We start from the raw sequence: 115,343 nt of genomic DNA on the forward strand, positions 1-115,343 counted from the left end.
TTTGAAATCCTACTACTACCGCTTCGCCGCTTTGTGGATGCCTCCCGCGATAAGCCGGAAAGGAGACCACTTTCAGTCTTATCGCTCCGGCTACCACGAAGACGCGCCTTCGCTAGATGGTCTATCTTAGAAAGCGCATTTCATTGTCGGGGATAAGACCTGTAGCTCGTATTGCGTCTTTCTTTAATGAAATTAATATCAAATAGTAATCACATTATAATATCAGTCTATACATCTCAAAATAAAACTCTCGATAATGTACACTCTAGCGCAGGCGCGGCAAAGGGGTAGCCGAAGCCGTGAGACTGGATGCGAAGCGCCAATCCAGGCTCAGGGCGAGAGGCATCCCAAAGCGGCAAGCGTTCACAATCCACACCCCGAATTACAACTGTCTCTCAATAATGTACACTCCAGCGCAGGCGCGGCAAAGGGGTAGCCGAAGCCATGAGACTGGATGCGAAGCGCTAATCCAGGCTCATGGCGAGAGGCATCCCCAAAGCGGCAAGCGTTCACAATCCACACCCCGAATTACAACTCTCTCTCAATAATGTACACTCCAGCGCAGGCGCGGCAAAGGGGTAGCCGGAGCCGTGAGACTGGATGCGAAGAGTCAATCCAGGCTCCAAGCGAAAGACATCCCCAAAGCGCCAAGCGATCCACAATCTACATTCCGAATTAATACTCTCTCATCATCGAGCGACACAACAGATTCAACTGGATTCTTTAATTCAACATATCTAAATCTACAAATCTCCCTTCACTATCGACACAAGAAAAATTTGTAGTATACTGAAAGTTGAACAAAATACATACCAAACATAAAGGTGCCCCGCATTAAAAACGGGGTTAAAAGGGAAGTCGGTTCAATGCCGACGCGGTCCCGCCACTGTAAGTGTGAGTTAGTCGCAAATTGTCACTGGAAAAATTTCCGGGAAGACGCGATTAGTATTGAACACAAGCCAGGAGACCTGCCTTTATGGATCACACGTACCCTACGAGGATAGGATTAGTGGAAATCGGCGTCCCCGCACGTCCGGATTTTTACTCAACTTATTCCTCCGTAGCAATTACGGGGGATTTTTATTTGGATAAAACAGGAGGAAAACAACATGAAAAAGATTTGGCATTTAGGATTAACGGCATTTCTTGCAGTATTCTTGCTCGCAGCATGTGGAACTGCAACAACAGAAAAGCCAGAAGTAGCTGGAACACCGAAAGTAGAAGAGGTCAAAGCTGATTTTCCAATTACGCTAACAGATGCGGTTGGCAATGAAATTACCCTGAAAACTGCACCGGCAACAATCGTTTCGATGATGCCGAGTAATACGGAAATATTGTTTGAACTTGGTCTTGCTGCTGAAGTTGTCGGCGTCAATGACTACGATGATTATCCCGCAGAAGCACTTGGAAAAGAGAAAATCGGCGGTATGGAATTCAACGTTGAGAAAATCGTTTCCATGAATCCTGAAATCGTTTTTGCACATGAATCCGGACTTGGATCAGGTGAGGCAGGACTGCAGCAAATCCGTGACGCAGGAATTACTGTTTTTGTTGTGAAAAACGCAGCAAACTTTGAAGAAACGTACACTACGATTGAAACAATCGGTCAAGCGACTGGTAAAACAGTAGAAGCTGAGAAAATCATTACGGACATGAAAGCAAAAGTCGAAGAAGTTCTAGCTAAAACGGCAACAGTTGAAAAGAAAAAAACAGTTTTCGTTGAAACATCACCTGCGCCAGAAATCTACACACCAGGTAAAAATACATTTATGGATCAAATGCTTGAAATGATTGGTGCGGAGAATATTGCTGCCGATCAGGAAGGTTGGTTCATGATGGATCCGGAAGAAATCGTCAACCGCAATCCTGATGTAATTATTGTGTTGTACGACTACATCGAAACGGCCGTTGCAGATGTGTATGCACGTCCAGGTTTTGATTCCATTACAGCTATCAAAGAAAAAGCAGTTATCCAAGTTGATGAAAATACAACTAGCCGTACAGGCCCCCGTCTTGCTGAAGGGCTTGAAGAAATAGCGAAAGCCATTTATCCAGAGGCTTTTGGTGAGTAAATCTAGCGTTGCCTACATCGTTTCTGCCGCCGCACTTCTAGTGGCGGTATGGCTCGGTGTGTCAATCGGGTCTGTGAAAATACCGATTAGTACGTTATGGAATGCAGGAGCGGATGCAACGGCTACCAATATTTTGTGGAAAATTCGTATGCCGCGTGTCGTGCTTGCAGGACTTGTCGGCGCCTCGCTCGCGATTTCAGGAGCTGCTTTCCAGGGGCTGCTGAAAAATCCGCTTGCTGATCCATATACCCTCGGAGTGTCATCCGGCGCCTCGGTAGGTGCTGTCTTGACGCTCTTTTTTGGTATTTCCATTCCGTTTTTAGGCATATATACGCTTCCTGTATTCAGTATGGTTGGTGCAGCACTGACAATGTTCCTTGTTCTCGGATTCGCACGCCTCGTTGATAGGGCAATGAGAATGGAAACAATTATTTTGACCGGAATAATTTTCGGTTCGTTCCTCGGTTCTGTATTATCACTAATGATAGCGCTCACAGGGGAAGAACTACGCCAAATTATTGGTTGGCTGCTCGGCAGTGTTTCGATGAGGGGCTGGAGCTATATTACAATGATCTTGCCATTCGTCGTCGTCGGCTCGTTCATGCTGTGGTTGAATCGCCGCGAATTAAATGCGATGCTGTTCGGGGAAGAACGGGCGCATCATTTAGGTGTCAACGTCAAACGCCGTAAGTTTACCATTTTGATTGGTGGATCCATCCTGACAGGTTCTGCAGTCGCGGTGTCCGGCACAATTGGCTTTGTCGGCCTAGTCGTTCCGCATATGACGCGACTCCTATGGGGATCTGATCATCGCCATCTCCTGACATTATCGTTCATGAACGGCGCAACGTTGCTTATCATTTGCGATTTAATTGCACGGACAATCATTTCCCCAACTGAACTTCCAGTAGGTGTCATCACAGCGTTTATCGGTGCACCCGTATTTGCATTTATCTTCTATAAACAACGAAGGAAAGGGGGAATGTGACATGTTAACAGTCGATAATGTTTCCGGCGGTTATGGTAAAGAATCAATTGTGAAATCAGTAACATTCACTGTCAATAAAGGCGAAGTACTCGGCATACTTGGACCCAACGGCAGTGGTAAATCCACTTTATTGAAAATCATATCAGGCATTCTCCCAAAGGAAACGGGTTCCGTCACAATCGACGGGCAAGACGCGTCTACCTATTCACAAAAAGAATTCGCCAAAAAAGTAGCCGTCCTGCCACAACTCCATGCACATGCATTTTCTCACACTGTTCGTGAAACGGTAGAACTCGGCCGCTATCCACACCAATCGGGGTTATTTTCCTCATGGTCAGATGAAGACGAGCGCGCTGTCACCAATGCCATAAATAGTATGTCAATCGCACGCTATGCTGACAACTCGATAGAACTGCTATCCGGTGGTGAACAGCAACGCGTTTTTGTTGCACAGGCACTCGCACAGGAAGCTCCGATTTTATTGCTCGATGAACCAACGAACCACTTGGACATCGCCCATCAGCAACAATTACTTGATACGATTCGCCAGCAGGCAATCGACAAAGGGCTGACGGTCATTTCGGTGTTCCACGATATCAATTTGGCTTCTTTATACTGCGACCGGCTTCTCTTGATGGATAAAGGGCAGATTGCCAGAATAGGTGTCCCACAAGAAGTAGTGAAGGAAGAGGCAATTCAATCTGTGTACGGTGCGCGTATAAAATCACAGCCTCATCCCGAATTGCCAAAACCTCAAATTACACTTCTGCCGGATACCAAAGAGGAAATTAAACCTTTCACCGTTGTAAAAGAAGACTTTTCGATAGCTGCGGACTTTGTTGCACTACGAACAAAATACCCGTTGAAAACAATTTCCTCCGCCGTTCATAATGCCGGAACAGGCTGGTATCGGTCGTTTGTCAATCGGCATGTTGATGTTGATTACAATGCAGACGATGTCAAAGCTGAAAACACTTCCTACCTTGAACAGCAAGGTTTTCATCTGACGGATACGGTCGGTATGATGACCGCGGTCACGACGGAGCATGCTGAAGTCGAGGAATACACAGGGGATTTCGGAACAATTCTTATTGCGGTAACAGCTGGCGTCGGCAATGCCGTCGATGTATCACAAGCACTCACGCGTGATCAGAAACCTCGCGTCGGGACCATCAATACATGGGTTATCGTCAACGGGCAGCTACCTGATGAAGCATTTATCCAAGCAATGATAACTGCAACCGAAGCGAAAACCAAAGCACTTCAAATGGAATCCATAACAGATCCGCTCACCGGCACAATTGCAACGGGTACATCGACGGACAGCCTACTAATCGCGGCAACACAACAAGGAGAATTCCTGCCATATGCAGGTCCAATCACCCCGCTCGGAAAATTGATTGGCCACGGAGTGTATGACTGTACTGTACGGGCAATCCGTGCCTATAAAAAGGCGAAAGGGTGGACAACTTGATACCTGCACATTTTATCGCCATCGCAATTGGTTTTCTACTGGACAGAATGATTGGAGATCCGCCGAAATGGCCGCATCCGGTCCGCTGGATTGGAACGTTCATTTCCAAATTGACTAGCGTTATGAATAAAGGGCGGTTCCGCATGTTAAAAGGGGCGTCTACACTTTTCATCACAGTCGGGATTGTGTTGGGCATCGTTTTTGCAGTGGTTGGTTTTGCCTATAAATTCAATATCTATATAGGTATTGGCGTGGAATCAATTCTGATTGCTATAGGGCTGGCACAAAAAAGTTTACGCGACGCTGCACTTGACGTTTATCGCCCGCTCGCCGCAAATGATCTACCCGCAGCACGAACGAAGTTGTCATGGATTGTCGGTCGCGATACCGATAAACTACAAGAAAGTGGCATCGTACGCGGGACTGTTGAAACCGTGTCAGAAAATATTGCGGACGGCATTACATCGCCATTATTTTGGGCATTTCTACTGGGAGCACCCGGTCTGTGGATGTACAAAGCAGTGAATACACTGGATTCGATGATTGGTTATAAAGACGAACGATTTGAGAAGTTTGGTAAATTTTCTGCCCGTGCGGATGATATCTTGAATTTCATACCAGCACGTGTGACGGGTTTCCTAATCATTTTATATGCGCCAAATAAAAGTGGAATTTCCTTTTGGAAACGCTTTACAGGCTGGAGTAAAGACGCAAGGAAACATCCAAGTCCGAACAGCGGATTTTTAGAGGCAGCGACCGCTTGGCAACTCGGCGTTACGCTTGGCGGAACAAGTACATACCGTGGAATCGTATCGAAAAGACCTGAGTTTGGTCCAGGCAACACCACGTTAACCGCAATACATATTAAACAAAGCATTACACAGATGCATGTGACAGCGTTTATTTTTTGGCTAGTAATGACTGTGATTGGAGTGGCTTTTTATGAAACTACCTGAACATGGCGCAAATCCGCACAACGTTTACGCGACACTGGGCATTGAACCGCCTACACAGCTAGTGGATTTCAGTGAAAATGTCAATCCGGCGGGGCCTCCTGATTCAGTTACCGAGATGTGGCCAAGTTTACTAGCTAAGCTTAAGGCATATCCAAATCCTCAAGGCGAGCCGTTTCTATCAGCGGCGGCCGATTATCATGGCATTTCGACTGCTTATTTATTCGCGGGAAACGGGGCGGCGGAACTGCTGGCACTTCTTGCAGAGCGTTATCGTGCAAAGCGAGCGATTGTCGTGCACCCGACATTTTCCGAATACGAAGCGACGCTGTTGGCGAAGGATGTGGAGATTGTTCGGGTTTTTGCATCGGAAAGTGAAGGCTTTCAATTGCCGCTGGAAGCAATTCTTAAAGCCATGACTTCAGCATCCGTTCTGTACCTTTGCACACCAAACAATCCGACTGGCGTCATGCCTGAACGGACGGACTTGAACGTAATTATACAGCGCGGCGCTGAAGTAGGTTGTGACGTCGTTTTAGACGAGGCTTTTATCGATTTCGTTGATGAATCCCTATCCTTCATTGCAGAAATAAAAAGTAATGCCCACGTCATTGTCGTTCGCTCTATGACGAAAATGTATGCCATTCCGGGAATACGCCTTGGTTATATTGTGGCAAATCCATCGATTATTATGGAGATAAAAGCACTTGCGCCGCATTGGAATGTTAACGGATTAGCCGCAGAAATTGGAGCGGTGTGTTTACAGGAAGAGCAATACCGCGAACAGGCGATTCAGTATAGTAACAGTGAACGGGAAAGGATGACGCAGTTTTTAACGGACAATGGTTGCGCTGTTACTAATTCCGTTACGAATTTCATTTCATTTACACTGGGTTCTGACCATGATTCGAATAAGTTGTATGAAGATATGCTCGCACGCGGAATTGTCCTCCGTCATTCACAAAACTTCCGTGGCATGGATGGCAGATGGTTGCGCATTGGCATGAAAAACGATGTGTCCATGAACATTTTAAAGGAGGAGCTGTCGCAATGGTTCGCGGAAAACTGACGTTCATAAGTGGCGGCGTTAGAAGCGGGAAAAGTTCCTATGCAGAAAAGCTGCTTGTTAATGAAGTGCAGAAAAACGTGGCTCGGCTTGTTTACATTGCTTCCGGCGTCGCAACAGATTCAGAAATGCAGGCACGTATTGAACGTCATAAATCGGATCGTTCCACTGATAGTTGGACGACCTTTGAACAACCCGTCGAGCTGGAAAAGCTAGTGCCCTCCATTCAACCAGGTGATTATGTGTTATGGGATTGCCTGACGACGTGGTTGGCGAATGAGTTATACACAGGTTGGGATTTAGGGGAACCTTGTATTGGACAAGCGGGCTGTATGGAGCAAAAGGAAATGCAGTTGTACTTAACAATCGAATCACTTTTAAAACAAGCCGCTCACCTCGTTATTGTTTCGAATGAAGTCCTAGACGAACTGCCGTCAAAGTACGCTGAAACGGAAATCTACCGAAAATGGATCGGCCGTATTCACCAATCGCTTGTCAAAAAAGCAGATACAGCAATTGAAATGGATTATGGAATCCCAATCGTATGGAAAAACGAGCAGCAGGAGATGACGCAATGAATGGGCTGATTGTTTTAGGGACAGCATCGGACTCTGGAAAAACGATGATTTGTACAGCGCTATGCCGCATTTTATCGGACGAAGGCGTGCGGGTAACCCCCTTCAAATCGCAAAATATGTCCGGGTTTTCAGCGACAACGGAAAAGGGCGAAGAAATGAGTCGTGCGCAATTCATTCAAGCACAGGCTGCTAGAACAAAGCCATCGATTTATATGAATCCAATATTGCTGAAACCAGTTGCGGACATGAAATCGGAAGTGCTTTTTTTCGGAAAGAAGTTTGGTCCAATAGCTGGAATGGCGTATCGCGAACAGTTCTTCACACGCGGAGTTGAAGCGATTAAAACGTCACTTACCAAACTGGCGGAAACGTATGAAACGGTCATTATTGAAGGTGCAGGAAGTCCGGCAGAAGTGAATCTCAACGATAGAGAAATTGTGAATATGCGCGTGGCAGAAATTGCGGATGTACCTGCTGTTTTGGTTGCGGATATTGATCGCGGTGGTGCTATCGCATCAATCGTTGGGACGCTGCAACTTTTACCACCCGAGCATCGAAGACGTGTCAAAGCCATTATTATCAATAAATTCCATGGCGACGTTTCTTTATTCCAAGAAGGTATTGAATTCATCGAAACCTACACGGGTATTCCAGTGGCAGGCGTTATCCCTTATAAAGTAAATCATGGCATTGAAGAAGAAGATATGGACCGGCCGGTTATGAAAGCTCCTGCAGGAATCGACGTCTACGATGCGTGGGCAAAACATGTCTTGGCGCATCTCAACTGGCCACTGATGAAAGAAATTTTGTCACCATCCGGAGAGATGAAATGAACGGATTGTTGTTAGCCATGCAATTTTTCACTGCAATCCCGGTGCGGAAAGAATTTCCACTCGGCCGAAAAGAAGTGACGGCAATGTATATGGCCCTTCCTTTCGTTGGGGCGGCAATTGGGCTCGCGATGTACGGTGTGTCAGAACTTCTAGTGAATTATTTGCATATCGGTACACTTCTTGCGTCGGTACTTATCGTTTTGACGGCGATTATACTGACTGGTGGTTTGCACCTGGATGGCTGGGCGGATACGGGAGATGCATTCTTTTCATACAAAGACCGCGAAAAACGACTTGAAATCCTAGAGGATCCGCGACTTGGTGCATTCGGCACGATGGCTCTGGTGTTACTAATCGTCGTGAAAATCGCTGTGTTTAATGAAATTCTGATGCGCGGCACAGGGAATCTTGCTCTATTTATAGCGATACCTTTCCTAGCAAGAGCAACTATGAACCTGTACTTCTCAACTGTTCGTCTTGCAAAGGATAAAGGAATCGCACACTTTTTCAAAGAAAAGATGTCAACAACTGTGCTAATCAGCTGGACTCTAGTAAGCAGTGCAGTGATTTTATGCGCGGTAGGATTTATGTTGAAAAGTGTACTGATTCCAGTTGTGATAGCGATTGTAATTGCAGTAGCATTCTTCACGTTCCGTAACTGGTCGTTGAAACACTTTGGAGGTGTCACGGGCGACCTATGCGGTGCATTCATTGAAGGGATGGAGGTAGTGTTATGGCTAGCGGTTTTGTGCTTCATCTGATTCGGCATCTTCCCACATTAGGTAACAAAGAACGGAAATACATTGGCTGGACGGATGAACCGATTTTGGAATCGGCCAGCTGGAACTGGCGTTTACCCGAAACCCCGAAACACGTTTATAGCAGTGATCTTCGTCGTGCAAAACAAAGTGCCGCATGCTATTTCCCGCAAGCGTCTATTGAAACAGCTGCCAGTTGGCGTGAATGTAATTTTGGCGAGTTTGAAGGGAAAACATATGCGGAACTTGAAAAGGATATGGACTATCGAAAATGGATTGATGATCCGTATGCATTTGCACCACGTGGCGGTGAGAGTTTAACAGATTTAGAACTGCGTGTAGTGGCCGCAGTCAAACAATTGCCGAATCAGGCGGTTGTCGTGACACACGGAGGACCCATCCGCGTAGTTCTGACGAAGTTTTCACCGGAAGAAAAAGGTTTTTGGTCGTGGAATATCCCGCATGGAACAGGCTACCGACTTGAATGGGAAAGCGACAAAGCATTCGAGGAGGGGAAGTTATGCACGTTTATATCGGCGGTGCCCATAACGGCAAACGAGATTATGTGAAAAAGTGGTTGGCCCAGCAAGGGAAAGAAAACGTACAGTGGATAGAAGGGAATTGTTTAGAGGACAGTTTCATAGTAGATATGGAAGCCATTCAGACAACTGTCATAGCTGGAGTCGAAAAGTGGCTTGCGGAAACGAATTTATCGGAACAAGCAGCCATTGATTACGTGATGAATGGCATCGCCAAGGACCGTCAGACAGTTTTTATTTTAACGGATATTGGACGCGGAATCGTTCCTATGGATGCCGATCAGCGAAAATTACGCGATGCTTGCGGTCGGCTTTATCAACGCTTAATGGCGGAAGCGGATGAAGTGACGAGAATTTGGTATGGCTTGGCAAAAACACTAAAGAAAAGGGGAGAACAACAATGAAAATTTACACACGTACAGGGGATAAAGGGAAAACAAGTTTAATAGGGGGCCGCGTCGACAAAGACAGCCTTCGCGTTGAAGCCTATGGCACGATGGATGAATTGAATTCATTTGTCGGCAAAGCAATGACGGAACTGGATCCTGCAATTTTCGCGGATATGCTGACAGACTTGGAAGCCATTCAAAACGAATTATTCGACGGCGGTGGCGATCTTGCAAACGTTATGAAAGAACGTCATTATAAATTGTCTGAAGAGCCTGTTGAAGTGCTTGAACAACGTATTGACGTGCTGATGGAAGAAGCGCCACCTTTGGAGAAATTCATCTTACCAGGTGGATCACCTGCAGCTGCAACACTTCATATCGCACGAACTGTTGCGAGACGCGCAGAAAGGCAAACGGTGACACTTTTAAAAGCGGAAGAAGACGTACCAGCAGTTGTTCAACGCTATTTGAACAGGCTATCAGACTACCTTTTCGTTGCAGCGCGCATTGCGAATTCTCGGGTCAACGTACCGGATAATGAATACGTAAGAAGTGCAAAAGTGTTCCGAACGGATAAGAAAAAGGAGGACTGACCGATGCAATTGAAACGGCTCACATTGACGGCGTTTTTTGCAGCCCTCTGTGTCATCGGTGGATTAATCAAAATCCCGTCCGGCATCGGTTCATTGGCACTGGATACGGTGCCGGCACTTATCTCAGCTGCCTTTCTACCACCCGTATTTTCAGGAATCGCGGCGATGCTTGGGCACACGGCCTCCGCGATGAATGGCGGTTTTCCTTTAGGACCCTTTCATATACTCATTGCACTCGAAATGTTCGTCATCGTAATCATCTTTGCACGTCTGCATAAAGCGGGACGCAATGTGACGAAGTGGATCTTTTTCATAGTGGCAAACGGTTTAATCGCACCACTACCGTTTTATTTTCTGATATCACCGGCATTTTTCTTGGGAGCAGTTCCATTTCTATTGCTCGCGACAATCGTTAACGCGGTTGTTGCAGCAGTTGTCATGCCGTCACTTCGGCATGTGGTGGATGGTCGCATGGGAGCACTTCGATGAGGAATGCCATTAATATCGGCAATGGTTTCATCGTGACAACCGATAATTCAGGTGGCATCGGTGAAAAGTTGCAGGATATAGTTAATGTACCGGACCGCATCACAGCGTATTTCGCGGCCCGCGTCACATTGCTTGAACAATGGGCGTCGCATGCGGAACCGGTTTCAATCCTCATTCACAATTTTAGCGGCAGCGCGAGTTGGGGGAATTACGTGGCAGGTGTGACGGATTTATTCCACGAGGCGGGGCTTGAGGTTCCGCCGATCAACGGCAGTTCAGAAACCAATATGGAACTTGTCCAGTCAGCGATGGCCGTAACAATTATAGGCGAAAAAATGGCAGCGCGGACTCAGGAAAATAGTGCGTGGTTTACTTACGGCACACCACTCGTTGGAGATGAAGTACGAAATCGCGCAGATGAAATTGCGTCAGTTGCGTTTATTCACAAGGCGATGACAAGTGGAATCGTCCAGCAAATCTGGCCAGTTGGCTCAAGTGGAATATTACAAGAGGTCCGTTTGGTAACTGGAATGAAGGAAGCGCGCGTTGAAACTGTGCTGGATCCAATGAAATCAGCGGGTCCGTCGACAGTTGTTCTCCTAGCCATTCCAAAGATGCAAATCAAGAATGCTGAAGCACTTTTTGGTGTCCATTTGAATAAACTAACGATTAATACTTGAAACCTGCATTGTTCTTGCAGGTTTTTTCTACCTTTAGAATGTGAAACCAAGCATATTCGTCGCCAACCCGAGCATATAACCCACGCACCGAGCATATCCGTGGCCAACCCGAGCATATAACCCGCGCGACCGAGCATATCCGTCGCCAACCCGAGCATATAACCTGCACACCAAGCATATCCGTCACCAACCCGAGCATATAACCTGCATACCGAGCATATCCGTGGCCAAACCGAACATATAACCCACTCGCCCAATCATATCCACGCAAACCCTCCCACGAATTTCACCAATATCTCAAAACTATCAAAACTTTTAGTTGACTGAATGCTCATTCATAATTAAACTAGAAAATAGACATCGACACGTTACTTATTTTCGACTACACTATCTTTACTATTCAAACAACAAGGGAAGGGGAGATAATAAATGCATCCATTGATCATTGCCAACTGGATTCTGTTTCTCGCAGTCGTGGCTTACGCGCTTGCGTTGTTCACATATCTAATAAAAACACGGATTCAATTTATCAAACTGGGGAGAAAAGAAGAGTTTGATAATAACATTTCAGAACGTCTCCGCAAAATATGGATATACGTCTTCGGACAAAAGAAATTATTAAAAGATAAAAAGAGTGGAATTATCCACGTACTGTTTTTCTACGGGTTTTTACTCGTGCAATTTGGAGCGATGGATCTTATCTGGAAAGGATTAAAACCGGGGTCACACTTACCATTCGGTCCATTATATCCCGCCTTCACATTCTTCCAGGAAATCGTCGCTGTTACAATACTTGTCGCAGTCGTGTGGGCATTCCACCGTCGATATATCGAAAAGCTAGTTCGTTTGAAACGTGGCTGGAAATCTGGACTAGTCCTTATTTTCATCGGGGGGCTCATGCTTTCGACATTACTTGCGAACGGTATGAACATGATTTGGCAAGGACATGAAACATCGTGGTCTGAACCAATCGCTTCAACGATTGCAACGATTTTTAGTTTCATGCCGGAAACTGGGGCAGCCGTCATATTCTTCATTGCTTGGTGGATCCATCTGCTAATCTTACTGACGTTCCTGGTCTATGTGCCGCAATCTAAACATGCGCACTTAATCGCAGGACCTGCGAACGTTTATTTCCACCGTCTTGATCATGCAGGCCGTTTAAAGCCAATCGACTTCGAAGCATTGGAAGATGTGGAAGAAGGCGAAGAGATGCCGCCACTTGGGGTTGGTAAAATAACTGACTTTACGCAGCTACAAATGATTGACTTATACGCTTGTGTTGAATGTGGACGTTGTACGAATATGTGTCCAGCATCTGGAACTGGTAAAATGCTGTCCCCGATGGATCTCATTACGAAACTACGTGATAATCTGACAAATACAGGTGCACTTGTTACAAAGCAGAAACCATGGGTACCAACACTCGCGTTCAATAAAACAAAAGGCAACCAGATTGCATTTGCAGCTGGACTTGAAGGCGCTACAATGGACGATATTTACAACCCGTCCCTCATCGGCGATATCATCACCGAAGAAGAAATTTGGGCTTGTACAACATGTCGTAACTGCGAAGACCAATGTCCGGTTATGAATGAACACGTTGACAAAATCATCGACCTTCGCCGTTATCTTGTTATGACAGAAGGAAAAATGGATCCCGATGCACAGCGCGCGATGACAAACATCGAACGTCAAGGGAATCCATGGGGTCTTAACCGTAAAGAGAAAGAAAACTGGAGAGATGCACGTCCGGACCTTCATATTCCAACGGTTAAAGAATTGAAAAAAGCGGGCGAAGAATTTGACTACCTGTTCTGGGTAGGCTCAATGGGGTCATTCGACAACCGTTCACAAAAAATCGCCTTATCATTTGTCCATCTTATGAATGAAGCGGGCATCAAGTTCGCTATTCTTGGTAATAAAGAGAAGAACTCTGGAGACACGCCACGTCGCTTAGGGAATGAGTTTTTATTCCAAGAGTTGGCTACAGCAAATATTGAAGAATTCGAAAAAGCGGGCGTCACAAAACTTGTTACAATTGACCCGCATGCCTACAATATCTTCAAAAATGAATACCCTGATTTCGGATTTAAAGCAGAAGTCGTTCATCATACGGAAATGCTTTACGAACTAGTTGTCCAAGGGAAGTTGAAACCGGAGTATGCAATCGACGAAACAATTACGTTCCATGATTCATGTTATCTAGGCAGATACAATGACGTTTATGATCCGCCACGTGAAATCCTTAAAGCAATTCCTGGCGTTAATCTTGTTGAGATGAAACGTAATCGTGAAGACGGCATGTGCTGTGGAGCGGGTGGAGGGCTTATGTGGATGGAAGAAGACACAGGTCACCGTATCAACGTTGCCCGAACAGAGCAGGCGCTTGAAGTTAGTCCGGGAATCATTTCATCTGGCTGTCCATACTGTTTGACAATGTTGTCAGATGGAACGAAAGCGAAAGAAGTGGAAGAGTCTGTCGGCACATATGACATCGCCGAATTACTAGAACGTTCGATTTTCGGTGAAGACTGGAAGCCGGCTGTTGAGGTTGAAGTAGAATCGATTGTGCAATAAACCGTTGTAACTCGGCTTTTCTTGGTGCCAGTTACTGACTCAATTCGTGCCCTTCAACTTGTGGCAGCTACTGGTACCGAATATAAACCATTGCGAAACAATCAGTGTTATCGTACAATTGAAGAAATTAGACTTATAGAATGCATGAGAAAAAAAGGAGTGGAAACACTCCTTTTTTCTTGAATTACTTATCGAGCGAGCGTTCAGTCACCGGTGCCAGTTACTGACACAATTCACAATTCTCGAATTGTGGCAGCAGCTGGCACAATGAATGAAAGCGTTACCAACGATCATCAAAGGGGCGATAGAAATGGGAAGAACAGTCATAGTAGGCGGTGCACGTACACCATTCACAAAATTAGGCGGAGCGTTAAAATCACTGACAGCAAGTGATCTTGGGGGGATTGCTATCAAAGATGCATTAAATCGTGCAGGCGTGACAGCAGACGAAGTCGGTGAACTCATTATCGGAACGGTCCTACAAGCAGGGCAAGGACAAATTCCTTCTAGGCAAGCAGCGACGAAAGGTGGACTTCCGTGGTCCGTAAAAACGGAAACCATCAACAAAGTATGTGCATCAGGCATGCGCAGCGTCACACTAGGAGATCAGTTAATACGTCTAGGCGATGAAGAAGTCATTGTTGCGGGTGGAATGGAGTCTATGTCAAATGCACCTTACTACGTGCCAAAAGCAAGATTCGGATTAAAAATGGGCGATGCAGAACTGATTGACGGTTTGATCTACGACGGACTTTCTTGTTCATTCTCGCCAGACCGTGTTCACATGGGCATTTACGGCAACTTGACGGCTGAAGAATTTTCATTAACGCGAGCAGCACAGGATGCATGGTCGCTCCGCAGCCACGAACGTGCATTGCATGCGATTGACACGGGATTGTTCGCACAAGAAATCGTTCCAGTTGAAGTTCCTCAGCGTAAAGGTGATCCCATTGTTGTCGATACAGATGAAGCACCACGCCGCAACACTTCACTCGAATCACTGGCGAAATTGCGACCGGTATTCGGCAAGGATGGCACAATAACGGCCGGAAACGCACCAGGCGTAAACGACGGAGCGTGTGCACTTGTGTTGATGAATGAAGAGCGTGCGCTAAAAGAAGGAAGAACACCACTAGCAGTCATTATTGGTCATGCAGAAGTGGCTATTGAACCTGAAAACTTCCCACAAACACCTGGGCTTGTTATTAATGCATTACTTAAAAAGACGGGTAAGAAACTAGAAGATATAAAGCTTTTTGAAATAAACGAAGCATTTGCAGCTGTTGCTCTCGCAAGCTCACAAATTGCCGAACTAGATCCTAAAAAAGTGAACGTCAATGGCGGTGCAGTTGCACTCGGTCACCCGATCGGCGCTAGTGGGGCGCGTATTATCTTAACGCTTGCACATGAATTGAAACGCCAAGGCGGCGGTATTGGTATTGCAGCAATCTGTTCAGGCGGAGGCCAAGGCGACGCAATTATGATTGAAGTAGCAAAATCAGAATGATCGGGAGGCGTTAATCAATGGACATTAAAAAAATAATGGTTATCGGTGCAGGGCAAATGGGTGGAGGAATTGCTCAAGTCTGTGCACAAGCCGGCTTCGACGTAAAACTGAATGATATAAAAGAAGAATCCTATGCGAAAGGCCTTGCGGTTATTACAAAGAATCTGTCCCGCAATGTCGAAAAAGGCCGTATGACGGAAGAGGAAAAACTAGCAGTCCTTGGTCGTATTACGAAATCACTTGATCTGCAAGATGCATCGGATGTAGATATTATCATCGAAGCTGCAGTTGAAAATATGGACATCAAAAAGTCCATTTTCGCGAAGTTGGATGAAATCGCTCCGCAACATGCCATTCTTGCATCCAATACATCGTCACTTCCAATCACGGAAATCGCAGCGGCAACAAAGCGTCCTGAACAAGTGATTGGCATGCATTTCATGAACCCGGTCCCAGTGATGAAACTGGTTGAAATCATCCGCGGTCTTGCAACTGCTGACGAAGTGTACAAAGCGGTTGAAGACATGACAGTGAAATTGTCTAAAACGCCGGTAGAAGTAAATGACTTCCCAGGCTTCGTCGCAAACCGTATTCTTATGCCGATGATTAACGAAGCAATCTACACGCTCTATGAAGGCGTCGCAACAGAACAAGCGATTGATGAAGTCATGAAGCTCGGCATGAATCACCCAATGGGGCCGCTTCAACTCGCAGATTTTATCGGACTCGATACATGTCTATATATTATGGAAACGCTACACGAAGGATTTGGCGATTCGAAATACCGCCCATGTCCACTGCTTAGGAAATATGTAAAAGCAGGATGGTTAGGTAAGAAGTCAGGCCGAGGATTCTACGTTTACGACTAACTAACGCTTACATTTAAAGGGGAAATCATAATGGATTTAACATTCACCGAAGAACAGCAGATGATGCGCGACATGGTACAAAATTTTGCGAAGACTGAAATTGAACCGTTCATTCCACGAATGGAAGCTGGGGAATTCCCACGTGAAATTTTAAAGAAAATGGGCGGGCTCGGTTTGATGGGCATTACTGTCCCAGAACAATACGGTGGGGCGGGCATGGATTTCATCTCGTATATTAGCGCCATCCATGAACTGTCGAAAGTAAGTGCCGTTGTCGGTGTCATTCTTTCCGTTCATACATCGGTTGGTACAAACCCGATTATGTATTTCGGTAACGACGAACAGAAAAACCGTTACCTCCCGAAATTGGCAAGCGGCGAATACCTTGGTGCTTTCTGCCTGACAGAAGCATCATCCGGTTCTGACGCAGGATCACTTAAAACACGTGCAGTTAAAAAAGACGATCATTATGTACTTAACGGCTCTAAAATGTTTATTACCAACGGTGGCGAAGCGGATGTTTACATCGTCTTTGCATCGACAGATCCGTCTAAAGGGACTTATGGTATTTCAGCATTTATCGTCGATAAAGACACACCGGGCCTCGTCATCGGAAAAGATGAACGAAAAATGGGGCTTCACGGTTCAAGAACAGTAGAGCTGTCGTTCGATCAAATGAAAGTTCCGCTAGAAAACTTGCTCGGTGAAGAAGGCGGCGGCTTCAAAATTGCAATGGCGAACCTAGATGTTGGTCGCATCGGTATCGCGGCGCAAGCACTCGGTATCGCAGAAGCAGCACTTGAAGCAGCAACAGATTACGCCAAACAACGCGTCCAATTTGGTAAACCAATCGCCGCTCAACAAGGCGTTGGATTCAAACTAGCAGATATGGCAACGGCGGTCGAGGCGGCAAAATTGCTCGTCTACCGTGCCGCACAACTTCGTGCAGAAGGACTGCCATGCGGAAAAGAAGCATCAATGGCTAAGCTTTTCGCCTCAAAAGCGGCAGTAGAAGGATCGATTGAAGCAGTTCAAGTATTCGGCGGTTACGGCTACACAGAAGATTACCCAGTCGAGCGCTATTTCCGCGACGCAAAAGTAACAGAAATTTACGAAGGCACAAGCGAAATCCAGCGTATTGTTATTAGCAAACATTTGATGAAGTGATGTACGCATAGGAAATCCGGTGTCCAGTTACTGACACCATTCAATGTCCAAAAAACACTCGAAAAAACAGGGGGAATTAAAATGAACTTTAAACTATCCGAAGAACACGAAATGATCCGCAAAATGGTCCGCGACTTTGCAGAAAATGAAGTCGCGCCAACAGCAGCAGAACGTGATGAAGAAGAACGTTTCGACATGGAAATCTTTAAGAAAATGGCCGATCTTGGACTGACAGGTATCCCTTGGCCTGAAGAGTATGGCGGCATTGGCAGTGACTTCCTTGCGTATTGTATCGCTGTAGAAGAATTGTCACGTGTTTGTGCGTCAACAGGCGTCACTCTTTCCGCTCATACCTCGCTTGCAGGCTGGCCTGTATTTAAATACGGTACGGAAGAACAGAAACAACAATACCTTCGTCCAATGGCAGAAGGTACAAAAATGGGGGCATATGGTCTAACAGAGCCGAGTTCTGGTTCTGATGCAGGCGGCATGCGCACATCAGCGAAGCTGGACGGGGACGACTACGTCTTAAATGGTTCTAAGATATTCATTACAAACGGCGGTATTGCTGACATCTACATCGTCTTCGCGGTTACTGATCCAGATTCAAAACATAAAGGAACTAGCGCATTTATCGTCGAAAAAGATTTCCCAGGATTCTCTGTTGGGAAAAAAGAGCGAAAACTCGGCATTCGTTCATCGCCTACAACTGAAATTATGTTCGACAACTGTCGTGTACCGAAAGAAAACCTACTTGGGGAAGAAGGGGAAGGCTTCATCATCGCTATGAAAACACTTGACGGCGGCCGTAATGGAATTGCTGCACAAGCAGTCGGAATTGCACAAGGGGCACTTGACGCAGCTGTTGACTATGCGAAAGAGCGTGTTCAGTTCGGTAAACCAATCGCTGCAAACCAAGGCATTGGCTTCAAATTGGCAGATATGGCGACAGCAACGGAAGCTTCAAGACTGTTGACGTACCAGGCTGCTTGGCTTGAGTCAAACAACTTACCATATGGTCAGGCATCTGCAATGGCAAAACTAATGGCTGGAGATACAGCTATGAAAGTGACAACAGACGCTGTTCAAGTTTTCGGAGGATACGGATATACAAAAGACTATCCTGTTGAGCGATACATGCGTGATGCGAAAATTACGCAGATCTACGAAGGAACGCAAGAAATTCAGCGCCTCGTTATCTCCCGTATGCTGACAAAATAAGCGGGGAGGTGTAGAGAAGTGAATAAACGAGAAGTGAAATCGTCTGTCAAAGATGAAAATCTGATTGAAAAACGCCGTGAACAGATGATTCGTGGTGCGGTGAAGCTTTTTAAAGAGAAAGGGTTCCACCGTGCGACAACCCGCGAAATCGCAAAAGAATCGGGATTTAGTATTGGAACACTTTATGAATATATTCGCACCAAGGAAGATGTACTCTACCTCGTTTGTGACAGTATTTATAACGAAGTGCATGACCGTCTTTCTGCCCTGCCTACACAAGAAGGGACAGTGGATGGACTGCGGGTAGCCATTAACCAGTATTATCATTTGATTGATGATATGTCTGATGAATTTCTGGTGATGTACCAAGAGTCGAAATCGCTACCAAAAGATGCATTGCAATACGTTCTGAAAAAAGAAATGGAAATGGTCGCTTTGTTCGAAAATCTGCTGGATGCATGTGCAAAATCGGGGGAATTGCGCATTTCAACAGAACAAGTTGGTATCGCGGCACATCACATCGTCGTTCAAGGACAGATGTGGGCATTTCGCAGATGGGCATTGCATAAAAGCTATACGATAGAAGATTATATTCACGTTCAAACAGATCAGCTATTTAAAGGTTTAATTGGGGGAAACGTTCAATAACGCAAAAGGGGTGTTCCATATATGGCAACAGTTGAAATTTATAAACCGAAACACCATATTCGGTTCGTTACAGCGTCGAGTCTTTTTGATGGTCATGACGCATCCATCAATATCATGCGTCGTATTATGCAAGCGAGTGGTGCAGAAGTAATTCACTTGGGGCATAATCGTTCTGTCGAGGAAGTTGTCAACGCGGCAATTCAGGAAGATGTTCAAGCAATTGCAATGTCTTCGTACCAAGGCGGGCACGTTGAATATTTCAAATACATGTATGATCTACTACAGGAAAAAGGTGCGCCGCATATTCGCATTTACGCAGGTGGCGGCGGAGTTATCATCCCGAAGGAAATCAAAGAACTGCATGACTACGGCATCACATGGATATTTTCACCTGAAGATGGGCGCAAAATGGGCCTTCAAGGGATGATTAACCGAATGATGGAGCAATGCGATTACCTCACAGCGACAGACAATGAAATGGAAAACCTTGAAAAAATAACAGTTGATCAGCCGGAAGTACTCGCAAATGTAATTACGTTCGTGGAGGAAATGTACGGCCAGGACGACGCGCAAGCAGCTGCAGTTGTTGAAAGAGCACGTACACTTTCTAAAAATACGCCGGTTCTTGGGATTACTGGAACAGGTGGAGCGGGGAAAAGCTCGCTTACTGACGAATTAATTCGTAGATTTCTCCATGAACTACCTGAAAAAAGAGTCGCAATCCTATCGATTGACCCAACGAAACAAAAAACAGGCGGGGCGTTACTGGGTGACCGCATTCGCATGAATGCCATCTTCAACAAGCGCGTATTCATGCGAAGTCTTGCAACACGCGGTTCTCGGACAGAACTTTCCGGAGCGATTCGGGATGTGTTAGACGTCGTGAAAACAGCTGGTTTCGACTTAATCGTTGTTGAAACAAGCGGAATCGGGCAAGGGGACGCGGAAATTACGGAAGTTTCTGATGCTTCGATGTATGTCATGACAAGTGAATTCGGTGCGCCGACACAACTTGAAAAGATTGACATGATTGATTTCGCAGACCTGATTGTTATCAATAAATTCGAGCGTAAAGGCTCTGAAGATGCATTGCGTCAAGTACAGAAACAGTATCAGCGCAGCCATCTACTATGGGATAAAGACCTCGATACAATGCCGGTGTATGGCACAATCGCAAGCCAGTTCAACGACAAAGGGACGAATTCACTGTTTGCAGCACTCGTTTCCGTATTGAACGACAAATGCGGCCTCGACTGGGAAACGTCTTATGGGCAATTCGTTAAAACACAAAAGCAAAACGTCATCATCCCGAACGACCGTCAGCAATATTTACGAGAAATCTCAGACACGGTTCGTGGGTACCATAAAAAATCCGAAGTGCAGGAAACACTTGCACGCAAATTATTCCAGCTTGAAGGAGCTATTCAAACGGTCAACGAACAAGCGCCAGACGATGCGCTCGTGACTTCACTGCAATCACTTGCGGAGGGCATCAAAGAAGAATTGACGCCAGAATCAAAACGAATCCTTGCCAACTGGGCGAAGTTGAAAGAAGCCTACGCGGGCGATGAATTCATCACAAAAGTTCGCGACAAAGAACTGCGTACTGCTTTGACAACAACAAGCCTTTCTGGATTAAAAATTCCGAAAGTCGCGTTGCCGAAATACAAAGACTACGGAGAAATTCTTCGCTGGGTTTATAAAGAAAACGTCCCGGGTTCATACCCGTATACAGCTGGTGTATTCCCGTTCAAACGCGAAGGCGAAGATCCGAAACGACAATTCGCAGGAGAAGGAACACCGGAACGGACGAACCGCCGTTTCCACTATTTGTCGAAAGATGACGATGCGAAACGTCTATCAACGGCATTCGACTCAGTGACATTATACGGAGAAGATCCGGATGAACGCCCAGATATTTACGGGAAAGTCGGGGAATCTGGCGTCAGCATCTGTACGCTAGAAGATATGAAAAAACTGTACGAAGGTTTCGATCTGTGTGCACCGGCAACGTCTGTTTCCATGACCATTAACGGTCCAGCACCGATTATTCTTGCGATGTTCATGAATACAGCAATCGATCAGCAAGTGCGCATCAACGAGGAAAAACTGGGACGCGCACTGACGGTTGAAGAATTCATTGCAGTCAAAGAAGGAACGCTTCAAGCAGTTCGTGGAACAGTGCAAGCGGATATACTTAAAGAAGACCAAGGGCAGAATACATGTATCTTTTCGACGGAATTCGCGCTTCGCATGATGGGGGATATTCAGCAGTACTTCATCGATGAAAAAGTACGTAATTACTATTCGGTATCGATTTCTGGCTACCATATCGCTGAAGCAGGTGCGAACCCGATTTCACAATTGGCATTCACACTGTCAAATGGCTTCACATATGTTGAATATTACTTGAGCCGCGGCATGAATATCGATGATTTCGCTCCAAACTTGTCGTTCTTCTTCTCGAACGGACTTGATCCGGAATATACGGTTATCGGACGCGTTGCTCGCCGTATTTGGGCAGTCGCTATGCGCGAGAAATATGGCGCCAACGAGCGTAGTCAAAAATTGAAATACCATGTCCAAACATCAGGACGCAGCTTGCACGCACAGGAAATTGATTTTAACGATATCCGCACAACATTGCAGGCGCTTATGGCATTGCAGGATAACTGTAACTCGCTTCACACCAATGCTTATGACGAAGCCATTACAACGCCAACGGAAGAATCAGTCCGTCGTGCGATGGCAATCCAAATGATCATCACAAATGAGCACGGCCTGTCGAAAAATGAAAATCCGCTTCAAGGCGCATTTATTGTCGATGAATTAACGGATCTCGTTGAAGAAATGGTCTTGCGCGAGTTTGAAAGCTTAAACGACCGCGGCGGCGTGCTAGGATCGATGGAAACACAATACCAACGCGGTAAAATCCAAGAAGAATCGATGCATTATGAAATGAAAAAGCATTCGGGCGAGTTGCCAATCATCGGCGTTAACACATACTTGAATCCGAATCCACCATCGTCTGATGACGTCGATAACATGGAAATCGCACGTGCCACGCAACAAGAGAAAGAAACACAAATTCTCAACTTACGCGCATTCAAAAGCTTGCATGCCGATCAAACCGAAGAAGCCTTGAAGAAGCTAAAAGCAGTAGCAGTTTCAGGCGGCAACATTTTTGGGGAACTAATGGAGACGGTAAGAGTTGCGAGTTTGGGACAGATTACGAATGCGTTGTATGAAGTAGGCGGGCAATATAGACGGAATATGTAACAAGAAAAGCGGAAGCGGCCGTTAAGCCTCGACAGGCGCTGGAGGGTCATCTGAAAAAGGCGCCATTTGCCTTTATCAGATGACCCGAAGCGACCCGAGAGGCTGGCCGCTGGAGCTAGACATCTAAGGAAGGCAGCCGAAGTTCGCCGCGTCGTGCGGCAATGGCTGCATGACCTGCATCCTGCAGGCCCAAGCTTCAGCAACTCGAGAGGCTGGCGCCTGAAGCTGGACACAAAATTCGTGCAAACTTCGGTTTAGCACGGATTTTCCGTATAAAAAGTTACTATATGTATTGAACAAATGAATAGTATATAAACAGAGCGAAGGCGCCTTATCAGGGGTAGCCGAAGCCCTAAGACTGGCGGCGAAGCTGCTTGGCTTAGGGCGGGAGGCATCCCCGAGCGCCGTAGCGGTATTGAAGGGATTCTCTATCTCCTACACGCCATTTTAAATTGTTTAGTGTGTACTTTTCATTTAATTGGATATTGCTTGTAATTTCCACGTATAATAGAGAGAATGACTGGAAGGGGTGCTGGCGTGAAACTATATATGCATATATTGATCATAGCCATCCTTGCCACCCTCATTTTTCTACTATATGATAAGGGACTAGGTGCAATCCCTTTTTTGCTTTCTGGAGCATATTTGGTGTTTATATGTGTGACAGAACTTCGACACTCCAAAAAGAATAAAAGAATGTAGCATATTTTGGACTGCATTGTTTATAATGATAAGTATGTTTGTGTTTATCCCGCATTAACGGGCAGTAAGATCCCCATTTCAACCCTTCAAAGAAATAGGAAGAGTAAATGGGGATCAACTGCCCATAAATGCCCGAATGGCTTAACTAACAATCAGAGGGGGATGAGGAACTCCCCCACTGATTGAAGTTACGCTTTATAGAAAGGACGTGCATTAATTGAACATCCGTGAAATGACGAAAGAACAACTGTTTGAAGAATCGATGATTGACATCGCTTATGCAGTTCTGGCGGAAAGAAAAGAGCCGCTAACATTGCTTCAGCTAATGGACGCAATCCGTAAACTTAACGGTGTAACGGAACGAGTTATGCGAACAAAACTGCAACAATTCTATACGGACATGAACATTGATGGGAGATTCCTTGCTATCAACGACAACCGTTGGGGACTGCGCGAATGGTATCCGGTCGATCAAATCGAAGTAGAAACAGCTCCAGTCGTAAAAGTACGCAAGAAGAAAAAGAAAAAAGCGTTGCTTGAAGACGATGACATCATTGATGACGAGGATGACGAGGATGAGTTGTTCGACGAAGAATTCGATGAACTGATCGATGAAGACGACGAGGATGACGATGAAGACGACGATGATGAGGAAGAAGAAGAGGAAGTTGTCGAGATCGAAGTAGATCTTATTGACCCAGATGACGAGCTTGAAATCATTCCCGATGATGCAGATCTTGAACTTGATGAAGAAGACGAAGAAGAGGAAGACGAGGATGAAATCAAGGAATAATTACTTGACTTCAGGCGTCTGACGCTATAAAATTTTGACTGGGCTCCTTAAAAGGACATGAACCAGTGTATATGCGCTCCTCCTGTAGATACTGTCTACAGACGGGGCGCTTTTTATTGTTTTAACATTATTCAGCAGAACTCCAAACCCCTGCTGAATAATGGAAGGCAACCTAAGTACGCCGCGTCCTGCGGCAAAGGTTGCATGACCTACAATCCTGTAGGTCCGCGGATGTCACAGATTTTGATAGGAATGAATTGAGTTGGCTCACGGCCTGCGTGATGCAGGTTGGTTAGCTGTTGTCGCAAGGAAGCGACGCATTTAGGCTAACTCCCTTACTTGATTTGGACTCAAATACGCCAAGGCGAATTTGATTTAAGCTAGAACGAAATAGGCGAATGGAGGAATAAAACATGACGAAGTATATTTTCGTAACCGGTGGTGTTGTCTCATCACTAGGTAAAGGAATCAACGCGGCATCACTTGGACGACTATTAAAATCTCGAGGACTTCAGGTGACAATCCAAAAGTTCGATCCATACATTAACGTTGACCCAAGGATGATGAGTCCTTTACAACATGGCGAGGTCTTCGTTACAGAAGATGGGGCAGAAACGGATCTAGACCTTGGCCATTATGAGCGTTTTATCGACATCAAATTGAACAAGTTCTCGAACGTTACTATGGGGAAAGTGTATTCATCTGTACTGAAAAAAGAACGTCGTGGTGAATACAATGGAGCGACAGTTCAAGTCATCCCTCATATTACAAATGAAATCAAAGGCCTGATTAAACGCGCTGGAAAAGAGACGAACGCAGACGTCGTTATTACAGAAATTGGTGGCAGTGTCGGCGATATTGAATCTCTTCCTTATCTTGAAGCACTTCGTCAGATGAAAACGGATCTTGGGAAAAGCGATGTTATGTACATCCATAACACACTTATTCCTTACTTACATGCAGCAGGCGAGATGAAGACAAAACCAACACAGCACAGTGTTAAAGAACTTCGAAGCCTTGGTATTCAGCCAAATATGATCGTTTTACGCAGCGAATATCCAGTGCCTCAAGAGATGAAAGATAAGATTGCATTGTTCTGTAATATTAAATCGGAAGAAGTGATTGAAGCGCTTGACGCGGAGACACTATACGAAGTGCCACTTAGATTGCATGAACAGAATATGGACAAAATCGTCGTAGATTTCCTGGAACTGGACACAATAGAACCAGATATGACGGAGATAAAAGCACTAGTAAACCAAGTGAAATCCCTATCGAAAAAAGTGCGCATCGGACTTGTAGGGAAGTATGTAGAAATGCAAGATGCTTATATCTCTGCAGTTGAAGCACTTCGTCACGCAGGTTACGGTTTCGACGCGGAAATAGAAATAAAGTGGATTTCTTCGGAAGATGTGACAGCACAGAATGCAGCTGAATTATTATCGGATGTTGACGGAATCCTTGTTCCAGCTGGTTTTGGAAGCCGCGGGATTGACGGTAAAATTGCAGCAATCACATATGCACGTACAAATCGCGTACCATTTTTCGGAATCAGCCTAGGCATGCAATTGGCTGCAGTTGAATACGCACGCAATGTTATGGGAATCAAAGATGCTCACTCGGTTGAATTTGATAAAGAGACGACGAATCAAATCATCGAGAGCCCAGCTGAAATCAATGGCAATGTGGAAGATTACTTCAGACTTGGTGTCTATCCATGTAAATTAAAAGAAGGAACAAAAGCGCGCGCAGCTTACGGCGAAGAGTTGATCTACGAACGCCATCGTAACCGCTTTGAATTTAATAATGAATACCGTGAGCAATTCGAGGCGGCTGGCATGACTTTGTCTGGGATAAGCCCGAATGACCAACTGGTGGAAATCATCGAGCTGGAAGATCACCCATTCTTTGTAGGTGTCTCGTTCCATCCAGAATTCGCATCACGCCCAACACGTCCACAACCGCTATTCCGTGAATTCATCGGAGCAGTAATGGCGGGGAAAGAATAAAGTTTCAGTTGCAAACTGTTGGACCGATCATAAATGTCGGTTGACCAAGCAAAACCGACACTCACAACCCTAAAAAAGCTGCACATAGACGGGGAATCCCGCTCATGTGCAGCTTTTACTTATCCTCAATCCTCGTCCGAAATCATTTCATCATACGCAATCTTCACAGCTTCATAAACAAACAAGGCACTGAGCGCATGCGGCTGAACAATCCGTACGCCGTCGTCGCCAGGCAATAAGCCACGCGTAAGCCCAGTCGATAGATATGTATAGGCTAAATCTTCAAGTTCATTGCCGCTACCTGATTTTTCAGCGGCAAGTGCGGCAAAAGGAATGAAGTCCCTAGCAAGTTGCCGTGCAAGTTCTAATGCAGGCTCATCCATCGCAGAACGCGTTAACAACCAAATCCTGTCGGCTGTTGTAATGTCCATTCCAAGCTCATAACGGACGGCGCCGTTAAGGGGTTCCGCACCGTGAAGGGCGGTTGCAGTTACTGCCTCCATTTCACCGAAGCCCGCAATAATGATACGACCTTCACCAATTGTTGCCTGCGCGAGTAGACGGGCTGTCTCTTCAATAGGCCCTTCACCGTTTCCAGCGATACGTAGAAGAAGTCCGCTGATTTGTGTCGTCAACATTTTCAAAATTACCACCTCAAGCTTATTATAGGAAGAAGGGTCCTGGAAAGCAAAAGACAAAGTTTTGTCAAAAAAGAAGGGTATATGGGAAGTTTGTCAAATAAGGTAGGTATAACATCACGGTATTTCAGAAAGAGGGGATGGAGATTGAGGAGTCTGTTAATTGTCGATGATCAAAAGGGAATTCGATTATTGTTGGATGAAGTGTTCCGCCGGGAAGGGTTTAAAACAACGCTAGCTGCAAATGGATTAGATGCACTCCGAGCGGTGGAACAAGAAGTGCCAGGCTGTGTCCTGCTTGATATGAAAATGCCAGGCATAGATGGATTAGAGGTTTTAAAAAGATTGAAAATGGGCTGGCCAGAGATACCAGTCATCATGATGACTGCATATGGCGAAATTGAATTAACGGAAGATGCATTAAAAACTGGGGCTGTGAAATATTTTACTAAGCCATTTGATATTTATGAAGTTCGTGATGCAGTGAACGCGATGTTCAAAAACTGACAAAACAGGCAGTGGTAAACACTGGCTGTTTTTGTTATGATATTAGTGGTATACAATAATCACACTATTCTTTTCAAGATCCTAAGGAGGAATTCGCATGGCACTTGTTTCCATGAAAGAAATGATGATCAAAGGGAAAAAAGAAGGATACGCAATAGGTCAGTTTAATTTAAATAACCTTGAATATACGCAAGCAATTTTGTTGGCGGCACAAGAAGAACAATCTCCTGTTATCCTTGGTGTATCTGAAGGCGCGGCACGTTATATGGGCGGTTTCACAACGGTTGTCAACATGGTGAAAGGCCTTATGCACGATTATAAGATCACAGTTCCTGTCGCGATTCATCTGGATCATGGTTCAAGCTTTGAGAAATGTAAAGAAGCAATTGAGGCGGGTTTCACTTCCGTTATGATCGACGCTTCATCGAAACCACTTGCGGAAAATATTGAAATTACGAAAAGTGTGGTTGATTATGCACATGAACGGGGAGTTTCTGTCGAAGCAGAACTTGGGGTCGTTGGAGGCCAGGAAGATGATATTATTGCTGAAGGCGTCATTTATGCGAACCCTGCAGAATGTAAAGAGCTTGTGGACAAAACAGGAATCGACTGTCTTGCGCCAGCACTAGGATCAGTCCATGGACCATATAAAGGCGAGCCAAACCTCGGTTTTAAGGAAATGGAAGAAATCTCAAGTCAATCGGATTTACCACTTGTCCTACATGGCGGAACAGGTATTCCGACAAAAGATATTCAAAAATCCATTTCATTCGGAACGGCTAAAATTAACGTCAATACAGAAAATCAAATACAAGGTACAAAAGCTGTCCGTGAAAAACTTGCGGCAGACGCTGAAGCCTACGATCCACGTAAATTCTTGACGCCGATGCGTGATGCCATCAAATTAACGGTTATCGGTAAAATGCGCGAATTCGGTAGTTCACAAAAAGCTTAATTATACATTGCTAAAAGAGAGAGGAGAAACGTCAGCATTGATGTATTCTCCTTCTTTTAAGGTTTCTTTGTAGCTTTTTTGCAAAAAACTACGAAGAAAAGTACTTTCCATCATGTATTCAATATAGGGTTACATCCATACTAATAGGGGGAATTTATTCATGAAGTTTTTCATCGATACAGCAAATTTTGAAGAAATCAAAGAAGCGCACGCTTGGGGCATACTATCAGGGGTTACAACAAATCCTTCTCTTGTCGCAAAAGAAGATGTACCTTTCCATGATAGATTACGAGAAATTGCGGCACTTGTCCCAGGTTCAGTGAGTGCAGAAGTCATCTCACTTGATGCGGACGGCATGATTAAAGAGGGACGCGAATTGGCGGAAATTGCACCAAATATTACAGTGAAATTACCAATGACACCTGAAGGACTGAAAGCTTGCTCGGTCTTCTCTCAAGAAGGCATCAAAACAAACGTAACACTTATCTTCAGTGCAAATCAGGCACTTCTTGCAGCACGTGCAGGAGCGACATATGTTTCCCCATTCCTCGGCAGACTCGATGACATTGGACAAGATGGCATGGCGTTAGTCTCTACAATTGCAGATATCTTCTCAATCCACAATATCAAAACAGAAATTATTGCTGCATCCATCCGCAGCCCACAGCATATTACAGACGCAGCGCTTAGTGGTGCAGACATCGCAACGACACCTTTCAATGTGTTGACACAGCTATTCAAGCATCCACTTACGGATAAAGGAATCGAAGCATTTCTTGCGGACTGGGAAACTAGAAAGAACAAGTAAGGCATCGAAGGAGAGTCATATGGACGTTTATAAAATAACAGGCGGCAAACCATTGCAAGGGTCAATTAAAGTGAGTGGTGCTAAAAATAGTGCGGTTGCACTTATCCCTGCTTCAATTCTGGCTGATTCCCCCGTTACAATCGAAGGGCTGCCAGAAATTTCGGATGTCGTTACCCTTCAGGCGCTACTGGAAGACATCGGTGGGAAAGTTGAATTTAATAAAGGAACGATGACGATTGATCCAACAGAAATGATATCGATGCCACTTCCGAACGGAAACGTGAAGAAGCTTCGTGCATCCTACTATATGATGGGCGCGATGCTTGGTAGATTCAAACACGCAGTCATCGGGTTGCCAGGTGGTTGTCATCTGGGGCCACGACCAATCGATCAGCATATCAAAGGTTTCGAAGCGCTCGGCGCAAAAGTGACCAACGAACACGGTGCCATTTATTTGCGCGCTGAAGAATTACGCGGTGCGAAAATCTATTTGGACGTCATCAGTGTTGGCGCAACAATTAATATCATGCTTGCAGCAGTTCTCGCAACGGGTCGTACGACAATTGAGAATGCAGCGAAGGAACCTGAAATCATTGACGTCGCTACACTGCTGTCCAATATGGGTGCGAAAATCAAGGGCGCAGGAACGAATGTCATTCGTATAGATGGCGTGGAAAAACTTCATGGCACAAGGCACACGATTATTCCAGATCGAATTGAAGCGGGTACTTTCATGATTATGGCTGCTGCAGCGGGCGATGGTGTCACAATCGAAAATGTCATCCCATTCCATGTTGAGGCGCTTACAGCGAAACTTCGCGAAATGGGCGTTGATATTGTTGAAGGTGAAGAACAAATCTTCATTCCAAAGTCGCGTAAATTAAACGCCGTCGATGTGAAAACACTAGTCTATCCAGGTTTTCCGACGGATCTTCAACAGCCATTTTCCGTGTTGCTAACGCAAGCAGCTGGACCTTCCGTCATTACAGATACGGTTTACTCGGCTAGATTTAAACATATCGACGAGCTCACAAGGATGAATGCTGATGCACGCGTCGAAGGACGATCAGCAATTCTAGCTGGACCGACGCCGCTTCAGGCAGCAACAGTACGCGCATCGGATCTTCGTGCAGGGGCCGCACTCGTTATTGCGGGACTCATTGCCGACGGAGTGACTGAAGTACAAGAAATTCAGCACATCGAGCGCGGGTATAGTTCACTTATCGAAAAACTCCAGGGAATTGGAGCGGATATCCGTAAAGTATCGATTTCGGAAGAAGCAACCGTGGGCGAATGAACGACCCAACACTAGAAAAAGTTATGCTATAATTAGTCAGAGAGCCAAAACTTACGGGATCTAACCGTATACCAGGAGGAACACAAATGGAACGTAGTTTATCTATGGAATTAGTTCGTGTTACAGAAGCAGCAGCAGTATCAGCTTCACGTTGGATGGGACGCGGATTGAAAAACGAGGCGGACGACGCTGCAACAACAGCAATGCGTACGGTATTCGATACAATTCCGATGCAAGGGATTGTCGTAATTGGTGAAGGGGAAATGGACGAAGCACCGATGCTTTATATTGGTGAAAAGCTAGGGACTGGAAATGGTCCTGAAGTGGACGTCGCTGTTGACCCGCTTGAAGGAACAAATATTGTCGCAGCAGGCGGCTGGAACGCACTTGCAGTTATTGCAATTGCTGATAAAGGCAATCTCTTGAACGCACCAGATATGTATATGAACAAAATTGCTGTCGGTCCTGAAGCGGTTGGTAAAATCGATATTGATGCATCCGTAACTGAAAACCTTATGGCTGTTGCTAAAGCTAAAAACAAAGATATCGGTGACATTGTTGCGACTGTTCTTAACAGGGAACGTCACGCTGCAATCATCGAAGAAATTCGCGCTTCAGGCGCACGCATTAAGCTTATCAATGATGGTGATGTTGCGGCAGCTATCAATACTGCTTTTGATGAAACCGGCGTAGACATTTTATTTGGACTTGGCGGAGCACCTGAAGGCGTTATCGCTGCAGTTGGACTGAAATGCCTTGGTGGCGAAATCCAGGGTAGACTCGTTCCTTCAAATGATGCTGAACGCGAACGTTGCATCAAGATGGGAATCGACGTCGACAAAGTACTTTACATGGACGACCTTGTCAAAGGGGACGACGCGATATTCGCTGCAACTGGCGTAACAGACGGAGAACTCCTTCGCGGCGTACAATTTAAAGGCGGTTACTGTGAAACGCATTCATTAGTTATGCGTTCGAAGTCCGGCACAATTCGTTTTGTTGAAGGCCGTCACAGCATGGAGAAAAAACCTCTGCTTGTCATGCAAGACTGATAGAGCTCATCGCCCGGCCATAAACCGGGCATCTTCGCTTGTATAGGAAGTACCTGTATATATCCGGGGGGCCCTCGTTTGAAGGGGACCTTCAGGATATATCATTATGAAATACCTTCCTAGATTAACCTCAAAAATTTTTCCCGCATTAGCGCGCAGTAAGACCCCGGCGTCAAGGTTCTCGGAAACCCGAAGCAAGTGGAGTTCGGGGTCAACTGCCCGTAAAAGCCTGAATGGTGAGGGCCAACGAGGAGGAATTGCAGTTCATTCCTCCCTGTTGGTTACTTAGGCTTTGCCACAGGACGTGGCGCTCTTAGCCTAAGTTCCTTAAACAATCAGTGGGGGATAAGGAACCCCCTTCTGATTGAAGTTTCACTTTAACCCATTAACCTAAAGAGTGGTGCCAAAAGATGACAGTGTTAACGATATCAGCATTGGAGAATATGATTTTAAAAGAGTTATATGCCCATGCAAAAGAATATAAAGTTGCTTATTACAGCAAGCTGACAAAAAAAGAACTTATTTTTGCTATATTGAAATCAAGAGCTGAACAGGAAGGATTCTTCTTTATGGAAGGCGTCCTTGAAATTATCCAATCGGAGGGCTACGGCTTCCTTCGTCCAATCAACTACTCACCAAGCTCAGAAGATATCTATATATCCGCTTCACAAATTCGACGTTTTGATCTTCGAAACGGTGATAAAGTAAGTGGGAAAGTTCGGCCACCGAAAGAATCAGAACGTTATTATGGCCTTCTGCAAGTGGAAGCCGTCAATGGAGAAGATCCAGAAGTAGCACGAGAACGCGTGCATTTTCCAGCACTAACACCACTTTATCCAGACCGTCATATCAAACTTGAAACGGATCCATTAAAGTTATCGACACGTATTATGGATCTTATTTCGCCGGTTGGTTTCGGTCAGCGCGGACTCATCGCCGCTCCGCCAAAAGCAGGGAAAACATTGCTGTTGAAGGAGATTGCGAATTCAATTACACTGAATCATCCTGATGCGGAACTGATCGTCCTCCTCATTGATGAAAGACCAGAAGAAGTGACGGATATCGAACGCTCCGTGAAGGCTGACGTCGTCAGTTCAACTTTCGATGAATTACCGGAAAACCACGTCAAAGTGGCGGAGCTTGTATTGGAACGGGCGATGCGACTTGTAGAACATAAACGAGACGTTATCATTCTCATGGATTCCATTACACGACTTGCGCGTGCATATAACCTGGTTATTCCGTCAAGCGGACGTACACTGTCAGGCGGTATCGATCCGGCTGCATTCCATCGTCCAAAACGATTTTTCGGGGCAGCACGTAATCTCGAAGAAGGCGGTAGCTTGACCATTCTTGCGACGGCTTTGATCGACACAGGTTCACGCATGGATGAAGTCATCTATGAAGAATTTAAAGGAACAGGCAATATGGAGTTGCATCTTGACCGTAATCTTGCGGAACGACGGATCTTCCCAGCGCTTGACATCCGCCGCTCGGGTACAAGGAAAGAAGAATTACTTATTCCTGCAGACCAACTTGAAAAGCTATGGGCGATTCGCAAAACATTTTCCGATTCGCATGACTTCACAGAACGTTTCATGAAAAAATTGCGTCTGACAAAAACAAACGAAGAGTTCTTCGACAAGTTAAATGACGAAATGAAAGCCCACCGTAATGGCAAAGGGTTGTTATAAGCGAGTTCAATTTCTTTGATAGATGAAATGCTTAAAGATAAAGGCTGTGCGGTCTATCGTTGGCCCATTATCGGTTCGCTTTGGACAAAGTGAACGCTACACGATTACCGTCATAACAAGCGCCAATCTTAGTGACTTCGTCACCAAGATTGGCGCTCTTTTCGGTAATCCTGTTACCGTTATTTGTCCTTCGCTCCCTGATAATGGTCAAAGGAAAAGTGCGCTTGCTTTTTATAATGAAAGAATAGATTCTTCTCTATCACTTTTTAATGCGCCCGAAGATACAATTTCGGGCGCTACCCCCAATTCTATGGTTTGCCCATTTCCAAGAAATAACCAATGCAGGCGTCTTTCATTGCTAACCGAAGAGATAATAGTAGGAATTCTAACTTACCCCATGTATTGGGACTGTTTTTAAATGCATTCTATAGGTTCATGGAACCACAGGTTGTAAAAGATCTCATCCCTGATAACGAAATGCGCTTTCTACTATAAACCATCCAGCGAGAGGCATCCACAAAGCGGCGCAGCGGTAATAGCGGGATTTCTAATTCATTCCATGTATTGGGACTGTCGTTTAATGCATTCTATAGGTTCATGGAACCGCAGGTTGTAAAAGATCTCATCCCTGATAACGAAATGCGCTTTCTACTATAAACCATCCAGCGAAGGCGCGACTTCGTGGTAGCCGAAGCGATAAGACTGAAAGCGGTTTTCTTTCCGGCTTATCGCGAGAGGCATCCACAAAGCGGCGCAGCGGTAATAGCGGGATTTCTAATTCATTCTATGTATTAGAACAAGCGAATTAAATGGGATTCTTTATTTCGATCTATATACTTTGAACAAATGAATTCATATATAAATCCAGCGAAGGCGCCTTACAGGGGTAGCCGAAGCCCTAAGACTGGCGGCGAAGCTGCTCGGCTTAGGGTGGGAGGCATCCCCGAGCGCCGCAGCGTTATACAATGAAATTAAAATAGTTGCATCTGCAAAAAAAACTTGTTATAATCTCTAAGGTAACTTAAATAATATCTGCGTGCATATGCGGTTGACGAACACGGACCGTGTAAGGCATCAGTCTTATAATACAACTCTGTTCCAGATGGTTCAGGGCGAAAGGAGAGAGATTGATGAAAGCAGCAATTCACCCAGCTTATAAAGTGTCAACTGTTACTTGTTCATGTGGTAACACATTTGAAACAGGTTCTGTAAGAGAAGACATTCGTATTGAAGTTTGTAATGAATGCCACCCATTCTACACTGGACGCCAGAAATTTGCTCAAGCGGACGGACGTGTCGACCGCTTCAACAAAAAATATGGTCTCAAAGAAGAAGGCCGCGAAGAAGAGTAAGATCTTCTCAATACCCGTCAGGTGCACTAGCGCCGGGCGGGTATTTCTTTTTGGAGAAAAACATGTCTAACATATTTAGGCTTGAAATAAAAGACGTTAAATTCAACTGATTTTAGGGTATGATAGATAATCCAATGATATGTAAAGAAATAATTATATAGAAGCAACTGGAAGGAGATTCACCATGTACGTAACTATGCAGGGCGGTTGGATTGAGGTCATTTGCGGCAGTATGTTTTCAGGGAAATCTGAGGAATTGATTCGACGAATTAGACGTTCGCAGTTTGCCAAACAAAAAATTGCGGTATTCAAACCGGAAATCGATGATCGTTTTAGCGAAGAAGCCGTTGTTAGCCATAATGGGACAACTGTTATCGCGAATCCGATTGCCAGCTCCAACCGTATTGAACAGTTTGTCACCGATGATTTTGACGTAATCGCAATCGATGAAGCCCAGTTTTTTGACGAGGGTATCGTCGACGTCGTGATGGAATTGGCCAATCGTGGATTCCGTGTAATTGTCGCTGGACTTGACCAAGACTTTCGTGGCGAACCATTCGGACCTATGCCACGTCTAATGGCTGTGGCTGAACACGTTACCAAATTACAAGCTGTCTGCACGGTGTGTGGATCGCCCTCAAGTCGAACGCAGCGGCTCATTAATGGCACGCCTGCGGGCTATGATGATCCCATCATTCTAGTTGGCGCTTCAGAAGCGTACGAACCAAGATGCCGCAAGCACCACGAAGTACCAAAAGGCGTAACAGCTGTAGCAATTGCAAAGGGATAACAGCAATCGAGCCCGTCCGGCAGAATAGGGCGGGTTTTTTTCGTGCATAGCGATGCGGGTGCAGCGTTATTAAGTTTCTTGGGAGTGTTGTTTAGTTTAGGCGTAGCGTTGTTAACTTCGGCCAGAACGTTGTGAGCATCGCGCGAACCGTTGCGAACCCCACCAAACGTTGTTTAGTTTAAGTGTTGCGTTGTTAACTTCCGCCAGAACGTTGTGAACTCCGCGCGAACCGTTGCGAACCCCACCAAACGTTGTTTAGTTTAGGCGTAGGGTTGTTAACTTCGGCCAGAACGTTGTGAACATCGCGCGAACCGTTGCGAACCCCGCCAAACGTTGTTTAGTTTAGGCGTGGCGTTGTTAACTTTCACAAGAACGTTTTGAACATCGCGCGAAACGTTGTCAACTTTCACAAGAACGTCGGCATCAGTGAAATAACTGTATTTACCAAGCGAATTCCCGTACAATGAACGTACAAAACAGTCCTGAAAAAGAGGTGTCCACAATGTTTGATAGGTTACAAGCAGTAGAAGACCGATATGATCATCTGAATGAAATGCTCAGTGATCCCGCGGTAGTAAGCGACATTACAAAACTTCGTGATTATTCGAAGGAGCAGTCTGGCTTGCAGGAAACGGTCGAAACATACCGTGACTATAAACACGCAAAAGCCGAACTAAAAAGTGCCAAAGAAATGCTGAATGACCATCTTGACGATGAAATGAAAGAACTTGTCAAAATGGAAGTATCCGACCTTGAAGATCAAATCGAATCATTCGAAGGAAAACTGAAAATATTGCTTGTGCCAAAAGATCCGAACGACAACAAAAACGTCATCATGGAAATCCGGGGCGCGGCAGGTGGCGATGAAGCGGCACTCTTCGCCGGCAGCTTATTCCGTATGTACAGTCGTTTCGCGGAAATGAACCACTGGAAAGTAGAAGTATTGGATTCATCTCCTACAGAGCTCGGTGGCTTCAAAGAAATTATCTTCATGATTAACGGAACGGGCGCCTACTCCAAATTGAAATTTGAAAACGGGGCACACCGCGTGCAACGGGTACCGGAAACTGAATCCGGCGGGCGTACGCATACCTCAACAGCAACCGTCGCGTGCCTTCCAGAAGCGGAAGAAATCGAAATTGTCATTCATGAAAAAGATATTCGAACGGATACCTACTGCTCATCTGGTCCTGGAGGTCAGTCGGTCAACACAACGATGTCCGCCGTCCGATTGACGCATCTTCCAACAGGTATTACCGTGTCTATTCAAGATGAGAAATCGCAAATTAAGAATAAAGAAAAAGCCATGAAAGTATTACGCGCACGTGTTTCCGATAAATTCACGCGCGAAATCCAAGATGAGTATGATGAAAAAAGAAAATCCGCAGTCGGTACAGGCGACCGTTCTGAACGGATTCGCACATACAACTTCCCGCAAAACAGGGTGACTGATCACCGTATCGGGCTGACAATCCAGAAACTCGATCAAATTATTGAAGGTAAACTCGATGAAGTCATCGCTGCGCTAATTATGGAAGAACAGGCATACCGTCTAGAAAGTTTGGATCGCAATGACTGAAAAAATCTATGAAGCTCTCCAGCGGGCTTCTTCTTTATTAGAACAACAAGGCCTTGAGCCACATGCTGCACAGCTCCTTATGGAATTTGTCACGCAAAAGACCAGAGCTTCTTTATTTGCAGATGTACAGGAACAACTTACAGGAGAGCAACACAAAGACTTTTGGGATAAAACCGCCGAACTGCTCGAAGGAAGACCTGTGCAATATGTCATTGGTGAAGAAGGTTTCTACGGCTACACCTTCAAAGTGGATGAAAATGTTCTAATACCGCGCCCAGAAACAGAAGAGCTCGTTTACGGAGCGCTTGAACGAAGCCAGAAACTCTTTGGAACTAAAAAGATTACCATAGCAGATATCGGAACAGGTAGCGGCGCAATCGCGATTTCATTCAAAAAAGAATGGCCTGAAGCTCTCGTTACTGCAACGGACATCAGTGAAGGTGCACTTGCAATCGCGAAACATAACGCAAAAGCGAACGACGCCGAAATTACTTTCCTGCAAGGAGATATAACGGCGCCGATCTCACAGGACAAGTGGGACGTCGTGTTATCCAATCCACCCTACATCGCGCATGACGAAGCGGCTTTAATGTCTGGTACGGTCCTCGACCACGAACCGCATAATGCATTATTTGCGGATGAAGACGGACTCTACTTTTATCGAAAGCTTGCAGAAACGTTGCCTACACTTATGAACAAGCCTTCCCTTATCGCAGTCGAAATTGGCTACCTGCAAGGACCAGCTGTGCATAAGTTGTTCGAAGAGGCATTCCCAGAAGCCTTAGTTGAAACGGTAAAAGATATCAATGGCAAAGACCGAATGATATTTTGCGAGACTTGTGAATAAATTCCTCCTACTCTGGCAACAATGCAGAGTAGGAGGGGATAGACATGTTAACAGACTACGAGATTATAAGAAAGAAAACGATAGGTCAAAAATGGTTGCCTTATATTGAATTCATCATCATGCTCATCATTATTCAGGCCTTCATAGCGGTATTCGTGACGGCGACAGAAGAAGAGGATACCATCCGTTTCAGGCTACTTGCCCATTCAGATACGTCTGCCGATCAGCAGATTAAAATAAGTATCCAACATGAAATTCAGCCGCTCATCGAAAATGCAGTGAATAAGTCGCGTACAAAAAAAGAACTTGGGGATAACTTGGTGGCACTCGAAAGCGATATCCTTGAAATTGCTAACGCTATGTCAAACGGCGCTGCTATTTCGCTCGAACGTAAAGAAGCATTGTTTCCGCCGAAGCGTTCGGGTCTATTTATTAGCCCGCAAGCGACATATGATGCCTATATTTTGACAATTGGTAGTGGGCGTGGGGATAACTGGTGGTGTGCAATGTTCCCGAAAATCTGTTTCCCGGATAAAAAAGAGGAAGAAGAACAAAAAGTCACTTTTTTCGTCTGGGAGTGGATAAAAGGGCTATTCGCATAAAGTTACCAACAAACCTTGTGGATAGAATGATCAAAATGTGTATAAGTGGGGGATTAGCCTATGGAAACAAAAGTGGTTTCGGTGGATAACTTTATGGATAACAAAAGAAACTATGAACAGGCTGTGGATATTTTAAAAAATGGCGGTGTCGTCGCGTTTCCTACGGAGACAGTATACGGTTTAGGTGCACTGGCAACGGATGAGTTAGCGGTGCAAAAAATCTTCGAAGCAAAAGGAAGACCCTCAGACAATCCGCTCATCGTACATATTGGTAATAAAGAACAAGTTTTCAACTATGCAACAGGAATTTCCGCAGAGGCGGAAAAGCTGATGGAGACATTTTGGCCTGGCCCGCTTACGCTTGTTTTCCACAAAAAAGTCGGCGTCATCGCCCTAAACGTAACGCCAGGCGTTGAGACGGTGGGAATCCGAATGCCGGATCATCCGGTTGCATTAGGACTTCTGCGTGCACTAGGTGAACCGCTCGCAGCACCAAGTGCTAATCGAAGCGGAAAACCGAGTCCAACTGAAGCGGGTCATGTACATAAAGATCTTGACGGACTTATTCCACTCATTCTTGATGGAGGACAGACTGGTGTTGGTGTCGAGTCAACGGTGTTGGATATGACGACCGTTCCGCCCACTATTTTACGGCCGGGGGGGACGACGCAAGAAATGATTGAGAGCATCATTGGTCCTGTAAACTCTGAAACAAAGTCACCTGGCGAACAAGCACCACGTTCCCCCGGGATGAAATATTTGCACTATGCGCCGGAAGCTCCACTTTATGTCATCAATTACGACGCTGATAAAATTCGTGCAGCTATTGAAAAACTTCACGCTGAAGGTAAGAAGGTCGCGTTGATTGGGCCTGATGAATTGGGAATTTTGGGTGCGGATTGGTACTTTGCGATTGGCTTGGCAGGTAACAATGAAGCAATGGCGACAAATTTATACGGAGCGCTTCGTAAATGTGATTTGACGGAAGCGGATCTTATTCTAGCCGTTGAAACGGACATGGCTGGAGTTGGAGCGGCTGTTATGAACAGATTAATGAAAGCGGCCGAAGGAAAACACTACATGAACTGAATACCACACGAATGAGCTCCCCGGACACCGCATAAGATTGACTGATGCGGATTTCGGGGAGGTTTTACTTTGACAGAAGTTTTCGTGGCTGGCATTACGACCTTGGACGTTTTAGTGATTTATTCTTTCCTACATATAAATAAAGGTAGATTTGTATTAGTACTCTGGACAACGTTGCTCAATATGGTTTTCCCGTTTCTCGGATTCATAACTGGAGAACTTTCGGCGCATATATTTACAGTTTGGAGCAGTATTTTATCTGGTGTAATGCTCAGTTTGATTGGTATACATATGTTGCTACAAGACGGTGAAAGTAGTTCTACTGGGAAACAGCTATCTCCATTTTTAATCGCATTTGCAGTAAGTGTCGATGCCTTTTCAGTGAGTGTTTCATTTGGTATGCTTCATATGGATAAAATCCTTTTCATCGTCGCATCGGGATTATTTACCTTCGTCTTTTCCTGTGCCGCCTTCCTATTAAAGGGACATCTTGGTCTTAAAAATGGGAAAGCCCTAAGGCTAATTGCAGGATTCGCTTTATTAATAATAGGAGTATTGTCATGTTTTAGTTGAAAATGGTCGTTTCTTTATTCGCAAAACTCGGTTATTCTAATGTGGGAGGGTGATAAGAATGAATATTTATTTGATTTGCACCGGAAATACGTGCAGAAGCCCGATGGCGGAGGCGATTCTCCGTTCTAGGGGGATTGACAATGTGTCAGTTCGTTCAGCGGGTGTTCATGCACAAGACGGCTGGCCGATTTCTCTGAACGCGAAAACACTTATCGAAGAAGCGGACATGCTTTACACGCCTGTTTCAAGAGTTGTTTCAAGTGAGGATTTAAAGTGGGCGGATGTCGTTTTAACAATGACTGAAGGGCATAAAGCTAATCTCATTCATTCCCACCCAGAAGTGAAATACAAAACATTTACTCTAAAAGGATTTGTGAAACCAGAATTACCTGGCGATGTGAACGACCCGTACGGAGGCGATATCGAAACATATCGGCATGTTTTCAACGAGTTGTCGGGAATTATCGATGTGCTTGAACAGAAATTGATGGAGGAATAGCGATGAGAGAAAAAAGGGGAAATAAGTTCGGATTAAAGAGAAAGCTTATTCTGTTTATAACGATACTTGCGATTGTCACTTACACAACGAGTGCATTATTCATTAATGTCGTACAACCACAATTTTTCCCGAACTTTGAACCGTTCTGGTTCGCAGTGCTGACGTATGGAATGGGAATATTTTGGTCAGGTGTGTTAGCAGCACTCTTCAGTACAATATTAACGAAACCATTGCAAAATCTCGAGGAAGCGGCCAAAAAAGTTGCGGATGGGGAAATCGGTACGGATATCATACTGCCAAACTCGACTGATGAAATCCGTTCAGTAGCGGAAGCGTTTCAGCATATGGTTCTTAATTTGCGTGCGATAGTCGGGCAAATTGAGATGAACTACGAAAAGACGGCGAGTACAGTGGATAATTTGTCAGTTGAAACCGGAGCTGCTGCGAGACAAGCGGATGCCGTAGCATCTACGATCAAGGAAATTGCTCACGGCGCAGAGGAATCGGCAATCGCGATTCAAGAAACAGCAGAAGCAATTGAAGATGTCCGGCTATTAGCTGTTGAAGTGAGCAACAGAGCGGAGGATTCCTCTGGACGCTCAAAAGAGATGCTTGAGGAACTTGTACGCACGACAGAAGTATTCCGTTTGCTTGTCGATGGCATCCGAAATATGTCTTCACAAAGTGAACTATCACTTGGCACAATTAGGCAACTGGATCATAATGCACAGAAAATCGGTGAAATCGTCCAACTTGTTGGTAATATTGCGGCACAGACGAATTTATTGGCGTTGAATGCATCCATCGAGGCTGCGCGTGCAGGTGAACACGGCAAAGGATTTGCAGTCGTTGCAGAGGAAGTGCGTTTGCTAGCTGATGAAAGTGCCAAAGCCGTAAATGGGATTTCAAATCTTGTTGCAACAATCCAGACAGACGTTACGAAAGTCGTGAAGGAAATGGAACAACAAGTGAAAACGGCGGCAACCGAAGCAGATCGTGCCAATGAAACAAGTGAAAATGTCGAAGCAATGGCATCCAAAGTGAATGGTATGGCGGATTCCGTCGTTGAAATTAAAAAATTTGTCGAACTGCAGTTGACAAATATAGAGACGACCGCACGCCAATCACAAGAAGTTGCAGCAATCGCGGAACAAACATCCGCTGGTGCGCTTGAAGTCGGGGCGGCAACAGAAGAACAAGTTCAGTCAATTGAACAGGCAGATGCGATGGCCAGTGAACTGAAAAGGCAGTCTGAAGACCTTTATAATGTTATTAGTCGGTTTGATCGGACTAAATAACGAAAAGCGGAAGCAGCCGTTAAGACGCGACAGGCATAAGGCGGATCTGCGGTGTGGCGTTCTTGGCCACAAAGCTGAGCCGCCTTATGACCCAAGCGTCTGGCTGCAGTAGCTAGACATAATGAAAAGCGAAAGCAGCCACCGGAGTCAAAGCATAAAAATACGAAACACAGCCCAAATTTTCATCTGGCTGTGTTTTTTTTGCCGAAAAATGATAGAATGAGTTGTGTGTATATTAAGAAAAGAGGGATCCTGTGAAAATCGCGATTTCTTCAGACCATGGCGGAAACAATCTTCGTCATGAGATAATCAAATTATTGGCAGAACTCGGGTTGGAATTTGTAGATTTTGGCCCAGATTCGAATGAGTCCGTTGACTATCCGGACTATGCAGCACCGGTCGCGAATGGAGTGGCATCGGGTAAATTTGACCGAGGTATTGTTATTTGCGGAACAGGGATTGGCATGTCAATTGCGGCGAATAAAGTAAAAGGCATCCGTTGTGCCCTTGTCCATGATGTCTTTAGCGCGAAAGCGACTAGGCAGCATAACGATTCAAACATCCTTGCGATGGGCGAACGCGTTATCGGACCAGGACACGCAAGGGAAGTAGCAACAGCTTGGCTAAACACGAAATTCGAAGGTGGTCGCCACGAGCGCCGTATTGGCAAATTGATGGAACTTGAAGACTAAAAAAGGAACGCAGCTTAAGTGCGCCACTTAAGAGGAAGGCAGTCTAAAACCGCGACGTCCTGTCGCAACGACTGCATGACCAGCTTCGTGCTGGCCTTGGCAACAAGGAGGGATGAAGTTCAATCCCTCCCCACTGCATGACCTACATCCTGTAGGCCCAAGCGGAAGTGGCCTGCATAAATGCGACAGGCATAAGACGTGAAAAGGAAGGCGGTCTAGGTTCGCGACGTCGTGTCGCAACGACTGCATGACCTGCATCCTGCAGGCCCAAGCGGAGTACTTGGCCGCGTAGCTGGAACGACTTATGACCCGAGCATTTGGCTGCTGTAGCTAGACACCATGAAAAGCGGAAGGTAGGTGGGTATAAAGTGGATGCTCTGAATTTATGGAAGCTTCAACTCGAGCAACTGTTAGCAGAAATGGCTGAACAGACAGACCTTATACCGGGCACAATATTCGTCATCGGCTGCTCGACCTCTGAAATTGCCGGCAAACGAATCGGCACTGGAGGCGCGCTTGAAATTGGAAAAGCGCTATACGAACCCTTAACAGATTTTGCCGAAAAGCATAAACTAATTCTTGCATTCCAAGGTTGTGAACATATTAACAGGGCGCTGACAATTGAACGACATGCCGCCGAAAAGTTCATGCTTGAGCCAGTTTCAGTCATCCCAATGATACATGCGGGTGGTTCAATGTCGGCCTACGCTTATCAGCATATGAATGACCCTGTAGTTGTAGAGGAAATTCGCGCCAGTGCAGGCATCGATATTGGACAAACATTAATCGGCATGCATTTGAAGCGGGTTGCTGTCCCTTTACGTACATCAATCGGGAAAATCGGCAATGCAGTTGTCACGGTCGCAACAACAAGGCCGAAGTTAATTGGTGGAGAACGTGCAACATATAAAATAGATAATGAAGGGGAATGAGAATATGGAATTGAACAAATTGGGCAACGTACAACGTGAAGATGAGGCAGTATACGAAGCGATTATGGCGGAGAAAAAGCGTCAACAGTCAAACATCGAATTGATTGCATCTGAAAACTTCGTAACAGAAGCAGTTATGGAAGCGCAAGGTTCTTATCTAACGAACAAATACGCAGAAGGCTACCCTGGCAAACGCTACTACGGTGGTTGCGAACATGTTGACGTTGTTGAAAATATCGCACGGGACCGCGTAAAAGAAATCTTCGGCGCGGAATATGCAAACGTTCAGCCGCACTCTGGTGCACAAGCAAATATGGCTGTCTATTTTGCTGTACTTGAGCCTGGAGACACAGTTCTTGGTATGAATCTTTCACACGGCGGTCACTTGACACACGGAAGCCCAGTTAACTTCTCGGGCAAATTGTACAACTTTGTAGATTACGGAGTGAGCAAAGAAGATGAGCTTATTGACTACGAAGATGTCCGTCAAAAAGCGCTTGAGCATAAACCTAAAATGATCGTTGCGGGTGCAAGTGCCTATCCACGTGAAATTGATTTTGCTAAGTTCCGTGAAATTGCGGATGAAGTAGGCGCATACTTATTCGTCGACATGGCACATATCGCGGGGCTTGTAGCAGTCGGCGAACATCAAAACCCAGTTCCACATGCACATTTCGTCACTTCGACAACTCATAAAACATTACGCGGACCTCGCGGTGGTCTTATTCTTTCTACAGAGGAATTTGGTCGTAAACTTGATAAATCAATCTTCCCAGGAGTTCAGGGTGGACCATTGATGCACGTTATCGCTGCAAAAGCGGTTGCATTTGGCGAAGCACAAAAACCGGAATTCAAAACATATATTCAACAAGTGAAAAGTAATGCTAAAGCATTGGCTGAAGCGCTAATAGCTGAAGGTGTTGACATTGTATCCGGCGGAACAGATAACCATTTGGTTTTGCTTAACCTGCGTTCACTTGAAATCACGGGTAAAATTGCAGAGCACGCATTAGATGAAATCGGCATCACTACGAACAAAAATACGATTCCATTTGACACAGAAAGTCCATTTGTCACTTCAGGAATTCGACTTGGAACACCAGCTGTTACAACACGCGGCTTTAAGGAAGAAGAGATGAAAGAAATCGCATCAATCATGGCAGTAGTTCTGAAAAATCATGAAGACGAAGCTGTGAAAAAAGAAGCTCAGCAACGTGTTGTTGCATTGACGGACAAATTTCCGCTATATGCATAATATCTAAAGAAATAAGCCGCTATCACTATGGATGGCGGCTTGTTTTTTTGGTTTATCTGTTAGCTGTAATTATAGGGGGAGAACTACTATGAACAATCCTCAAATAAGTACTAAAGTTTCTGAGGAAAAGAAAACCTTGATCAGGTGGCTCCAACGGTTTGGGAGCCGTTTTCAGACAGGTTTCATCGTAACGGATCCAGGTGCGGGTGATGATCCCGTCATTTTTGTCAATGAAGTATTCACAGCTATAACGGGTTTTTCATCTGAAGAAGTAGTAGGGCGAAATCTGAGTTTTTTGCATGGCGAAGAAACGGACATGGATCTTATAAGTGAAATTGATCAAAAACTACGAAGTGGTATGCCTGCAAATGCAGAAATTCTCAACTATAAAAAAGACGGGACCCCTTTTTGGAATGAACTCGTCATCCAACCGATAGTTGACAGCAGTGGGAATATTTTATTTACTGCTTCTTTCGTTCTTGATGTGACGGAACGGAAAAAAGATGAATCCTTGCTTAAACTGCAAGAAAAAATATTTACTGGTATTAATGCTGGAGTAGAGCTTGGCGATCTACTGCAAAAAATATGTGATGTTATCGAATCGTACTTTCAAGCGGGATCAATTTGCTCCATCCTTTTCAAGGAGAAGAATGGTAGCTGGACTGTTGGCGCTGCGGGATCGGTCCCTGAATCGTTCCTGCGAGAAATGCTGATTAATGCATCAACCGTTGGAGACGAAATTCCTGAAGAATTGGGTATTATTGAAAATATATTGGACAATCCCGAGTGGGTTAGGAGATTAAGTGTAAGCTCGATGTTTGATTACCACGCAAGTTGGTCAGTACCGATACGGGATAGTAAGGGGAACCTTGATGGCGTATTCACGGTTTGCATGAGGAAGCCAGGCATACCTACTGAAACCCAAATGCAGTTTTTAGAGAAACTGCCGCCCTTGATTCAACTGGCAAAATCCTATTACGAACAACAGGAACAGTACCGAAGACTTTCGTTTTCAAATCCAGAAACTGGTTTGCCAAACCGTTATGCATTTTTGGAACAGCTAAAACGTAATATCTCGGATGGCGGAGAACATTTTATTGCAGTCATTGAACCGGCCGAATATGCTAAAATTGTTGATTTATATGGAAGAGATGCGGCTGATGAACTGTTCATTCAACTAGGTAAACGGATTGGGCAAGTGGGGAATGAAAAAACGAATTATATCGGGCGTTTTTCAAGTGCAACACTCGCCATGACTGGTGATAGTAGTGAAGGTGATGGAGATACCTTCCTCGTCGAAATAGGTAAAAGTGTTGCGGAGCCATTCATTGTCGCAGGACAAGAAATGTTCATCACATTGAAAATTGGTATTTCATTTTCCGAAGGCGACCTTACTAGTGAAGAGGAACTGTTACGCCGCGCCGACATAGCCATGTCAGACTCGAAAAAAAAACCGGGCAATGCGATGTCATTTTACAGAGGTTTGCACAATGAGGAATCGGTAAAAGAAATGAGGATATTCAACGAATTATCAAAGGCGCTACTTGCGCAGGAAATAGATGTCCATCTTCAGCCAAAAGTCAATTTGAAAAATGGAGAAATCATCGGCTTCGAAGCGCTTGCTCGATGGTTCTCATCGGTATTGGGTCCAGTTCCACCAAATCTGTTCATCCCCGCCGCTGAAAATATGGGGAAAATCATTGATCTGGAAATTATTGTTTTATCAAAAGTGATGGAATGGCAGCGGAAACGGGAACAGTCAGGTGAAAAGATGTATCAGGTGGCCGTCAATATTTCTGTCCACCATTTCTTTGACTGCACTTTCGTCGAGAAATTAATAAGGCTGACTACTAACTATGACCTTTCACCCAAGCATATTATGTTGGAAATGACGGAGAGTATCGGACTCGTTGACTTACAAAAGGCGAAGTTAATTTTCCATGCACTAAATGCAGCAGGGTTCGAAATATCTGTCGATGATTTTGGCGTAGGCTTTTCATCGCTCAGCTATTTGCCTCAATTGCCTCTTTGCGAATTAAAGATTGATCGAAGCTTCATAAGTGCGCTCGATGAACCAGGCACGCTTGCTGTCGTCAGAACAATTATTCAACTGGCTGAAAACCTCAATTTGAGAACAGTTGCGGAAGGAATCGAAGAGGAAAGACATATCGGGATTTTACATAATATGGGCTGTGAAGTCGGACAGGGTTTCTATTATTACAAGCCAATGCCATTACAAGAAATCGAGCGATTGCTTGCTGAATAGTTAGACATATAAGTAGTCGGTTGTCTAGCGTGCCTGAACTGGAAAGTATCTGTTATAATGAACAGGACATTCTAATAAAGGGGCGAATAATAATGCCGAAAATACATGTTTTTGACCATCCACTTATCCAACATAAACTAACGTACATACGTGATATCAAGACAGGAACGAAAGAATTCCGTGAGCTTGTCGATGAAGTAGCGACACTTATGGCTTACGAAATCACGCGCGAACTTCCACTTCAGGAAGTGGAAGTCCAAACGCCTGTCTGTAAAGCTCAATCGAACGTACTTGCAGGTAAGAAACTTGGAATCGTACCAATCTTGCGCGCAGGTATTGGAATGGTAGATGGAATCCTAAAATTAATTCCAGCAGCAAAAGTAGGACATATTGGTCTTTACCGTGATCCTGAAACATTGCAACCCATCGAATATTACGTAAAACTACCTTCTGATGTAGAGGTACGTGATTTCATTCTTGTCGATCCGATGCTTGCAACGGGCGGATCTGCGATTGCGGCGGTCGAATCATTGAAGAGCCGCGGTGCGAAAAACATTAAGTTCATGTGCCTAATTGCTGCTCCAGAAGGCGTGAAAGCATTGACAGAAGCACATCCTGACGTGGATATTTATATCGCTGCGATGGATGAAAAATTGGATGAAAAAGGCTACATCGTACCAGGACTTGGCGATGCTGGCGACCGTCTATTCGGAACAAAATGAGTTGAAAGGCGTGAAGATTTTGACAAAGAAATGGAAAGTGATGACGATTTTCGGTACAAGGCCGGAAGCTATTAAAATGGCTCCGCTTGTGTTGGAATTACAAAAGCATTCGGACGACATCGAATCGATTGTGACGGTTACAGCGCAACATCGTGAAATGCTGGACCAAGTGCTTCACACATTCGGTATCACACCAGATTTTGATCTTAATATCATGAAGGATCGGCAAACACTAGTCGATGTTGCAACACGCGGACTCGAAGGACTTGACCGCATCATGAAAGAATCACAACCCGATATCGTACTTGTCCACGGAGATACATCGACAACTTTCATCGGTGGCCTCGCAGCGTTTTATAACCGAGTTTCGGTTGGACATGTTGAAGCAGGACTTCGTACGTGGGATAAATATTCGCCGTACCCAGAAGAAATGAATCGACAGCTAACAGGCGTCATTGCTGACCTTCATTTTTCACCGACAGAACAATCGGCCCGCAATTTAATAGCCGAAGGGAAGTCGGAAGACCGCATCTATATCACAGGAAATACCGCGATTGATGCTCTTCAAACGACAGTGCGTGAAGAGTACTCACATCCAGTTCTCGATAAAATCGGAACCGACAGGCTAATCTTACTGACTGCACATCGTCGTGAAAATCTTGGCGAACCAATGCGCAATATGTTCCGTGCGATTAATCGGTTACTTGCGAAGCATGATGATATCCAAGTTATCTATCCTGTTCACATGAATCCGGCAGTGCGTGAAGTGGCTGATGAACTTCTTGGCAACAACGATCGAATTCATCTAATCGAACCGCTTGAAGTTGTTGATTTCCACAATTTCGCAGCACGTTCACACATTATCTTGACGGACTCGGGTGGTATCCAAGAAGAAGCACCTTCACTCGGCAAACCGGTTATCGTCTTGCGTGATACAACAGAACGTCCGGAAGGTATCGAAGCGGGGACGCTAAAACTGGCTGGCACGGATGAAGAAAAAATCTTCACTTTGACGGATGAACTTTTAACCGACGAAGCCGAATACAGCAGAATGGCAAAAGCCTCCAATCCATACGGAGACGGTCAAGCTTCCAAGCGAATTGTTGAAGCGTTGAAAAAGTACCTATCTTCTATAAAGTAACAACCAGCACGACGACCGGATCAATCCGGTCGTATTTTTTTACGGCCATTGGAAGTAATGGCAAACCGGAAATTAGTAATGGCTCTTGCCAAGTTAGTCATGGGACCGCCGCGAAGTCATGGCAAACCGGAAGTTAGTAATGGCTCTTGTCGAGTTAGTAATGGCTCTTGTCGAGTTAGTAATGGGTCCACCGTGAAGTCATGGCAAACCAGAAGTTAGTAATGGCTCTTGCCGAGTTAGTCATGGGCCGCCGTGAAGTCATGGCAAACCAGAAGTTAGTAATGGCTCTTGCCAAGTTAGTCATGGCCCGCCCCGAAAACTATCACGTCGCTCCATACCAAAAGAGGGAAACCTCTAATGGGCAACTCATTACAATTAATATACGTCAACTAATCATCCAATTTTGTCGAATGTTTGACAATGTGAAGACTTTGTGAAAAATTTCACTGTAATCAATTGACATCAAAATATGCCTATTGTATGCTTACAAAGGGTAAGAATGATAGGGTTTTCATATATGAAACGGCAACATAATGTGATTGTTAAGGCTTTGTTAACATCCTCTCGTTTTTTGATGGATGTGCAGAGGCTTAAATAGCATCATGCATTCGATTTAACGTAGCATCTGCCGAATTGCCTTCCATTCGACAATACTCGCAAAACTTACGGTTCCACCCTTTTCAGAGTCTCGCCAAGAATAGTGTAAGCGGCCTGCTTAGACTGGACAAATAACTGGCTGGACAGCGAAACGGGACTACCCCGCTTTTCCTTGTGATTTGCTTGCTACTAAGCCTTATCTCAATCGAAGTTGCAAGACTCCATACAATTTGGAAATACGAATCAGGAGAATCGCCTACTATGCAAACATTGCAAGAAATTCATAAAAAGCAAAGGAAAGTTCTCTTTTTTTTGCTCGCATTGTTCGTTCTAGGCTGGGCATTAACTGATTTGAAACCGATTTTCGCAGGATTAATTCTCGGATCTCTGTTCGGATTGTATAATTTTTGGATTCTTGTCCGTAGAATGGAAAGATTCGACAAGATTTTTACGGAGGGTAAGAAAAGAGCATCACTCGGAACGATGATGCGTTTCGCATCCGGTGTGGCTGCGGCGGCAGTCGCGATTTCGCTGCCGGAACATTTTAACCTGGTTAGTTCGGTTATCGGGCTTATGATTCCTTACATCCTGCTATTGGCTGATGGGATTATATTCCGTACAAAAAACCATTAAAGCTTTTTCGTAGAAAAGAGCTAACATCGAACTTTTCTTTTTATCAGAAGAGAGTTACCATCGAACTTTTCTTTTTCGTAGAAAAAGCTTAAACCGATTGTGAAAGGGAGGTGAACGAAACGTGAACCATGAAAATCCGACGATAGAATGGCTCGGATTGACATTCAACTTGTCAAACGTCCTAATGCTTTTCATCACGTGCCTGATTGTATTCCTTATTGCATTCTTTGCTACACGAAAAATGCAGCTGAAACCTACGGGTATGCAGAACTTTATGGAATGGATCATGGATTTCGTAAAAGGTATTATCAAGAACAACATGGACTGGAAAACAGGCGGTCGATTCCATGTACTTGGAATAACGCTATTAATGTTTGTTTTCGTAGCCAACGTAATCGGACTACCATTCTCGATTCAATACGATCATAAACTTTGGTGGAAATCACCAACAGCAGATCCAACAGTTACGTTGACACTTGCTGCAATGGTCGTTGTGCTATCGCATTACTATGGTATCAAATTGTTAGGCCTCAAAGAATATGGGAATAGCTATTTAAAGCCAATGCCATTTATGGCCCCATTGAAAGTCATTGAGGAGTTTGCAAATACGCTGACACTTGGTCTGCGTCTTTACGGTAATATCTATGCAGGTGAGGTCCTATTAGGTCTTCTTGCAACACTTGGAGCAGGAAGCGTATACGGCTTTGTCGGCGCCCTAGTTCCAGCACTCGCTTGGCAAGGATTCTCGCTCTTTATCGGAGCTATCCAAGCATTCATCTTTGTTATGTTATCGATGGTCTATATGGCGCATAAAGTCAAAACAGACCATTAAACATATACTGCCCGTTTAACGGGTGAACAAACAAAAAAACTCGAAAATATTAGGAGGAAATTATACTATGGGTCTTTTAGCAGCGGCAATCGCAATCGGTCTTGGAGCACTTGGTGCAGGTATCGGTAACGGTCTTATCGTTTCAAAAACAGTTGAAGGAATCGCGCGTCAACCAGAAGCACGTGGCGTTCTTCAAACAACAATGTTCATCGGTGTTGCACTAGTTGAGGCGATTCCTATTATCGCAGTAGTAGTAGCTTTCATCGTTATGAACAAATAATAATTACCAACATTAACAAAATGGCGAAGAGCGCACTACAAAGTCCTTCGCCATTCCTTTATGGAGAAATATGCGTAACACAACTTATGAAATAAAGTACAACTAACTATATTTGTGAACTATAAGCTCTTGAAGGGAGTGAAACAATCGTGTTTTTGGATACCTTCGTCCTATTGGCAGCAGATTCAGCCGATCAAGGATTCTTAGCAAGTCTGAACGGCGTACTCAAACTAAACCTAGGTGACATTATCGTCACACTTTCGTTTTTCACGATTCTCATGCTTCTTCTGAAGAAGTTTGCTTGGGGCCCACTTATGGGTATCATGGATCAACGTGCTGAGTTGATCGCAAATGAAATCGAATCGGCTGAAAAGAGCCGTACAGAATCACAAAAAATTCTTGAAGAACAACGTAACCTGTTAAATGAAGCGCGTACTAACGCTCAGGCGATTGTTGAGAATGCCCGTAAGCAAGGCGATACTCAACGTGCCGAAATTATCACAGCAGCTCGTTCAGAAGTAGGTCGTATGAAAGAAGAAGCAACTCTTGAAATTGCATCTGAAAAAGACAAAGCTATCGCGGCAGTTCGCGGAGAATTCGTATCTCTTTCTATCCTTGCAGCGTCTAAAGTTCTCGGTAAAGAAATTTCCGAGGAAGATAATCGCGCATTGATCGAAGAAACGATTGCGAAGGCAGGCGAAGGGCGATGAGCCAATCGGTTGTAGCAAAACGCTATGCACAAGCATTGTTTGAACTAGCACAAAAAAACGGACAAACTGGCGCAATTCAAGAAGATCTTATTGAATTGAAAAAAGTTTTCCAAACAAATAAAGAGCTCGGTCAATTACTTCAATCACCGAGACTAAAATCAACAAAAAAGAAAGAGCTTATGGCAGATCTATTCAAAGGTGCGAACCAGCTCATTTTGAATACATTATTCCTAATGCTCGACAAAAAACGCATGGACGAGGTTGTAAACCTTGTTAACGAGTTTATCGCTTATGCGAATGACGCAGCAGGCATCGCTGACGCGAAAGTGTATTCTACACGTCTGCTTACAGTGGATGAAAGCCAAGCTATCTCTACTGCGTTCGCGAAAAAGATTGGTAAATCAGCATTGCGAATTGAAAACATCATCGATCCGAGCTTACTTGGAGGCATCCGTCTTCAAATTGGTAACATTATCTACGACAGCAGCGTAAGCGCGAAGCTTGAGCGACTGAAACGGGATCTTATCGGTTCATAAATCTGAAATTTGAGGGGTGACATGCATGAGCATCAAAGCTGAGGAAATCAGTGTTCTCATAAAACAGCAGATTGAAAATTATCAATCTGAGATGAAAGTGAGCGAAGTCGGTACAGTTATCGCAATTGGTGACGGTATCGCACGTGCTCATGGCCTCGACAACGTCATGGCTGGGGAACTTTTAGAGTTCTCAACTGGCGTCATGGGTCTGGCTCAAAACTTGGAAGCGAACAACGTTGGTATCGTTATCCTAGGGCCTTACACAGACATCAAAGAAGGCGATGAAGTACGTCGAACAGGCCGTATTATGGAAGTTCCTGTCGGAAAAGAATTAATCGGACGCGTTGTTAATCCACTTGGGCAACCAGTTGATGGATTAGGTCCGATCAATACGACAAAAACACGTCCAATCGAAAGCCCAGCACAAGGGGTTATGGCGCGTAAATCCGTTCATGAACCACTACAAACGGGTATTAAAGCGATTGATGCACTTGTACCAATCGGCCGTGGACAGCGTGAATTGATCATCGGTGACCGTCAAACAGGTAAAACGACAGTTGCAATCGATACAATTTTGAACCAAGCTGACCAAGATATGATTTGTATTTATGTAGCAATCGGACAAAAAGAATCAACAGTTCGTGGTGTTGTTGAAACACTTCGTAAAAACGGCGCACTTGATTACACAATCGTTGTTACGGCTTCTGCTTCACAACCATCACCATTACTATACCTTGCTCCTTACACAGGAATAACAATGGCTGAAGAATTCATGTTCGATGGTAAGCACGTTCTAATCGTTTATGATGATCTATCTAAACAAGCAGCGGCATACCGTGAACTTTCTTTGCTACTTCGTCGTCCTCCGGGCCGTGAAGCTTATCCTGGTGATGTTTTCTATCTTCACTCTCGTTTACTTGAACGCGCAGCGAAGTTGAATGACACACTTGGTGCAGGTTCTATCACGGCATTGCCATTCGTTGAAACACAAGCTGGAGATATCTCTGCTTATATTCCAACGAACGTAATTTCCATTACTGATGGACAAATATTCCTTCAATCTGACCTATTCTTCTCGGGTGTACGTCCAGCGATTAACGCCGGTCTTTCCGTTTCCCGTGTTGGTGGATCAGCGCAAATCAAAGCAATGAAAAAAGTTGCGGGTACACTACGTCTAGACCTTGCGGCATACCGTGAGCTAGAAGCGTTCTCACAATTTGGCTCAAACCTTGATTCTGCAACTCAAGCGAAACTTGACCGCGGAGCGCGTACAGTTGAAATCTTGAAGCAAGACTTGAACAAACCGTTTAAAGTTGAGCAACAGGTTATGGTTCTTTACGCATTGACACGTGGATTCCTTGACGATATTGCTGTCAAAGATATTCTTCGTTTCGAAGCAGAACTTTTAAGCTGGCTTGAAACTAACCACACTGACGTTTTAGATCATATTCGTACAACGAAAGACCTTCCAGCAGATGAATTGATGGCAACAGCACTCAACGCATTCAAGAAGATCTTCGCACGTTCTGAATAATTCTAGTTGGAATCATTTTGACGAAGAACGTCAATGGAATCATCTTTGACGGAAAGCGTCAAAATGATTAAAAAAACAAAAGGTGGTGAGAATTGCCAATGGCATCTTTACGCGACATAGAAAACCGTATTAAATCGACGAAAAAGACAAGTCAGATTACGAAAGCAATGCAAATGGTCTCCGCTTCTAAATTAAGCCGTGCCGAGCTGAATGCGAAAGCGTTCATCCCGTACATGGAGAAAATCCAAGAAGTTGTAGGTTCAATCGCAGCTGGAACAAGTGACTTGAGTCATCCGATGATGATTAGTAGACCGGTCAAAAAGACAGGTTATATCGTGATTACATCAGACCGTGGACTCGTTGGGGGTTACAATGCTAACATCCTACGTATCGCAAAACGTGCGATTGAAACGCGTCACGCTTCGAAAGAAGAAGTGAGCATCATTTCAATCGGACAAAAAGGCCACGACTATTTCGAAAGACTAGGTTTCAACATAGCTGAAAGTAAGATCGGTCTATCTGACCATCCTTCTTTCGACGAAATAAAAGATATCGCGAAGCGTGCTGTTGGCATGTTCACAGAAGGCGAGTATGACGAAGTGTACTTGTACTACAACCACTTCGTTTCTGCCATCGCAAGTGAAGTGACGGAAAAGAAATTGCTTCCGCTCACTGACATCACATCGACTGCCGCTACTACTTCATATGAGTTTGAGCCTTCAGGCGAAGCAATTCTTGAAGTGCTTCTTCCGCAATACGCGGAAAGCCTTATTTATGGAGCTGTAATTGACGGAAAAGCGAGTGAACATGCTTCCAGTATGACAGCAATGAAAACTGCTACTGATAATGCAGCTGATTTGATAGATTCTTTAACACTTTCATTCAACCGTGCACGACAAGCTGCGATCACGCAACAAATTACGGAGATCGTTGGCGGCGTCGCTGCTCTTGAATAAGAGTGGACACTGCACGGCAAAGAGTAAGACAGGAGGGAAAAAGTATGAATAAAGGACATGTTCTTCAAGTAATGGGTCCGGTTGTTGACGTCAAGTTCGAAGACGGTCAGCTTCCAGCTATCTATAACGCACTGAAGGTCCAAATTGAACGTCCAAACGCTGAGCCTGAAACGTTGACACTTGAAGTCGCGCTACACCTCGGGGATGATTCTGTACGTACTATTGCGATGTCTTCAACAGACGGTCTACAACGTGGTTCTGTAGTTGATGATATGGGTTCTGCGATTACTGTCCCAGTTGGTGACATTACATTAGGACGCGTATTTAACGTACTTGGAGAAATTATCGACCTTGGTGAGGAAGTTCCGGCATCAGAACGCCGCGACCCAATTCACCGTTTAGCTCCAGTATTTGAAAACCTTTCAACTGAAGTTGAAATTCTTGAAACAGGTATTAAAGTTGTTGACTTACTAGCCCCTTATATTAAAGGTGGTAAAATCGGTCTCTTCGGTGGTGCCGGTGTAGGGAAAACAGTTCTTATTCAAGAATTGATCAACAACATCGCTCAAGAACACGGTGGTATTTCCGTATTCGCAGGCGTTGGAGAACGTACACGTGAAGGTAATGACTTGTTCTACGAAATGACTGATTCTGGCGTTATCACGAAAACGGCAATGGTATTCGGTCAAATGAACGAGCCGCCTGGCGCACGTATGCGTGTTGCTTTAACTGGTCTTACAATGGCAGAATACTTCCGTGACGAACAAGGCGCGGACGTTCTTCTATTCATCGATAATATCTTCCGCTTTACACAAGCTGGATCTGAAGTTTCTGCACTACTTGGCCGTATGCCATCAGCAGTTGGTTACCAACCAACACTGGCAACGGAAATGGGTATGCTTCAGGAACGTATCACATCTACAAACCTTGGTTCAGTTACGTCTATCCAAGCAATCTATGTACCAGCGGATGACTATACTGACCCGGCTCCTGCTACGACGTTTGCTCACCTTGACGCAACGACGAACCTTGAGCGTAAACTTTCTGAAATGGGTATCTACCCGGCTGTGGATCCACTTGCATCGACTTCCCGCGCACTAAGCCCGGAAATCGTTGGTGAAGAGCATTACGCAGTTGCACGTCAAGTGCAGCAGACACTTCAGCGTTACCGTGAGCTTCAAGATATCATCGCAATCCTAGGTATGGATGAGCTTGGTGAAGATGATAAGCAGTTGGTTGGACGCGCACGTCGTATCCAGAACTTCCTATCACAAAACTTCCACGTTGCTGAACAGTTTACAGGACAAAAAGGTTCTTACGTACAAGTAGCTGAAACAATCAAAGGCTTCAGCGACATCCTTAAAGGTATGTATGACCACCTTCCTGAGGATGCATTCCGACTTGTCGGTCGCATCGAGGACGTTATTGCAAAAGCGAAAAGTATGGGTGTAGAAGTTTAATTTAATTCATCAGGACTTAAATCCCTTATCATTAAATTAGCCTAAACGTATTTACTGATAAGGGACCAGGAGGGGAACAAATGAAGACAATTAAAGTCAATATCGTCACTCCCGACGGCCCTGTTGTTGAAACTGAAGCGAACATGATCATCGCAGTTACCGAAACAGGTGAAATCGGGATCCTTCCCGGCCACATCGCGATGGTTGCACCGCTTCAAATCGGTGGTCTTCGCCTTCAGAAGGATGATTCGACGGAACAAATTGCCGTTCATGGCGGTTTCATCGAAGTCCGTCCGGATGTTGTCACTGTTTTAGCACAAAGTGCAGAACTGGCTTCTTCTATTGATATCATCCGTGCTAAAAAGGCGGCGGAACAAGCAGAAGAAACACTTCGGGCAAAAAAAGAAGGCAGAGAACACGAATTGGCGGAACTGGATTTAAAACGTGCCCTCAATCGTATCAATGTCTACGAAACAAGAAAAAAATGAGTTGTTGATGTTGGCGGACAGGGGGAAAAATTCTTCTGTTCGCCTTTTCAATGTAATTGAACCAAATCGTTTTTTTAGAACTCAATGAACAAAGGAGGGCGTCGAATGGGCGACATCATAGCATTTCAACCACTGTTGGCCATTGTATCGCATACTTTTTTTATAGCGATTTCATTTTATGCACTACAGGCGATCATGCCAGAAAAAATAATTAAAAAGAACCGTGTCTTTCAAGCACAATTATTGTTCATTTTACTTAGTATTTTAATGGGTTGGGCAGTATCAAATTTCTTTTTAGAGCTATCCTATTGGTCGGGAAGACTTCCGTTTATGTTCAGCTAAACTGTTAACTTCGGTTCAATAAATGTACGATGAGTAAATAAGATACTTGTTGTCGCCGCGAATATGAAAAAAGCCTTAGTATATTTCCGTTAGGAATACCACTAAAGCTGAACGAAGAGTTTCGTATTCGGGGCGATGACATGAAAATCATCAATTTGTGTTTAAATAAGGTTTGTTATGACTAATTATGGGGAACTTAATTGACAAGCGGGGAGACATTTTGACACAAGACGGGATTAGTGCACATAGTATAAACTACTTGGCGCTTAGTCGGAAAAATAGACCAGACGTTACTTGTTTAAAAAGCAAGGGCACTGTAGAATAGTATATGTTTTGATGATAAATCTTTTGCAAAAAATAATATATAACTACAACATGTTTGGCTACAACATAGGAGTCGGAGGGACTTGTTTTGGATAAAATAATTATCAACGGTGGACGTGTTCTTAAGGGAAACGTCCGTGTCGAAGGCGCTAAAAATGCAGTATTACCAATATTGGCGGCTGCACTTCTAGCATCTGAAGGTGTAAACGTAATTCGTGACGTTCCAAATCTATCAGACGTTGGGACAATAAACCAAGTACTGAAAAGTTTAAATGCGAAAGTTGACTACACGCCGAAATTGAATGAAGTCATTATTGATTCTTCTGGTACGCTTTCAAGTGAAGCGCAGTTCGAATATGTACGGAAAATGCGTGCATCTATTCTTGTCATGGGTCCACTTCTTGCGCGTAATGGCTTCGCACGCGTTGCACTTCCAGGTGGTTGTGCAATCGGATCACGTCCAATTGACCAACATTTAAAAGGCTTCGAAGCGATGGGAGCAGAAATTACATTTGGCCACGGACACGTTGAAGCAAAAGCAGAAAACGGTTTGAAGGGTGCTAAGATTTATCTCGATTTCCCAAGTGTTGGTGCGACTGAAAATATCATGACTGCAGCGGCATTGGCTATAGGAACGACAATCATTGAAAACGCAGCGAAAGAACCTGAAATCGTAGACCTTGCCAATTTTATTAATGAAATGGGCGGTAAAGTTGTTGGTGCTGGTACGGACAATATCCGAATCGAAGGCGTCAATAAATTACATGGTACAATTCATCATATTATACCCGATCGTATCGAAACAGGTACTTTCATGGTAGCAGCAGCAATTACAGGTGGCGATGTCATCATTGAAAATGCTGTACCTGAGCATAATGCTGCGCTTATTTCCAAATTGGGTGAAATGGGCGTCGTCATTACAGATTTAGATGAAGGAGTTCGTGTTACTGCACAACTTCCTTTAAAATCCGTAGACTTGAAAACAATGCCACATCCAGGCTTCCCGACAGATATGCAGTCCCAAATGATGGCGCTTATGCTAACTTCGACGGGCACTGGTATTTTAACTGAAACTGTTTTTGAAAATCGTTTTATGCACGTTGAGGAATTCAGGCGTATGAATGCTTCTGTTAAAATTGAAGGTCGGTCGGTTATTATTTCAGGACCATCTAAACTTCAAGGCGCTGAAGTGGCGGCTACGGATCTTCGTGCAGCTGCAGCCCTAATTCTTGCAGGACTTGTAGCGGAAGGCGTAACACGCGTTACTGAACTGGAGCATCTTGACCGCGGATATGTAAATTTCCACGGAAAACTTGCGGCTCTTGGAGCAGATATCGTCCGTGTTTCACCGGAAATGCAAACGGAAAAATCAGCACAACTGGTTTAATCAAATTCAATACGTATCTGGAAAAGGCTGTAGAGAATCGACTACGGCCTTTTTCGCATCTCATTTTATGTAATTTCTTTGGCAAGACGGTAAGCACTCAGATGGCCTCCTGCACTTTTGCTAGTATGTCCAAAAAAGCAGGAATAAAACCCAATATGATTCATATAATTAATCATGGACAAACTACTAACAGCATTATTCATCATACTCCTATTTTTCATCCCTTTTGTATTGAGACAGGCGCCTGAAAAAGTCAAAGAACCCGGAGAACAGAAAGTAGAACTCTGCCCCGTCGACATCACTATTGCCGGTTCGGACAAGCCAATCTCGCTTGAGGAGTATGTAGTAGGGGTCGTTGCAGCTGAGATGCCTGCCACGTTCCATAAAGAGGCGCTAAAAGCTCAAGCAATTGCGGCCCGTACATACGCACTCCAGACAACGGCTAACGGCGAAAAACCAATTGCTACTGATGTTTCTGCACAAGTCTATTCTTCAGAAGCGAAACGGAAAGAGCGATGGGGGAAAGAGTTTAAGCGTAATGAAAAGAAAGTGCGAGCAGCAGTGGAAGCGACTGTGGGAGATACCATTGTTTATCAAGACAAAATGATATCGGCGATGTTTTTTTCCACATCTAATGGGAAGACTGAGACAGCACAGAACTTTAGTGGCAATGATATCCCCTATCTACAAAGTGTGGAGAGTCCCGGGGAGGGGGACGTTGAGGCAAAAGTAAAACGAACAGCCGAAATGACGCTTGCAAAATGGAATAAAACAATCGGCGGCAAGTGGGATGCCGATAGCTTCAGATCATTACAACTTGTGCGCAATCCAACAGGTCGTGTCCAAAAAGTTGTAACTTCTGGATTCCAAGCGAGCGGCAGGGAAGTGCGTGAATTATTGGGACTAGCATCAACGGACTTTGATATCGCATTTGATGTGACAAATAAAATCGTACATGTAACAACGACAGGATATGGCCACGGCGTTGGCATGAGTCAATATGGAGCAGAGGCGTATGCTCAGAAAGGATGGACAGCTGAAAATATTCTTTTACACTATTACACAGGCACGCAAATAAAAAAGTTTACATTACTTGATTCCCAATGTTTAAAAACTCCTTCACTTGCAAATAATAGCGAGTGAGGTGATGACAATGCGAGAAGAAAAACCGAAAGCCCCTTCTCAGAAGAACAAAAGTGCAAAGACAAAAAGCTGGTTTTGGCCAATAGTCTATTCCGGTATCGCAATCGTCTTCGTTGGCATGATCTGGGGTTATAATGCATTCATGAAAGATGATGCCCCAGGACTTGCAGACGTTGCAGGGAAGGACCCTGAAGAGGGATTGACAATCAAGACGAACGCAGCAAAGGAGACGCTCAAATTCCCATTCGCTGAAGCACTCCTGGATGACGTGGCCATTCTGCAAGATTATTATGATGTAAATGCAGATGCAGCCATGCGTGAAAGTGCAATGCTAGTATTCGACCAGCATTATGTTACGAACACAGGCATAACTATTTCAGTACAAGGCAAGGCATTCGAAGTCGTCGCTTCGTTAAGTGGTACAGTGGAGGATGTCGTGCTAGACCCATTTAAAGGTGATGAAATCATACTTTCTCATGCTGATGGGTTGAAAACAATCTATCGATCTGTCTCAGGTATTCTCGTTAAAAAAGGTGAAGAGGTGGACCAGGGTCAAGTGCTCGCCACCGCTGCGGAAAACGATTGGAATAGTAAAGTCGGTATCCACCTTAATTTCGAAGTACAAAAAGATGAAGTAGCCGTCAATCCGCGCACATATCTTGCATTTTAAAAACGTACGTTCCAAGCCATTTCCGAATCAATCCGGAGTGGCTTTTTTTTTTGATAAAACCGATCATAACCGCACGCCAACTAAACAACCGTTGCCTCAACGCCCGCCCGCATATCAAGCCTATTAATCGCATAAGATAGAGGAAGATACGGACCTGATACGAAAGGAAGAGGGCGTGCACGAGCAAATACGGAGGCGATGCGTGCGCCTCGGAAAAATGTTGCTGGAAACTGGACTTACCGTACGGGCGTTAGCAAAAGCGACAGGCTATTCGAAAAGCACGGTCCACAAAGATTTGACAGAACGTTTGCCTAACGTCGATGTGGCACTGTCTGAAGAAGTCGCAAAGATACTTGCCTATCATAAGTCTGTCAGACATTTACGGGGCGGCGAGGCGACTAGGGTAAAATGGATGAACGAAACGAAAAAAGTAGGAACCAGTTAGGGATGAAAGGCGTATCGCAGACTCGTTGCGATACGCCTTTTTCGTGTTGTCTAGGCTTCAGCGCCTAGAGGCTAGGGTCATAAGTCAGGCCGTCTTATGCCTGCCGCGGGCCTACAGGATGTAGGTCACGCAGCTATTGCCACAGGAAGTGGCGCACTTAAGCTGCGTTCCTCAGACCAGGCGCATCCGCTTTTCATGTTGTCTAGGCTCCAGGCGCCAAACGCTTGGGTCACTTCAGACTTCAAGATAAAGGCAAAGAACGCCTTTTTCTTGAAGTCTGAAGTGCCTGTCGCGTCTGGGCGGCGCCTTCCGCTTTTCTAGTAGTTCTTTCCCTCAAATCAGTTCTAAAGTATATTCATTGCCAGTTAACTATGGTAAAATGATTAGTTAGAAGCATATACATACACGGGAATATCCAATGATACGGGTGGAAGGGGAAACTGAAACAATGTTTGCAAAAGATATTGGGATCGACCTCGGAACGGCCAACGTTTTAATACACGTTAAGGGAAAAGGAATTGTTCTAAACGAACCCTCAGTAGTGGCGATTGATAAAAATACGAATAAAGTACTGGCAGTCGGAGAAGAAGCAAGACAAATGGTTGGTAGGACACCCGCCAATATCATTGCGATTAGACCTATGAAAGACGGGGTTATCGCTGATTTTGACGTAACGGAAGCTATGCTTAGTCACTTCATTAATAAATTGGATGTTAAAGGGTTTTTATCAAAACCTAGAATACTTATCTGTTGTCCAACAAATATTACGAGCGTCGAACAGAAAGCCATTCGACAAGCAGCTGAAAAATCGGGCGGCAAGAAAATTTACCTTGAAGAAGAACCGAAAGTTGCAGCAATCGGAGCTGGAATGGATATTTTCCAACCGAGCGGTAACATGGTTGTCGATATCGGTGGGGGTACAACGGATGTCGCTGTTTTATCGATGGGAGACATCGTTACATCACGTTCTATCACTGTAGCTGGGGATACTTTTGATAACGATATTACACACTATATTAAACACCATTATAAATTGCTTATCGGAGAACGGACAGCAGAAAATATTAAATTCAATGTGGGGACGGTTTTCCCAGGCAGTCGAAAAGAACATGTGGACATAAGGGGACGTGACATGGTTTCGGGACTTCCCCGCACAGTTACAATCCATTCAGATGAAATCGCTATAGCACTGAAAGAATCAGTCTATATGATTGTGCATGCAGCGAAAAGTGTCCTAGAAAAAACACCCCCTGAATTGTCTGCTGACATTATCGATCGTGGCGTATTTCTTACTGGGGGCGGTGCGTTATTGCACGGCATCGACCAATTACTCGCTGATGAATTGAAAGTACCTGTATTCATTTCAGATAATCCACTCGATTGTGTTGCAATTGGGACAGGCATTTTATTGGAGAATATGGACAAGATCTCGAATCGTTAGGAATCGTTACCAACAGCAATTTTGAAGGACGAGGAGGTGGACATATGTTCCGTGGATTTTACACAGTCGGCTCAGGGATGATTGCACAGCAACGCAGAACTGAAATGCTGGCGAATAATATGGCCAATGCCAACACGCCAGGCTACAAGGCAGAGCAATCCGTGATTCGTTCATTTCCAGAAATGTATATGTCGAGTATTAACACGGCAAAAATACCAACAGAAAACGGCTTTCAAATGAAGGGTTTATCTCCAGTAGGTTCAGTTTCGACGGGTGTTTACATGCAGGAGACGCTGCCATTATTCACGCAGGGACAATTGCGCGAAACTGAGCTGACGACCGATATCGCACTGGTTGACGGCCGCTTACCGATTGATGTAGAAACAGGAACTCAAGGTGCCATCTTCTTTAGACTTGAAAATGAAGGTGGAAGCGAACAATATACGAAGAACGGCAGCTTCACACTTGATCCAAGTGGATTTTTGACCAGTGCAGGTGGCGCCTATGTTCTTGATAATAACGGGCAACGGATTGCCTTGCAAAATGATGATTTCCGTGTAACGGATGAAGGTGTAATTATGGAAGGCAACACGGCCGTCGCAACACTCGGTATTTCATTCGCTCAGCGCCCTGACATGCTTCTCAAGCAAGGAGATGGCATGTTCGTGACAGAAGGCGGCGAAAACCTTACAGCTGCAAACGGCATGGCAGGCGTCACTTATTCGATGCAGCAAGGTTATCTCGAAGGTTCCAACGTCGATGCAGCACGAACGATGACGGACATGCTTACTGCGTACCGTGCATTCGAGGCCAATCAAAAAATACTTCAAGCCTATGACCGCAGCATGGAAAAAGCGGTAACAGAAGTCGGTCGCGTCAACTAATGACACGCCATTCGAAAGGAGCCGGTATGCATGATACGCACAATGACGACAGCAACAAATACACTGAGTCAATTGCAAAGTCAAATGGATATAATTGGGAATAATCTCGCGAACATTTCGACGCATGGCTATAAAGCGAGCGATGCTAAATTCCAAGAAATGTTGGTACAACAATTCAATAATGACAAAGCAGACACTGCGCCGCGTCAATCACCCATCGGTATCCGCTACGGGTCGGGAGCTGTACTTGGTCAATCACAGATGAATTGGAAAGCGGGTTCATTGCAAATGACGGGCCGTGAACTTGATTTTGCACTGACGACACCAAAACAGTATTTCAACGTACTCATGCCTGACGGTGGTGGGGAGCAAACTGTCTATACACGTCAAGGGAATTTCTACGTTTCTCCAGTAGCAAACGGACAAGTGATGCTTGTTAATGGTGATGGCTATCCCGTTGCAAACAGTGCGGGATTGCCAGTCACATTTTCCGATAATGTCAAAAATTACACAGTAAAATCAGGTGGGAATTTGCAACTGACAAACGCAGACGGGACAACGCAAACGATTGAACTTGCTGTGACAGTGATGGAACGACCCAACTTGATGCAGCGTTTATCCGCAACAAACTTTGCATTGCCTGAAAACTTGGCAGATCTTGGTGTCACACAACAACAGGTTTTAACTGAGCTGCAAGGTGCTGCACGAAATGTAATAGGAATGGAAGGTCAGGCGCTCGAAGCGTCTAACGTCAACTCACAGAAAGAGATGACGGATCTTATTAGTGTGCAGCGTAATTATCAATTTAATGCGCGGGCAGTGACACTTGCGGACCAGATGCTCGGTCTGATTAACGGCATTCGATAAGTAATTAATAAAATAGTATCGTTCGGCTCTGAAGTGTATGAGACAGGCGAAGAGGGTAGTCTACCTGCAACCGGTAGATATCTGAAGACTGGACAATTAGGGAGTACTGAATATGACAGATGAAAAAAGAAACGACTTGAATTCGAATGAGTCAACGAAAAAGGATAGCGCCCCGCCTTTAATTAGGTCTACTCGTAAAGAACGCGGACGGCAAAATAAGTCGGCAGCGGATACTCCACCGAAAAGGCAATTATGGGTCCAAATTCGTATCCTTCCAATTTGGCTTCGTGTGATACTTGTTCTCTTGCTTCTAGCTGGGGCAGCTTATCTTGGGGCCTTGGTAGGCTACAGCAGTATTGGCGATGGGGATTCGAGTGATGTCTTTAAGAAAGAAACATGGATGCATATTATGGATATCATTAATGGGAAAGAGTTGTAAAAGACTCTTTTATCTTTATGGGAAAAATAGTGAAATGTCAGGAGGATGGCTATGCTAACAGCAGAACAGATACAGGCGATTTTGCCGCACCGTTACCCATTTCTTATGGTAGATCGAATTCTTGAGGTCGAAGAAGGAAAACGAGCAGTTGGTATAAAAAATGTGACAATCAATGAAGATTTCTTCAACGGACATTTCCCAGGCTATCCGGTTATGCCAGGCGTACTTATTGTGGAAGCACTTGCGCAAGTCGGTGCCGTCGCCCTATTGCAAAAAGAAGAAAATAAAGGACGTCTTGCCTTTTTTGCTGGTATTGACAATTGTCGCTTCAAACGGCAAGTGACGCCAGGCGATACGCTAAAACTGGAAGTGGAAATCACACGACTTCGCGGTACGATAGGTAAAGGAAAAGCCATCGCAACGGTTGACGGAGAAATAGCATGTGAAACAGAAATCACGTTTGCCCTAGGTCCTATTGTTTCAAAAAATGGGAATTAAATTTGCGAACGCCTTGAAAATTAGTTACAATGGTCATTACGGTGCGGTTACAATGCACTTCTAAAGTGGGAGGTAACAAATCAGTATGTTTAAAGATCTTTCTCCAAATTTAAAAAGTAGCATTACGAGGTCCATCACACAGACCTTCGAACAATACATGAGCGATATTGAATGGTCCGGTGAAAATTTCAGTATCGATGATTATATCGCCAGCTGGCGTGAATATATTACTGTAAAAGCGCTTTGGTATTCAACAATTCCAGAAGAGATGAAAATTGATCCAGAATTCCATGAAGATCTAGCGCAGCGTATCAATGAAATCATCGCCCGTATCCTCAGTGAACCGCCATCTGAAGAACAGATTGTGGCAATCCAAAGTATGCAGGAAGAACTTGATACGCATTTTGAGTATGACTGTAAAGCTGAAGCGGTATACATTGACACATTGCTTAAAAAATATTTAGAAGCGTAAAAAAGAAAAATGGATAGTTTCCTCGTTTCGGGCAAAGCTACGAAGTATCATACAGGTTTGTGTGATAGACGGCTTGTGGAGAGGAGGAATCTATTCATGTTCAAAAAAGCGATACCACTTGTTCTTATGTCAGGACTCGTACTTACAGCTTGTGCAAACAACGGTACGGTACCAAAGAACAACGAAACTCCAATGGAAAAAGTGGAGGATCGAACGAGGGACTTAACGCCTGATGTGAAAAATGGGCAAACTGGACCGAATATGGATGGTCTCGAGAACGAGAGAGGCACTGGTGTGGACAACGGAGTCATTAATAATGGAAATGTAACAACTCCGAATGAAGGAGTCATTATTGATGAAAAAACGAATACACCGAACGAAGTCATCATCGACAAAAATCTCGATCAGAACAAAATGAACGGAAACAATCGTTAACCGCAAGCCGCGCGAAAACCGCCTCGTAACATTAGAGGCGGTTTTTTTATTTGCAAAAGCGGAAGCGCCTGTTCAAGGAACGCAGCTTAAGTGCGTCACAAAAGGAAGGTAGTCTAAAGTCGCCGCGTCCTGCGGAAACGACTGCGTGAACTACATCCTGTAGGCCACTGTAATCTAGGCAGCGGGAAATCATTCATCCTGTTTTTCTTTATCCTTCTTCAAACGTGGGCGTGATCGCATATCAGACTCGAACCGCTGCAGCAAATCAGCGCCACCCATTCCCTCGTCAATCAATTCTTCTAACAGCTGTTCTGCATACTGTGAGCGTGCTCGTTTTAAGCGGCCTTTCATTAAGACGGAGACATTATCGCCAATCAGCTTTACTCCTTTGACAGCAACGCGGAAAGCAGCTGGCTCATTTTCAGGATAAGAAATAACAACTTTCGCTTCCAGTAATTTTTCATCAGCCATCCACTTTTCAAAGGTGGATTGATGTCCCTTATCAATGAACATCTCCAATATCCACATACGGTGACTGTTTTCTTGGTTGATTATTATTCCGTCGATAAGAGGGAAATCCTGCATGCGCTCTTCGTGTAATATTCCGACAGACAACATTTTGAATGTTTTCATCGGTATCCACCTCAATCTTTTCCTTTTATTATACCATAGGCAGAAATTTCAGCGACCAACTTAAAACATTCAAAAATTAAATTATCCGTGATTTGGATAAATTCAAATACGGCCTACGGTTACGCGATTTGTGTTGAAAAATACAATTTTATAGATAGCCGAAGTAGGGGTTTTATAGCGGAAAATAGACTGAAAATTGAAATATGTGATATTGCATAAATTTGAACGAATCAAGTAAGATGAAATTAATAAACGAGAGAGGAGGAAATTGATTGAATCAAGTTGCGCTGGTTGGACGTATCACAAAAGATCCAATTCTGAGAAGGGTATCTGAAGGAAGGGTGCAAACAAGCTTTGTACTTGCCGTGAACCGCAATTTTAAAAGCCAAAAAGGAGAAGTGGAGACAGACTTTGTACTATGTACGCTGTGGGGAAAGGCGGCGGAGAATACCGCCAAACATTGCGGTAAAGGATCTTTGATCGGCGTTGGCGGGCGCATTCAGTCTAGGTCCTACGAACGTGAAGACAAGAGTAGAGTCTATGTTACAGAGGTGATTGGGGAGGATATACGATTCATATTAACGAAACAACGCACCAATGATAACTTGTATAGTGAACAGGTAGGTAGCATGGCGCTACCGACAAAGGAAAAAAGCGATGCTGAGCATTTCAATCTGCCCAACCGTGAAACAGAAGGATTACCGATTTTTTAACCAGGCTCAAAGATACATAAAAAGCCGGGGAATTGTAGAGAAAAGGAGTGGACCCGCCAGCCGGACGACGAACCGGGGCCGTACCGACAACTGAAAATGGATAGGTAGTAAGCAAATGTGAGGAATAGAAATGTCCGAACATGTCAACAGAAGGGGTTCTGCCCATGTTCGGTTTGAGTGAGATAAAAGTATTGCGAACAGATGCTCAGGGGCATCTGTTCGCGCGGAAAATATGGGTAATGTATCGCTAATATCCGATGGGGTCGGATATCTTACGTCAAAAAACGCAAATGAGGATCCCGGGAACGGAGACTGCTTCCGTCAACGGGATCCACACAAGCGGATTAGGAAAAGAAGGGGGTGCGGAACATGACTACAATTGAAAAGGATGTGAAACGGATGGAAATGCAAATCGAACAATTAATCAGTATTGTAGCCAATCAGAACAATCGCCTGAATCGAATTGAGGACCTAGAAAGGAAGAAAAAACTCGGAGCTGTACATATTATTCCGCTTGCTAAACGTGTGTAAGGGGATTCGACAATGGCAAGTAAGAAGACCCCAGTGCCACTGACGGCTCTGGAGTCTTCTATAAACATAAATTTAGTTGTCAAACGATAACAAATCGTCCAGTTCCGAATCGGATAAATCGGACAGCCATTGACTTGATTGAATAAGATCCGCGGACAATGCGGCTTTCTCGACAAGCATCTTGTCGATTTTTTCTTCAATCGTTCCAATCGTCACAAACTTATGGACGTGGACGAATTTCGTCTGGCCTATGCGATATGCACGGTCAGTAGCCTGATTTTCGACGGCAGGATTCCACCATCTATCAGCATGCAATACGTGGTTTGCGCCAGTTAAGTTCAATCCAGTTCCGCCTGCTTTTAACGATAAGATGAAAATAGGGAATTCGCCTTCTTGGAAAGCCTCGACAAGCCGGTCACGTTGCCCTTTTGGCATACTACCCGTCAAGAATGGCACATCGATTCCATGAAGTTCAGACAAACATTGCCGGATTAGTTGCCCCATGCCAATGTATTGCGTGAAAATCAGGCATTGCTCCTTATTAGAAGCGATTTCAGCTGCCATTGACACAATTAGGTCTAGTTTATTGGATCTAGATAGCAATTGTGTTGCTGAAGCGGGCGGCTCTTTCAAGAATAAGGCTGGATGGTTACAGAGTTGTTTTAATCGGCTAAGCATTTTTAAAATTAGGCCCTTCTTTTCAAAACCGGTAAGTGTCTGCAACTTGAATTTCGTTTCTTCAAGGAAACTTTCATATAAGGCAGCTTGTTCAGTCGTTAAAGGACAATATTCATTTTGCTCAAGTTTTTGCGGAAGATTGAGCTGTAAATCAGGATCACTCTTCGTTCTGCGTAACAGGAATGGACGAATTTTTGCTCGTAGCTTCCGCTTATCCGCTTCAGAGTCATCACGTTCAATCGGGATGATGAAGTTATCCGTGAACTTGCGGAAACTGCCGAAATACCCTTTGTGGATAAAGTCGAAAATCGCCCACAGCTCTGATAACCGGTTCTCAATCGGTGTACCGGTTAGTGCGATATGGTGCTTGCCGCGTAGTTTTCGGATGACACGGGACTGTTTTGTTTGCATGTTCTTAATGTTTTGCGCTTCGTCGAGTGTAATGCTGGCAAATTCCGTTTCTGCTAGCATCTCGCCATCCTGTGAAGCAGTACCGTATGTTGTAAGAACTACGTCTGGCTTCAGTTGGGCCATTAGTTCTTTAAAGCTTTCGTCTTTTGCACGCAGCGGTCCGTAATGTGTATAGACAGAAAGTATCGGTGCAAACCGTTCAATCTCTTTCTGCCAGTTTCCAAGAACACTTGTCGGACAAACGATAAGTGACGGTGAATCTGTATCAGGTCTCGCGTGGATATTCAGTAAATAGGTAATGAGCTGAATGGTCTTACCTAATCCCATATCATCGGCAAGGCATGCGCCAAAATGATTATCACGCAAAAAGATAAGCCAGTTATAGCCGTCTTCCTGGTATGGCCGAAGTTCAGCAACTAAATCTTTTGAAATACCAGCTGTAGGAAGTCCTTTTTTGTCGGCCAGCATTTCCATATAGCCCCGAAGTGATTGGTGCATCGTGAAAGCAAAAAGTGGGTCATCGATATCTTCATCCTCTTCAAGAGGAACAATCTCTTCCGGCACGTCTTGGAAGAGTAGGTCTTTAACCGTCCACTCACCGGCATCCGCGCGATCCATTAGATCACGAATTTTTCTGAGCCAAAGGGGGTCGATATGGAACCATTCGTCACCAGAGCGGATGTATTCACGATTTTCATCGACGAGCTTACGGAATGAATCTCGGTCAATTGGGTTACCAGCAAGTGAGAAATTCCAATCGAAAGATAGCACTTCATCCAAGCCAGTAGCCGATTTATACGATTGTATACCCGCGTTCGTTCGAATACGCATTTTCGATTCTGTCACTGATTTCAACCATGCAGGCAGGATGACCGGATAGCCGAACGATTGCAGTAGCGGAAGATCCTCTTTAATAAATGTTCGTACTTCCGGATCAGACATTGGTGTGGACAAAAAGCTTTCGCTTGAAGCCAGATCCACAGAGCCGAGGAAGGATGTCATTTCGGATTGCTTTTTCACAACGTCATCTGCGTATGGTTTCCATTTAGCCGGGAGGGCATCAGCGGCAGGTGCATTCACTTTCCGGGCGGCAGGCGTCCAATGCGCACCGCGTTCACCGATAATAACCGTTTCAAGAAGCCATTCCGTATCTGTCTCAGCTTCTGGTTCAGTTAAGCGGAAAGCAACACTGATTGGCATTGTGGAAGCGGATTCGCCTGGCCAGCCATACATCTGTAAATGGGGTAGCAGTGAGGCTAGCAAATCGGGATTGATAGCAGATGCGGCAAGCTTGCTACTAACTGCTTGGCTGATAACAGTTGCAGCCCCTTCTGATATGCCCGCTTTGTCACCGTTAAAACGAATCGTATTGCCGGCTACTTCTGCATAATTCCATAGATTAGGGTCTGTCCAGGCGCTAGTTGCCTCACGAATGGAAGCAAGCTGAGTATCGTCTTCATCCGTCAGTCCTACGAACGTAACATAGGGATGCATAACAGAAAAAACTTGTAGCAATTGGTCTGCCTGTAAATAAGCAACTTCGTCATCCATATTCGCAAGAAGTCCGTACAGTGCACGCTCATTGTTGAAGAACAGGAAGGAAACGAGCTCATCTGGAGCGACTGTCACCCCTTTGCTATCTTCAGCGGCGATGGAAAATAGTCCGTCTTCCATCAAGCGGATGCTCATGCGAAAAAGGCGGTTCAACGTGAATGTTCCGGTCATAAGTTCAAATTCCCTTTCTCCATTTCTTCCATCAATGCGCGTAGTCTGCGGTTTTTTTCACGCACTGTATCGATATATTGATTCCAGAAATCAGCTTTTCCACTTTTCTTCGAACCAGTTTTCATTTGTTTAAACAATTTAACGGCACGCCGATAACTGTGACGGTTCTTTTCTTTGATGAAACCCATGGCAAACGTATGGAGTAAAGGCAAGACGGCTGATGGATCCGAAGCCAATGCCACTTTTAAGCCGCCAGCTTCAGCACCGTCATAAGAAACACCGTATCTATGCATGAGAGCCGCCCATTCGCCGAACCGTTCACGTTCAACTAAAAAGTCAGCATAAACATCGATGCCGGGTTCCCCATATTGAGCAAACAAGCTTTCGCGTAATTCTTCTGAGAAATCTGCCGCTTCGAATAAACCATCGATGTCCCGCACGAAAGCAGGACGAGATGAAAGTAAAACCGATTCGCTTACATAATCGCCGATGAAGGGCAACAAGGCGTGCATAATAATAGCTAGGGCCTCAGTTTCATCATTATTTTCCGCTAGTTTTGCAAGCGGTAGCCATGTAGCGACATTAGCAGCTGTCACATGTGTAACAAGTTCTGCTAACTCATCATGCTCTCCTTGAATCAAATGGAAAAAGGCAATGAAAACGCGTGCTTCCTCCGATTTTTCATTCGTGAGAATCGTTAATTCAGTGTCCCGAGCGGCTCGAAACGGAAATAGTTGCTGCCAAAAAAGGCGATAGACCTGGAATCTCTCATGGAAAAGTCCAGAATTCCCAAGGGCAAATGTACGAACGAGATCTTTCACTCGTTCATGGAAAGCATCTGCTTCAAACAATTTCGGTTTTGCACCGATTGCGTTGACGCTATCATTCAGCTTTCCAAGCTGTTCCGTTAACCAGTTTTGCACATACCACTTCCCGTAGAAAAAGGAAGTTGGTTCACCGCCGAGATGACCTTTTACATACGTCCATCCGGCATCCAGTACATGTAATCGATAATAGAGTTCAAAAAGAGGTTTCCATTCATATTCAAACGGAATAAGCGGAGTAGCTTTTTGATCAATTATAGAAGATTCATGGATGAATACTCCTGGATTTTCCGCTATGTCAATGATACGAAGCGGTCGAGTTAAGCGTGTCAGGACGTCAATCCACGCATCTGGGGTACGCTCTGAAATGGATAGTGCCATCTGCTCAGATTCAGTTCTGCGCCATTCGTGGAGCCAATCGCTCAAAGAATGGTGTTGTGAATAAAGATGAAATACGACTGCAATCCGGTGCGAACACCAGCCAGCGTATCCGCACGTACATTTCGCATCCACGTTGTTGAAAGAAAGGCGAACGTTTACTGAATCTACGCCAAGGAGAGTCGCTATTACTGCTTCTTCAGATGGCGCGTATCTATAGGAATTGGTGGCACCATTTCTGACAAGAGCCACAGCGCGTCTGATTACCAGTGCATTGGACTCTATATCTGGTCGTAGGGCAAGTTTAATTGTATTCATAAATTCATTTATTTCATTTTCGTGCAAGTAGGATACACGTTCGACAGTCATATTCATCGGACCACTCCCTAAGAAAAGCATTCCTTCTATTATACCGCTTTTCTCTAGAGAGCGGAAATGAAGTTATTCCATATCTTGTTCTTTTGTTTGTTTATGGATCAAAGTAGAGCATATTCGTTAAAAAAATTGAAGAAGGGGTGAGGAATTGGAGAAACTTGTTCTATATGTACCTAATTTGGAGTCTCAGTTTTATTATAAAAAAGAATTTCAAGAAAGTATCACTCCGTTATCATGCACGAGTACGCGCACCATTAATCATATCATCTATGAACCGGTGGAACGTAAATTGTATTTTCGTTCGGTGGCATTCGGCATGATGGAATTTCAGTTTGTGATGCTCGACTTTAGGCATAACAAAATTGTATTCATGAGAAACAGGGTTTGTCCTCGAGATGTAAATGAATGGTTATCATCACTACAATTGAATTTTGAACCAAGAAAGATGTCATTTGTAATGGAAAGGCCAAAAAGGAATTATGCTTTTCAGTAACAAATATAGATGATTAGCATACTATAATAATAATTTGTTGAAACTGTTCACAAACTAGCTACAGTTGTGATAAACTAATAACAATCAGAATATTCAATATTGGGAGGGAGAAAGATGCTATCAGTTCAACGAATGACTCCATTTTTCACGAGTCAAGAAGATTTTCATCTCCGACTAGTGTTTGCTTATCAATACTTTTCCATTCTTAAAGGGGGGGACGTATTTCAATTCATCCCATCAGAGGGAAAAGAAATCGTCATTAATACCAAGAGTTTGCAAGTTGAAAACCTCGGGGAAGTATTTGTTTTCCAACGGGGGAGCCGATTTATTCGATTACCGCTCTACCAATTGCTCCTTATCTCGGATCTTCATATCCATTTGACGACTATTCTTGAAGGAACGATGGGGCTGGAAATGGAAGCAGAGACGCCAGAAGTTGTAACGCTAGAAGCAGCGGGTATCGTTGAACTACTAGAAGCCGATAACAGATTACGCATGATTGATTTTGCACTCGAAACAGACAACATACAAATGTTCAATGAACTGACGGAAGGACTGCAGCAAAATTGAAAAGTCAAACTTAACAAACACCTGTCGTTGTAGGTTAACGGTAGGTGTTTTTTTATTGTCCTTATCCCTTATAGATGATCCAAACGAAAGCCTACATAGCTGCCACGGTCGTATAAATTTCCATATATATTTTACATATATATTCGGCACTACTTATTTAGAATGAACTATATATGTTGAAATAAAGAATCCCAATGAATTCGCTGCGGCTACCCCTTGAAAGGCGCCTTCGCTCAGTTTAGGTAGGTATACATTTTATTTGTAATGTGTCTGCTACTTATATAGTCCCGTAATGAAGTGAAGAGCCACAATTAAAATGGTGGAACCTGTCAAACTAAACAGAAAGTCATTCCATGTCAATGCATGAGTTTCCTCTATATTCATAATTATCTGCCCATTTGTCGATTTCCCGGGAAATAAGCCGGTATTCATTTCCCAACGAATCGTGCCATTTTAGAAGAAAGTATAGTTTTTTTGAATTAGTATAGTGTCTAGCTCCAGGCGCGGGCCTACAGGATGTAGGTCATGCAGCTGTTGCGACAGGACGTCGCGCACTTAAGCTGCTTTCCTTTTAGAAGGATGGACAAAAAGTGAACTTAATAAACATGTTTTATATGTTTCTATATTCCATTGAATAAGGAAAATAGAAGAAAAACACGGTTTACTAGCATCCAAACATTGCAAATCTCTCAATTTTTGCTAAAGTAATCATAGTAGATCAATAACGCTTCGGCGTAATTGCGCCTGCAGGATGTTAAGGCGACTTCATCAAATTCAGCAATAGTGAGCAGAAAGGGATTACCCGTATGTTTTTTGACTTTAAGTTTTGGCACTTCTTGACGAATCCACATCAGTTGGCAAACCAACTTGAAAATTCTTGGATGCGCGGCTTCAAAAAACGTGTGTTAATCGTAGCTTTTTTCGGTGTTCTTTTATTCGCCATTCGTGATTTGTGGGGAATGAATACAGAGTCAATTACAGCACTCCTGTCCACAATGACCACAACTGATTACACGATTGCACGATATGTGTCGGTAGTTGGAGCACTCATATGGGCACTCATGTATATGGCATTTCATTTCTTTGGTTTTGCATACATATTAAGCCTATTGACGGCAATTCCGTTTAAAAAGTTATTACCCTTACAACTACTCGTGACGGGTATTCTATTGCTCGAAAAAGCGGTTGTCCTTCTTGTGTTTATGATGAAAGGTGCAACAACAAGTGTGTCGTTCCTATCATTTGGACCGCTTGCGCTTACATTTCTTGATTCTTGGTTTATCATCCTATTCCTCAATCAACTAACAGTGACAACTGCACTTATCATTGCACTTCAATCTCGGTTTATCCGCGCGTATACTGGCAAAATCGAGCGAAAAAGGTTTATCTTGATACTCATAGGAATCCACGTAGCAATGGCACTCATAGTAGCGGCTGTTGGATTTATTCCACTGGAAAGCTTGTTCCATTCCTTTGTAGAAGGGGGTGTTGGTAGTGAATAAAGTGACGAATATTGCTGTCGCTGTTGCAATCAGTGCATTTTTAGCAGTGAATTTTTATCTGCTATTTTCCGATAAAAGCGTCATTACCAAATCAGTATATGTCGAACGCTATGAACGTATGACAAGCAGTAATCACCGGGAGGAACTTGCAAAAGAAGGCATTGTTGCACCCGAAGAAACCTATACAGTATATGTGGGTAATGACGATACGGTAGATTCATGGCTAGTTAAAGAAGGCGACCCCGTGACAGTTGGGGATGAAATCGCCATTCTACAAACAGAACGTGCAGAAGGCCAGCGCGCAGTATGGGAAGCCGAACTCGAGGCTCTTCAACAACAGACATCATCCGTTCGAAGCATGCTATCGGGTCTTGAGTCTGAGCGACAAGAAGCTCAATCGGATAGTTCTTCGAATGTGAAACGCAAAGACAATGTGTCGGATAACACAACCGACACAAAGGTAGAAGTTGGACTGAATGTTGATGTCCAAGTAGATGTGAAGCAGGACGGATCATTTGCACAGGCCATCGCAGCGGCTGAACAGGAACTTTCCGAAATCGAACGAAAGCAAACAGTTGTTGAAGCGCAATTAGCGCAAAATCCAGGAAGACCTGCACTAATCAGCCCTGTTGATGGAGTGGTTTCTAAAGTAACTCGTACGGGTTCCACGCTTTCAGTCGATATTTTTAGCTCTCAAAAAGTGATTGTCACATATGCGAAAAATGACGAGTGGCATAAAATTGAAAGTGGCGACCAGGTCTTAATCCAAGGGAATGGCGTCGAAAACGTGGTAGAAGGAACTGTTCTTTCTGTTTCCCAGGCACCTGCAATCGACAATGAGTGGATCCAAGCCTACAAAGTACTCGACGAAACTGAAGTGAAGAACCCACTTTCGTATCATGAAGTACGAATTTTGGGAGATGCTATTGATCAATCGGTACCGTTTGGAACAAATGTCAATGCAATCGTTATTGTTAATGAAGCATTGGATGCCATTTCAGTGAAAGAAAAATGGCTTCATGACTTATACAAAGAAACGGCGTTTGTGTGGATAATTGACAATGAAGGGCGTGTCGAGCAAGTGGGTATTGCTACACCGTTCACTTGGGAAACCCGAGCAGTCGTATCGCAAGGTCTTAAACTTGGAGATGTAGTTATCTATGAACCTGCACTTGTAAATTACGGAAATGCGCCTAGGGTATTTATGTCATTGCCAAAAGATTTGCCTTCCAAAAAACAATGGAGAGCATTCGGATGGAGAAATTACGTGAAATATATACTTATACGATAAAATCGAAAAAAATAGGCTGCCGTCTGATTCCAGTCGGGTAGCTTCGTTGTTATCAATACTTCCACAGCAACTGGCGCAGGTAACTTCGTCGCTATCAGCTAATAATTAAAAAAAGGGGCTCACTGAGCTTCTTTTTTTTTGATAAATAATAAAGATTAAGCGCTGAAAAAAAGGGTATTCAACTGTTAAGAGGAATTACTACTAAACAACGTTAAAATACCTGAAAAAGGAAGTGAATCCATGGGAAACTGGAATGTAAAAGCAATGGAATTACTTGAAAAGAAACCGAAGCAACAAAACTGGGGAGCAAGAAGAGCCGCAAAAGATAAGAAATATAAATCATCATCCAAATTAGTGGAAGACTATATTGTACTCGATTTTGAAACGACGGGTTTGCGTGCCGGTGCTGATAAAATCATTCAAATTGGCGCCATCAAGTATGTGAATCATGAAGTGAAAGATATGTTCAATACATTCATCAATCCCTTCCGACATATCCCAGAGGTAATTACACGACTCACAGGCATTTCAAACGAAATGGTCGAATGGGCACCAAGTATCGAGCAAAAAATTGAAGAACTGCTCGAATTTATTGGAGATTTACCAATCATTGCTCACAATGCATCGTTTGATATGGGTTTCCTTTATACACTCGACAACATCGATGGCATAAGCATTCCTGAGTATATCGTCATCGACACCGTCAAACTTGCTAGAAAAAAGATCACCGAAGCTCCGAACCACAAACTGACGACATTGACCGAGTTTTTGCAGCTCGAACATGACGCCCACGATGCCATTGGCGATTGCCTAGCGACAGCGGCCATTTATCAATATTGTGTACAAAAGCATTTTTAATAAACGCTCGCATAATCTACTAAGTCGGCTTTGATTGGTGGAAGACTTTTACGATGATCAAGGCAGGTAAATAAGCGGATGGAAAGGGGGAAATCGAGGTGGGGAAAAATATGTGGGCAATCTGTATGGCGGCAGTTTTAAGCGTGTTTTTCGGTACAACGATAGGTGAGGCCGCAGAAAATGAGCCAACACATTACATAGGGCTTCATGATCGATTATTGGACTTTAAAGACGTCCGGGTCATCGACAATGATATGAAGGTCCCGCTTAGCGAAATCACAAAAGTTCTCTACATTCCAGTAGAACAAGAAAAAGGCGTAACCTATCTTCGTAAACGTGGCATCGTAATCAGCTACGACGAATCGACGAAACTATCATCGAAAGACGGCGTAGAACTAAATTGGTCCCCAATTGTCGACGTCAATGGCACGCTCTACATCAGTGCAAAATACATCGCCAGAGAAACGGGCTTCAAAGTAGAATACATCCAAAAACTACAGACGCTGCGTATTTATCGTGATGACTACGAGCATATGAGCCACGCGGATTACGAAAAACAGGTTAAACAATTGTTGGACAAAAAACAGCAAGTCAAACCACCAGTTAAGCCGACAAAACCCAGCACGAAATCCGCCACAACTGTTTACTTGACCTTTGATGACGGCCCCAATAAATTCACAACAATTAACAACGCAACACTAAAAAAATACAACGTCCAAGGTACATTCTTCTTCCTAGGAAAACACATGAAAAACAACGAAAAAATCGTTAAAACAGTTGCCGGCGACGGCCACTACATCGGCACGCACAGCATGACACACGACAAAGACCAAGTATATAAATCCACAAAATCATTCATCGATGAAATGAACGAAGGAGCCAAACTCATCAACAAAATGACCGGCAACGATGCTAAACTAATCCGTGTCCCATACGGCAGTAAACCACACGTCACACCAGCCATGAAAAAGCAGCTCAACCAAAATGACTATAAAATGTGGGACTGGGATGTCGACTCCAATGACTGGAAATATACCGACAAAGAAGCTGATAAAATCGTCAAAAATGTCCGTGACGGTGTTGATAAAGCCAACAAATCCGGCGACCATAACATTATCGTCCTGCTACATGACCGCAGTCAAACATCAAAAGCCTTACCAGAAATTATCGAATGGTTACAAAAAGAAGGCTATACCATCAAAACATACGAACCCGAGCACCACATCATCCAAAACTTCTTAAGCGATATCACATTGTAACTAGAAAACCGCCTCTTGTAGGCGGTTTTTGTGTGGGATGAAATGGAGAACGATCAAATCCCCGGGCAAGCGATCATAAACCGTCGCCGCGCGAGCATATCCCCGGAAGAACGATCGTAAACCGTCGCCACGCGAGCATATCCCTGGGCAAGCGAGCATAAACCCAAGCAAACGATCGTAAACCGTCGCCACGCGAGCATATCCCTGGGCAAGCGAGCATAAACCCAAGCAAACGATCATAAACCGTTGCCACGCGAGCATATCCCTGGGCAAACGAGCATAAACCCAAGCGAGCGATCGTAAACCGTCGCCACGCGAGCATATGCCCGAACGAGCGATCATAAACCGTCGCCAAACGATCATATCCCCTGGCAGGCGATCATAAACCAATTAGTAAGGAAGCTTTTGGCCTCGGCCAAAAGCAGATTCAAATCAATTGCATAGATCTGAAACCCCAAACAATAAACATTCAAATCTCAAATATGAAGCGGAAAACCCTATCAAATATCAATTATTCCACTGTTTAACAAATTCATAATTCGACTTTGGTGAAAAGTATATAAACACACAAACTCTTCTGATATCATTTTATTGAGGTGATGGAAAATTGATTTATAAAAAAAGATCAATGCCGAAAAAACTAATTGGATTAAGTGCATTAATGCCCCGATTACAGCCGTCACATATCGAAATGCAAAGAGTTAGAGAGGACTTTCGAATTCGAAAAGCAGGCTATAGTGGGGAGCAACACTTTGACAAACATTTATTAGAATTCAAACCACTGTATCCACACGCTATCCTGCATGATATCTGTCTGAAACAGAACGGTGTTTATTTCCAAATGGATTCTGTTCTTATCACGCCAACTTTCATTCTTATTATCGAGGTGAAAAACATTGCTGGAAAAATCATTGTAAAATCAAACCCCACACAGTTTATCCAAGAATCCTCTGCAGGAGAAAGAAAAGTGTTGAGCAACCCCATAGCTGAGCTCGAGCGCAAGCAATTATTTCTCATTGAATGGCTCAAGCATAGGAAAATCGAAATACCGATTAGCGGGCTCGTTGCTTTCGCATTCACCAATGAGTTAATCTTGGAAACTGTTCCGGAAACTAAAATCACATTCACCAATGAAGCTCCCACTTATTTGTATTCCTTATCCGTCGATAAAGAAATTATAAGCAAAGATACCATACGGAAATTGGCATTCGAATTAAGAAATAACCATCAAGAATATGATCCTTTCCCATTAACCAGATTGATGAATATATCCCCAATCGATATTTTACCCGGAGTCATTTGTCCGGCATGCAACACCAGAGGGATGCAATGGAAGCATAGAAAATGGGCGTGCCAGACGTGTAATCACACCGGATTAGAATGTCATATTGAGGCACTTGCAGATTGGATGTGTCTCATTGGCAATCGAATAACCAATAAGGAATTCAGAAGTTTCATGTTGCTTAATGATCGACAAGTAACAACGAGATTCCTTGCTCGATCTGGACTATCACACAAAGGGAAGGGGAAAGGTAGTTTCTATGTCATGAATGAAAAAATAAATAAGCATGAGTCAGCGCTTCGTGAACATTGAAGCGTTTTTTCCATCAATAAAACTAGCAAACCCCGGTATTATAACAGTCTTCAAACTAGCAACCAATCATAAATCGCACTCGCCCGAGCATATCTCCAGGCAAGCGATCCAATCTCCCACGTAACCGAGCATATCGCCGGGCAAGCGATCAAATCTCCCATATAACCGAGCATATCCCCGGGCAAGCGATCCAATCTCCCACGTAACCGAGCATATCCCCAGGCAGGCGATCAAATCTCCCACGTAACCGAGCATATCGCCGGCCAAACGATCATATCTCCCAAGTAATCGAGCATATATCAACATCCCCCCAAAAAACTTCGCCTCCCTAAACACCTCCATCTCCAGTATAATGAACTCACAGAACAATCCAACACCAAAGGGGGAACCACCAATGGACTACCTATATAACCCACATCCATCAACGCGCCACACCGTCTTCGCAAAAAACGGCATGGTCGCAACATCACAGCCACTCGCCGCGCAAGCTGGCATTGAAATCATGCGAAGGGGAGGCAACGCAATTGACGCGGCAATCGCAACAGCCGCCGCACTTACCGTCGTCGAACCAACTTCAAATGGCATCGGCGGCGACGCATTTGCACTCATCTGGGTTAATAACAAACTGCACGGCCTCAACGCATCAGGTCCAGCGCCGCAAGCTCTCACAATTGACGCCGTAAAAGCACAAGGCCACGACAAAATGCCTGTCCACGGCCTGACACCAATCACAGTCCCTGGTGTACCAGCTGCCTGGGCGGAACTCGCACGCAAATTCGGCAAACTTCCATTAAAAGAATCACTCGAACCAGCTATCCGCTACGCCGAAGAAGGCTACCCGCTCACGCCGATTCTCGGAAAATACTGGAGCGCCGCCTACAAAAAATACCGCACTTCATTTACAACTGAAGAATTCGACGCATGGTTCACGACATTCGCACCCGACGGCAGAGCACCAGAAATCGGCGAACTATGGAAATCACCGGATCACGCCGCCACACTTAAATCCATTGGGGCATCAAACGCAGAATCCTTCTACACAGGGGAACTCGCCGACAAAATCGACGCCTTCATGCAACAACACGGCGGTTATCTCACAAAATCCGACCTGGCAAACTACCAAACGGAATGGGTAGAACCCGTCTCAACAAACTACCGCGGCTACGACGTTCACGAAATTCCACCAAATGGCCAAGGCATGATAGCACTCATGGCACTCAACATCCTAGCGGAAATGAATAGCCCAGTGCCGCACGACACGCAATCGCTTCACGAACAAATTGAGTCTATGAAACTTGCGTTCACAGATGGACAAGCATTTATTACCGAACCATCAGCTATGCCAATTAAACCCGAACACCTACTATCTAAAGCATACGCACAACAACGTGCCGCCAAAATCGCAGCAACCGCCACACACCCAGAACCATATGAACTACCAAAAGGCGGCACAGTTTACTTAGCGACCGCAGACGGGGAAGGCAACATGGTATCCTTCATCCAATCAAATTACATGGGCTTCGGCTCCGGTATCGTCATTCCCGGCACAGGAATCGCGCTCCAAAACCGCGGCGCCGACTTTTCACTAGACCCGAATCACCCGAACGCTTTAAAACCAGGCAAACGCACATTTCACACCATCATCCCAGGCTTCCTAACAAAAAATGGCCAGGCAGTAGGACCATTCGGCATCATGGGAGGTTACATGCAACCGCAAGGCCATTTCCAAGTAGCCATTAACACTATCGATTACAAACTAAATCCACAAGCAGCCCTCGACGCACCGCGTTGGCAGTGGATAAAAGACAATCTAGTCCACGTTGAACCGGGCTTCCCGAACCATCTCGCCCAAGCACTAGTAAGACTCGGCCACCAAATCCAGCCAACCCTAGACACCGGCTCATTCGGCCGTGGCCAAATCATCTGGCGCAATCCCGAAACCGGCGTCCTATCAGGCGGCACCGAATCAAGGACAGACGGAGCAATCGCCGTCTGGTAGACTTTCATCGAACCGTCATCTCCTAAAAAGGTGTATACTTAAACATCATCGTGCCCAACAAAAAACAACGTTGCCTAGTACTAGGCATACGTTGTTTTACTTAGACTAGAGTGTTTCGAAGAATCCGGCGTACGTTGTTAACTTAGACTAAAGTGTTTCGAAGTATCCGGCGTACGTTGCTAACTTAGACTAAAGTGTTTCGAAGAATCCAGCGTACGTTGTTAACTTAGGCGAAACCGTTTCGAAGTCGGCGGCGTACGTTGTGAACTTAGACTAAAGTGTTTCGAAGAATCCGGCGTACGTTGTGAACTTAGACTAAAGTGTTTCGAAGAATCCGGCGTACGTTGTGAACTTAGATTAAAGCGTTTCGAAGTATCCAGCAAACGTTGCTAACTTCGACAAAAATGTTTCGAAGTCACCAGCATATGTTGTTTTACTTAGATTAAACCGTTTCGAAGACCCCGGCATACGTTGTTAACTTAGACTAAACCGTTTCGAAGTCCACGTAATACGTTGCTAACTTCGAACAAAACGTTGCCAACTAACCCAGCAACGTTTCGAACTACCACCCAATCATCAAATCACCATACCAAAGGAGGGAATAGCCCATGTGGAAAATATACGCACTCCTCACCACCGCAATGCTCATCTGGGGATTCAATCTGCCACTCCTCAAATACCTGCTCACATACGTCGGACCAGTCACCATGACAACATTCCGGATCCTGCTCGCAGGAATAGCAGTATTCATCATCCTGGCGGCATTCAAAATGCTTCGTCTACCAACGAAAAAAGAATGGAAATACATAATAGGAGGAGCAATGCTCAACGTCGTCCTCCATCACTATTTCCTGAACATGGGACTTTTCCGCACATCCGGTACAAACGCAGGACTTATTCTTGGCCTAGGTCCCGTCCTGACAGCAATATCAGTTTCTTTGATCATGCGTAACTCGCCATCAAAAGTGCAATGGCTCGGCTTCATAATCGGTCTAATCGGCGTTAGCTCCGTCGTCCTCGCTGGTGGGGGACTCGGCGGTCTCGCACTTGGCGACGTCTTCGTATTCCTATCAATCGCGGCACAAGTGCTATCATTCCTAGTCATCGCCAAAGCAGCCAAAACGCTTGATCCGCGTATCATGACCGCTTATATGATGGTCGTCGGTAGTGCTGTATTATTCATCATCAGCCTGATCCAAGAACCCGGCGAAATCAAAGCATTCGCCACAGTACCACCCCTGTTTTGGCTCGGATTCGCAGCAAGTGGGATCATCGGCACAGCCGTTGGACACATGCTCTACAACTACTCCGTCGGAAAAGTCGGCCCATCCAAAGCCGCTATCTTTATCAATTTCAACACCATGTTCTCCTTGGCTGGCTCAGCCCTGTTCCTCGGCGAAATCATCACTTATCGCCATCTCATCGGCCTAGTCCTCATCATCGCCGGCGTTATACTAGGATCTGGCGCCGCAGAAGATCTATGGAAAAAACGTCATGCGCGCAACGTTGAGAAGATTGATAAAAACATAGTTTAGTTCCACAATCATGTTGTGAACTATCGCAAAAACGCTGTTTACATTCAACCACCACCCAATCCGCCATCCGGACCACCGGATGGCTTCCTTTATGCCCTTCAACTCTAAAAGTGAAAGTCAAAAGCTAATTGGAGAAGGGCAATCTAAGATAAAATCATGAAGTCCACAACGTATCCGTAAAACTAAGCAACACATCAATCAAACTAAGCAACGTATCAATCAAACTAAGCAACACATCAATCAAACTAAGCAACGTATCAATCAAACTAAGTAACGTATCCGTAAAACTAAGCAACACATCAATCAAACTAAGCAACATATCAATCAAACTAAGCAACGTATCACAAAAACTAAACAACACTAAGAATCCTTTCTCTAAACTCCTTGTCATCCCACTGAAAACCTGCTATCCTACCAATGAACAAAGAATAATCAGACTTCCGAAAAGGAGTGGAGACCCATCTACACAAAACGCCAACCGCCGGACGACCTCGTTCCCCTGGAAAGACTGCTGGCCCGGCTACCCGACAACCATCAGCAACACAAAACAATCAGCAACAAACTCTACCAGGCGCGAGCCGGCTATTCCGGCGAACTTAAAGTCGACCGTATCCTAAGTGAAATCGACTTCCCCAAAGGCTCCGCCATCATGAAAAACATAACCGTGGAAATCAACCCCAATTTCCGCGTCCAGCTAGACACTCTTATCCTGACCCCAAAACGAGCGATCCTATTAGAAATCAAAAATTACGCAGGCACCGTCCTGTTCGACGAAGCATCCGGAAAAACTACCAAATTGTCAGCAGACGGCGAAATCGAAAAATTCGACTGCATCATCCATCAGCTTGATCGTGCTACGTACGCCGTAGAAAAATGGCTCAACCAAAAACAAATCGATCTACCCGTAGAACCGATCCTAGTAATGGCAAATCAGCGGACCGAAATTCCCAAAATGCCCGGATCCACACCGCTCAAATTCGCCAAACAGCTACCCAGATACATCCGTGGACTTCCGGACAATCCAGATGAACTCACGCCGCGCCAAATAACGACCATTGCCAACCAACTTTATATCAACCAAGTCAAGTGGAAACGAATTCCCGCTAGCGAAAAACACAACATTTCACCATTCGAATTAAAAAAAGGTGTCCTTTGCCTAAACTGTAACGCCATCATGCCAAGGACCCAAGGGCGCACATGGATTTGCGACCCTTGCGGAAAACCCAACAAAGGCGCACTCGAACAAGCCGTCGCCGACTGGTACCTGCTCATCGGCCCAACACTCACGAACAAACAGCTTCGTCAATTTCTTGCATTAAACTCAAAATCCGCCGCCAGCATCATCTTTAGCCAGCTGCGACTAAGCCGAAAAGGCACACCCCCAAGAACAATCTACACCTGGGACTACAAACTACCACTGCATAAATAACAAAACAAAAAGCCGTCCTCTCCACCGGACGGCTACTTTTATATGCAAATCAAACCCAAAACTTCACAATGTAACGAGGGGGGGAACAACGGCCCCCGCCAAACTAAACAACATCTCTATGAAAGTAAACAACGCCCGCACCAAACTAAACAACGCTTCCGAAAAACTAAGAAACATCCTCCTAATACAGAAAGGGAAGTCCAATAAAAGATAAAATACAATAGCAATCCAAGAACATACGTATGGTACAATAAGAGAACAATAGAATAGGAAACTCAAGGGTGGTCGGCCCACTCCCGCATGAAAGGGGGTGGCGCCAATGACAGTATTCGAATCGCTAATGTTCGCAGTAGCTTTTGCAACATTAATCGTGTTGATACTCTCATTTGACCATAAAAATAAAAAATAACCCATCCTTGAGTTAGAGCTCAGATGGGTTACTACTCCAGATGGGCCGATCCCCTTGCAGGGAACCGAGCTATTGCAGGCCGTTTGACGCTCGACACGTCAAGCGGTCCTTTTTATTCTTTACTAAATCTACTTTCAATATACAGTATGCCGCAGAAGACTTCAAGAATCAGAACCGACAAATAACTTCGCAAGCGGAAGAAAGGGAAGTTAGCGAGCCAAAAGACAGTTGAAAAAGTCTTGGGCAATCAACCCCAAGAGTTCACAACGAATCAAAAAAACTTCACAACATCCCCGCCGAGCTAAACAACAACCCTTCAATAACAAGACCCAAAAAATCATTCCCCCACAACCCGCATATACTACTACCCACCAATCAAAAAGGGGGAACCACCATGTCACTCACCATCAACCCGCGCGTCCAACAAATCCAACCATCCGGCATCCGTAAAATCTCAAACCAGCTCATAAACTACCCAGACGCCATCAACCTAACCATTGGCCAACCCGACTTTCCAACGCCAGAACGCATCAAACAAGCCGCCCACAAAGCGATCGACGACAATAAAACCACCTATTCACACAACGCCGGACTCCTCGAACTCCGGCAAGCCGTATCCACCTTCTTCACCGATAAATACAGCTTTACCTACAACCCACAAACCGAAATCATCATAACAACCGGCGCCAGCGAAGCAATGGACACCGTATTCCGCACGATTCTCGAAGAGGGCGACGAGGTCATCGTACCCGCACCCACCTACACAGGCTACGAACCGCTCATCACACTCGCCGGCGCAACACCCATCTATCTGGACACAACAAACAACAACTTCATCCCTGATCCAATCCAACTCGAACAACTCATCACTTCCAAAACAAAAGCAGTCGTCTTTAACTATCCATCCAATCCAACCGGCGTCACTATCCCACGCCAAACAATGGACGAACTCGCCGCAACACTCGCAAAACACGACATCTTCATCGTCTCAGACGAAATCTACAGCGAAAACACCTTCGAAGGGGAACACCGCTCATTCGCGGAGTACCCTGAACTAAAAGACAAACTGTTCCTCATCCACGGCCTATCAAAATCCCATTCCATGACTGGCTGGCGCATCGGTTTCCTACTCGCCGCCGAAAAGTGGATGCAACAAGCCGTCAAAGTGCACGCCTACAACACCATTTGCGCAGGTGTCCCGTCCCAACACGCAGCCATCTGCGCACTAACCGAATGCCAACATACGCCTGCGGCAATGAACCCGGACTATATCCTACGCCGCGACTACATCTACACCCGGCTCACCAACATGGGCCTTCCAACCGTCAAACCGAATGGTGCATTTTACATCTTTCCTTCTATTAAAGAGTTCAACCTAACGTCCGAACAATTCGCCAGCACCTTGCTCAATGAAGCCCGAATCGCAGTCGTACCAGGCACCGCCTTTACCATCTTCGGCGAAGGCCACATCCGAATTTCCTATGCATACGCACTCGATCAACTCGAAATCGCCATGGACCGTCTCGAAAACTGGGTAACTAACTGGCGCAACAACGAACGCCACATCGTCCCAGATCCGCCGTTACTGTAACCCGCCCGGTGCCAGATACTAACACCACACACCGGCTTACATGTGCCACAATAAAGCACTCACCATGGGCATGCAGGCACAAAAAACGTACCGTACCTGATACTGGCACCGCCTTCAAAAACAAGCCCCTTGCCACCAGCAAGGGGCTTTAAAAATTGCCAAACCAAACAACATTCCACCCAAACCTCCCAACACCTCCACCAACCATAGTATAATCATAGAAAAAGGAGGCACCACCCATGAAAAAATACATCCCTTCGCTACTACTCACAGCAACTCTACTAATCTCATCCCAACCCACCGCCCAAGCCGCATCGTTTACTGACGTCCCGCCAGCACACTGGGCGCACAAAGCCATAGACAATATTTCCACCCGCGGCCTCATCAACGGCTACCCGGACGGAACCTATCGCCTTAACGAACCCGTCACCCGTGCCCAAGCCGCAAAAGTCGTCGCGCTGGCCATCAACGCCAAGCCGACAGCCGCATTCAAACCGAGTTTCCAGGACATCAGTCCGTCTCACGGCGCATACAATCACATCCGCGCACTCACCGAATGCGGCATCTTTACCGACGGGGACAAATTCCACCCGAACGAGCCACTCACCCGTGCACAAATGGCTAAAATACTTGCACTCGGCTATAACATAATCGTTGACGACAATGACCTCATTACATTTCAGGACGTCATCAAGCTCAACCAAAACTACGGCTACATCACAACACTCGCCGAACTTGGCATCACTACAACGTCACCAGGCGGCATGTACAAGCCAAACGACATCGTCACCCGCGCGCATATGGCGGCATTCATTGACCGTGCAACCAACTTCGATCTCGAACGCGAAAAGGGCGTCATCTATTATGACAAAGCCCGCAACATGTATATGGACAAGTCTAAGCCGGATCCATTACCGCCAGTCGTTGACGACCAAGACAACGCCCTAAAAACAATCGACTTTGTCAATAAACAACGGAAACAGCTCGGCGCGAAAGAACTCATTCAAGACACGAATCTATCTAAAATCGCCAAAGCCAAAGCAGAAGACATGGCCAAAAATAACTACTTCGACCATAAGTCACCGACATATGGCACTGTCGACGAAATGCTGAAAAAATTCAACTACAAATGGACCGCATATGGTGAAAATATCGCAAGGGGCTACATCGCACCCGAATCCGTCGTCAAAGAATGGATGCTGTCGCCAACGCACCGCGCCAATATCGAAAACAATACGTTCACACACATCGGCTCCGGCTACGCCACCGACGCTGAAGGAAAACCGTATTGGGTTAACCTATTTTCACAGAAATAAAAAGACTATTCATTGCTGAAATGGCAACCTATTTCCAACCTGAACGTCTTGCCAACTCCAAAAGCGGGTATAGTCTATAATATAAAGAAACTACTATAATCACGAAAGGGGGACACTTCATTGAAAAAAATCCAAACAGCACTCATCACCATCATAGCCCTGTTCCTATTCACGCCAATCGCCCAAGCGGGGAAGCTCGACGACGTCAAGTTCTTCGTCGATACCTACTACTATGGCGACATGCCAAAAAATCTCCAAACAATGAAAACTGTAGAAGAAGTCGTCAACGCACTCGACGAATACTCACGCTATATGTCCGCTGAGGAATACCATAGCTATCTATCAGCCGTTGCAGAGGACAACCAACGACCAAAAGTAATCAGTGCAAAAACCAAAACGTCAACCGAACCACTGCATCCGATTACATCATCCATACTCTACGGCAACATCGGTTACATAAAAATCGCCACCTTTTCTGCGGACTTGGGCCATCAAGTCGAACAACATTGGACAAAACTAAAAAAGGCTGGTGCAACCGAACTCATTATTGACCTTCGCTATAACGGCGGTGGCTACGTCGACAGCGCCGAGCAACTTCTAGGCTTTTACCAAGGAGTGACAGATGCCTACTACTTCAAAACACGCGAAGGCAATAAAATGATCAAACCGATTCCAACTAAAACTAAATTTCCGAAACAATCATACGTACTCGTCAACCGCTATTCTGCATCTGCATCTGAAATCGTCGCGGCATCCCTTAAAGATCAGCAAGCTGCCACAATTGTAGGTGAGACGACAAAAGGGAAGGGGACTGTCCAATCCTTCTTCGAATTCGATGATGGCGGAGCGCTTAAAATGACAATCGGTGAATTCACCGGACCTAAAAAAGCACCAGTCCATAAAAAAGGCATCACACCCACCATCAAAACCGAATCGGACAAAGAACTGATCGATATACATCTGCGACTCCTAAACGCGAGGCTTAGCAACCAGCACTACAAGAAAATGACCGAATTGAAAAACGTCCCACTAACCAAAACATTTAGCGTCCAATTTACCCAGCCTATGAACTTTAAAGACGTACAGGCGTCCAATACAATAGAACTCGTTAAAATTGGCGGCGTGGCTATCCCAGTCACATACAAACAAATCACTACCAACACAATTGAAATCATCCCGAATAAAAACTTACAACCCGGCGGATCATACGCACTAGTCATCCATCCAGGTTTACAAAACACAACAGGTCGAACAGTTAAACAGGGTTCATACGTCCCGGTCACCGTTCAAATCGCAAAATGATTCGAGATTCTTCTATTAAATAGTTCCTATGAATGACATGGACAGACCTGCTCGCATGCAGAGTGGAAGACAAGTACCCAATTGTGCTATAATCAACAAATGTTTACACAGCACAAGCAGCACCCAGAGGAGAGGACAATTATCATGAATAAAAACATAAATAAAAATATATGCGTCATCGGACTAGGCTACATCGGCCTTCCAACAGCAGTCATGTTTGCTAATAGCGGCGTCCGCGTACACGGCATGGACGTCAACGAAAAAGCAGTTACTATGATCGCCAACAAACAACTTCATATAGAAGAGAACGGATTGCAAGAGCGTCTTGAAGAAGCAATCGACAAAGGGTACTTCACCGTTTCAACACAACCCGTCGAAGCAGACGTCTACATCGTGGCCGTCCCATCGCCAATCAACCCTGACAACACAGCAAACTTGGAATACATCCGTAAAGCAACAGCATCTATCGTCCCTTACCTGAAAAAAGGGGCACTCGTTATTTTGGAATCAACTGTCCCACCAAAAACAGTCGAAAACGTTATGTTGCCTGAACTACGCAAGTCAAACCTAGAACTAGGCGTAGACCTATTCGTCTCACACTCACCTGAGCGCGTCATTCCAGGCAAGATTTTCGAGGAGCTTATTAACAATGATCGCATCGTAGGCGGTATCACACCAGAATCCGCTGAAATGACAAAAGAACTCTACCAAACGTTCGTCCAAGGGGAAATCCACCTGACTGACGCAACAACGGCTGAACTCGTCAAAGTAATGGAAAACACCTATCGCGACGTTAACATCGCTTTTGCCAATGAACTCGCAAAAATCGCAGAAACAATCGACGTCGACGTATGGGAAGCCATTCGCTTTGCCAACTTCCACCCGCGCGTCAACATCCATACGCCAGGCCCAGGTGTTGGCGGACACTGTATCGCAGTAGATCCATGGTTCTTGGTGGAATTAAGCCCGGAAAACTCGGACATCATTAAGAAGTCACGTCTAACGAATAACGGCATGCCGAAATTCACAGCGCAAAAAGCACAAATGCTTCTCGAGCAGCATGGTATTAAAAATGGTAAAGTTGCTGTACTCGGTCTTGCATTCAAAGCAGACGTCGATGACTTGAGAGAAAGCCCTTCAACGGAAGTTATTAAGGAACTTCAAAACTTGAATATCACAGTCACATCATTCGATCCACATATTAAAGAATTGCAACATCCGACGCAACGAGCATCACTAGGAGAAGCTGTTCAAGATATTGACTTAATTATCCTAACGACGGATCATACAGAATTTAAAAACCTCAATCCAGAGACATTGAACACTGGCGATACAAAGCCACTCGTACTCGATACGAAAAACGCACTTAACCGGGACAAGTGGGAACAAGCTGGATTCCGTTTCTTTAAGCTTGGCGACGGCAAAAACAAAGGACTTTCTTCTATATGAAAGAGACCATTTTAGGCGTAAAGGTCAACACCGAAAACTACGACGAGTTAATACCGAAAGTCTTCCAAAACATTGAAGACAAAAAGAAATCACTCGTTGTTGCCATCAATCCCGAAAAGCTAATGAAAGCAAAAGAAGACCCGGGACTGAAAGCGCTCCTTAATAGAGCGGAGTTCCAAATCCCGGACGGCATTGGCGTCATTATTGCGTCCAAATTAAAAAAGGGAAGTATCTCGTCACGCATTACCGGAATCGACATGATGGACCGCATCGTTAGGGAAGCAGCACGTACTGGACGTGCCATTTTCCTATACGGTGCGAAACCAGGTGTTGCTGATAAGGCGGCGCAACAGCTACAACAAACCTACCCAGATCTTATCGTCGCCGGAACACAAGACGGCTATGAATCTGATTCTAGTAAAATAATAGACTCTATTAACAAAGCCAAACCCGATATCCTATTCGTTGCGATGGGCTCTCCTAAACAAGAGCAATGGATCGAACAAAATAGAGACAACCTATACCCAACCTTGTATCAAGGCGTGGGTGGTTCATTCGACGTGCTTGCAGGCAACGTCAAACGAGCACCCGCCGCATATCAACGAATGGGCGCTGAGTGGCTATACCGTCTATTAAAAGAACCAAGTCGCCTAAAAAGGCAAATGAATCTACCAAAATTCTTATTTGAAGTTTTCAAGCAAAAATGAGGTTGACACTCTTGTAATCTAGTTATGGTGATGCTAGAATACTTAAGTGTAAGGATAATTTCCTCTATAAAATATATAACAAACGCCATGCAGATCAAAATTTGGTTGGTTGACCACACAAAAAGACTCGAACAGTTCCCATCTGTTCGAGTCTTTTTTGTCTTGAAAAGCGGAAGGCGCCAAACGCCTCTTCGGATGCCAGTTACTTACACCCAAAGTTCAATCCTTTCTGTCAGGGAAGGAAACCATTTTCTACCATGGTCTCGATGCAGAAAGAATAAATTTGACGTTTATGTAGACCAAGAAAACCATATAAGTCTCACTTAAACGCGCATAGGTAAGGGAAAAGACTGGATTCCGAGAAAATATTTCCGAATACATAAACAGTGGTAACTAGACACTAACAATTGAAATGGTTCTGTAACTTTCAGTCAATAACAGTAAAATACTTGATATATATCTAATATGAGATAGAATGGTAGAAGCGGCTCAGAAATCTATTAAGATTTCCTACGGGATTTACTATATTACTAACTTGTAATTGACATCCTAGTCGTAACTATCTATACTTTAATCTGTAATGACTTCTATCTTTCATTTTGCCGTGGAAGTAGTTGACACAAATTTATTTTCTATCTAAGAGGAGGAAATTATTCAATGGCTAACCAACCATCTAAGTACAGCAAATTTTTAGTAGGGGCTGCATCAGCAGCACTAGTAGCATCCGCAGTAGCACCAGTAGCATTCGCGGCAGATTTCAAGGATACGAAAGGTAACACGCACGAAACAGCTATCAACGCTCTTTCTGATGCAGGCGTTATCTCTGGATACCCAGACGGTACATTCCAACCAAACAAAACACTAACACGTTCTGACGTTGTTAAATTGTTGGGTAAATGGCTTGTAGCTGAAGGCGCAACGATTCCAACTGACGCGGTTTCAAACCCACGTTTCACTGACCTAAAATCTACATCTAACAAAGAACTTCTTGAGTATGCTGCAGTTGTTAAAGACAACGGCGTATTCAACGGAAGCAACGGCCGTCTATTGGCTGCTGACAACATCTCACGTGAAAACATGGCAGTTGTTCTTGTACGCGCATTCGATAGCGTAAAAGGCATCGACCTAGTTACTTATGTAAAAGCTCAAGACGCTAAAGATTTCAAAGCTGACGTTAAAGACCTGTCTTCTGCAAAAGCTGAAGCACAAGGTGCAATCAACGTTCTTGATTTCTTCGACATCACGAACCCGGCGGTTGCTAACTTCAATCCAAAAGGCAACACAACTCGTGGACACTTTGCAACATTCCTTCACAAATCAGTTGAAACTGACTTCTCTAAAGTGACTGGCGTTGCTAACGCAGCTGTAGCATCTATCAAAGCTGTTAACACTACTACTGTTGAAGTAACTTTCAAAGATGCTATCATCGACATCAACTCTCTTAAATTTGCTGTTGAAGGTCTAGAAGTTTCTAACGCAGTAGTTAAACAAACAGATGCTAAAACTGTTATTTTAACAACTGCTACACAAGAAGGCGGAAAGAAATACGAAGTTACTTTGAATGCTAAGAAACTGGGTTCATTTGAAGGTATTTCTGCAGTAATTCCAGCTTCACTTAAATTGAACACGACTTCACTTCAATCTAAAGTGGGTAATCAAGTAATCCTATCTGCTGATATCGGCGTAAAAGCTGCTGGTGTTCCAGTAACATTTAATGTAACTCCAAATGCTGCTTTAAACAAAGCACAAGTTGAAGAAGTTTACACAAATGCAGAAGGTATTGCGACATTCTCATACACTCAATATACAAATGGTGAAGATTTCGTAGCAGCTTACCCTACAGGTGCTCCAACGAAACGCGACTTCGCTACAGTTTACTGGGGCGTTGATAACATCCTAACAATCGAAGAAGATAAAGCAGGAAGCGCTGTTGCAAACGGAACGAAAAAAGTATACACAGTTACGTACCTTGACCCACAAACAGGTCGTCCAGTATCTAATGCAGATCTAAATGTTTCATTTGTTGAAAACGTTGATGTAGATTATTCTGCGGTTGCAAAAGCAACAGTTACTGATTCACGTACTGGATTTACGACAACTCCTTACCAAGCGAAAAACGGTCAAAAAGAAGCTTTAAGCATTAAAACAGATTCTAAAGGTAAAGCGACATTCACAGTATCTGGGACAAACGTTGCGGTTACTCCGTTCGTATTCGTTGATAAAAACTCAGCAATTGGTAAAAATGATGGAAATAATGTCTTCGACAAAGAAGAATTGAAGCAAGAAGCATCTAAAGTAGCATTTGCTGGAGCACAATTGAACTACACACTTGACATTACTCGTGATGGAGAGCAAGAAGCTGCATCAGGTATTGAAAACGGTCGTGTGTATAAAGTTAAAGTTGCTGATCCTAAAAACGAAAACAAACCATATGCTGGCGGTGTAATCAACGTAGGTCTTGATGAGCTACTTGACCGCAACATGAGCACGAACTCTGAAGCGAAATTTACAAATGTACCAAATTCAACTTCAGTTACTGCTCGCACAGGTTCAAATAATCAACAAGTAACAATTAAACTAGATTCTAAAGGTGAAGGTTCATTCGTTCTTTACGGAGCTAACAATGACCTAGGTACACCAGTAATTTGGATCGACCAAAACACTTCTGTTAACACACAAGCTGGCGTACTTGAAGATGGCGAGCCATTCAAAGTATCAGAAACAACATTCTTCCAAGCACAACGTGTTATGGGTGCGGAATTGAATGCAGTGAATAAAGCTGGTAAAGATGCAAAAGACTTCCCGAAAGCGGATTACGGTACATTCACATTCGATATCTTAAATCAGAGTGGCAATCCAATTGGAAACTACACTGGTAAAGTAACACTTGAAATCGTGAATACAGGTGCTTCAAATCTTACACTTACTGAAATCGACCAACTTGTTGACCAAGATGGTAAAGATATTCTTGGTACAAAAGTAATCGAAGTTGGCGGATCATTAGTAGTTGTTGCTGATATCGTTAACGGTAAAGCAGACCTTCGTCTTGATGCAGTAGGTGCTACTTCGGCAGCTATTACTGCTCATGCAGTAACAGGTTCAAACTGGACTGTTGCGGGCGTTAGCAAAACAGATGACCGTAACTTTAATACAGCTGTTTACGCTGAAACGTTCAAAGCTACATTCAGCGGAGAATACATCCCTGCGAACTTTACAGGTACAGTGGTTGCTGTTAATAAAACAGACAAATTGGTTACTTTATTATTCGGCGGTTCAGAATATACACTTTCATACAAGGATGCTCAGTACTATTTCCTAACATCTTCAGTAGAAAGCACACCTGAATTCTTTAACACTGAACTTACTGTAGGAGACTTAGTGACATTCACTAAAGCTGCGGACGATAAATCTAAGAATAAATTTGATATTATCCAAAACAATGCTGCTCCTGGTTCATCGCAAAACATAACATCTGCAGTATTAGCAGCAGATGGAACAACATTAACACTAACATTTGGTGAGGCTGTTAAAGCTGCAAGTGTAATCGCTGGAGACTTCACAGTTGCAGGTGGAACAGTTGCTTCCCTAGTTCCAATGACTGGAGATTCTAAAACAGTTGTATTGAATGTTACAGGAACTCCTACTACAGTAAGTGCTGCTGCGAATACATTCGAGTATGTTAGTGGTAATCTGAATGCTGCAATTACTGCACATGCTATTACTAATGTACCTGGAGCTAAGATCAGCCCACTAACTATTACAACTGCAAACAAAGTAGCAGTTACTGGCACAGATGCTGTTGCAACAACTACAGTTGATACTGTACCTGTAACGTTCACAGTACTTACTGCTAACGGAGCAGCGAAATATAATGGTCTTACATTCAAGTTTGAACAGGGCACTATATTATCTGCTGCTCAGGCTGGAAATGTTGTAACAATTAAATTGGCTCCTACAGCGGCGAATAATACAAAAGCTGCTATTGAAGGGGTAATTCAAGCTTTACCTGCATTCGGTAACTATAATTTCGCGAATGTTCTAGTTACTACTGCTGGTAATTTTAATGGTACAGTTGTAGGAACTGACGCTGTATTGGCTAACGGTCTTGATACTGTAGGTCCAACTGCTGGTGTTTATGCATTCACTCTTAACTCTAACCTAGTTACAGGTGATGTAGTGACTGTTAACGGTAAAGCATATGTTGCAGGAAATCACTTTGCTGTAGGAACAACACCAACTGTTACAGCTCAAAAATTGGCTGCAGCTATTAAATTAGCAGATGCACGCTTTACAACAGTAAATGATGCTGCTGGAGTAATTACTCTAACAGATGCTAACATTGACGGTGCAGCTGCTCCAACACTTAAACTTAACTAAGTTTAATATTAGGGCAACGGTCACAAGTTTTGGATATCAGGTTCTAATACAATTCAGATAACTCTCTTCGAGAAGTCTGAGCTGAGAATATAAGACAAGTCCCTTTACGTCATTCGTGGCGTAGGGGGACTTTTCCGTTTTCAATACTATTTCAGCACACAATTCCTTCCCTCGTGCATTCCCCGTGTGAAAAGACCGTTTCTCTGTCGGTTCCAAGTTGATTCTTTGCTGTTGTCGTAGTGGAATTTGGCTAAATTTCGGGTCGACCACTGTGTATGATACTATTTAGACAATTCACTACAATTTAATATTTATTAGTTGGCGAGTAGAGAAATAGCTAACCATCTAAAGTTCTATGAGTTTTTATGTAATTTCGTGAATTGTTGTTTGTTTTTTGTTGCACAGGCACGCACACAATTAGAATGCTTCATGAAGGTTTCGGTACCAGTGCTAAGGCAATTTGACACCTCATCTAGGGGCTTTTCTTTTACCTACCATTCTATACTTCTACTATTTCCTATTTTAAGCTGAGTAAACTGGAATCATAAAACTGTTAAGATTGTAATGGTTTTGCATTCTCTTGAAATGTTTCGTAATGAAATAGTTAATTTAGTGTCTAGGCAACTTCAATTCCGTTTTAACTGCTGTTTCATCCATATATTATGAACCTGAAAATAAACATGAATACCCTACTTCCATCACCGGAGGTAGGGCTATTTCTAATGGATAAGGAAAATAGTTGAAGAACTAAGAATCAGATGTGTAGCAGTTGGAATTGGTGGTAGTGAAGGAAGGTGAGAAGCGTTTACCAGATAAATGAGTGGATATTTTGTCATTGCGGTTGGTAAAGGAAATGTGTCTGTTGTACAAGAATCGTACGACTAAATTACAGGTATCCGTTCGTGGCACTATTCAGTCTATACGCTCCGATAACATATATATTAGTTGAGGAGTAGAGGAATAGCTAATCATCTAGACCTCACTGAGTTTTATGTAATTGTGTGACATGTTGGTCGTTTTTTTGCAAAAGGCACATACGCAATCAATTATTCATAAATTACCTTTGTGCTCAAGAGGTGTGTGTGTGACTTGTTTTCTATTTCATCATGTACAGATACATAATTAGCTCATTAGAAATCTAGGAAAACTTTCTACACCGTTTTACATAATCTACTAAAATATTATGTCGGTTCTTGGGTAATGGACTACTCCATTATATTATTATGTAGAAAATCGAATAAATTGTCGTCATATTTAAATTAACATATTTCCAATTTGATAGTATGCTTGGAATGGTGAAATACGTGTTGATAGTTTACTGTTTGCGGTGTGTTACTTTACTGATAGTTACTGAAATGTATATTTAACTGGGAAAAGTGATGAAACTAATAGGGAAGGAGAATAGGTTTTTTTGATTGTATGAACAACGCTGCAGGTGTAGCTACAGACTAAGCAAGGATAATATAGAACAACCTGGTCTGCCAAAATTTAAGGTTAGCAGTAACATCTATTTAGCCATTTACGGTAACTTAACATCTCTTACAATAAAATAATAATCTACTGGAATATTAATAATCACTTAACATTTAAAGGGATTTAACATGATACTATTAATTTAAGGATTAACACGATTCTTAAATTACATACGATTAAAGGAGGTCAGTAAATGAAGAAACATGCCAATTCATATAAAAAAGTATTCGGGGCGACATTAGCTGTAGCAGTAGCAACGGGAACGATAGCGGTAGCTGCACCAGTATATACACAAGCCGATGAGGTGAAAATACCCTCATTTTCTGATGTAAAGAACATTGAGAGTCATCATTTCTATGAGAGTGTCAGAAGTTTGGCTTCTAGAGGAATAGTAAAAGGGTATCCAGATGGCACTTTTAAACCTTATCAGTCAGTAACTCGGGGACAAATCGCTAGCGTTTTAGCGCAATCACTTGGATTAGACACGAAAAATGTGAAAAACCCGGGATTCAAAGATGTGAAAGTGACTGACCCGCATTATGGGGCAATTGCTGCCCTTGTTGAAGCAGGCATAGTAAATGGGTATAACGATAATACATTTAAACCTGGTGGGTCACTGACACGCGCGCATATAGCCAAGATGATTAGTATAGGATTTAATCTTGAAGAAGCCAAGCTTATAAATAGCCCATTTACAGACGTGAAAGCGAAACACTGGTTCGCAAATTATGTCCAAGCTTTGATCACAAATGAAATTACAACTGGGACCACTCCAACTACGTTTGAACCGAATGCTTTCGTTACAAGGGGGCAAATGGCTTCTTTAATCGTTCGAAGTGAATTGGCCACTCATGTTGATCAAAGTGACTCGACTGTTAAAGGTACAGGAAAATTGGTTAGTCTAACAAATGAGTCAGTTATGCTATCGACTGGAACATATGCATTGTCAGCTGACATGAAAAAAGTGTTGAATGCTTCCAATTCAGCAGCTCTTTTAGGGGCAGTCATAGATTATACAGTTAAAGATGGAGTAATCATTGAAATTGCTTCAATTGAACTGATAGCGGATGGCAATGAAACCAATAATGCCATACTAGATGGACAAGGGTCTACATTTGCAGGGTCAGTACGTATTAATGGCGATTATGTTTTATTGAAAAATATAACGATTACCGGTAATTTGGAGATAGGAAAAGAAGTAGAAAACAGTTTCAAAGCCAATGATATCAAGGTTTTAGGGAAAGTAAGTCTTACGGATAATACCTCACTTAGCCGAGTCGGAAAAGTGTTCCGGGCAGCCGCTGTAGAAAAGAAAGAACCAAGTGTTGTATTCACGAACTCTGTCATCCAATCTGTGGAATTGTCTAAGAGCAAAAAAATAATCATTGAAGTAAAAGGGAATTCAACAGTTCAAGGACTTAACCTTTTATCCAACGTCCATTTAAAAGCCGATAAGGGAATTACATTGCCGAAAGTGACTGTCGAAAAAGGTGCAACGAATGTTACCCTGGATGCATCAGTGGTCGACCTATCAGTGGACACGCCTAATGCATTGTCGCTTGATGGAACAGCCACTATAAAAAATGTTATCGTCCAATTCAAGATTGACTTGAAGCTCTTAACAATTGGCGAAATCGAAAAAGTCATTGTTAAACTCAAAGGCACGACAATCACATTAGGAGCTAGTACAAAAGTCGGTAGCTTTGAACTTCCAACAGGGGTAACCCTAAAAGACATTATTGTGAATTATAATGAATTCAATGGTGGTGGTACTTCTAATGGCGGAAGCACAAGCCCGGATCCAGATCCAAATCCAAATCCAAATCCCGAACCACCAATTAGCGGTGGTGGAAAAACGTTTAACCTTTCTTTGATGCACGTAAATGATATACATGCCAATACTAATAAAGCACCAAAGCTTGTTACAGCAGTAAAAGAAATACGGACAGTTAAACCGGATGCATTGTTACTAAATGCGGGGGATGTATTCTCGGGTACTTTGTATTTCAATGAATTCCTAGGACAAGCAGACTTAGCATTTATGAATTTAATGAAAGTCGACGCTATGACATTTGGTAACCATGAGTTTGATCTTGGTTCATCACCGGAAGGTCACAAAGCGTTGGTCGACTTCATTAAAGCAGCAGACTTCCCATTTGTATCATCTAACGTAGATTTCTCGAAAGATCCAATTTTTGATGGATTATTCAATACGAAAATCTCAACAACTCCTAAAAAAAGCAATATCTATACGGGAATTGTTAAAGAAATAAACGGAGAAAAAGTCGGTATCTTTGGACTAACAACTGCGGAAACAGCAGACATTGCAAGTCCTGGAAAAGTTACATTCTCTAACTATATTGAAGATGCGAAAAAAATGGTTGCTGAATTTGAAGCAATGGGTGTTAACAAAATCGTTGCACTTACACATATTGGTTTTGATGATAATGCCGCTATGGACAATGACCAAGAACTAGCTGCAAATGTAGCTGGAATTGACGTAATTGTAGGTGGACATAGTCATACACAATTAGACGTTCCTGTAGTTGTAGACAAAGATGGAAATGGAAAAGCGAAAGATAAAACAATTATTGTACAAGCGTATCAATACTCGGATTACCTTGGGACGTTAGATGTTGAATTTGATAAAAATGGTGTCGTAATAGGACATGCAGGTAAGTTAATTGCGACTGCTGGTAAAGCAGAAGATCCTGAGGCAGTGGAGCTCTTAAAACCTTATAAGGATAAAATCGCTGCTGTTAATAACGAGGAAATTGGAGTAACACTTGAAAATGCGCTAGTAAGTCCAAGAACATCGGATGTAGGTTATGTACCGGGCACAAGTGTACGGGCTAGTGAAACGATTCTCGGGAACTTAATTACTGACGGCATGCTTGCAAAAGCGCAAGGATATGTAAAAGATAAAAAAGTAATTATGGCATTCCAAAATGGTGGAGGAATTAGGGCTGGAATTGGGGCAGGACCAATCACGGTAGGTGAAGTAATCACTGTACTTCCATTTGGGAACACATTAGCAACAATGGATCTAACAGGTTCCGAATTAAAAGCTACATTTGAAATTAGTTTTAAAGAGTATCCGAAAGAAAGTGGCGGTTTCTTACATGTATCAGGTGCGAAAGTGAAATACGATTCTTCGAAACCTGCTGGACAACGTGTAGTTTCAATTGCATATAAAAATGAAGATGGTACGTACACTGAAATCGAAGACGCTAAAACGTACACAGTAGCGACAAACGCATTCACTGCAAAAGGTGGAGACGGGTATGATGTTCTTAAAAAAGCGTATGCTGCAGGTCGTGCAACAGATCTTGGGCTTTCAGATTGGGAAAACTTAAAAGAACATTTAGTATCACTAATCAACAAAATTCCAACTAAAATTGAAGGTCGTCTTGTAGACGTAGCGGGTCAAGAACCGGGTACTGAACTTCCTGGTGGAGATGTTGCAAGCGAGGATTTCTCTGGCACAGTTAATGCACCAAAGGTTTACAACGGTAACGTGACAGTATCCATTACAGACGCAGCTTCCCTTAAAAATGCAGTCGTCAAAGGTAACTTGATTCTTACTGGTACTCCAACAGGGGATGTGTCATTTGCGAACATTACCGTTGAAGGAAATCTGGATCTTTCAGGGCTTGATGGAACAAACTTCGACTTTGATGGAATTACAGTCGATGGAGAAACAATTCTTTAAGCTTTTGTGCAAAGCCTTCTGCTAGTAGGCAAAGGCTTTGCGTTTTCATTGTCACATTTGCTTTACTCAAAAACTGTATTTATAAAGGAGAATTGTTTAGATGAGTAAAAGGAATTGGAAGAAATCCATAAATACTATGTTAGCGGCAAGTCTAGTAGCAGGCCTAGTAGTACCGGCAATACCTGCTACAGTAAGTGCTGCAACCAATGCTGCGGATCTGATTATTTCTGAGTATATTGAGGGCACCAGTTTTAATAAAGCGATTGAACTTTATAATGGTACTGGCAATGAAATTGATTTAAGTGCATATACACTTGAACATTATTCAAATGGTGGTTCTACAGGAGCCCCAGGAGCTGGAACTACAACAACTAGTAATATTTTGAATTTATCTGGGACATTGGCGAGCGGTAAAACATATGTTGTATCACGTTCAGATGCAGATGCTGCAATTCTTGCAGCAGTTACTGAGAGTGGTTTAATAGATACAGCAAAAAAAGTAATTAATTTCAACGGTAACGATCAAATTGTACTGAAAAAGGGTAATGAAGTGATTGATTCAATTGGTCAAGTAGGATCGGCAGAAGGGACTCTTATAGATGTCTCACTAGTTAGAAAATCTAATATAACAGCTGGTGATACTGTTATTAACGATGCATTTGACTGGAGTCTACAATGGACTAATTTAGGAACTAATAATTTTTCAAATATCGGTTCGCACTCAATGGATAGCGGAGATACTACACCTGTAGAAACAAAGGTGGATGTTATAACAGCATCCCTAGCATCATCGAGTGTTGCAAAAGGTACTGCAATTACATTATCAACAAAAACTGATGGAGCAACAATCTACTATACGACAGATGGAACAGTTCCAACTAGCGAAAGTATGTCATATACAACGCCGATTATCATTAATGAGACAACTACAGTTAAGGCGATAGCTATGAAGGAAGAATTAGAGAATAGTGAACTATCAACATTCACGTATACCGTCGCTGATACTCAAACAATCGCAGGGGCCCGTACTGAAATTAATAAGACTGTTCAAATCGAAGGGATTGTTACTACTAATCCTGGATTATGGGGCGGTGGAGCATTCTATATGCAAGATGAAACAGCAGGTATGTATATTTACGCTGGCTCAGCGAATGTTCAACCTGGGGATAAAATTAGAGTAACAGGTAAAGTAATTACTTATTCAAATGAAGTAGAAATAGAAAACCCTACTATTGAAGTGATTTCATCAGGAAATGTCATTCCAGAAGCTCAAGTTGTAGAACCATCTGGAGTGAATGAGGATACACAAGGAGAATTAGTAACTATAAATAATGTTACTATTAGTAACTTAACATTTGATAGTTATGGAACTTTTGAATTCCAAGCAATAGCAGAAAATGGTGAAAAGGTACTTGTACGAAATGATAATCGTACAGGAGTGGTATACGCTGACTTCATCAAAGTTTTCAAAGAAGGCGATAAAGTAAATCTTACAGGTATCGCAGCGATCTTTGGAACTACATTCCAACTTAAAACATTAGGACTTGAAAGCTATGACTTAGTGAACAAACCTGCAGTTTACTCCTCTGCAAATGAAGGAACGGTACCAGTAGATACGAAAATCGAACTAAAATCAGGTTTGGAAGGTGCTGAAATTTACTTCACACTTGACGGGTCGGAACCAACTCAAGCGAGCACTAAATACGATGCTCCAATCTTATTACCTATCGGAACAACAACAATTAAAGCCATTGCAGTAAGTGGCGGTAAGGAAAGTCAGTTATACAAATTTACTTATACAATTATAAAAGCGGATGGCGTAATCATTCGAGAAATCCAAGGAAAAGGTCATGTATCACCATATGTTGGCGCAACAGTGACAGATGTGACTGGAGTAGTAACGCACTTAATTGATGGAACAAATTTTGTGATGCAAGATGTGGAAAATGCAGATAAAGACAACACAACATCAGAAGCAATACAAGTGAATAAATCGGCAAATGGTGTTAAAGTTGGCGCTAAAGTAAAAGTGACAGGTACTGTGGCGGAAAATGGTAGTGGCGCAAACTTATCTACAACGCGTATTACCGCAACTCAAGTTACAACATATGGAACAGCAGAACTTCCAGCACCACTTATAGTAGGTGTAGATATTATTCCACCAAATAAAATAATTGATAATGATAACTTAACTTCATTTGACCCGGCGGAAGATGGTATCGATTTCTGGGAATCAGTAGAATTTATGCGACTTTCATTCCCGAATGCGAAAGTAGTTGGCCCTCCATATAATGGAGCTACTCCAATCGTCGTGGAGAGTACAACAAATAATGAGTTCAATCTATTAGGTGGGCTTAATATTGCAGCGGATGACTACAATCCAGAAAAGATATTCTTAACAAGTACCGGGTCACTTGATATTACATCAGGAGACCATTTTAACGGGGATGTTATTGGAGTAATCTCATATACAGCTGATGGATATAGAGTATTACCTGAAACATTACCGACACTTGTTAAAGGTAATAGAACAGTAGAAATAACTCATATTGAACCTACTGCGGATAAACTAACAGTAGCATCTTATAATGTAGAGAATTTTTCAATGACAACGTCCGATGAAAAGGTTTCTAAAATTGCAAAATCATTTGTAACAAATATGAAAAATCCCGATATTATTACATTAGTAGAAGTACAAGATAATGATGGAGAAACAAATTCGGGAACCGTCGATGGATCTGCAAACTATGAACGCTTAATCGCAGCGATTACTGCAGCAGGTGGTGAAACATATAAATGGACTGAGGTTGCGCCTAAGAATAATGATAACGGTGGAGCACCAGGAGGTAACATTCGTGTTGGCTACCTTTACAATCCGGAACGTGTTTCATTAGTAGATGGTGTACATGGCACTGCTTCAGAAGGGAATACGTGGGATGCACAAGGAAACTTAGTATTGAATCCAGGCGTTCTAGATCCATCCAAATTTGTGAATACACGTAAGCCAATTGCAGCTCAATTTGACTTTAAAGGCGAAAAAGTAGTCGTAATCGGTGTACACTTAAATTCCAAAGGCGGCGACCAATCTTTATGGGGCTCTACACAACCTCCATTTTTAGGTTCTGAAGTCCAACGCTTTAAATTAGCTACTACTGTTAATGCGTTCATCAAAGACGGATTAGCGAAAGATCCTAATTTAAACATCGTTCTTGCTGGGGATATGAACGACTTCGAATTTACAAAAACACTAGACATACTTAAAGGTAACGAAATGATTAATATGGTAGATAAAGCACCGGCTAACGATCGGTTCTCTTATTTCTTCCAAGGAAACAACCAAGTACTAGATCATATTCTTGTTTCTAAAAGATTAGAAAATAAAACAATAATTGACATGATCCATATCAATGCAAATTATACAGAAGCTCAAGGCCGCGCAAGTGATCATGAACCTGTAATGGTTCAAATTGATTTTGCAGGTAATGATGTCGTTGATCCGATCGTTGCAGAAAAAATCTACAACATCAAAAATCTTAAAACAAAAAAACTAACGATTGGTAAACCAAGCGTTTCTGTTACACTCGACGATACGTCGGTTATTACGGAAGGCATTACGTTTACTGGAGCTTACGCAGAATTCCATGGTGTAGGATTTGCGAACACAGCAGTAACAATCAATCCAGTTGAATCTGGGGCGATTATTGATTTCAAAGGTACGAAAGCGAAAGAAGTCATTATCGATGGCGCGAACGTAAAAGAAGTTAGAGGCGCTGAAAACATTCAAGACATTAAATTTATCAACGGTGCAAATCCGGATAACATTATATTCACAAATGTGAAAGGGGAACCCATAGCGGTTCCTTCTTTGCCTGATGGAAACAATGCGCCGATTATAAAGAAAGCTATTCCGAACCAAACAGTTAAAGATGGTGAATCAATCTCCATCTTATTGACTGACCACTTCTCAGATCCAGAGAACGACAAGCTTACATTCGTGTCTACGAAGGGTACAATTCAAGGGGATTCATTACAACTAACGCTCCCTGAAGGCAACTATATTGTAGGCGTGACGGCTTCAGACGGAACCAAGTCCGTTACAGCTAGTTTTTCCGTAACGGTAACAGCCTCTGCTGAATCGCCAACAGATGCCTATTACAAAGACGCGCTTGGTAAAGATGGACAAGCGTTGAAAACTGCGCTTCACGAAATTATTGATGGACATACAGAGCTTTCTTACGATCAAGTATGGGTAGCCTTGCGCGAGACAGATGAAGATCCAAATAACCCGAACAATGTACTTTTATTTTATTCCGGCGATTCACGCTCTAAAACTCGCAATGGTGGTAATGTCGGCGACTGGAACAGGGAACATACCTGGGCGAAATCTCACGGGAATTTCGGAACAAGCAAAGGACCAGGAACAGATATCCACCACTTGCGTCCTACGGATGTTCAAGTAAATAGTTTAAGAGGGAATTTGGATTTTGATAACGGCGGCAGCCCTGTAAACGGCTGTAAAGGCTGTTTCAAAACAGCAAGTTCGTTTGAGCCACCCGATAATGTAAAAGGTGACGTAGCAAGAATTCTCTTTTACATGGCGACACGCTATGAAAAGGGTGACAAAGTTGACTTGGAATTAAACGACAAGCTTAATAACGGAAGTGCACCTTACCACGGAAAACTTTCGACTTTATTAAAATGGCATGCGCAAGATCCAGTCGATGCTTTTGAACGTAACCGAAATAACATCATCCAAAAATGGCAAGGAAACCGTAATCCATTTATTGATCATCCTGAGTGGGCGGAATTGATATGGAAACAAGCTGCCTCAGCTGATATGCAAATTGCATCTTGATGCTAGATTAATTGTGTCCGGCATTATTTTGGAACTTTCATGCAATAGTTTCAGGTACGTATAACACTACTTGAAAAATGTCCTGGAATCGCATGAGGAAAAGGAGATTCAGCCATATTCACTTTGGCTGAATTTTTCACTGTGAATTTTTAAAATCTAGTGGGTTGTAGTTACCGTACTTTGCTCAGGTGCTCCAAAAAATTATTATATTCACTATAATAGTCAATCAGGCAAACCCTCATTCCTTTGCTATGTACGTTGGAGTTGGATAGAGCCTTAGTGGTCCAAAACAACAATGACAACTTATTCGGTAATTTGTACCTAAAATTTTGAATATATATTACAAGTTAAAGGGTTTGATTATTCAAAGTATATTTTTGGAATGGGTTGATTTTCCTATTATGATTCTTTAGTATTAAGAGTATTGGCATGCTTTGATAGTCATGCCTGGATGAAGGGGAGGTAGAATAGATTTGAGGAAGAATAGTTCAATTTTATTTCGTGCGATATGTATGGTGTTACTGGTTTTCACGACAATCGCACCATCAATTGCTCAGGCCGATGCAAATAATGGGTTTAGCATTACTATTAATGCAGGTTCTGAAAATAGGGATATTATCAGTATAAGTGCATATATCCAGTCTAAAAATCAGGGGTATGGTCACATGGACCTGATAAATGATAATGGGGATTTGCGTTTGGTAAATCCAGATTTCAAAATTAATCCTCAAGATGAATACAAGGTTTTAGTTTTCGTAAACTTTATGGAAAACGGAAGCAAATATCTGAACGTTGAAGAACTAATGCTGTCCGGAATTGACATGACTGGGGACACTGAATTTACAATCCCTGCAACAGGTGGATTAATGACAAGTCGAATTTCCGATATGGAACCGGCGACAGATATGCAGGGTTGGATTAATATAGACGATAAGGAGTGGCCACGAGTTAGGCTTCCATTAAGAGAAACAGAGATCATCGTTTCAACTAAAGATTTAGAAGGAACATTATCATTTAAAGGTATGGTCGGAGAGAAAAAACATTTTCTAACAAGTCCGATTGTGATGGGGAAAGATGTAACTTTCGATTCACTCACCAACGACATATCTGAGGTGGTATTGCAAGATAAGTCGCAAACTATTACTTTCATAGATTTTGTAAATAATATCGATTTTGCTGCTGTTGGCACAGCTGATGAAACCATTGTAATATCTAATGGGAAGTATTTAATGAACTTTGAGTCATTGGGGCTAGAATGGTCTGGAGATATTGATATCACCAACAATCAAACTATTAAGCTCAACATGGAACCGACTGACATTTCAATTAGTCATGCTTCTCAATATATCAACCCGGTCACAAATGAACTTCAATTAAGTTATAATTTGGCATTAAAGTCAGGTCCATTTCAAGGACAAATGAATGGGAAAAAAGAAATTCAATTCAAATTTTCCAATGGTACTAAAGTGATATCTGAATGGGTGGAACTGAATAACGGTGGCGAGAAAACTTTTGAAGCAGACGAGTTGCAAAGCGGAACATATACGTTAGAAGCAGCAATTGAAGTTAATGGGCAATTGCTTACAGTAACAAAAAAACTCCAAATTAACTCAGCTTTCAACACATTAAAAGGAACTGTCATAACTGCGGAAGATGGATCAGGTCAAGCTTTGCAGTCTGGAACAGTATCTCTGTATGAAGTGAAAAAATATCACGGGAACGACTACTATGAAACAATGAAAAATGTATCTATCAAACCCGAAAAGGATGCGTTTGAAGCATTTATTCCTGATGCATATATTCTGGATGGGAAAGAATATATTCTAACCGTTATTGATGAAAGTGAAAAGGTTGCGTATTCGAAAAGATTTATTGGACAAGAGGAGAAGAACCTTCATTTATCCTCTGAAAGTCTTAAAGAATTGAAAATCAATTTCGGTGACTTGACTGCATTAGATGTCAGGTATGAGTTATACAATCCTACAAGTAATTCTGACTATATTCCGCTTGCTTTAACTGGGACGGGATGGAAGGTGGCAACGGATTTAGATGTTCGGATTGATTGGTTGGGAAAGGATTCTAATCACGTAGGATATAACTGGTCTGGAAATATTGATATTGAAAAAGGGGAAGTGGTGGACATTGCAAATACGCAATGGAAATCTTATAAACCTTCATCCAGCTATCCAAAAGCCGAAATAGGTATTTATCAATCAGAAAATCTATTTAAAGAACTAAAAATAAATAAACAGACATTCTACTATTCAAAGATGATGCAATTGGTCGTAAAAGATGGCAATACTACTTATTCAGGCGTTATGAATATCCGTGATAACCAAACAGAAAACGAAGTGAAATTCACAACCTATTTCGGAAATGCTCATATGAATGAGGACAACAAGAAAGTAACGCTATTCTACCATGGTGAGGGCGGGCCTGATTTACAAGTTGAAAGCACAGATACTGCTAATCCTCCTTCCTACACGTATGAAATTTATGATGAAATGAATAAATTGGTGGGAAAACAGATTACAACGAATAAGTTGAACTTGTTGGAATTGGAAAGCCCGCTGCCTCAAGGAATCTACACAGTTAAATTGGTAAGTACAACTTTAAATCCAAGTATTGTAACACTTTCAATGGATACTAGACTAGAGGTAAGAATAAAGAGTAGTCCAAACGAAGCCCAGATCGAGCAATTACCGGTGCAGCTTCAAACAAAGTATGGAAACTTTGAAAGGTCTGACTCTAGTATCAAGATTAGTGAAAGATCTGATGGTAATGAATACAAGCCAAATGCCTACTTTTATTGGAATAATGAGTTAAAAGTATTTGAAACAAATCAACCATTTACAATATCACCTTCACGGCAATACGTTCTTGAAATAAGCATGTTTGATTACTACTCAACTACGAGAGTAATAGACGAAAAAGTAATGACAGGACAGCAACTATTGGACATTACTACTGAAATTCCACTTCAAGTTTCTGATGATTTGCATCTGTTGACGGTAAATACTGCTTATGTGGAAAATCGCAGCAAGTATGTAGAATTGATTCTCCGTAAAAAGGGAGGGGATACCTCAAATGATATTAGAAACTTATCACCTAGAAATTCAAGTATTAATGTTTACTTGCCGAATCAGACCTACTTAGGTTCACTTATAGCGAGAGAGCGGGATAAGAGTGTGGAAATTGTATCTATTCCAGATTTCACGATGGATCAGGATAGAGAAATTTCAACAAATTTTTCGGATCTCCGTAAAATTTCATTTGTGAAAGGAAAGGAAGCACTATCGATCTTTGGCTATCAAACCTTTGATGAAAGAAACTACCCTTACCAGCCGGATACCCAAATTCAATCCGTATCCTATGCGCAAGGGAAATATAAGGATTTGAAATTCGGTATCGCATCAAGAGAACAGCAAGGTACGCCGTGGGGTTATGAAATCACAATTCCGCAACTTAATCTTGATAAGGACACGCAACTAAATTTCACAGATGAAATCAAGGGTAGTATCGAGAAAGTTGAAATACAACCTACTCAGTACGGCCAGTCACTGTTATTAATTGATTATATTTTGACTTCAGGTGATTTACTAGTAGACGGGATTTATAGGGCAATTGAACGTGATCGTTTGAATACTCAATCCCTCAACTCAAAGGCAGCAGATCCTGTACGTGATTATACCGGCCTCTTCAATGAATGGAATCGCGTGTCAAATTCCATTTCACTTGTGGATAGCAAAGGGAAAGCCGTATGGAGTCAGTCGGATAACTATTATCCATCGCAGCAAGGGCAGTTCTATCTTCCACAATCGATAGAACCAGGAGAATATACTTTGCAAATCCATGTACCAATAGCATCTGGAAAATCCATTACGTTAAAAGAAAAAGTTTCAATTAAAGAGCAAGGGAAACCATTCGTTCAAATAACGTCTCCGAAAGCCGACTCATTAACGAATGATGAAACTGTAGCCGTAACTGGAACTGCAAATGCAAATATAATGATAAATTTAGAATTACAAAGAGATTTTAAGACTATTGAAAAGGTTAAAGTCAGTACGGATGGACAAGGAAAGTTCCAGCATGAATTCAAGACAACTGCAGATGGAATCTATAAAGTTATTGCAATTAATGAAGATAAGCGCTCTGAAGTAATATTTACAGTTGGCAAGAGTGTGTTGGAAAAGGCAAAGAATCTTAAGGTTGAAAAACAGGACACTAGTATCTATATTTCTTGGACTGGTCCAAATAATGCTGTTTCCTATACGGTAGAAGTTGCAGAAAATGATCAACCATTTACAATTCTATCGAAAAAACAAAAGGCAACAACTGCAACCATATCGAACGTGAAACAGGACACGACGTACAAAGTACGAATCACATCGTACGATCAGGCGGGCAACATGAGTCTAACGGATGTAGCTACCTATGTAAGTGGTGGAGGAGCTCCAGAAGGTGAAGAATCTCCGGGTGGCGATGGTGCTTCAGGCGGTGGCGGATCTGCCGGTGGTGAAGGATCGGCTGGTAATAACGGAGCTTCAAACGGTAACGGATCTACCGGTAATAACGGTTCTTCAGGCAGTTCGGGTAATGGTGGTTCTGTCACACCTAATCCAGTAATCCCGCCGGTTGTTCCAGACACTGCAATCGGAATAGAAGTGATCGATTCCGTGACGGGCGATAAAACAGTGATCATTGGCGGACAAAGTTTAATAGTACAAATTACAAATCAGCAACAGAAAGAAATAGTTATCCCTTTATCTGCTAAACAGGATGAACTAGTAAAATCGCTGAGTGCCACCATCGATCAAGCAGTTCTTAAGCAAATAATCGACAGCAATAAACCGCTTGCTATCACGGCAAACGGTGCAAAGATGCAGATTTCTAATGAAACATTGAAGGCTATCGATGTGACAGACGGGGAAAGTATCAAAATTTCAGTTTCTGTATTAGAGGAAACTGATAAGCTTCCGAAAATCAGCAATCGCCAAACACTCCTATCTTCTCTTTACGATTTCAACATCGTCGTATTGAAAGAAAAACAGGAACGAAAAGTAACTCATTTCATGAAACCTATTGTCATTACAATGAACGTCGGACAAGTGAACAATGCTGAAAAAGTAGCGGCATTTTATTTGAATGAAAAAGATAATAAATGGGAATACATTGGCGGAAAGCTTGCCCAGGGAATGTTTACTTTCAGTACAACACACTTCTCAAAATTTGCAGTACTCGAAAACGATAGTACGTTCAAAGACATTCATAATAAGAAGGTTGAATGGGCTGCAGACTATATCGAAGTGCTTGCATCGAAAAATATTATTCAAGGAAAGACCGAAGATATATTTGCACCAAGCGATGACATCACTAGAGCACAATTTGCTGCTCTGTTGTCAAGAGCATTGAATCTACCCAAACAGCCATATGCTGCAACATTTACTGATGTCTCGTCTACTAACTGGTCAGCACAAGACATCGAAGCGGCAAATCGTGTAGGCATTGTGCAGGGTGAAAAAGGCGAATTCAAACCGAACGACAAAATCACACGTCAGCAAATGGCGACCATGATTATCCGGGCCATCCAATACAGAGACCCGACAAGTTTGAATGATGTATCCAGCACCCTTTCATTTAAGGACGCTTCCTTGATCAGTGACTATGCGAAAGAGTATGTAGGACTCTCTGCATCACTCGGAATTATTAGTGGACGCGATGACAAAGGATCTTTCGTCTTCGCTCCAAAAGAAAATGCTACACGAGCACATGCAGCTAAAATGCTTTATAAGTTTATAGAAATGGAGTAATGAGTAAGGGGGATGCGTTGGTAATCCATCATTAGCAAAAAATAGTATAGGAATAATCTATGAAAATCTTCTTAGTCTTTTAGGACTTGGAAGACTCAATTGCGATGGATGACACGACATGCGTTCTCTCTTCCTTGTCATTGGACGTCAAATTGACCCCTTTTCATTGGCTCATTCCAATTATTTAGCAGGCAGTTTTACATGGATTCAATATAGTTGTATAAGTGACTTGCACCAAGATATCCCAAACTAATTAAGAACAGAGTAACCTATCCAAAGCACTTATTCCTTAAATGGAGTAAGTGCTTTTTATTTTACAGAATTTTTACTGGTGTCTAGCTCCGGTAACGATTGCATCTCATAATACGATTCAAAAGAATAAAGAGCATCTTCACCATCCGAAATATCCTCAAAATCGCTTATGTCATCTTTGTGAAAATGGATTTAGGAAGTATTAATAGATATGGTTATATCTTTTTAAGTACGAGGTGCAGCATCTATTAATAATAAATTTGTATTGTGTAAAGCAAATGTAACAAACTAGTCATAACAAACAAGACTAGGACATACATTATAAAAGCGCCACATTATGTTTATAGTACTTCACCTCATAGGAAGGAAGCGGTCCCTATTACACAATAGTAGCAAATAGGATGGACAAACCCAGAGATTCATACAGCAAAATTTTTTATACTAAAGGAGGAAGTTTATTGAAGAGAAAATTTGTTAAAAGGGTATTTAGTGCTTTCTTAGTACTAGTTATGGTCTTGTCGATGCATAGGCCGATGATGACTGCATCTGCAAATGAAGGAACCAAACCATTCAAACAAAGTAGTCCAAGTGAAAGCACTATGCAAGTAAAGGCTGCAATCGCTGAACAACTAAATTTGTTGGATGGTGGACCAAAACTACACAAAGATTTACAGGACCTATCGGGCAATCAAGACGTTGCAGTAATCATTCATTTATCTGAAAAACCAGTTGCTCTTGAAAAAGGAATAAATAATTTAAAAGGGAAGACATTCTCCGCCTCACAGGAAAATCAAGTAAGAACAAAAGTACAAGCTCAACAAGCATTTGTAAAAAAAGAATTAAGTATAAAAAATATTACGATTAAACAGGGATATACATTCGATACTGTTTTAAACGGTATTGCAGCGGTTGTAAAAGCGAAAGACTTAGACAAACTTCTTGCGATTCAAGGAGTTACGTTGGTAGAACCTGACGCGATTGTTTATGCGTCCGAAGAACAACAAAAAACGAAACCAATTAAATCAACTATGCCAATAAAAAAAGATATAGTAGATGCAAAGATGAATACGAGTATTTCATTCTTAGGAATTGAAAAGCTATGGAACGAGGGAATTGAAGGACAAGGCATTAAAGTTGCAGTCCTTGACACAGGAATCGATGCGAATCACCCAGAATTTGCGGGTATTTATAAAGGTGGAAAAAACTTCATTCCGAATTCAGCTACCTATACAAAAAATCGTGCGGATGATGATGCATCGGAAACTTTGCCATCAGAACGTCCTGCAGGAACGCCAGAATTTAATGCGACTGGAAGTTCGTTCTATACATCTCATGGTACGCATGTAGCAGGGACAATTGCTGCAATCGGTGCAAACGAATACGGCATTAAAGGGATAGCACCAAAAGTGGATCTTTATATGTACCGAGTCCTTGGCGCATATGGTAGTGGATCTACGTCTGGAATCGTGAAAGCGATTGACACAGCTGTAATTGAAAAGATGGATGTTATTAACCTATCCCTTGGTGGAGGGGCTAACTCTGAAACGGATAGCGGATCTTTCGCTATCAATAACGCGATGATGGCGGGTACTATTTCCGTAATTGCAACAGGTAATTCGGGTCCTAACCGTGGAACAATGGGTACTCCAGCTACAGCTCGTTTAGGAATTGCAGTTGGTAACACAACGAACCCGGAAACAATGTTCAATGGACAAGTAAATGTTACAGTTGGAAACTATACGCTTACGAAACAACTGCAATTGATGGGAACTACTTTTGGTAAAGACTTAGCAACACAACTTCAGGGTGAATTTGACGTAGTTGCAGTCCCTGGAAACGGAGAAGCGAAGGATTATCAAGGAGTCGATGTAAAAGGCAAAGTTGCACTGATCTCTCGTGGAGGCATTGCATTTGTTGATAAAATTGCATATGCACAAGCTAGTGGTGCAGTAGCAACAATTATCCACAACTTTGCTGGCGGCACAAATGCTCCAAATGCATCTGGAACATTCCTGGGTGACTCATTTGCATTCTTACCGACGTTTGATATGTCTCAAACAGATGGTGATGCAATTCGTGCAGCATTAAAAGATGGAGCGGGAACAGTTAATTTCGGTAACTTTGGTTCTACTAATACAGCTGGGGATGAAGTAAACAGTTCTAGTTCACGTGGACCATCCACACCGAACTTCGATATCAAGCCAGATGTAAGTGCTCCTGGTACAAATATTATGTCAACAATTCCAATGTACAAAGCAGATTTTCCAGCTGCTGTTTATAATGAAGCCTATGACCGTAAAACTGGAACATCGATGGCAACACCGCATATCGCGGGAATCGCAGCACTTGTCAAACAAGCGAATCCGACTTGGAATGCATTCGATGTGAAAGTTGCGCTTTCGAATACGGCGAAAGTTCTAGACAAAGCGAAGTTTGATCTATTCGCACAAGGTGCTGGACGAGTAGACGCATATGCCGCAGCTCACCCAAATGTACTTGCATATGCAATTGATACAGCGGTACTTGATGGAAGTGGTACAAAAGTTGAAAACTTAAAAGGTACTGTTACATTCGGTCCACAGTCACTAAAAGAAAATGTTTCCGTTACGAAACAAATTCTTGTAAAAGATAAGTTGGGTGCCGGTGGAAATTATAATGTGACAGTGGATGTTACCAAGTCATATGGTGACGCCAAGGTGACTGTAGACAAACCGACATTTACACTAGCTGGAGAGCAGCTGCTAAATGTAACATTGACTGCTTCAAAAGCTACGGCTCCAAATGGTGCAGAAATACTAGGATTTATTCGTATTAACGGCGGAGGTTCCGAAATTTCATTGCCATTTGCGGCAGACTTTAGTGGCGTAGTTCCAACAGCAATTACGAATATGGCTATTTCAGAAACAGACCTATCCTTTAACGGAGACGGCGTGAAAGATTCGGCTGTACTTTCCTTCACATTGACTGGCAATGTAACAACAAACTATATCGAGCTTTGGGATATTATGAATCCTGAAGGTGGGGAATACGAAGATGGTTACATCGGTTACTTACATGCAGGCGCTTCCCTTGCGAAAGGATCCTATACGCTACCTGTTGCTGGGAAATACACTCCATGGAGCGGTGCACCTGCAACAACGATTC

At 43.6% G+C, this 115,343-nt stretch carries 93 protein-coding genes and 1 riboswitch (1 of these 94 running past the window's edge); of the genes, 88 read left to right on the forward strand and 5 right to left on the reverse strand.

All coding sequences use genetic code 11. The annotated features are described in order from the left end of the window. Positions 1-805 precede the first annotated feature (805 nt). Positions 806-990, forward strand: a riboswitch (cobalamin riboswitch). 119 nt (positions 991-1,109) lie between these two features. From I2483_RS05425 to I2483_RS05530, 22 genes are all read left to right on the forward strand, one after another. Further along, positions 1,110-2,072, forward strand: coding sequence for an ABC transporter substrate-binding protein (locus I2483_RS05425; protein WP_207174260.1), 963 nt, complete (start codon positions 1,110-1,112; stop codon positions 2,070-2,072). Continuing rightward, on the forward strand, positions 2,065-3,060 hold the full coding sequence (locus I2483_RS05430; RefSeq protein WP_207174262.1) for an iron chelate uptake ABC transporter family permease subunit: 996 nt from the start codon (positions 2,065-2,067) through the stop codon (positions 3,058-3,060). Before I2483_RS05425 ends, I2483_RS05430 begins: the two co-directional genes overlap by 8 nt. 1 nt (position 3,061) lies before the next feature. After that, on the forward strand, positions 3,062-4,534 hold the full coding sequence (locus tag I2483_RS05435) for an adenosylcobinamide amidohydrolase (protein ID WP_207174264.1): 1,473 nt from the start codon (positions 3,062-3,064) through the stop codon (positions 4,532-4,534). Further along, the gene (gene cbiB, locus I2483_RS05440; protein ID WP_207174410.1) at positions 4,534-5,490 is read left to right on the forward strand and encodes an adenosylcobinamide-phosphate synthase CbiB; all 957 of its coding nucleotides are present in this window, start codon (positions 4,534-4,536) and stop codon (positions 5,488-5,490) included. Before I2483_RS05435 ends, cbiB begins: the two co-directional genes overlap by 1 nt. Then, complete coding sequence (locus I2483_RS05445) at positions 5,477-6,556, forward strand: pyridoxal phosphate-dependent aminotransferase (protein WP_207174265.1); 1,080 nt, start codon at positions 5,477-5,479, stop codon at positions 6,554-6,556. Before cbiB ends, I2483_RS05445 begins: the two co-directional genes overlap by 14 nt. Beyond that, the gene (locus tag I2483_RS05450; RefSeq protein WP_207174266.1) at positions 6,538-7,131 is read left to right on the forward strand and encodes a bifunctional adenosylcobinamide kinase/adenosylcobinamide-phosphate guanylyltransferase; all 594 of its coding nucleotides are present in this window, start codon (positions 6,538-6,540) and stop codon (positions 7,129-7,131) included. The genes I2483_RS05445 and I2483_RS05450 overlap by 19 nt, the downstream gene beginning before the upstream one ends. Beyond that, on the forward strand, positions 7,128-7,964 hold the full coding sequence (locus I2483_RS05455) for a cobyric acid synthase (protein WP_207174267.1): 837 nt from the start codon (positions 7,128-7,130) through the stop codon (positions 7,962-7,964). The genes I2483_RS05450 and I2483_RS05455 overlap by 4 nt, the downstream gene beginning before the upstream one ends. Continuing rightward, positions 7,961-8,725: an adenosylcobinamide-GDP ribazoletransferase gene (gene cobS / locus I2483_RS05460; RefSeq protein ID WP_207174268.1), complete on the forward strand. Its 765-nt coding sequence runs from the start codon at positions 7,961-7,963 to the stop codon at positions 8,723-8,725. The genes I2483_RS05455 and cobS overlap by 4 nt, the downstream gene beginning before the upstream one ends. Beyond that, entirely contained in the window at positions 8,698-9,291 is a 594-nt protein-coding gene (locus tag I2483_RS05465; protein WP_207174269.1) for a histidine phosphatase family protein, read from the forward strand. Before cobS ends, I2483_RS05465 begins: the two co-directional genes overlap by 28 nt. Further along, positions 9,243-9,665, forward strand: coding sequence for a bifunctional adenosylcobinamide kinase/adenosylcobinamide-phosphate guanylyltransferase (locus tag I2483_RS05470; protein WP_207174270.1), 423 nt, complete (start codon positions 9,243-9,245; stop codon positions 9,663-9,665). The genes I2483_RS05465 and I2483_RS05470 overlap by 49 nt, the downstream gene beginning before the upstream one ends. Continuing rightward, positions 9,662-10,243 carry a cob(I)yrinic acid a,c-diamide adenosyltransferase gene (locus I2483_RS05475; RefSeq protein WP_187045937.1) on the forward strand — a complete coding sequence of 194 codons (582 nt, stop codon included), beginning with the start codon at positions 9,662-9,664 and terminating at the stop codon, positions 10,241-10,243. Before I2483_RS05470 ends, I2483_RS05475 begins: the two co-directional genes overlap by 4 nt. A 3-nt stretch (positions 10,244-10,246) precedes the next feature. Continuing rightward, positions 10,247-10,732, forward strand: a complete 486-nt coding sequence (locus tag I2483_RS05480; protein ID WP_207174271.1) for an ECF transporter S component — start codon at positions 10,247-10,249, stop codon at positions 10,730-10,732. Then, the gene (locus I2483_RS05485; protein ID WP_207174272.1) at positions 10,729-11,412 is read left to right on the forward strand and encodes a hypothetical protein; all 684 of its coding nucleotides are present in this window, start codon (positions 10,729-10,731) and stop codon (positions 11,410-11,412) included. The genes I2483_RS05480 and I2483_RS05485 overlap by 4 nt, the downstream gene beginning before the upstream one ends. A 429-nt stretch (positions 11,413-11,841) precedes the next feature. After that, positions 11,842-13,992 carry a (Fe-S)-binding protein gene (locus I2483_RS05490; RefSeq protein ID WP_207174273.1) on the forward strand — a complete coding sequence of 717 codons (2,151 nt, stop codon included), beginning with the start codon at positions 11,842-11,844 and terminating at the stop codon, positions 13,990-13,992. A 310-nt stretch (positions 13,993-14,302) separates the two neighbouring features. Beyond that, a complete protein-coding gene (locus tag I2483_RS05495; RefSeq protein WP_207174412.1) occupies positions 14,303-15,499 on the forward strand; it encodes an acetyl-CoA C-acetyltransferase in 1,197 nt (398 codons plus the stop codon). Positions 15,500-15,516: 17 nt separating this feature from the next. Further along, positions 15,517-16,368, forward strand: coding sequence for a 3-hydroxybutyryl-CoA dehydrogenase (locus tag I2483_RS05500; RefSeq protein WP_207174274.1), 852 nt, complete (start codon positions 15,517-15,519; stop codon positions 16,366-16,368). Between the two features lie 30 nt (positions 16,369-16,398). Continuing rightward, positions 16,399-17,535, forward strand: a complete 1,137-nt coding sequence (locus tag I2483_RS05505; protein ID WP_207174276.1) for an acyl-CoA dehydrogenase — start codon at positions 16,399-16,401, stop codon at positions 17,533-17,535. A gap of 81 nt (positions 17,536-17,616) precedes the next feature. After that, positions 17,617-18,756 (forward strand): acyl-CoA dehydrogenase, encoded by a 1,140-nt coding sequence (locus tag I2483_RS05510; protein ID WP_186667945.1) that lies wholly within the window; start codon positions 17,617-17,619, stop codon positions 18,754-18,756. A gap of 18 nt (positions 18,757-18,774) precedes the next feature. Further along, the gene (locus I2483_RS05515; protein ID WP_207174278.1) at positions 18,775-19,404 is read left to right on the forward strand and encodes a TetR family transcriptional regulator; all 630 of its coding nucleotides are present in this window, start codon (positions 18,775-18,777) and stop codon (positions 19,402-19,404) included. A 21-nt stretch (positions 19,405-19,425) separates the two neighbouring features. Further along, positions 19,426-22,683 (forward strand): fused isobutyryl-CoA mutase/GTPase IcmF, encoded by a 3,258-nt coding sequence (icmF, locus tag I2483_RS05520; RefSeq protein WP_207174280.1) that lies wholly within the window; start codon positions 19,426-19,428, stop codon positions 22,681-22,683. A 919-nt stretch (positions 22,684-23,602) separates the two neighbouring features. After that, positions 23,603-24,178, forward strand: coding sequence for a DNA-directed RNA polymerase subunit delta (gene rpoE / locus I2483_RS05525; RefSeq protein ID WP_207174282.1), 576 nt, complete (start codon positions 23,603-23,605; stop codon positions 24,176-24,178). A 413-nt stretch (positions 24,179-24,591) separates the two neighbouring features. Further along, a complete protein-coding gene (locus I2483_RS05530) occupies positions 24,592-26,187 on the forward strand; it encodes a CTP synthase (protein WP_207174284.1) in 1,596 nt (531 codons plus the stop codon). Between the two features lie 125 nt (positions 26,188-26,312). On the opposite strand, the gene I2483_RS05535 is transcribed toward I2483_RS05530, so the two are convergent. Next, positions 26,313-26,825, reverse strand: a complete 513-nt coding sequence (locus I2483_RS05535) for a DUF2529 family protein (protein ID WP_218624867.1) — start codon at positions 26,823-26,825, stop codon at positions 26,313-26,315. Between the two features lie 147 nt (positions 26,826-26,972). Between I2483_RS05535 and I2483_RS05540 the strand changes: the two genes are divergently transcribed. The 43 genes from I2483_RS05540 (at position 26,973) to I2483_RS05750 (ending at position 66,148) form a co-directional block, all read left to right on the forward strand. Further along, positions 26,973-27,332, forward strand: coding sequence for a response regulator (locus tag I2483_RS05540; RefSeq protein ID WP_255550279.1), 360 nt, complete (start codon positions 26,973-26,975; stop codon positions 27,330-27,332). A gap of 97 nt (positions 27,333-27,429) precedes the next feature. Next, positions 27,430-28,287, forward strand: coding sequence for a class II fructose-bisphosphate aldolase (locus tag I2483_RS05545; protein ID WP_207174290.1), 858 nt, complete (start codon positions 27,430-27,432; stop codon positions 28,285-28,287). 160 nt (positions 28,288-28,447) lie between these two features. Further along, entirely contained in the window at positions 28,448-29,095 is a 648-nt protein-coding gene (gene fsa, locus I2483_RS05550) for a fructose-6-phosphate aldolase (RefSeq protein ID WP_207174292.1), read from the forward strand. Positions 29,096-29,114: 19 nt separating this feature from the next. Continuing rightward, positions 29,115-30,392, forward strand: a complete 1,278-nt coding sequence (locus I2483_RS05555; RefSeq protein WP_207174294.1) for a UDP-N-acetylglucosamine 1-carboxyvinyltransferase — start codon at positions 29,115-29,117, stop codon at positions 30,390-30,392. An 86-nt stretch (positions 30,393-30,478) separates the two neighbouring features. Then, complete coding sequence (gene glpX, locus I2483_RS05560) at positions 30,479-31,444, forward strand: class II fructose-bisphosphatase (protein ID WP_207152006.1); 966 nt, start codon at positions 30,479-30,481, stop codon at positions 31,442-31,444. A gap of 410 nt (positions 31,445-31,854) precedes the next feature. Next, entirely contained in the window at positions 31,855-33,138 is a 1,284-nt protein-coding gene (gene rho, locus I2483_RS05565) for a transcription termination factor Rho (protein ID WP_207174296.1), read from the forward strand. Between the two features lie 1,130 nt (positions 33,139-34,268). Then, entirely contained in the window at positions 34,269-34,490 is a 222-nt protein-coding gene (rpmE, locus tag I2483_RS05570) for a 50S ribosomal protein L31 (protein WP_186667930.1), read from the forward strand. 184 nt (positions 34,491-34,674) lie between these two features. Continuing rightward, on the forward strand, positions 34,675-35,280 hold the full coding sequence (locus tag I2483_RS05575; RefSeq protein ID WP_207174298.1) for a thymidine kinase: 606 nt from the start codon (positions 34,675-34,677) through the stop codon (positions 35,278-35,280). Between the two features lie 502 nt (positions 35,281-35,782). Further along, positions 35,783-36,859 (forward strand): peptide chain release factor 1, encoded by a 1,077-nt coding sequence (gene prfA, locus I2483_RS05580; protein WP_207174300.1) that lies wholly within the window; start codon positions 35,783-35,785, stop codon positions 36,857-36,859. Continuing rightward, positions 36,852-37,706: a peptide chain release factor N(5)-glutamine methyltransferase gene (gene prmC, locus I2483_RS05585; RefSeq protein WP_207174302.1), complete on the forward strand. Its 855-nt coding sequence runs from the start codon at positions 36,852-36,854 to the stop codon at positions 37,704-37,706. The genes prfA and prmC overlap by 8 nt, the downstream gene beginning before the upstream one ends. A 44-nt stretch (positions 37,707-37,750) precedes the next feature. Continuing rightward, positions 37,751-38,308 carry a stage II sporulation protein R gene (locus I2483_RS05590; RefSeq protein WP_207174304.1) on the forward strand — a complete coding sequence of 186 codons (558 nt, stop codon included), beginning with the start codon at positions 37,751-37,753 and terminating at the stop codon, positions 38,306-38,308. Positions 38,309-38,368: 60 nt separating this feature from the next. Then, positions 38,369-39,397: an L-threonylcarbamoyladenylate synthase gene (locus I2483_RS05595; RefSeq protein ID WP_207174306.1), complete on the forward strand. Its 1,029-nt coding sequence runs from the start codon at positions 38,369-38,371 to the stop codon at positions 39,395-39,397. Positions 39,398-39,466: 69 nt separating this feature from the next. Further along, a complete protein-coding gene (locus tag I2483_RS05600) occupies positions 39,467-39,970 on the forward strand; it encodes a manganese efflux pump MntP (RefSeq protein ID WP_207174308.1) in 504 nt (167 codons plus the stop codon). A gap of 58 nt (positions 39,971-40,028) precedes the next feature. Continuing rightward, the gene (locus I2483_RS05605) at positions 40,029-40,469 is read left to right on the forward strand and encodes a low molecular weight protein arginine phosphatase (RefSeq protein WP_207174309.1); all 441 of its coding nucleotides are present in this window, start codon (positions 40,029-40,031) and stop codon (positions 40,467-40,469) included. 2 nt (positions 40,470-40,471) lie between these two features. After that, positions 40,472-41,767: a methyl-accepting chemotaxis protein gene (locus I2483_RS05610; protein WP_207174310.1), complete on the forward strand. Its 1,296-nt coding sequence runs from the start codon at positions 40,472-40,474 to the stop codon at positions 41,765-41,767. Between the two features lie 254 nt (positions 41,768-42,021). Then, on the forward strand, positions 42,022-42,459 hold the full coding sequence (rpiB, locus tag I2483_RS05615; protein ID WP_207174311.1) for a ribose 5-phosphate isomerase B: 438 nt from the start codon (positions 42,022-42,024) through the stop codon (positions 42,457-42,459). Positions 42,460-42,827: 368 nt separating this feature from the next. Continuing rightward, the gene (locus I2483_RS05620; protein ID WP_207174312.1) at positions 42,828-43,391 is read left to right on the forward strand and encodes a TIGR01440 family protein; all 564 of its coding nucleotides are present in this window, start codon (positions 42,828-42,830) and stop codon (positions 43,389-43,391) included. Between the two features lie 4 nt (positions 43,392-43,395). Beyond that, positions 43,396-44,646, forward strand: a complete 1,251-nt coding sequence (locus I2483_RS05625) for a serine hydroxymethyltransferase (RefSeq protein ID WP_275955981.1) — start codon at positions 43,396-43,398, stop codon at positions 44,644-44,646. 88 nt (positions 44,647-44,734) lie between these two features. After that, complete coding sequence (locus tag I2483_RS05630; RefSeq protein ID WP_207174314.1) at positions 44,735-46,912, forward strand: sensor domain-containing phosphodiesterase; 2,178 nt, start codon at positions 44,735-44,737, stop codon at positions 46,910-46,912. Positions 46,913-47,004: 92 nt separating this feature from the next. Continuing rightward, entirely contained in the window at positions 47,005-47,634 is a 630-nt protein-coding gene (gene upp / locus I2483_RS05635; protein WP_207174316.1) for a uracil phosphoribosyltransferase, read from the forward strand. Between the two features lie 19 nt (positions 47,635-47,653). Then, positions 47,654-48,775 (forward strand): non-hydrolyzing UDP-N-acetylglucosamine 2-epimerase, encoded by a 1,122-nt coding sequence (gene wecB / locus I2483_RS05640; protein WP_275955984.1) that lies wholly within the window; start codon positions 47,654-47,656, stop codon positions 48,773-48,775. A gap of 200 nt (positions 48,776-48,975) precedes the next feature. Further along, entirely contained in the window at positions 48,976-49,212 is a 237-nt protein-coding gene (locus I2483_RS05645) for a hypothetical protein (RefSeq protein ID WP_207174318.1), read from the forward strand. A 421-nt stretch (positions 49,213-49,633) separates the two neighbouring features. Beyond that, positions 49,634-50,005, forward strand: coding sequence for an ATP synthase subunit I (locus tag I2483_RS05650; RefSeq protein WP_186667910.1), 372 nt, complete (start codon positions 49,634-49,636; stop codon positions 50,003-50,005). A gap of 121 nt (positions 50,006-50,126) precedes the next feature. Continuing rightward, a complete protein-coding gene (gene atpB, locus I2483_RS05655) occupies positions 50,127-50,837 on the forward strand; it encodes a F0F1 ATP synthase subunit A (RefSeq protein ID WP_186667908.1) in 711 nt (236 codons plus the stop codon). A 67-nt stretch (positions 50,838-50,904) separates the two neighbouring features. Beyond that, positions 50,905-51,117, forward strand: coding sequence for a F0F1 ATP synthase subunit C (atpE, locus tag I2483_RS05660; RefSeq protein ID WP_186667906.1), 213 nt, complete (start codon positions 50,905-50,907; stop codon positions 51,115-51,117). Positions 51,118-51,266: 149 nt separating this feature from the next. Beyond that, positions 51,267-51,827, forward strand: a complete 561-nt coding sequence (atpF, locus tag I2483_RS05665) for a F0F1 ATP synthase subunit B (RefSeq protein WP_207174320.1) — start codon at positions 51,267-51,269, stop codon at positions 51,825-51,827. Beyond that, positions 51,824-52,363: a F0F1 ATP synthase subunit delta gene (locus I2483_RS05670; RefSeq protein ID WP_207174321.1), complete on the forward strand. Its 540-nt coding sequence runs from the start codon at positions 51,824-51,826 to the stop codon at positions 52,361-52,363. The genes atpF and I2483_RS05670 overlap by 4 nt, the downstream gene beginning before the upstream one ends. A gap of 25 nt (positions 52,364-52,388) precedes the next feature. Next, positions 52,389-53,897, forward strand: coding sequence for a F0F1 ATP synthase subunit alpha (gene atpA / locus I2483_RS05675; RefSeq protein ID WP_186667900.1), 1,509 nt, complete (start codon positions 52,389-52,391; stop codon positions 53,895-53,897). A 98-nt stretch (positions 53,898-53,995) separates the two neighbouring features. Then, positions 53,996-54,853: an ATP synthase F1 subunit gamma gene (gene atpG, locus I2483_RS05680; protein WP_207174323.1), complete on the forward strand. Its 858-nt coding sequence runs from the start codon at positions 53,996-53,998 to the stop codon at positions 54,851-54,853. Between the two features lie 44 nt (positions 54,854-54,897). Further along, a complete protein-coding gene (gene atpD / locus I2483_RS05685; RefSeq protein ID WP_207174325.1) occupies positions 54,898-56,313 on the forward strand; it encodes a F0F1 ATP synthase subunit beta in 1,416 nt (471 codons plus the stop codon). Positions 56,314-56,393: 80 nt separating this feature from the next. Further along, on the forward strand, positions 56,394-56,801 hold the full coding sequence (locus I2483_RS05690; protein ID WP_207174327.1) for a F0F1 ATP synthase subunit epsilon: 408 nt from the start codon (positions 56,394-56,396) through the stop codon (positions 56,799-56,801). A gap of 105 nt (positions 56,802-56,906) precedes the next feature. After that, positions 56,907-57,143: a DUF1146 family protein gene (locus I2483_RS05695; RefSeq protein ID WP_207174329.1), complete on the forward strand. Its 237-nt coding sequence runs from the start codon at positions 56,907-56,909 to the stop codon at positions 57,141-57,143. Positions 57,144-57,555: 412 nt separating this feature from the next. Next, positions 57,556-58,854, forward strand: coding sequence for a UDP-N-acetylglucosamine 1-carboxyvinyltransferase (gene murA / locus I2483_RS05700; protein ID WP_207174331.1), 1,299 nt, complete (start codon positions 57,556-57,558; stop codon positions 58,852-58,854). Between the two features lie 174 nt (positions 58,855-59,028). Beyond that, positions 59,029-59,997: a stage II sporulation protein D gene (spoIID, locus tag I2483_RS05705; protein ID WP_207174333.1), complete on the forward strand. Its 969-nt coding sequence runs from the start codon at positions 59,029-59,031 to the stop codon at positions 59,995-59,997. A 10-nt stretch (positions 59,998-60,007) separates the two neighbouring features. After that, on the forward strand, positions 60,008-60,667 hold the full coding sequence (locus I2483_RS05710) for a M23 family metallopeptidase (protein WP_207174335.1): 660 nt from the start codon (positions 60,008-60,010) through the stop codon (positions 60,665-60,667). 175 nt (positions 60,668-60,842) lie between these two features. Then, positions 60,843-61,112, forward strand: a complete 270-nt coding sequence (locus tag I2483_RS05715) for a sporulation transcriptional regulator SpoIIID (RefSeq protein WP_186667887.1) — start codon at positions 60,843-60,845, stop codon at positions 61,110-61,112. 448 nt (positions 61,113-61,560) lie between these two features. Continuing rightward, positions 61,561-62,553: a rod shape-determining protein gene (gene mreB / locus I2483_RS05720; protein ID WP_207174337.1), complete on the forward strand. Its 993-nt coding sequence runs from the start codon at positions 61,561-61,563 to the stop codon at positions 62,551-62,553. A 44-nt stretch (positions 62,554-62,597) separates the two neighbouring features. Next, entirely contained in the window at positions 62,598-63,437 is an 840-nt protein-coding gene (locus I2483_RS05725) for a flagellar hook-basal body protein (RefSeq protein ID WP_207174339.1), read from the forward strand. Positions 63,438-63,467: 30 nt separating this feature from the next. After that, a complete protein-coding gene (locus I2483_RS05730; RefSeq protein WP_207174341.1) occupies positions 63,468-64,304 on the forward strand; it encodes a flagellar hook-basal body protein in 837 nt (278 codons plus the stop codon). 112 nt (positions 64,305-64,416) lie between these two features. Continuing rightward, a complete protein-coding gene (locus I2483_RS05735) occupies positions 64,417-64,743 on the forward strand; it encodes a DNA-directed RNA polymerase subunit beta (protein WP_207174343.1) in 327 nt (108 codons plus the stop codon). 51 nt (positions 64,744-64,794) lie between these two features. Continuing rightward, positions 64,795-65,241 (forward strand): 3-hydroxyacyl-ACP dehydratase FabZ, encoded by a 447-nt coding sequence (fabZ, locus tag I2483_RS05740; RefSeq protein ID WP_186667881.1) that lies wholly within the window; start codon positions 64,795-64,797, stop codon positions 65,239-65,241. Positions 65,242-65,326: 85 nt separating this feature from the next. Further along, positions 65,327-65,713, forward strand: coding sequence for a hypothetical protein (locus I2483_RS05745; protein WP_207174345.1), 387 nt, complete (start codon positions 65,327-65,329; stop codon positions 65,711-65,713). Between the two features lie 96 nt (positions 65,714-65,809). After that, positions 65,810-66,148, forward strand: coding sequence for a hypothetical protein (locus tag I2483_RS05750; RefSeq protein WP_207174346.1), 339 nt, complete (start codon positions 65,810-65,812; stop codon positions 66,146-66,148). A gap of 189 nt (positions 66,149-66,337) precedes the next feature. On the opposite strand, the gene I2483_RS05755 is transcribed toward I2483_RS05750, so the two are convergent. Then, a complete protein-coding gene (locus tag I2483_RS05755) occupies positions 66,338-66,781 on the reverse strand; it encodes a YwpF family protein (RefSeq protein WP_207174347.1) in 444 nt (147 codons plus the stop codon). Positions 66,782-67,053: 272 nt separating this feature from the next. On the opposite strand from I2483_RS05755, the gene I2483_RS05760 reads away from it, so the two are divergent. Both I2483_RS05760 and I2483_RS05765 read left to right on the forward strand, forming a co-directional pair. Beyond that, complete coding sequence (locus I2483_RS05760) at positions 67,054-67,494, forward strand: single-stranded DNA-binding protein (protein WP_207174348.1); 441 nt, start codon at positions 67,054-67,056, stop codon at positions 67,492-67,494. 369 nt (positions 67,495-67,863) lie between these two features. Beyond that, entirely contained in the window at positions 67,864-68,025 is a 162-nt protein-coding gene (locus I2483_RS05765) for a hypothetical protein (RefSeq protein ID WP_207174349.1), read from the forward strand. Positions 68,026-68,097: 72 nt separating this feature from the next. Here the strand turns inward: I2483_RS05765 and I2483_RS05770 are convergent, their stop codons facing one another. Both I2483_RS05770 and I2483_RS05775 read right to left on the reverse strand, forming a co-directional pair. Then, positions 68,098-70,839, reverse strand: a complete 2,742-nt coding sequence (locus I2483_RS05770) for a DEAD/DEAH box helicase (RefSeq protein WP_207174350.1) — start codon at positions 70,837-70,839, stop codon at positions 68,098-68,100. Next, positions 70,836-72,416, reverse strand: coding sequence for an SWIM zinc finger family protein (locus tag I2483_RS05775; RefSeq protein WP_207174351.1), 1,581 nt, complete (start codon positions 72,414-72,416; stop codon positions 70,836-70,838). The genes I2483_RS05770 and I2483_RS05775 overlap by 4 nt, the downstream gene beginning before the upstream one ends. Before the next feature lie 148 nt (positions 72,417-72,564). On the opposite strand from I2483_RS05775, the gene I2483_RS05780 reads away from it, so the two are divergent. From I2483_RS05780 to I2483_RS05820, 9 genes are all read left to right on the forward strand, one after another. Further along, positions 72,565-72,909 (forward strand): hypothetical protein, encoded by a 345-nt coding sequence (locus I2483_RS05780; protein ID WP_207174352.1) that lies wholly within the window; start codon positions 72,565-72,567, stop codon positions 72,907-72,909. Between the two features lie 114 nt (positions 72,910-73,023). Next, a complete protein-coding gene (locus tag I2483_RS05785) occupies positions 73,024-73,479 on the forward strand; it encodes a transcriptional regulator (protein WP_207174354.1) in 456 nt (151 codons plus the stop codon). An 806-nt stretch (positions 73,480-74,285) separates the two neighbouring features. After that, positions 74,286-74,981 carry a hypothetical protein gene (locus I2483_RS05790; protein ID WP_207174356.1) on the forward strand — a complete coding sequence of 232 codons (696 nt, stop codon included), beginning with the start codon at positions 74,286-74,288 and terminating at the stop codon, positions 74,979-74,981. Next, on the forward strand, positions 74,974-76,272 hold the full coding sequence (locus I2483_RS05795; RefSeq protein ID WP_207174357.1) for a permuted SH3 domain-containing protein: 1,299 nt from the start codon (positions 74,974-74,976) through the stop codon (positions 76,270-76,272). Before I2483_RS05790 ends, I2483_RS05795 begins: the two co-directional genes overlap by 8 nt. A 240-nt stretch (positions 76,273-76,512) precedes the next feature. Further along, positions 76,513-77,130, forward strand: coding sequence for a 3'-5' exonuclease (locus I2483_RS05800; protein WP_207174358.1), 618 nt, complete (start codon positions 76,513-76,515; stop codon positions 77,128-77,130). A 98-nt stretch (positions 77,131-77,228) separates the two neighbouring features. After that, on the forward strand, positions 77,229-78,389 hold the full coding sequence (locus tag I2483_RS19630; RefSeq protein ID WP_207174359.1) for a polysaccharide deacetylase family protein: 1,161 nt from the start codon (positions 77,229-77,231) through the stop codon (positions 78,387-78,389). Positions 78,390-78,996: 607 nt separating this feature from the next. Continuing rightward, positions 78,997-79,983, forward strand: a complete 987-nt coding sequence (locus I2483_RS05810; RefSeq protein ID WP_207174361.1) for a nuclease-related domain-containing protein — start codon at positions 78,997-78,999, stop codon at positions 79,981-79,983. Positions 79,984-80,377: 394 nt separating this feature from the next. Beyond that, on the forward strand, positions 80,378-81,982 hold the full coding sequence (locus I2483_RS05815) for a gamma-glutamyltransferase family protein (protein WP_207174363.1): 1,605 nt from the start codon (positions 80,378-80,380) through the stop codon (positions 81,980-81,982). A gap of 608 nt (positions 81,983-82,590) precedes the next feature. Beyond that, the gene (locus I2483_RS05820) at positions 82,591-83,517 is read left to right on the forward strand and encodes a DMT family transporter (protein ID WP_207174365.1); all 927 of its coding nucleotides are present in this window, start codon (positions 82,591-82,593) and stop codon (positions 83,515-83,517) included. 154 nt (positions 83,518-83,671) lie between these two features. Here the strand turns inward: I2483_RS05820 and I2483_RS05825 are convergent, their stop codons facing one another. Further along, the gene (locus I2483_RS05825) at positions 83,672-83,908 is read right to left on the reverse strand and encodes a hypothetical protein (RefSeq protein WP_207174367.1); all 237 of its coding nucleotides are present in this window, start codon (positions 83,906-83,908) and stop codon (positions 83,672-83,674) included. Positions 83,909-84,067: 159 nt separating this feature from the next. On the opposite strand from I2483_RS05825, the gene I2483_RS05830 reads away from it, so the two are divergent. From I2483_RS05830 to I2483_RS05880, 12 genes are all read left to right on the forward strand, one after another. Further along, complete coding sequence (locus tag I2483_RS05830) at positions 84,068-84,946, forward strand: nuclease-related domain-containing protein (RefSeq protein WP_346267702.1); 879 nt, start codon at positions 84,068-84,070, stop codon at positions 84,944-84,946. Positions 84,947-85,265: 319 nt separating this feature from the next. Beyond that, positions 85,266-85,355: a putative holin-like toxin gene (locus tag I2483_RS19330; protein WP_255550280.1), complete on the forward strand. Its 90-nt coding sequence runs from the start codon at positions 85,266-85,268 to the stop codon at positions 85,353-85,355. A gap of 394 nt (positions 85,356-85,749) precedes the next feature. Then, positions 85,750-86,946, forward strand: a complete 1,197-nt coding sequence (locus I2483_RS05835; RefSeq protein ID WP_207174369.1) for an aminotransferase class I/II-fold pyridoxal phosphate-dependent enzyme — start codon at positions 85,750-85,752, stop codon at positions 86,944-86,946. A gap of 239 nt (positions 86,947-87,185) precedes the next feature. Further along, on the forward strand, positions 87,186-88,262 hold the full coding sequence (locus I2483_RS19635; RefSeq protein ID WP_207174371.1) for an S-layer homology domain-containing protein: 1,077 nt from the start codon (positions 87,186-87,188) through the stop codon (positions 88,260-88,262). A gap of 120 nt (positions 88,263-88,382) precedes the next feature. After that, complete coding sequence (locus I2483_RS05845) at positions 88,383-89,564, forward strand: S41 family peptidase (RefSeq protein ID WP_207174373.1); 1,182 nt, start codon at positions 88,383-88,385, stop codon at positions 89,562-89,564. A gap of 156 nt (positions 89,565-89,720) precedes the next feature. Beyond that, positions 89,721-91,013, forward strand: coding sequence for a nucleotide sugar dehydrogenase (locus tag I2483_RS05850; protein WP_207174422.1), 1,293 nt, complete (start codon positions 89,721-89,723; stop codon positions 91,011-91,013). Beyond that, positions 91,010-91,720: a WecB/TagA/CpsF family glycosyltransferase gene (locus I2483_RS05855; protein ID WP_207174375.1), complete on the forward strand. Its 711-nt coding sequence runs from the start codon at positions 91,010-91,012 to the stop codon at positions 91,718-91,720. Before I2483_RS05850 ends, I2483_RS05855 begins: the two co-directional genes overlap by 4 nt. Before the next feature lie 657 nt (positions 91,721-92,377). Continuing rightward, positions 92,378-96,097, forward strand: coding sequence for an S-layer homology domain-containing protein (locus tag I2483_RS05860; RefSeq protein WP_207174377.1), 3,720 nt, complete (start codon positions 92,378-92,380; stop codon positions 96,095-96,097). Between the two features lie 1,666 nt (positions 96,098-97,763). Continuing rightward, complete coding sequence (locus I2483_RS05865) at positions 97,764-101,282, forward strand: S-layer homology domain-containing protein (RefSeq protein WP_207174379.1); 3,519 nt, start codon at positions 97,764-97,766, stop codon at positions 101,280-101,282. 100 nt (positions 101,283-101,382) lie between these two features. Beyond that, positions 101,383-106,137, forward strand: a complete 4,755-nt coding sequence (locus tag I2483_RS05870; protein ID WP_207174380.1) for an endonuclease — start codon at positions 101,383-101,385, stop codon at positions 106,135-106,137. 473 nt (positions 106,138-106,610) lie between these two features. Beyond that, positions 106,611-111,947: an S-layer homology domain-containing protein gene (locus I2483_RS05875; RefSeq protein ID WP_207174382.1), complete on the forward strand. Its 5,337-nt coding sequence runs from the start codon at positions 106,611-106,613 to the stop codon at positions 111,945-111,947. Positions 111,948-112,657: 710 nt separating this feature from the next. After that, a protein-coding gene (locus I2483_RS05880; RefSeq protein ID WP_346267701.1) for a S8 family serine peptidase crosses the window boundary here: on the forward strand, positions 112,658-115,343 show its 5' portion. Its footprint extends 2,579 nt past the window's final position; 2,686 of the gene's 5,265 nt are visible here — the first part of the coding sequence; its start codon is at positions 112,658-112,660; its stop codon lies off the right edge, out of view.

The organism is Sporosarcina sp. E16_3 (assembly GCF_017347125.1).
GTDB lineage: Bacteria > Bacillota > Bacilli > Bacillales_A > Planococcaceae > Sporosarcina.

Bases quoted from the DNA above. Each gene is read 5' to 3' on its own strand.
- I2483_RS05470 (WP_207174270.1), top strand. From the start codon at position 9,243: ATGCACGTTTATATCGGCGGTGCCCATAACGGCAAACGAGATTATGTG.
- I2483_RS05820 (WP_207174365.1), top strand. From the start codon at position 82,591: ATGTGGAAAATATACGCACTCCTCACCACCGCAATGCTCATCTGGGGA.
- I2483_RS05670 (WP_207174321.1), top strand. From the start codon at position 51,824: ATGAGCCAATCGGTTGTAGCAAAACGCTATGCACAAGCATTGTTTGAA.
- I2483_RS05545 (WP_207174290.1), top strand. From the start codon at position 27,430: ATGGCACTTGTTTCCATGAAAGAAATGATGATCAAAGGGAAAAAAGAA.
- I2483_RS05815 (WP_207174363.1), top strand. From the start codon at position 80,378: ATGGACTACCTATATAACCCACATCCATCAACGCGCCACACCGTCTTC.
- atpA (WP_186667900.1), top strand. From the start codon at position 52,389: ATGAGCATCAAAGCTGAGGAAATCAGTGTTCTCATAAAACAGCAGATT.
- spoIID (WP_207174333.1), top strand. From the start codon at position 59,029: ATGGACAAACTACTAACAGCATTATTCATCATACTCCTATTTTTCATC.
- I2483_RS05770 (WP_207174350.1), bottom strand. From the start codon at position 70,839: ATGACCGGAACATTCACGTTGAACCGCCTTTTTCGCATGAGCATCCGC.
- fsa (WP_207174292.1), top strand. From the start codon at position 28,448: ATGAAGTTTTTCATCGATACAGCAAATTTTGAAGAAATCAAAGAAGCG.
- I2483_RS05485 (WP_207174272.1), top strand. From the start codon at position 10,729: ATGAGGAATGCCATTAATATCGGCAATGGTTTCATCGTGACAACCGAT.
- I2483_RS05595 (WP_207174306.1), top strand. From the start codon at position 38,369: ATGGAAACAAAAGTGGTTTCGGTGGATAACTTTATGGATAACAAAAGA.
- I2483_RS05775 (WP_207174351.1), bottom strand. From the start codon at position 72,416: ATGAATATGACTGTCGAACGTGTATCCTACTTGCACGAAAATGAAATA.
- I2483_RS19635 (WP_207174371.1), top strand. From the start codon at position 87,186: ATGAAAAAATACATCCCTTCGCTACTACTCACAGCAACTCTACTAATC.
- I2483_RS05575 (WP_207174298.1), top strand. From the start codon at position 34,675: ATGTACGTAACTATGCAGGGCGGTTGGATTGAGGTCATTTGCGGCAGT.
- I2483_RS05735 (WP_207174343.1), top strand. From the start codon at position 64,417: ATGACAGATGAAAAAAGAAACGACTTGAATTCGAATGAGTCAACGAAA.
- I2483_RS05710 (WP_207174335.1), top strand. From the start codon at position 60,008: ATGCGAGAAGAAAAACCGAAAGCCCCTTCTCAGAAGAACAAAAGTGCA.
- I2483_RS05555 (WP_207174294.1), top strand. From the start codon at position 29,115: ATGGACGTTTATAAAATAACAGGCGGCAAACCATTGCAAGGGTCAATT.
- I2483_RS05870 (WP_207174380.1), top strand. From the start codon at position 101,383: ATGAGTAAAAGGAATTGGAAGAAATCCATAAATACTATGTTAGCGGCA.
- I2483_RS05495 (WP_207174412.1), top strand. From the start codon at position 14,303: ATGGGAAGAACAGTCATAGTAGGCGGTGCACGTACACCATTCACAAAA.
- upp (WP_207174316.1), top strand. From the start codon at position 47,005: ATGCCGAAAATACATGTTTTTGACCATCCACTTATCCAACATAAACTA.
- mreB (WP_207174337.1), top strand. From the start codon at position 61,561: ATGTTTGCAAAAGATATTGGGATCGACCTCGGAACGGCCAACGTTTTA.
- I2483_RS05855 (WP_207174375.1), top strand. From the start codon at position 91,010: ATGAAAGAGACCATTTTAGGCGTAAAGGTCAACACCGAAAACTACGAC.
- I2483_RS05610 (WP_207174310.1), top strand. From the start codon at position 40,472: ATGAGAGAAAAAAGGGGAAATAAGTTCGGATTAAAGAGAAAGCTTATT.
- I2483_RS19330 (WP_255550280.1), top strand. From the start codon at position 85,266: ATGACAGTATTCGAATCGCTAATGTTCGCAGTAGCTTTTGCAACATTA.
- I2483_RS05480 (WP_207174271.1), top strand. From the start codon at position 10,247: ATGCAATTGAAACGGCTCACATTGACGGCGTTTTTTGCAGCCCTCTGT.
- I2483_RS05625 (WP_275955981.1), top strand. From the start codon at position 43,396: ATGGAATTGAACAAATTGGGCAACGTACAACGTGAAGATGAGGCAGTA.
- I2483_RS05745 (WP_207174345.1), top strand. From the start codon at position 65,327: ATGTTTAAAGATCTTTCTCCAAATTTAAAAAGTAGCATTACGAGGTCC.
- fabZ (WP_186667881.1), top strand. From the start codon at position 64,795: ATGCTAACAGCAGAACAGATACAGGCGATTTTGCCGCACCGTTACCCA.
- I2483_RS05435 (WP_207174264.1), top strand. From the start codon at position 3,062: ATGTTAACAGTCGATAATGTTTCCGGCGGTTATGGTAAAGAATCAATT.
- I2483_RS05490 (WP_207174273.1), top strand. From the start codon at position 11,842: ATGCATCCATTGATCATTGCCAACTGGATTCTGTTTCTCGCAGTCGTG.
- I2483_RS05630 (WP_207174314.1), top strand. From the start codon at position 44,735: ATGAACAATCCTCAAATAAGTACTAAAGTTTCTGAGGAAAAGAAAACC.
- I2483_RS05465 (WP_207174269.1), top strand. From the start codon at position 8,698: ATGGCTAGCGGTTTTGTGCTTCATCTGATTCGGCATCTTCCCACATTA.
- I2483_RS05695 (WP_207174329.1), top strand. From the start codon at position 56,907: ATGGGCGACATCATAGCATTTCAACCACTGTTGGCCATTGTATCGCAT.
- glpX (WP_207152006.1), top strand. From the start codon at position 30,479: ATGGAACGTAGTTTATCTATGGAATTAGTTCGTGTTACAGAAGCAGCA.
- I2483_RS05445 (WP_207174265.1), top strand. From the start codon at position 5,477: ATGAAACTACCTGAACATGGCGCAAATCCGCACAACGTTTACGCGACA.
- icmF (WP_207174280.1), top strand. From the start codon at position 19,426: ATGGCAACAGTTGAAATTTATAAACCGAAACACCATATTCGGTTCGTT.
- I2483_RS05825 (WP_207174367.1), bottom strand. From the start codon at position 83,908: ATGACAAGGAGTTTAGAGAAAGGATTCTTAGTGTTGTTTAGTTTTTGT.
- atpE (WP_186667906.1), top strand. From the start codon at position 50,905: ATGGGTCTTTTAGCAGCGGCAATCGCAATCGGTCTTGGAGCACTTGGT.
- I2483_RS05835 (WP_207174369.1), top strand. From the start codon at position 85,750: ATGTCACTCACCATCAACCCGCGCGTCCAACAAATCCAACCATCCGGC.
- I2483_RS05750 (WP_207174346.1), top strand. From the start codon at position 65,810: ATGTTCAAAAAAGCGATACCACTTGTTCTTATGTCAGGACTCGTACTT.
- I2483_RS05535 (WP_218624867.1), bottom strand. From the start codon at position 26,825: ATGTTGACGACACAAATCAGCGGACTTCTTCTACGTATCGCTGGAAAC.
- rho (WP_207174296.1), top strand. From the start codon at position 31,855: ATGACAGTGTTAACGATATCAGCATTGGAGAATATGATTTTAAAAGAG.
- I2483_RS05730 (WP_207174341.1), top strand. From the start codon at position 63,468: ATGATACGCACAATGACGACAGCAACAAATACACTGAGTCAATTGCAA.
- I2483_RS05455 (WP_207174267.1), top strand. From the start codon at position 7,128: ATGAATGGGCTGATTGTTTTAGGGACAGCATCGGACTCTGGAAAAACG.
- I2483_RS05800 (WP_207174358.1), top strand. From the start codon at position 76,513: ATGGGAAACTGGAATGTAAAAGCAATGGAATTACTTGAAAAGAAACCG.
- I2483_RS05785 (WP_207174354.1), top strand. From the start codon at position 73,024: ATGCTATCAGTTCAACGAATGACTCCATTTTTCACGAGTCAAGAAGAT.
- prfA (WP_207174300.1), top strand. From the start codon at position 35,783: ATGTTTGATAGGTTACAAGCAGTAGAAGACCGATATGATCATCTGAAT.
- I2483_RS05645 (WP_207174318.1), top strand. From the start codon at position 48,976: ATGGCAAACCAGAAGTTAGTAATGGCTCTTGCCGAGTTAGTCATGGGC.
- I2483_RS05790 (WP_207174356.1), top strand. From the start codon at position 74,286: ATGTTTTTTGACTTTAAGTTTTGGCACTTCTTGACGAATCCACATCAG.
- I2483_RS05450 (WP_207174266.1), top strand. From the start codon at position 6,538: ATGGTTCGCGGAAAACTGACGTTCATAAGTGGCGGCGTTAGAAGCGGG.
- I2483_RS05605 (WP_207174309.1), top strand. From the start codon at position 40,029: ATGAATATTTATTTGATTTGCACCGGAAATACGTGCAGAAGCCCGATG.
- I2483_RS05765 (WP_207174349.1), top strand. From the start codon at position 67,864: ATGACTACAATTGAAAAGGATGTGAAACGGATGGAAATGCAAATCGAA.
- I2483_RS05500 (WP_207174274.1), top strand. From the start codon at position 15,517: ATGGACATTAAAAAAATAATGGTTATCGGTGCAGGGCAAATGGGTGGA.
- I2483_RS05690 (WP_207174327.1), top strand. From the start codon at position 56,394: ATGAAGACAATTAAAGTCAATATCGTCACTCCCGACGGCCCTGTTGTT.
- I2483_RS05505 (WP_207174276.1), top strand. From the start codon at position 16,399: ATGGATTTAACATTCACCGAAGAACAGCAGATGATGCGCGACATGGTA.
- I2483_RS05755 (WP_207174347.1), bottom strand. From the start codon at position 66,781: ATGAAAACATTCAAAATGTTGTCTGTCGGAATATTACACGAAGAGCGC.
- atpG (WP_207174323.1), top strand. From the start codon at position 53,996: ATGGCATCTTTACGCGACATAGAAAACCGTATTAAATCGACGAAAAAG.
- atpD (WP_207174325.1), top strand. From the start codon at position 54,898: ATGAATAAAGGACATGTTCTTCAAGTAATGGGTCCGGTTGTTGACGTC.
- I2483_RS05425 (WP_207174260.1), top strand. From the start codon at position 1,110: ATGAAAAAGATTTGGCATTTAGGATTAACGGCATTTCTTGCAGTATTC.
- I2483_RS05590 (WP_207174304.1), top strand. From the start codon at position 37,751: ATGTTAACAGACTACGAGATTATAAGAAAGAAAACGATAGGTCAAAAA.
- I2483_RS05530 (WP_207174284.1), top strand. From the start codon at position 24,592: ATGACGAAGTATATTTTCGTAACCGGTGGTGTTGTCTCATCACTAGGT.
- I2483_RS05510 (WP_186667945.1), top strand. From the start codon at position 17,617: ATGAACTTTAAACTATCCGAAGAACACGAAATGATCCGCAAAATGGTC.
- I2483_RS05865 (WP_207174379.1), top strand. From the start codon at position 97,764: ATGAAGAAACATGCCAATTCATATAAAAAAGTATTCGGGGCGACATTA.
- cobS (WP_207174268.1), top strand. From the start codon at position 7,961: ATGAACGGATTGTTGTTAGCCATGCAATTTTTCACTGCAATCCCGGTG.
- I2483_RS05860 (WP_207174377.1), top strand. From the start codon at position 92,378: ATGGCTAACCAACCATCTAAGTACAGCAAATTTTTAGTAGGGGCTGCA.
- I2483_RS05725 (WP_207174339.1), top strand. From the start codon at position 62,598: ATGTTCCGTGGATTTTACACAGTCGGCTCAGGGATGATTGCACAGCAA.
- rpmE (WP_186667930.1), top strand. From the start codon at position 34,269: ATGAAAGCAGCAATTCACCCAGCTTATAAAGTGTCAACTGTTACTTGT.
- prmC (WP_207174302.1), top strand. From the start codon at position 36,852: ATGACTGAAAAAATCTATGAAGCTCTCCAGCGGGCTTCTTCTTTATTA.
- I2483_RS05650 (WP_186667910.1), top strand. From the start codon at position 49,634: ATGCAAACATTGCAAGAAATTCATAAAAAGCAAAGGAAAGTTCTCTTT.
- I2483_RS05475 (WP_187045937.1), top strand. From the start codon at position 9,662: ATGAAAATTTACACACGTACAGGGGATAAAGGGAAAACAAGTTTAATA.